The 114,806-nt window shown below is 70.1% G+C and carries 94 protein-coding genes and 9 pseudogenes (1 of these 103 running past the window's edge); 54 read left to right on the top strand and 49 right to left on the bottom strand.

Going from position 1 to position 114,806, the window contains the following annotated elements; genetic code table 11:
* Positions 1–215: pseudogene (locus ACFV2X_RS00515) on the bottom strand (hypothetical protein); it reaches 501 nt to the left of the window's first position.
* 361 nt (positions 216–576) lie between these two features.
* Here ACFV2X_RS00515 and ACFV2X_RS00510 point away from each other — a divergent pair.
* From ACFV2X_RS00510 to ACFV2X_RS00500, 3 genes are all read left to right on the top strand, one after another.
* Complete coding sequence (locus tag ACFV2X_RS00510; protein WP_385609615.1) at positions 577–1,617, top strand: methyltransferase; 1,041 nt, start codon at positions 577–579, stop codon at positions 1,615–1,617.
* A 40-nt stretch (positions 1,618–1,657) separates the two neighbouring features.
* Complete coding sequence (dpgA, locus tag ACFV2X_RS00505) at positions 1,658–2,785, top strand: 3,5-dihydroxyphenylacetyl-CoA synthase DpgA (protein WP_385609614.1); 1,128 nt, start codon at positions 1,658–1,660, stop codon at positions 2,783–2,785.
* A 233-nt stretch (positions 2,786–3,018) separates the two neighbouring features.
* Complete coding sequence (locus ACFV2X_RS00500) at positions 3,019–3,147, top strand: hypothetical protein (protein WP_256981507.1); 129 nt, start codon at positions 3,019–3,021, stop codon at positions 3,145–3,147.
* A 95-nt stretch (positions 3,148–3,242) separates the two neighbouring features.
* Here ACFV2X_RS00500 and ACFV2X_RS00495 read toward each other — a convergent pair whose 3' ends face one another.
* Positions 3,243–3,416, bottom strand: a complete 174-nt coding sequence (locus ACFV2X_RS00495) for a hypothetical protein (protein ID WP_385609613.1) — start codon at positions 3,414–3,416, stop codon at positions 3,243–3,245.
* A 73-nt stretch (positions 3,417–3,489) separates the two neighbouring features.
* Here ACFV2X_RS00495 and ACFV2X_RS00490 point away from each other — a divergent pair, with 73 nt between their 5' ends.
* From ACFV2X_RS00490 to ACFV2X_RS00475, 4 genes are all read left to right on the top strand, one after another.
* Positions 3,490–4,428, top strand: a complete 939-nt coding sequence (locus ACFV2X_RS00490; RefSeq protein WP_385609611.1) for a LysR family transcriptional regulator — start codon at positions 3,490–3,492, stop codon at positions 4,426–4,428.
* Between the two features lie 195 nt (positions 4,429–4,623).
* Positions 4,624–4,791: a hypothetical protein gene (locus ACFV2X_RS00485; protein WP_385609610.1), complete on the top strand. Its 168-nt coding sequence runs from the start codon at positions 4,624–4,626 to the stop codon at positions 4,789–4,791.
* Between the two features lie 93 nt (positions 4,792–4,884).
* Positions 4,885–6,000: an LLM class flavin-dependent oxidoreductase gene (locus ACFV2X_RS00480; protein WP_385609609.1), complete on the top strand. Its 1,116-nt coding sequence runs from the start codon at positions 4,885–4,887 to the stop codon at positions 5,998–6,000.
* Positions 5,997–6,611 carry an FMN reductase gene (locus tag ACFV2X_RS00475; RefSeq protein WP_385609608.1) on the top strand — a complete coding sequence of 205 codons (615 nt, stop codon included), beginning with the start codon at positions 5,997–5,999 and terminating at the stop codon, positions 6,609–6,611. Before ACFV2X_RS00480 ends, ACFV2X_RS00475 begins: the two co-directional genes overlap by 4 nt.
* Here ACFV2X_RS00475 and ACFV2X_RS00470 read toward each other — a convergent pair.
* From ACFV2X_RS00470 to ACFV2X_RS00450, 5 genes are read right to left on the bottom strand one after another with little or no spacing between them, the layout of a single operon-like run.
* Positions 6,568–8,250 (bottom strand): ATP-binding cassette domain-containing protein, encoded by a 1,683-nt coding sequence (locus ACFV2X_RS00470; protein ID WP_385609607.1) that lies wholly within the window; start codon positions 8,248–8,250, stop codon positions 6,568–6,570. The genes ACFV2X_RS00475 and ACFV2X_RS00470 overlap by 44 nt on opposite strands.
* On the bottom strand, positions 8,247–9,995 hold the full coding sequence (locus tag ACFV2X_RS00465; RefSeq protein ID WP_385609605.1) for an ABC transporter ATP-binding protein/permease: 1,749 nt from the start codon (positions 9,993–9,995) through the stop codon (positions 8,247–8,249). Before ACFV2X_RS00465 ends, ACFV2X_RS00470 begins: the two co-directional genes overlap by 4 nt.
* Positions 9,992–11,284 carry a cytochrome d ubiquinol oxidase subunit II gene (locus tag ACFV2X_RS00460; protein ID WP_385609604.1) on the bottom strand — a complete coding sequence of 431 codons (1,293 nt, stop codon included), beginning with the start codon at positions 11,282–11,284 and terminating at the stop codon, positions 9,992–9,994. Before ACFV2X_RS00460 ends, ACFV2X_RS00465 begins: the two co-directional genes overlap by 4 nt.
* Positions 11,277–12,644, bottom strand: a complete 1,368-nt coding sequence (locus ACFV2X_RS00455) for a cytochrome ubiquinol oxidase subunit I (RefSeq protein ID WP_385609603.1) — start codon at positions 12,642–12,644, stop codon at positions 11,277–11,279. The genes ACFV2X_RS00460 and ACFV2X_RS00455 overlap by 8 nt, the downstream gene beginning before the upstream one ends.
* Before the next feature lie 48 nt (positions 12,645–12,692).
* Positions 12,693–13,268, bottom strand: a complete 576-nt coding sequence (locus ACFV2X_RS00450) for a Dps family protein (protein WP_385609602.1) — start codon at positions 13,266–13,268, stop codon at positions 12,693–12,695.
* A gap of 292 nt (positions 13,269–13,560) precedes the next feature.
* Between ACFV2X_RS00450 and ACFV2X_RS00445 the strand changes: the two genes are divergently transcribed.
* Complete coding sequence (locus tag ACFV2X_RS00445; RefSeq protein ID WP_385609601.1) at positions 13,561–15,303, top strand: pyruvate dehydrogenase; 1,743 nt, start codon at positions 13,561–13,563, stop codon at positions 15,301–15,303.
* A gap of 18 nt (positions 15,304–15,321) precedes the next feature.
* Here the strand turns inward: ACFV2X_RS00445 and ACFV2X_RS00440 are convergent, their stop codons facing one another.
* The 5 genes and pseudogenes from ACFV2X_RS00440 to ACFV2X_RS00420 all read right to left on the bottom strand — a co-directional run bounded on the left by ACFV2X_RS00440 (position 15,322) and on the right by ACFV2X_RS00420 (position 18,787).
* Positions 15,322–16,965 (bottom strand): MFS transporter, encoded by a 1,644-nt coding sequence (locus ACFV2X_RS00440; protein ID WP_385609600.1) that lies wholly within the window; start codon positions 16,963–16,965, stop codon positions 15,322–15,324.
* A 19-nt stretch (positions 16,966–16,984) separates the two neighbouring features.
* Entirely contained in the window at positions 16,985–17,383 is a 399-nt protein-coding gene (locus tag ACFV2X_RS00435; RefSeq protein WP_385609598.1) for an alpha-L-rhamnosidase C-terminal domain-containing protein, read from the bottom strand.
* Positions 17,384–17,407: 24 nt separating this feature from the next.
* Positions 17,408–17,539: pseudogene (locus tag ACFV2X_RS00430) on the bottom strand (hypothetical protein); the annotation flags it as partial.
* 23 nt (positions 17,540–17,562) lie between these two features.
* Positions 17,563–17,721, bottom strand: a pseudogene (locus ACFV2X_RS00425) (family 78 glycoside hydrolase catalytic domain); the annotation flags it as partial.
* A 115-nt stretch (positions 17,722–17,836) separates the two neighbouring features.
* The gene (locus tag ACFV2X_RS00420; RefSeq protein ID WP_385609597.1) at positions 17,837–18,787 is read right to left on the bottom strand and encodes an ornithine cyclodeaminase family protein; all 951 of its coding nucleotides are present in this window, start codon (positions 18,785–18,787) and stop codon (positions 17,837–17,839) included.
* Positions 18,788–19,086: 299 nt separating this feature from the next.
* Here ACFV2X_RS00420 and ACFV2X_RS00415 point away from each other — a divergent pair, with 299 nt between their 5' ends.
* On the top strand, positions 19,087–19,866 hold the full coding sequence (locus tag ACFV2X_RS00415; protein ID WP_385609595.1) for a helix-turn-helix domain-containing protein: 780 nt from the start codon (positions 19,087–19,089) through the stop codon (positions 19,864–19,866).
* Here ACFV2X_RS00415 and ACFV2X_RS00410 read toward each other — a convergent pair.
* Positions 19,845–20,267, bottom strand: coding sequence for a hypothetical protein (locus ACFV2X_RS00410; RefSeq protein WP_385609593.1), 423 nt, complete (start codon positions 20,265–20,267; stop codon positions 19,845–19,847). The genes ACFV2X_RS00415 and ACFV2X_RS00410 overlap by 22 nt on opposite strands.
* 260 nt (positions 20,268–20,527) lie before the next feature.
* On the opposite strand from ACFV2X_RS00410, the gene ACFV2X_RS00405 reads away from it, so the two are divergent.
* The 4 genes from ACFV2X_RS00405 (at position 20,528) to ACFV2X_RS00390 (ending at position 26,107) form a co-directional block, all read left to right on the top strand.
* Complete coding sequence (locus tag ACFV2X_RS00405; protein WP_385609592.1) at positions 20,528–22,480, top strand: beta-N-acetylglucosaminidase domain-containing protein; 1,953 nt, start codon at positions 20,528–20,530, stop codon at positions 22,478–22,480.
* Positions 22,481–22,824: 344 nt separating this feature from the next.
* On the top strand, positions 22,825–23,145 hold the full coding sequence (locus ACFV2X_RS00400) for a hypothetical protein (protein WP_385609591.1): 321 nt from the start codon (positions 22,825–22,827) through the stop codon (positions 23,143–23,145).
* Positions 23,145–25,571, top strand: coding sequence for a heavy metal translocating P-type ATPase (locus ACFV2X_RS00395; protein ID WP_385609590.1), 2,427 nt, complete (start codon positions 23,145–23,147; stop codon positions 25,569–25,571). Before ACFV2X_RS00400 ends, ACFV2X_RS00395 begins: the two co-directional genes overlap by 1 nt.
* Complete coding sequence (locus ACFV2X_RS00390; RefSeq protein WP_385609589.1) at positions 25,571–26,107, top strand: copper chaperone PCu(A)C; 537 nt, start codon at positions 25,571–25,573, stop codon at positions 26,105–26,107. The genes ACFV2X_RS00395 and ACFV2X_RS00390 overlap by 1 nt, the downstream gene beginning before the upstream one ends.
* Before the next feature lie 60 nt (positions 26,108–26,167).
* On the opposite strand, the gene ACFV2X_RS00385 is transcribed toward ACFV2X_RS00390, so the two are convergent.
* Together ACFV2X_RS00385 and ACFV2X_RS00380 are read right to left on the bottom strand one after the other, a co-directional pair.
* Entirely contained in the window at positions 26,168–26,320 is a 153-nt protein-coding gene (locus tag ACFV2X_RS00385) for a hypothetical protein (RefSeq protein ID WP_385609587.1), read from the bottom strand.
* A 274-nt stretch (positions 26,321–26,594) separates the two neighbouring features.
* Positions 26,595–26,834, bottom strand: coding sequence for a hypothetical protein (locus ACFV2X_RS00380; RefSeq protein WP_385609585.1), 240 nt, complete (start codon positions 26,832–26,834; stop codon positions 26,595–26,597).
* A 60-nt stretch (positions 26,835–26,894) separates the two neighbouring features.
* Here ACFV2X_RS00380 and ACFV2X_RS00375 point away from each other — a divergent pair, with 60 nt between their 5' ends.
* The 5 genes from ACFV2X_RS00375 to ACFV2X_RS00355 all read left to right on the top strand — a co-directional run bounded on the left by ACFV2X_RS00375 (position 26,895) and on the right by ACFV2X_RS00355 (position 31,455).
* Positions 26,895–27,152, top strand: a complete 258-nt coding sequence (locus ACFV2X_RS00375) for a MarR family transcriptional regulator (protein WP_385610344.1) — start codon at positions 26,895–26,897, stop codon at positions 27,150–27,152.
* Positions 27,040–28,266 carry an AAA family ATPase gene (locus ACFV2X_RS00370; RefSeq protein ID WP_385609583.1) on the top strand — a complete coding sequence of 409 codons (1,227 nt, stop codon included), beginning with the start codon at positions 27,040–27,042 and terminating at the stop codon, positions 28,264–28,266. Before ACFV2X_RS00375 ends, ACFV2X_RS00370 begins: the two co-directional genes overlap by 113 nt.
* A 19-nt stretch (positions 28,267–28,285) precedes the next feature.
* Positions 28,286–29,938: a VWA domain-containing protein gene (locus ACFV2X_RS00365; protein ID WP_385609581.1), complete on the top strand. Its 1,653-nt coding sequence runs from the start codon at positions 28,286–28,288 to the stop codon at positions 29,936–29,938.
* A gap of 132 nt (positions 29,939–30,070) precedes the next feature.
* Entirely contained in the window at positions 30,071–30,970 is a 900-nt protein-coding gene (locus ACFV2X_RS00360) for an aminoglycoside phosphotransferase family protein (RefSeq protein WP_385609579.1), read from the top strand.
* A gap of 215 nt (positions 30,971–31,185) precedes the next feature.
* Positions 31,186–31,455, top strand: coding sequence for a hypothetical protein (locus ACFV2X_RS00355; protein WP_385609577.1), 270 nt, complete (start codon positions 31,186–31,188; stop codon positions 31,453–31,455).
* Positions 31,456–31,509: 54 nt separating this feature from the next.
* On the opposite strand, the gene ACFV2X_RS00350 is transcribed toward ACFV2X_RS00355, so the two are convergent.
* On the bottom strand, positions 31,510–31,959 hold the full coding sequence (locus ACFV2X_RS00350; protein ID WP_385609576.1) for a hypothetical protein: 450 nt from the start codon (positions 31,957–31,959) through the stop codon (positions 31,510–31,512).
* Positions 31,959–32,942: an alpha/beta hydrolase gene (locus ACFV2X_RS00345; RefSeq protein ID WP_385609574.1), complete on the bottom strand. Its 984-nt coding sequence runs from the start codon at positions 32,940–32,942 to the stop codon at positions 31,959–31,961. The genes ACFV2X_RS00350 and ACFV2X_RS00345 overlap by 1 nt, the downstream gene beginning before the upstream one ends.
* 217 nt (positions 32,943–33,159) lie before the next feature.
* On the opposite strand from ACFV2X_RS00345, the gene ACFV2X_RS00340 reads away from it, so the two are divergent.
* Positions 33,160–33,813 carry a TetR/AcrR family transcriptional regulator gene (locus ACFV2X_RS00340; protein WP_385609573.1) on the top strand — a complete coding sequence of 218 codons (654 nt, stop codon included), beginning with the start codon at positions 33,160–33,162 and terminating at the stop codon, positions 33,811–33,813.
* Positions 33,814–33,891: 78 nt separating this feature from the next.
* On the opposite strand, the gene ACFV2X_RS00335 is transcribed toward ACFV2X_RS00340, so the two are convergent.
* On the bottom strand, positions 33,892–34,893 hold the full coding sequence (locus ACFV2X_RS00335; protein ID WP_385609572.1) for a cupin domain-containing protein: 1,002 nt from the start codon (positions 34,891–34,893) through the stop codon (positions 33,892–33,894).
* A gap of 82 nt (positions 34,894–34,975) precedes the next feature.
* On the opposite strand from ACFV2X_RS00335, the gene ACFV2X_RS00330 reads away from it, so the two are divergent.
* Positions 34,976–35,404 (top strand): pyridoxamine 5'-phosphate oxidase family protein, encoded by a 429-nt coding sequence (locus ACFV2X_RS00330; RefSeq protein WP_385609571.1) that lies wholly within the window; start codon positions 34,976–34,978, stop codon positions 35,402–35,404.
* A 165-nt stretch (positions 35,405–35,569) separates the two neighbouring features.
* Here the strand turns inward: ACFV2X_RS00330 and ACFV2X_RS00325 are convergent, their stop codons facing one another.
* Together ACFV2X_RS00325 and ACFV2X_RS00320 are read right to left on the bottom strand one after the other, a co-directional pair.
* Positions 35,570–37,489 carry a pentapeptide repeat-containing protein gene (locus ACFV2X_RS00325; RefSeq protein ID WP_385609570.1) on the bottom strand — a complete coding sequence of 640 codons (1,920 nt, stop codon included), beginning with the start codon at positions 37,487–37,489 and terminating at the stop codon, positions 35,570–35,572.
* Positions 37,490–37,683: 194 nt separating this feature from the next.
* Positions 37,684–40,347, bottom strand: a complete 2,664-nt coding sequence (locus ACFV2X_RS00320) for a Helicase associated domain protein (RefSeq protein ID WP_385609568.1) — start codon at positions 40,345–40,347, stop codon at positions 37,684–37,686.
* A gap of 183 nt (positions 40,348–40,530) precedes the next feature.
* Between ACFV2X_RS00320 and tap the strand changes: the two genes are divergently transcribed.
* The 3 genes from tap to ACFV2X_RS00305 are packed head-to-tail and all read left to right on the top strand — an operon-like array spanning position 40,531 to position 43,807.
* Positions 40,531–42,795, top strand: a complete 2,265-nt coding sequence (gene tap, locus ACFV2X_RS00315; protein WP_385609567.1) for a telomere-associated protein Tap — start codon at positions 40,531–40,533, stop codon at positions 42,793–42,795.
* Between the two features lie 13 nt (positions 42,796–42,808).
* Positions 42,809–43,366, top strand: a complete 558-nt coding sequence (gene tpg / locus ACFV2X_RS00310) for a telomere-protecting terminal protein Tpg (RefSeq protein WP_385609566.1) — start codon at positions 42,809–42,811, stop codon at positions 43,364–43,366.
* A 45-nt stretch (positions 43,367–43,411) separates the two neighbouring features.
* Positions 43,412–43,807 (top strand): GNAT family N-acetyltransferase, encoded by a 396-nt coding sequence (locus ACFV2X_RS00305; RefSeq protein WP_385609565.1) that lies wholly within the window; start codon positions 43,412–43,414, stop codon positions 43,805–43,807.
* Between the two features lie 43 nt (positions 43,808–43,850).
* On the opposite strand, the gene ACFV2X_RS00300 is transcribed toward ACFV2X_RS00305, so the two are convergent.
* Positions 43,851–44,480 (bottom strand): SDR family NAD(P)-dependent oxidoreductase, encoded by a 630-nt coding sequence (locus ACFV2X_RS00300; RefSeq protein ID WP_385609564.1) that lies wholly within the window; start codon positions 44,478–44,480, stop codon positions 43,851–43,853.
* Complete coding sequence (locus ACFV2X_RS00295) at positions 44,449–44,637, bottom strand: hypothetical protein (protein ID WP_385609562.1); 189 nt, start codon at positions 44,635–44,637, stop codon at positions 44,449–44,451. The genes ACFV2X_RS00300 and ACFV2X_RS00295 overlap by 32 nt, the downstream gene beginning before the upstream one ends.
* Positions 44,638–44,670: 33 nt before the next feature.
* Here ACFV2X_RS00295 and ACFV2X_RS00290 point away from each other — a divergent pair.
* Both ACFV2X_RS00290 and ACFV2X_RS00285 read left to right on the top strand, forming a co-directional pair.
* Positions 44,671–45,051: pseudogene (locus ACFV2X_RS00290) on the top strand (cupin domain-containing protein); the annotation flags it as partial.
* Between the two features lie 118 nt (positions 45,052–45,169).
* On the top strand, positions 45,170–45,679 hold the full coding sequence (locus ACFV2X_RS00285; protein WP_385609560.1) for a helix-turn-helix transcriptional regulator: 510 nt from the start codon (positions 45,170–45,172) through the stop codon (positions 45,677–45,679).
* 55 nt (positions 45,680–45,734) lie between these two features.
* Here the strand turns inward: ACFV2X_RS00285 and ACFV2X_RS00280 are convergent, their stop codons facing one another.
* Both ACFV2X_RS00280 and ACFV2X_RS00275 read right to left on the bottom strand, forming a co-directional pair.
* Positions 45,735–45,968 (bottom strand): acyl carrier protein, encoded by a 234-nt coding sequence (locus ACFV2X_RS00280; RefSeq protein ID WP_385609558.1) that lies wholly within the window; start codon positions 45,966–45,968, stop codon positions 45,735–45,737.
* 81 nt (positions 45,969–46,049) lie between these two features.
* Positions 46,050–46,808 carry a thioesterase II family protein gene (locus tag ACFV2X_RS00275; RefSeq protein ID WP_385609556.1) on the bottom strand — a complete coding sequence of 253 codons (759 nt, stop codon included), beginning with the start codon at positions 46,806–46,808 and terminating at the stop codon, positions 46,050–46,052.
* An 81-nt stretch (positions 46,809–46,889) separates the two neighbouring features.
* On the opposite strand from ACFV2X_RS00275, the gene ACFV2X_RS00270 reads away from it, so the two are divergent.
* The gene (locus tag ACFV2X_RS00270) at positions 46,890–53,516 is read left to right on the top strand and encodes an amino acid adenylation domain-containing protein (protein ID WP_385609554.1); all 6,627 of its coding nucleotides are present in this window, start codon (positions 46,890–46,892) and stop codon (positions 53,514–53,516) included.
* A gap of 84 nt (positions 53,517–53,600) precedes the next feature.
* On the opposite strand, the gene ACFV2X_RS00265 is transcribed toward ACFV2X_RS00270, so the two are convergent.
* Positions 53,601–57,641 (bottom strand): SDR family NAD(P)-dependent oxidoreductase, encoded by a 4,041-nt coding sequence (locus ACFV2X_RS00265; protein WP_385609552.1) that lies wholly within the window; start codon positions 57,639–57,641, stop codon positions 53,601–53,603.
* Between the two features lie 51 nt (positions 57,642–57,692).
* A complete protein-coding gene (locus ACFV2X_RS00260; RefSeq protein ID WP_385609550.1) occupies positions 57,693–58,898 on the bottom strand; it encodes an MFS transporter in 1,206 nt (401 codons plus the stop codon).
* A 61-nt stretch (positions 58,899–58,959) separates the two neighbouring features.
* On the opposite strand from ACFV2X_RS00260, the gene ACFV2X_RS00255 reads away from it, so the two are divergent.
* A complete protein-coding gene (locus tag ACFV2X_RS00255; protein WP_385609549.1) occupies positions 58,960–60,444 on the top strand; it encodes a class I adenylate-forming enzyme family protein in 1,485 nt (494 codons plus the stop codon).
* A 36-nt stretch (positions 60,445–60,480) separates the two neighbouring features.
* Here ACFV2X_RS00255 and ACFV2X_RS00250 read toward each other — a convergent pair whose 3' ends face one another.
* From ACFV2X_RS00250 to ACFV2X_RS00230, 5 genes and pseudogenes are all read right to left on the bottom strand, one after another.
* Positions 60,481–62,868: an L-tyrosine/L-tryptophan isonitrile synthase family protein gene (locus ACFV2X_RS00250; protein WP_385609547.1), complete on the bottom strand. Its 2,388-nt coding sequence runs from the start codon at positions 62,866–62,868 to the stop codon at positions 60,481–60,483.
* Between the two features lie 518 nt (positions 62,869–63,386).
* Positions 63,387–63,836, bottom strand: a pseudogene (locus tag ACFV2X_RS00245) (isocitrate lyase/phosphoenolpyruvate mutase family protein); the annotation flags it as partial.
* 24 nt (positions 63,837–63,860) lie between these two features.
* On the bottom strand, positions 63,861–65,135 hold the full coding sequence (locus ACFV2X_RS00240) for an APC family permease (RefSeq protein ID WP_385609545.1): 1,275 nt from the start codon (positions 65,133–65,135) through the stop codon (positions 63,861–63,863).
* A gap of 156 nt (positions 65,136–65,291) precedes the next feature.
* On the bottom strand, positions 65,292–65,966 hold the full coding sequence (locus tag ACFV2X_RS00235; RefSeq protein WP_385609543.1) for a response regulator: 675 nt from the start codon (positions 65,964–65,966) through the stop codon (positions 65,292–65,294).
* Positions 65,963–67,090, bottom strand: coding sequence for a sensor histidine kinase (locus tag ACFV2X_RS00230; protein WP_385609541.1), 1,128 nt, complete (start codon positions 67,088–67,090; stop codon positions 65,963–65,965). Before ACFV2X_RS00230 ends, ACFV2X_RS00235 begins: the two co-directional genes overlap by 4 nt.
* A gap of 218 nt (positions 67,091–67,308) precedes the next feature.
* On the opposite strand from ACFV2X_RS00230, the gene ACFV2X_RS00225 reads away from it, so the two are divergent.
* From ACFV2X_RS00225 to ACFV2X_RS00205, 5 genes and pseudogenes are all read left to right on the top strand, one after another.
* Positions 67,309–67,728, top strand: a complete 420-nt coding sequence (locus ACFV2X_RS00225; RefSeq protein WP_385609539.1) for a DUF6223 family protein — start codon at positions 67,309–67,311, stop codon at positions 67,726–67,728.
* 611 nt (positions 67,729–68,339) lie between these two features.
* Complete coding sequence (locus ACFV2X_RS00220) at positions 68,340–69,479, top strand: PLP-dependent cysteine synthase family protein (protein ID WP_385609538.1); 1,140 nt, start codon at positions 68,340–68,342, stop codon at positions 69,477–69,479.
* Positions 69,476–70,732 (top strand): MFS transporter, encoded by a 1,257-nt coding sequence (locus ACFV2X_RS00215; RefSeq protein WP_385609537.1) that lies wholly within the window; start codon positions 69,476–69,478, stop codon positions 70,730–70,732. The genes ACFV2X_RS00220 and ACFV2X_RS00215 overlap by 4 nt, the downstream gene beginning before the upstream one ends.
* 203 nt (positions 70,733–70,935) lie before the next feature.
* Positions 70,936–72,286 (top strand): annotated as a pseudogene (locus ACFV2X_RS00210) (alkaline phosphatase).
* Positions 72,287–72,469: 183 nt separating this feature from the next.
* Positions 72,470–72,880 (top strand): cupin domain-containing protein, encoded by a 411-nt coding sequence (locus ACFV2X_RS00205; protein WP_385609535.1) that lies wholly within the window; start codon positions 72,470–72,472, stop codon positions 72,878–72,880.
* A gap of 56 nt (positions 72,881–72,936) precedes the next feature.
* Here the strand turns inward: ACFV2X_RS00205 and ACFV2X_RS00200 are convergent, their stop codons facing one another.
* From ACFV2X_RS00200 to ACFV2X_RS00190, 3 genes are all read right to left on the bottom strand, one after another.
* Positions 72,937–74,586, bottom strand: a complete 1,650-nt coding sequence (locus ACFV2X_RS00200; protein ID WP_385609534.1) for an allantoin permease — start codon at positions 74,584–74,586, stop codon at positions 72,937–72,939.
* Between the two features lie 180 nt (positions 74,587–74,766).
* The gene (locus tag ACFV2X_RS00195; protein WP_385609533.1) at positions 74,767–75,900 is read right to left on the bottom strand and encodes a DNA alkylation repair protein; all 1,134 of its coding nucleotides are present in this window, start codon (positions 75,898–75,900) and stop codon (positions 74,767–74,769) included.
* Between the two features lie 192 nt (positions 75,901–76,092).
* Positions 76,093–76,941 carry an oxidoreductase gene (locus ACFV2X_RS00190; protein ID WP_385609531.1) on the bottom strand — a complete coding sequence of 283 codons (849 nt, stop codon included), beginning with the start codon at positions 76,939–76,941 and terminating at the stop codon, positions 76,093–76,095.
* Between the two features lie 169 nt (positions 76,942–77,110).
* Here ACFV2X_RS00190 and ACFV2X_RS00185 point away from each other — a divergent pair, with 169 nt between their 5' ends.
* The 5 genes from ACFV2X_RS00185 (at position 77,111) to ACFV2X_RS00165 (ending at position 82,931) form a co-directional block, all read left to right on the top strand.
* Positions 77,111–77,662 (top strand): winged helix-turn-helix transcriptional regulator, encoded by a 552-nt coding sequence (locus ACFV2X_RS00185; RefSeq protein ID WP_385609529.1) that lies wholly within the window; start codon positions 77,111–77,113, stop codon positions 77,660–77,662.
* 933 nt (positions 77,663–78,595) lie between these two features.
* Entirely contained in the window at positions 78,596–79,153 is a 558-nt protein-coding gene (locus ACFV2X_RS00180) for a YciI family protein (protein WP_385609528.1), read from the top strand.
* A gap of 67 nt (positions 79,154–79,220) precedes the next feature.
* Positions 79,221–79,796: a YceI family protein gene (locus tag ACFV2X_RS00175; RefSeq protein ID WP_385609527.1), complete on the top strand. Its 576-nt coding sequence runs from the start codon at positions 79,221–79,223 to the stop codon at positions 79,794–79,796.
* A 286-nt stretch (positions 79,797–80,082) separates the two neighbouring features.
* Positions 80,083–81,816, top strand: coding sequence for a SulP family inorganic anion transporter (locus tag ACFV2X_RS00170; RefSeq protein ID WP_385609525.1), 1,734 nt, complete (start codon positions 80,083–80,085; stop codon positions 81,814–81,816).
* A gap of 764 nt (positions 81,817–82,580) precedes the next feature.
* Positions 82,581–82,931, top strand: coding sequence for a metalloregulator ArsR/SmtB family transcription factor (locus ACFV2X_RS00165; protein ID WP_043488450.1), 351 nt, complete (start codon positions 82,581–82,583; stop codon positions 82,929–82,931).
* Positions 82,932–83,036: 105 nt separating this feature from the next.
* Here the strand turns inward: ACFV2X_RS00165 and ACFV2X_RS00160 are convergent, their stop codons facing one another.
* The 6 genes from ACFV2X_RS00160 to ACFV2X_RS00135 all read right to left on the bottom strand — a co-directional run bounded on the left by ACFV2X_RS00160 (position 83,037) and on the right by ACFV2X_RS00135 (position 86,534).
* Positions 83,037–83,324 carry a pyridoxamine 5'-phosphate oxidase family protein gene (locus ACFV2X_RS00160; protein ID WP_385609523.1) on the bottom strand — a complete coding sequence of 96 codons (288 nt, stop codon included), beginning with the start codon at positions 83,322–83,324 and terminating at the stop codon, positions 83,037–83,039.
* 24 nt (positions 83,325–83,348) lie between these two features.
* Positions 83,349–83,480: a DUF6126 family protein gene (locus ACFV2X_RS00155; protein WP_256981974.1), complete on the bottom strand. Its 132-nt coding sequence runs from the start codon at positions 83,478–83,480 to the stop codon at positions 83,349–83,351.
* Between the two features lie 118 nt (positions 83,481–83,598).
* Complete coding sequence (locus ACFV2X_RS00150; protein ID WP_089509367.1) at positions 83,599–83,937, bottom strand: helix-turn-helix transcriptional regulator; 339 nt, start codon at positions 83,935–83,937, stop codon at positions 83,599–83,601.
* 5 nt (positions 83,938–83,942) lie between these two features.
* Positions 83,943–84,137: a hypothetical protein gene (locus ACFV2X_RS00145; RefSeq protein WP_385609522.1), complete on the bottom strand. Its 195-nt coding sequence runs from the start codon at positions 84,135–84,137 to the stop codon at positions 83,943–83,945.
* A gap of 94 nt (positions 84,138–84,231) precedes the next feature.
* Positions 84,232–84,915 (bottom strand): GDSL-type esterase/lipase family protein, encoded by a 684-nt coding sequence (locus ACFV2X_RS00140; protein ID WP_385610341.1) that lies wholly within the window; start codon positions 84,913–84,915, stop codon positions 84,232–84,234.
* A 101-nt stretch (positions 84,916–85,016) separates the two neighbouring features.
* Entirely contained in the window at positions 85,017–86,534 is a 1,518-nt protein-coding gene (locus tag ACFV2X_RS00135; RefSeq protein WP_385609521.1) for an FAD-dependent monooxygenase, read from the bottom strand.
* Positions 86,535–86,592: 58 nt separating this feature from the next.
* Here ACFV2X_RS00135 and ACFV2X_RS00130 point away from each other — a divergent pair, with 58 nt between their 5' ends.
* Together ACFV2X_RS00130 and ACFV2X_RS00125 are read left to right on the top strand one after the other, a co-directional pair.
* Positions 86,593–86,736: a hypothetical protein gene (locus tag ACFV2X_RS00130; RefSeq protein ID WP_385609520.1), complete on the top strand. Its 144-nt coding sequence runs from the start codon at positions 86,593–86,595 to the stop codon at positions 86,734–86,736.
* A 301-nt stretch (positions 86,737–87,037) separates the two neighbouring features.
* Entirely contained in the window at positions 87,038–87,640 is a 603-nt protein-coding gene (locus tag ACFV2X_RS00125) for a hypothetical protein (RefSeq protein ID WP_385609518.1), read from the top strand.
* A gap of 42 nt (positions 87,641–87,682) precedes the next feature.
* On the opposite strand, the gene dnaE is transcribed toward ACFV2X_RS00125, so the two are convergent.
* The gene (dnaE, locus tag ACFV2X_RS00120) at positions 87,683–91,279 is read right to left on the bottom strand and encodes a DNA polymerase III subunit alpha (RefSeq protein WP_385610339.1); all 3,597 of its coding nucleotides are present in this window, start codon (positions 91,277–91,279) and stop codon (positions 87,683–87,685) included.
* Positions 91,280–91,533: 254 nt separating this feature from the next.
* Between dnaE and ACFV2X_RS00115 the strand changes: the two genes are divergently transcribed.
* Positions 91,534–92,502, top strand: a complete 969-nt coding sequence (locus tag ACFV2X_RS00115; RefSeq protein ID WP_385609517.1) for a LysR family transcriptional regulator — start codon at positions 91,534–91,536, stop codon at positions 92,500–92,502.
* Positions 92,503–92,609: 107 nt separating this feature from the next.
* On the opposite strand, the gene ACFV2X_RS00110 is transcribed toward ACFV2X_RS00115, so the two are convergent.
* Positions 92,610–94,928 carry an FdhF/YdeP family oxidoreductase gene (locus ACFV2X_RS00110; protein WP_385609515.1) on the bottom strand — a complete coding sequence of 773 codons (2,319 nt, stop codon included), beginning with the start codon at positions 94,926–94,928 and terminating at the stop codon, positions 92,610–92,612.
* A 249-nt stretch (positions 94,929–95,177) separates the two neighbouring features.
* Between ACFV2X_RS00110 and ACFV2X_RS00105 the strand changes: the two genes are divergently transcribed.
* The 3 genes and pseudogenes from ACFV2X_RS00105 to ACFV2X_RS00095 form a co-directional block, all read left to right on the top strand.
* Positions 95,178–96,131, top strand: coding sequence for a LysR family transcriptional regulator (locus ACFV2X_RS00105; RefSeq protein WP_385609514.1), 954 nt, complete (start codon positions 95,178–95,180; stop codon positions 96,129–96,131).
* A 161-nt stretch (positions 96,132–96,292) separates the two neighbouring features.
* Positions 96,293–96,565, top strand: a pseudogene (locus tag ACFV2X_RS00100) (LLM class flavin-dependent oxidoreductase); the annotation flags it as partial.
* A 217-nt stretch (positions 96,566–96,782) separates the two neighbouring features.
* Positions 96,783–97,268 (top strand): annotated as a pseudogene (locus tag ACFV2X_RS00095) (zinc-binding dehydrogenase); the annotation flags it as partial.
* 275 nt (positions 97,269–97,543) lie between these two features.
* On the opposite strand, the gene ACFV2X_RS00090 reads toward ACFV2X_RS00095, so the two are convergent.
* Together ACFV2X_RS00090 and gyrB are read right to left on the bottom strand one after the other, a co-directional pair.
* Positions 97,544–99,655 (bottom strand): type IIA DNA topoisomerase subunit B, encoded by a 2,112-nt coding sequence (locus ACFV2X_RS00090; RefSeq protein WP_385609512.1) that lies wholly within the window; start codon positions 99,653–99,655, stop codon positions 97,544–97,546.
* Positions 99,656–99,735: 80 nt separating this feature from the next.
* Positions 99,736–101,769, bottom strand: coding sequence for a DNA topoisomerase (ATP-hydrolyzing) subunit B (gene gyrB / locus ACFV2X_RS00085; RefSeq protein WP_385609511.1), 2,034 nt, complete (start codon positions 101,767–101,769; stop codon positions 99,736–99,738).
* Between the two features lie 688 nt (positions 101,770–102,457).
* Between gyrB and ACFV2X_RS00080 the strand changes: the two genes are divergently transcribed.
* Both ACFV2X_RS00080 and ACFV2X_RS00075 read left to right on the top strand, forming a co-directional pair.
* Positions 102,458–103,411 carry a right-handed parallel beta-helix repeat-containing protein gene (locus ACFV2X_RS00080; RefSeq protein ID WP_385609509.1) on the top strand — a complete coding sequence of 318 codons (954 nt, stop codon included), beginning with the start codon at positions 102,458–102,460 and terminating at the stop codon, positions 103,409–103,411.
* 300 nt (positions 103,412–103,711) lie between these two features.
* Entirely contained in the window at positions 103,712–104,341 is a 630-nt protein-coding gene (locus ACFV2X_RS00075; RefSeq protein WP_385609508.1) for an ABC transporter substrate-binding protein, read from the top strand.
* Between the two features lie 344 nt (positions 104,342–104,685).
* Here the strand turns inward: ACFV2X_RS00075 and ACFV2X_RS00070 are convergent, their stop codons facing one another.
* Entirely contained in the window at positions 104,686–105,246 is a 561-nt protein-coding gene (locus tag ACFV2X_RS00070; protein ID WP_385609506.1) for a TetR/AcrR family transcriptional regulator, read from the bottom strand.
* Positions 105,247–105,341: 95 nt separating this feature from the next.
* On the opposite strand from ACFV2X_RS00070, the gene ACFV2X_RS00065 reads away from it, so the two are divergent.
* From ACFV2X_RS00065 to ACFV2X_RS00040, 6 genes and pseudogenes are all read left to right on the top strand, one after another.
* Positions 105,342–106,082, top strand: a complete 741-nt coding sequence (locus tag ACFV2X_RS00065; protein ID WP_385609504.1) for an SDR family oxidoreductase — start codon at positions 105,342–105,344, stop codon at positions 106,080–106,082.
* Positions 106,079–106,369, top strand: a complete 291-nt coding sequence (locus tag ACFV2X_RS00060) for an alpha/beta hydrolase (RefSeq protein WP_385609503.1) — start codon at positions 106,079–106,081, stop codon at positions 106,367–106,369. The genes ACFV2X_RS00065 and ACFV2X_RS00060 overlap by 4 nt, the downstream gene beginning before the upstream one ends.
* Positions 106,370–106,384: 15 nt before the next feature.
* Positions 106,385–106,582, top strand: coding sequence for a VOC family protein (locus tag ACFV2X_RS00055; RefSeq protein ID WP_385609501.1), 198 nt, complete (start codon positions 106,385–106,387; stop codon positions 106,580–106,582).
* A 63-nt stretch (positions 106,583–106,645) separates the two neighbouring features.
* Positions 106,646–106,842, top strand: a pseudogene (locus tag ACFV2X_RS00050) (IS630 family transposase); the annotation flags it as partial.
* A gap of 152 nt (positions 106,843–106,994) precedes the next feature.
* Positions 106,995–107,633: an ATP-dependent Clp protease proteolytic subunit gene (locus ACFV2X_RS00045; protein WP_385609500.1), complete on the top strand. Its 639-nt coding sequence runs from the start codon at positions 106,995–106,997 to the stop codon at positions 107,631–107,633.
* Position 107,634: 1 nt separating this feature from the next.
* Positions 107,635–108,237 carry a ClpP family protease gene (locus ACFV2X_RS00040; protein ID WP_385609499.1) on the top strand — a complete coding sequence of 201 codons (603 nt, stop codon included), beginning with the start codon at positions 107,635–107,637 and terminating at the stop codon, positions 108,235–108,237.
* An 84-nt stretch (positions 108,238–108,321) separates the two neighbouring features.
* On the opposite strand, the gene ACFV2X_RS00035 is transcribed toward ACFV2X_RS00040, so the two are convergent.
* The gene (locus tag ACFV2X_RS00035) at positions 108,322–108,753 is read right to left on the bottom strand and encodes a helix-turn-helix domain-containing protein (RefSeq protein ID WP_385609497.1); all 432 of its coding nucleotides are present in this window, start codon (positions 108,751–108,753) and stop codon (positions 108,322–108,324) included.
* A 353-nt stretch (positions 108,754–109,106) separates the two neighbouring features.
* Between ACFV2X_RS00035 and ACFV2X_RS00030 the strand changes: the two genes are divergently transcribed.
* Together ACFV2X_RS00030 and ACFV2X_RS00025 are read left to right on the top strand one after the other, a co-directional pair.
* Positions 109,107–110,306 (top strand): NAD(P)/FAD-dependent oxidoreductase, encoded by a 1,200-nt coding sequence (locus ACFV2X_RS00030; protein ID WP_385609496.1) that lies wholly within the window; start codon positions 109,107–109,109, stop codon positions 110,304–110,306.
* Positions 110,307–110,327: 21 nt separating this feature from the next.
* The gene (locus tag ACFV2X_RS00025; RefSeq protein WP_385609495.1) at positions 110,328–111,281 is read left to right on the top strand and encodes a sigma-70 family RNA polymerase sigma factor; all 954 of its coding nucleotides are present in this window, start codon (positions 110,328–110,330) and stop codon (positions 111,279–111,281) included.
* A 148-nt stretch (positions 111,282–111,429) separates the two neighbouring features.
* Here the strand turns inward: ACFV2X_RS00025 and ACFV2X_RS00020 are convergent, their stop codons facing one another.
* Together ACFV2X_RS00020 and ACFV2X_RS00015 are read right to left on the bottom strand one after the other, a co-directional pair.
* A complete protein-coding gene (locus ACFV2X_RS00020; protein ID WP_385609494.1) occupies positions 111,430–111,666 on the bottom strand; it encodes a hypothetical protein in 237 nt (78 codons plus the stop codon).
* Positions 111,667–112,106: 440 nt separating this feature from the next.
* Positions 112,107–112,832 carry an SDR family oxidoreductase gene (locus ACFV2X_RS00015; protein WP_385609493.1) on the bottom strand — a complete coding sequence of 242 codons (726 nt, stop codon included), beginning with the start codon at positions 112,830–112,832 and terminating at the stop codon, positions 112,107–112,109.
* An 83-nt stretch (positions 112,833–112,915) separates the two neighbouring features.
* Between ACFV2X_RS00015 and ACFV2X_RS00010 the strand changes: the two genes are divergently transcribed.
* Positions 112,916–113,794 (top strand): LysR family transcriptional regulator, encoded by an 879-nt coding sequence (locus ACFV2X_RS00010; RefSeq protein WP_385609491.1) that lies wholly within the window; start codon positions 112,916–112,918, stop codon positions 113,792–113,794.
* Here the strand turns inward: ACFV2X_RS00010 and ACFV2X_RS00005 are convergent.
* Positions 113,685–114,806 (bottom strand): protein kinase (locus ACFV2X_RS00005; protein WP_385609489.1); only part of this gene is annotated, 1,122 nt, incomplete at its 5' end. The genes ACFV2X_RS00010 and ACFV2X_RS00005 overlap by 110 nt on opposite strands.

Genomic DNA, 114,806 nt, shown 5'->3' with positions numbered 1-114,806 from the left:
CACCAACCGCGCACCGCCGGGTCAAGGGGGTCGGCGGTGTCCAGCCCGCCCAGGTCGATGGGGGCGGCGAAGTTCGCGGTGACGTACAGCGCCACGCCGTAGCGGCGCAGCACGCCGGCCAGCGCGGCCGGCTTGGTCAGGAACGGCTCGGCGAGGTAGTCCGCGGGCGTGTTGACATTATTGATCACGGCGCCGTTGATGCCGAGCGAGGCCATGACCTCACGCGTGTGCCGAGCAGTCCGGTGAGCCCGCGGGTCAACTCGTCCACCGCCGACTGTTGGAGCGGGCCGCCTCCTTGCCGGACCAGGAACTGCAAGGCGGCACGGTATCGCTGGAGTTGAACCGGGATCCGCCACCTGTCTACGTTCCGCGCAATCCCCGGCTGTTCATCGCCAGTCGGTTCCCTTCGTATTCAGCGCCCCGACGTCGTCTCGTGGCGCATATGTTCCGTACGGATGACGCTGTGGTTCAAGCGACTGCCGGGCCGGCTTCCTAGTCTTTGGGCGTAGGGACGAATCGAGGCACTTCGAAGTTGACGAATGCGGTGTTCTTGTATCGCCATGGAAAGGACGCGAGTTGAGCAACACCGACAGCAGCGACGCCATTACGGCTACGCCGCCCGTTCCCTCCCCGGCGACGCTGATGGGCCAGATGCTGGGTGGGTTCCAGATTTCCCAGGCGTTGTACGTCGTGGCCAAGTTGAACGTGGCCACCCAGCTCGCGTCAGGGCCTCGACCCGTCGAGGGGTTGGCGGAGGAGATCGGTGCCGACAAGAGCGCTCTGCGACGCCTTCTGCGCACGCTCGCACCGCTCGGGCTCTTTCGCCATGTCGAGGACACGGTCGAGGCGACGCCCTTCGGGGAGCTGCTGTCCGCGACGCACCCCGCGTCGCTCCGGGATGTGGCCCTGTGCTGGATGGAGACCCACTACCAACCGTTCAGCCAGCTGCTGGGCACCGTCATGACGGGTGAACCCGCGGCCGAGATCCACTTCGGGAAGCCCTTCTTCGAGTGGCTGGGCGAAGACCCGGCGCGCTTCTCGCTGCTGAGCGGCGCCATGGCCAATGTGACGGGCAGTCTGCGGGCCGGCATATTCGACGGTTACGCGCTGCCTGAAGGAAAGGTCGTGGCCGACATCGGCGGCTCCGACGGCACGGTCATGGCCGAGCTGCTCGGCCGCCACGCGGACCGTCATGGGATTGTCTTCGACCTTCCGCATGTCGTGTCCGACGCATACGACGTGCTGAGAAAACAGGGCATTGCGGGCCGGGTCGAGGTTGTCGGGGGAGACTTCTTCGACGAGGTGCCGACCGCGGACGTCTATGTGCTGTCGTACATCCTGCACGACTGGGACGACGCATCATGCGGCCGGATACTTGGTTCGCTCGTGCAGGCCGCGAACCCGGGGGCACGACTCGTGGTGATCGAAGCGGTTCTGCCGGAGGGTGACGAGCCTCATCTCGCCAAGACGGTCGACTTGACGATGCTGGCCATGCACACAGGTCGTGAGCGGACCGCGAACGAGTACGACGAACTGCTCGACAAATCGGGCTTCACGCTCGACCGGATCCTGCCAACGCCTTCGCCCTTCGCCATGATCGAGGCGACGCTCCGTTAGCCCGCGCCTTTCGCGCGCCGCCGACGAGGGGGACGATCAGATGACTGCGCCGTTCGTAGCGGGGCCGAATGAACTGGTGGGGAACGCCCCGCTGACTCCGGCGCCATCCGGCGCGCGTCCCGCGATAGTCGGTGTGGGAACCGCCGTATCGCCGCGTTCCTATACGCAGGACGAAGTTCTCGACTACTTCGGCATCACCGACGAGCGGGTGCGTTCGGTATTCCACAACAGTGCGATCGAGCGCCGTTACCTCACCCTGCCGCCCACCGACTCCCATGGGCGTCCGGTCACCGAGACCCAGGGCGACCTCCTGCGTAAACACGGCCGCTTGGGAGTGGAGTTGGGCGCCGCCGCTGTGCGCGCCTGCGTGGAGGCGTCGGGACGCACCCTCGACGACCTCGGCTACCTGTGCTGCGTGTCGAGTTCGGGACTCCTCATCCCGGGACTGAGCGCCCTGCTGATCAAGGACATGGGGCTGAGTCCTCGCCTGAGCAGGCTCGATGTGGTTGGCATGGGGTGCAACGCGGGCCTCAACGCGCTGAACGCGGTGGCCGGCTGGAGTACGGCCAATCCGGGGCGCGTCGCCCTGATGGTGTGTGTGGAGGTGTGCTCGGCAGCGTACGTACTCGACGCCACCATGCGCACGTCCGTCGTCAACAGCCTGTTCGGCGACGGTGCGGCAGCGGTGGCGGTCAGCACGGGGGCGGTGGCCGTGGAGCCCGGCCCGGCACCGCGCCTGTTACGTTTCGCCAGCCACATCATTCCCGAGGCCTCCGGCGCCATGGGCAGCGACTGGGACGACACAGCCGGAAAGTTCCGGTTCTTTCTGGACCGGGACGTCCCCTCCGTACTCGGCGCGGATGTCGAAACCGTTGTCGACCGGCTCCTGGACGGCACGGGACTGGGGCGCGGCGATGTGGCGCACTGGGTGATCCACTCCGGCGGAAAGAAAATCGTCGAATCCGTCCGATCGAATCTGGGTCTCACCCGCCATGACGTGCGTCATACCATAGGCGTTCTCCGTGACTACGGAAATCTGTCCAGCTGTTCGTTTCTGTTCTCCTATGAACGACTTCTGGATGAGGGCATAGTGAACTCAGGAGAGTACGGAGTTCTGATGACGATGGGGCCAGGGTTGACCATCGAAAGCGCACTTGTCCGATTCTGAGTGAACGCGGAGGACCGGCGGTCAGCCAGCCGGATACTGTGCCGGACATGACTCACCGCGCACCCCACGGCACCGCTCCGGAGAGTGAACTCAACCTGCATGGCGCAGAGTTGACCGATCCGGATTTTGATGGCGGTGGCCACGGCGCTGATCGACGGCCGGCCTCACGCGGTCACCGGCGGACAGCGGGGAAGGCGCCACCCGGAGCTGCGGGGACGGTGCGCGTTCGGGACGTGGCCACCTTTCGACAGGCCGGACGAGAGCTGCTGTTCCCGATGCCCGTCCACACGGTGACGGTGGCTGCCAACGGCTGGCTCATCGTCGGATTCGGCAACGAAGCCGCCGCGTTCAGCCGCCGCTGACCGAGGGCCCAGGCCGGATCCGGCCGACCGGATCGACGGGAAGCCACGGACGGGACGCCGGCGCCGGCGTCCCGTCCTTCTGGCGCCGAGCGGCGCTAACGGTCGCGGTGGGGGCACTGGATGTCGTGCCCGCCCGCGGCGAGTGGCTTGCCGTCGGTGCCGTAGGGAATCAGGGCCATCTGAAGCCGTCCGCAGGCGCACCGGCGCCAGACCACGACACCGTTGCTGGTGGTGTGCCGGGAAACGATGGTGTTCGTGTCGGTGTTCATAACAGCAGGATGACCCCGGACAACCGTTGCGGTCTATTGCAAGTTTTACTGGTCGTATGTGCAAAATAATTTCATGATTGACCTGCGTCGGCTTCATATGCTCCGCGTGGTGCACCAGCAGGGCACGGTCACCGCGGCCGCAGAGGCCCTGCACCTCACCCCGTCGGCGGTCTCCCACCACATGCGCGAACTCGCGCGGCAGCTCAAGGTCCCGCTCCTGGAGCCACAGGGCCGCCGCGTCCGGCTGACCCCGGCCGGACACCTGCTCATCGACCACGCCGACGCGCTGCTGGCCCGGTGGGAGGCGGCGCAGGCGGAGTTGGAGTCCTATCGGGTGGGCATGGCCGGACCACTGCGCATGGCGGGTTTCACCACCGCGGTCAGCGGTCTGATCGCCCCCGCGGCCGGGCGGCTGCGCCACAGCCATCCCGACCTGGTGGTGCAGGTGCGCGAGTGCGACACCATGGCGAGCATGGACCTGCTGATGGCGGGCAAGGTGGATCTCGCGGTCGTGGAGCCCACCGAGGGCGGGCCGCCGCTGGATGACGCACGGTTCGAGCAGAGCCACCTGCTGGAGGAGCCGCACATCATGCTGGTGCCCGCCGACCACCCGCTTGCGCGAGCGGAATCAGTGCGGTTGGAGGACGCGGCAGCCGAGGACTGGGTCGTCGCCGACCCGGGCACCTGTGACCACGCCCAGCGGGTGCGGATGCTGTGCGCGGCGGCCGGGTTCTCGCCGCGGATCGTGCATGCCGCCACCCAGTGGGCGGCGGTCTGGTCGCTGGTCGGGAACGGGCTGGGCGTCTCGCTGGTCCCGCGGCTGGCCGAGGGGACGACGGGCCAGGCGGTGGTGCGGGTGCCGGTGTCGAACGAGAACATGCCGACGCGGCGGATTCTCACCTGCGTGCGCCGGGGCAGCCGGCGGCACCCGCTTGTCGACCTCGGCATACATGTGCTGGAAGAGGTGGTGCGCGACCACCGGACCATCGGCCACTGGCCCCGATCCGCCTGACGGGCGTACAGCCGTCCCGTACACCGACGGACAAGAGTCCGTGCACCGTCGGCAAACCCGCGACGGGGACACCCGCATAGCTTGGCGCCGCATCGCTGATGCCTGCTGTTGCCCGATACGGAGGACCGCCGAGTGAACGCGAGTGAGTCGAATTCAGACAACAGCCACCCCCATATCCGGCACATCATGGAGCGAATGACCGATCACCACCGCCGTGCTCAAGCCGAACGCGCGGAGTCCGCCCTGGAGGACGCGGTCGGAGAGGCAGCATTCGACCTGGCGGCCGACATCGCGCATCCCACCGCCGGCCGGGCGGAATCCGGATATGACGTCGATGCGGATCTCGGAGTGGAGCCACGGTAGACCGTCGGCGGCGTCGGGATGTTCGTCCTGGCAGAGGTGTCCGCACCGGGGGATGTTCGCACCTCACACCATTAACGAAAGAATGAGTGACCCATGCAGTTCGGCATTTTCTCGGTCGGAGACGTGACGACCGACCCGACCAACAACCGCACTCCGTCGGAGCACGAACGGATCAAGGCGATGGTCGCCATCGCCCTCAAGGCGGAGGAGGTGGGCCTGGACGTCTTCGCGACCGGCGAGCACCACAACCCCCCGTTCGTACCGTCGTCCCCGACGACGATGCTCGGCTACATAGCCGCCCGTACCGAGAAGTTGGTCCTGTCCACCGCCACCACGCTGATCACCACCAACGACCCGGTGAAGATCGCCGAGGACTACGCGATGCTCCAGCACGTCGCGGACGGCCGGGTCGACCTGATGCTGGGCCGTGGAAACACCGGCCCCGTCTATCCCTGGTTCGGGCAGGACATCCGGCAGGGCATCAACCTCGCCAAGGAGAACTACGCGCTGCTGCGCCGGCTGTGGCGTGAGGACGTCGTGGACTGGGAGGGGAAGTTCCGTACGCCTCTGCAGGGCTTCACTTCCACGCCCCGTCCGCTGGACGGCGTACCGCCGTTCGTCTGGCACGGCTCGATCCGCTCGCCGGAGATCGCCGAGCAGGCCGCGTTCTACGGGGACGGCTTCTTCCACAACAACATCTTCTGGCCGGCCGAGCACACGAGGCGGATGGTCCAGCTGTACCGGCGGCGGTACGCCCACCACGGCCACGGCCGGCCCGAGGAGGCCATCGTCGGCCTCGGCGGGCAGGTGTTCATGCGGAAGAACTCGCAGGACGCCGTCCGGGAGTTCCGCCCCTACTTCGACAACGCGCCCGTCTACGGCCACGGGCCGTCGTTGGAGGAGTTCACCGAGCAGACCCCGCTGACGGTGGGCTCCCCGCAGCAGGTCATCGAGCGGACGCTGTCCTTCCGTGAGACCGTCGGCGACTACCAGCGGCAGCTGTTCCTGATGGACCACGCGGGTCTGCCGCTGAAGACCGTGCTGGAACAGCTCGACATACTCGGCGAGGAGGTCGTGCCCGTCCTGCGCAAGGAGTTCGCGGACGGCCGTCCCGCCGACGTGCCGGACGCGCCGACGCACCCGGCTCGGGTCGCCGCCGCCGGGTCCGCCCAGGGCGCTGAGTCCGCCAAGGGGGAGACCGCCGCATGAAGCTCGTCGCCGTGTCCGCGGGGTTGAGCACCCCGTCCTCCACCCGTCTGCTCGCGGACCGTCTCACCGAGTCGGCCCGCGACGAACTCGTCGCTCAGGGCCACGACGTGGAGACCGAAGCCATCGAGCTGCGCGAACTGGCCGTCGCCGTCGCCAACCACCTGGTGACCGGGTTTCCGCCGCCCCCTCTGGCCGCCGCGATCGACTCGGTGACGGGCGCCGGCGGCCTGATCGTGGTGACGCCCGTGTTCACCGCTTCCTACAGCGGACTGTTCAAGTCCTTCTTCGACCTGATCGATCCGGACGCCCTCACCGGCAAGCCGGTCCTGATCGCGGCGACGGGCGGGACGGCCCGCCACTCCCTGGTCCTGGAGCACGCTCTGCGCCCGCTGTTCTCCTATCTGCGCGCCGCAGTCGTCCCCACCGCGGTGTACGCGGCGTCCGAGGACTGGGGTTCCGGCGGCGACGAGTACACGGAGGGATTGCCCGTGCGCATCCGGCGGGCGGGGGGTGAGCTGGCCGCCTTGATGGCCGCTCGTCCGGCCGAGGCGGCTCCTGAGGACGACGTCACCGCACTCGAACGGCAACTGTCCGACCTGCGTTTCGACTGAGCCCATGCGTCGACCGGGCCCACGGCGAGCCGTCAGCGGTATGACCGAGGCGGACGACCGCCGTCGGGGCCCGGTCCAGCAGATCGACGTCCTGCTCCTGCAACGCGATCACCAGCGATGTCTCGGGCAGCGCTCGGTCCAGCGCGGCCAGCAGCGCCTTCGCGGTGGGGCGGTCCAGACCGGCGGTGGGTTCGTCGAGCAGCAGGACCGGAGGGCGCCTGAGCAGGGCGCGCGCGGTGGCGAGGCGCCTGCGCTGCCCCTGGGACAGCAGTCGCCCGCCGGGGCCCACCGAGGCGTCGAGCGGCAGGGCCGAGAGGCCGACCACGCCCAGTACGGCCCGTAGCGCGGCGGGGTCGGCCGAGGGAGCCGCCTGACGCAGATTGGCCGCCACCGTGTCGTCGGCGAGCCAGTCGTCGGCCTCCACGAGGGTGACCGTCTCGGCGACGGCCCGGGCGGGCAGCTCCTGCACCGGTGTCCCGTCGAGGAGCACCGTGCCGGCGGGAGCCGGCAGACGCCCGGCGAGCTGACCCAGCAGTGTCGACTTCCCACTGCCGTTGGGGCCGGTGACCAGCACCAGGCCAGGGCCTTGCAGGGTCGTGGTGAGCGTCGCCGACGAGCCGAGCAGCGGGAGGCGGGTCGCCTGCACGGAGCGGGCGGCCGGCCCGTACGGACCCAGGGGCTGCTCCTCGGCAGCGAGGGGCGCGAGGCGGTCCGCCGCGTCGTCGGCCTGCGCCAGGTGCTGCAGCAGCCGGGGCAGCCGCTCCAGCAGCTCCCATCCGGCGGCCAGCAGCAGCACCTCGCCCACCACGACGGCGACAGGCTGGGCCGGGACCGCGCGCAGGGCGAGCACCAGCACCGACGCCTGGCCCAGGGCGGCCAGAAGGCGCAGCACAAGGCGGCCCAGGCGTTCGGTTCGTGCGGCGGCCCACTCGGCGGACTCGGCAGCCGCCATGGCGGTCGTCACCGTCCGACGCGCCTGTGGCACCGCGTCCAGGCACCGCAGTTCGTTGAAGGCGGCCCGGCCGCCGAGCAGCACGGTACGGAGTGCGGCCCGGGCCTCGGCGGCGTCGGCCAGATGGGATCGCGCCCGGCGATGGGCTCGCCGGGCCCAGCCGAGGCCCGCCGCCCAGACGATCAGTTCGGCCGCCCCCAGCAGCGGCATCGCCCACCACAGCAGGATCTCCACCAGGGACGCGGTGGTGATCGCCGCGATCAACGGTGCGATGGCGTTCGCGGGCAGCCCCGCGACGGTCTCCACATCGACGGTGAGCCGGGTGAGCAGCGTTCCGTCGCGCTGTCCGCGCAAGGCGCGCGGAGTGAGCCGGGCGGCACCTCGGGCCAGCCGGCTGCGCAGGGACACCTGGGCGGACAACATCGTCCGGTGGGTGACCAGGCGCTCCAGGTACCGCAGACCGGTGCGGCTCAGGGCCAGCCCCCGAACCGCACCGGAGGGATACATCCAGGACCAGGTGGTGTTGGCCTGGAGCGTCACCACGGCGCAGGTCGTCAGGAACCACCCGGACACGCCCAGGAGCGCGGCGCCGGAGAGTTCGGCCGCGATGGCCAGCAGCAGGCCGGCCGACAGGGCACGGCGCGGCGCCGCCGTACGCAGCAGCCGCCAGGCGCTGTTCGATTTCATCGGGCTCTCCCGTGGTCCAGCGTGACGACCTGGTCCGCAAGGGCCGGCAGCGCGGGGCTGTGCGTGGCGAGCAGGACCGTTCGGTCGCGGGTCAGGGTGCGCAGCGCGGACATGACGCGCTGCTCCGCCTCCGGGTCGAGATGAGCGGTGGGCTCGTCCAGGCACAGCACAGGCGCGTCCCGCAGCAGCGCACGGACGAGGGCGAGTTGCTGCGACTGCCCGGAGGACAGGCCGGTGCCGCGCTCGCCCAGTGGTGTGTCCAGCCCCTGGGGCAGCGTGGCAAGGAGGTCGGTGAAGCCGAGCGAGGCGATGGCGCCCCGCAGGTCGTGGTCGCTCGCGGTGGGCCGGGCCAGGAGCAGGTTCTCGCGCAGGGTGCCGGGCAGCAGATGCGCCGGCTGGCCCACCCAGGCGACCCGGCCGGGATCGGCGGGCACGGGTCGGCCGTCGAGTACGTGTCGCACCTGACCGCCGTGCGGCGCGCACAGCCCGGCCGCCACGGCGAGCAGGGTGGACTTGCCGGCCCCGCTGGGGCCGGTGACGGCCAGGCATCGTCCCGGAGCGAGGTTCACGTCGACACCGTCCAACGCGGGGGCGCTGCGGCCTGGGTAGTGGACCGTGACGGCTTCCAGGCGCACCCCAGGTGGCGTCGCGGACGTCCGCGACGGTGGGGCGGCCGGCGCCGCGGCCTGGCGGTGGGCGTCCAGGACCGGGGCCCCGTCCAGGACCGGGGCCAGCAGGCCGGCGGCGGCGGTCGCCCGGGCGCGGGCGTGGTAGCCGGCGGCCAGGTCCCGGGCCGGCGCGAAGTAGGCGGGCACCAGGACCAGGACGAACAGCGCGTCGGACAGGCCCATATGGTCCGGCACGAGGGGCAGCCGCAGGTAGTCGAGGAGGGCCAGTCCGCAGTAGGTCGCGACGACGGCGAGTGTGCCGGTGATGAGCAGTTCGACCCACGCGGTGGACAGGAAGGCGATCCGCAGCACCTTCTCGGTGCGACCGGCGACCTCCCGGTCGTAGCGGGCCAGTGCGCCGGCCGCCTCGTCGTGCGCGCCGAGCCCGACCAGCGTGGGCAGGCCGCGCAGATGGTCCAGCAGCCGCGCCCGGTGGGTGCGGATGGCCGACAGCTGGGCGCGTACGGCGGTCTGCGTGCCCAGGCCGATGACCTTCAGGTTGGCCGGCAGCAGCGGAGTCGCGGCCAGGACGAGCAGGGCGACGAACCAGCTGCGCCAGGCGATCGCGGCGAGGGTGAGGCCGCTGCCGAGCAGCATGGTGGTCCGTGCCGGCAGATACTCGGTGAGCCAGTCGCTCAGCTCGTCGACCTCGCCGTCGACCGCCTGGGCCAGCGCCGCGTCGTCCACGTCGGACGGGGCCGGGCCGTGGGTCGGCAGCGCCGACTCGACGAGCCGGGCGCGCAGCGCCTCGCGCACGGCGCGGGCACCGCGGGCGGCGGCCGCCTCACCCGCGTACAGCAGTACGGCCCGCAGGCCGACGCCGGCCGCCGTCACCAGGGCGGGCACCAGTACGGCGGACACGGGGGCGCGGTGGAGCGCGCCCAAGCCGCGTTGGGCCGTCCACGCCAGCCCGCCGGCCCAGAGGACCGTGCCCAGCTGGGCAGCGCCGCGCAGAAGTCCCGCGCGGCGCAGTTCGGGTCGGCCCACGGCAGCCCACTCCCGTAGCCGCTCGGGCACCGGGTCTCCGGTGCGGCTCGCGGCCAGCTCGTCCAGCAGCACGGTCGGAGCGGTGCTCACGGGGTGCGCTCCGCCCCCGCGCCCGCCCCCGCCACCGCGTCCGCGCCCGTGTCCACGTCGAAGTATCCGGCCCGCCGGTCACGGCGGTCCCCGGCGACCCACGCGGCCAGCGCCGTGCCGGCGAGCACGGTGACGCCGATCGGGCCGATCCACTCGGCCACCCCGCCGAACACGTCCTGCGACAGGGCCGTCGCCACGATGCCGAGCACCACCAGCAGGGTGCGGCGGAGCACGGTCCGCACGGTGCCGGAGGGCGGGGGAGGGGCCGCGGGGGTGAGCGGCACGGCACGCGGCCGCGGGAGGGCGGGCTCCACCGGATCCGTGTACTTGCCGCGGAAGCTCCGCCAGGCGTACACGTTGTAGGCCAGGACGAACGGCATGCACAGCCCCACCCCCAGCACCAGGAAGAGCTGGGAGGAGTGCGGGCTCGCCGCCTGGTGGACCGTGAGTCCGGGCGGTACGACGACCGGGGCGGTGACCACCGCCAGGCCCAGCAGCCCCGCGGCCGTCATCGTGGCCACGGCGGCGAACGGCCGCCAGTCGGGACCGCGGCCGAAGCCGAACCACGCGACCGCGCCGGCGCCGACAGCGGCGACGACCGCGAGCCAGAACAGTACGGCCCGCACGGGTTCGCCCAGCGGTAGCTCCTGTGGGTCGGCGCCGGGCAGCAGCAGGCCGAGGACGACTGCCATCACCGCGGTGGCCGCCAGCAGCGACCGCCCGGTGCGGCGCGTCCGCGACCGCGACCAGCCCTCGGTCTTGTCCTGCAGCCAGGCGGCCCCGGCCAGCAGGTACAGGACGACCAGACCGAGCGCGCACAGCACGCTGTACGGGCTGAGCCAGTCGAAGGCCCCGCCCGTGAAGACTCCGCCCCGCTGCTGTGGCCCGGTGATCAGAGCGCCGAGCACAAGACCCTGGCAGACGGCCGCCGCGAGCGATGCCCCGCCGAACAGCAGGGCCCAGCCGCGCCGGTAGCCGCCGGCCGCGCTGTGCATCTCCAGGCCGAGCCCGCGCAGGATGATGGCGATCAGCATGCCGATCAGCGGCAGGTAGACGGCGGGCAGCAGCACGGAGTAGACGCCCGGCAGACCGGCCCACAGGACGACCCCGGCCAGGATGATCCAGCTCTCGTTGGCGTCCCAGGCGGTGGCGACGATCTCGCCGTACTCGCGTCGGCGCTCGGGTTCGGCAGCCAGACTGAGCATGCCCACCCCGAGGTCGTAACCGTCGAGGACGACGTACATGCCGAGCGAGAAGAGGACCAGGGAGTAAGCGGCGTACTCAAGCAACGAGGGCCTCCGATACATCGGGCGAGGCCGGTCCGGCGGGCAGCGCCTCGGGGCCGGCCTTGACCGTACGGACGATGTAGCGGGCCCAGATGGCCAGCAGAGCGACGTAGAGCAGGACGAAGCCCGTGAGCGTGGCGGCGACCTCGGGGACGCTGAGGTGGGAGACCGCGTCGGCGGTGCGCAACTGGCCGTACACCACCCAGGGCTGGCGGCCGGTCTCGGCGACGATCCAGCCGCCGGTGATGGCGATGATCCCGGCGGGGGTCATCCACACCATCCATCTGAGGAATCGCGGCGAGTCGAACAGGCGCCTTCGCATGCGCAGGACCACGCCCGCGAAGGCCGTCGCGAACATGAGCAGAGCGGTGAAGTACATGGCGCGGAAGCCGTAGAACGTGGTCCACATGTTGGGGCGTTCGTCGGGCGGGGTCTGGAGCAGCCCGGGCGTCGTCGTCTCGCCGCTGAGGTCCTGGGCGATGACCGAGCCGAGGTAGGGGATCTCGACGTGGAACCGGTTCTCGCCGTTGTCCGCGTCGGGGACGACGAGCAGGTTGTAGCCGTTGTTGTCGCTCTTCCAGTTGCCTTCGAACGCCTCCAGCTTGGGCAGCTGGTGCTGTCCCATGAAGACCGCCGTGCCGTCCCCCACGTACAGCTGGATCGGCATCAGCACACCGAGCACCCCGAGAGCGATGGACAGGCAGCGGCGGGCCATGGGCTGGGCGTGGACCCGGTTCTTCACCAGGTACCAGGCGGAGATCCCGCCGACGAACCAGGCGGCGCTGATCAGCACGGCCAGCAGCATGTGCGGGAAGCGGTGGGCGAAGGCCGGGTTGAGCAGGATGTCGGTCCAGTCCTCGGCGTGGAACTGGCCGTCGACCTTCCGGTAGCCGACCGGGTCCTGCATCCAGCTGTTGGCGGACAGGATCCAGGTGGTGGACAGCAGGGTTCCGAAGGCGACCATCCAGCTGGCGAGGACCATGGTGCGCGGGCGGATCCGCCCGTCCCCGTAGAGCATCAGGCCGATGAAGCCGGCTTCCAGGAAGAAGGCGGTGATCACTTCCATGCCGATGGTGACCCCGATGACCGGCCCGACCGCGTGGGCGTACGTGCCCCAGTTGAGGCCGAACTCGAAGGTCATCACCGTCCCCGCGACGACGCCCAGGCCGAAACCGACGGCGAAGATCTTCTTCCAGAACCGGAAGATCTGCAGGTACAGCGGATTCCCCGTGCGTACGTAGGCCGTGTACACGACGGCGAGGAGCACGGAGAGCCCGACGGTCAGCGCGGGGAAGGTCATATGGAAGATCGCGGTGATCGCGAACTGCCATCGGGACAGTTCTACGACGTCTGGCGAGGCCATGAGTACTCCCGGGGATTGGCGGTCCCGAACGGACGGATCAGCCGCGGATCAGACGCGGACCAGCGGGGTGTCGACCAGGTGTTCCGCCAGGAACCAGGACTGCAGTTCGCCGGTGCGGATGATCTGCGAGACCAGCAGGTCGTTGGTGCCGTCGTCGCCCAGCTCGGCGGCGCGGGCGGCCGCGTCATGGGCTTCCGTCAGGATGAGCTCATGCGCCTCGAGCAGCCGCGAGAGCATGGCCGGGACCTCCTCCACACCGTCCGGCGGCCGCGGAATCGACGTGATCTCGGCGACGTGCCGGGAATCGCCCACGGCGACGCCGCCCAGGGTCTGGACGCGCTCGGCGAGGGTGTCGACGAGTTCCAGCTGTTCTCCCGCGTGCTTGTCCAGGAGCAGGTGCAGCTGGTAGAAGGTCGCGCCTCGCATGATCCAGTGGTGCTTCTTGTAGAGGCCGTAAAGGATCTGGGTGTCAGCCAGCACCTTGTTCAGGCGCTGGGACGAGTACATGCGCGCCTCGTAGGACAGAGCGATGGGGAACTGCTTGACGGTCCCGAACTCCTGGATGACCGAGCCCTTTTGGTGCAGCCACGGCTGACTGCTCGTGGGTTTGGAGCCGGTGGTCATGAGGTGCCTCCTGCGATGCTGTGCTGAATCTGCGCGGTCGACCCTAGGAGCCGAATCCGGAGTCGCTTTGCCCGGGAGCGCACGCGCAGGTGTCCGTCAGCGCACCGAGCGTCCTGCCCGTCGAAGAAGTCGCCCCAGCGTGGCCAGGGCCGGTGCGCTGCGGGAACCGACCTCGTGCACGGACGGTCAAGCGCGGCACTTCCCCGCTCACTAACGTGATCGAGGCGCGAGGCGGACCCGCTGTGCTCTCACGCGGCGGTGTCCGCCACAATGCCGGAATCCGAGGAGTGGCATGGCCAAGCAGACCATCGCGGAACAGTACGTCGACCTGATGGCGCGCGCGGGTGTGCGCCGCCTCTACGGCGTGGTCGGGGACAGCCTGAATCCGGTCGTCGACGCGGTCAGACGGCACGACGCGGTGGAATGGGTCCAGGTCCGCCACGAGGAGGTCGCGGCGTTCGCCGCCGGCGCCGAGGCCCAGCTCACCGGCCGACTGGCGGCCTGCGCGGGCTCCTGCGGACCGGGTAACCTCCACCTGATCAACGGCCTGTACGACGCCCACCGCTCGATGGCGCCCGTCCTCGCCCTGGCCGCCCACATACCCAGCGGCGAGATCGGCACCGGTTACTTCCAGGAGACCCACCCCGACCGGCTGTTCGCGGAGTGCAGCCACTACTCGGAGCTGATCTCCTCACCCCGCCAGATGCCGCGCGTGGTGCAGACGGCGATCCAGCACGCCGTGGGCCGGCGCGGTGTCTCGGTCGTGGCCCTGTCCGGCGACACCGCCGCCGAGGACTCCCCGGACGCCGCGCCCGAACTCGCCATGCCCCTGGACCTGCCCGCCATCCGCCCGAGCGACCAGGAGCTCGCCCGGCTCACGGATCTGGTGGACGCCGCCGAACGCGTCATGGTGTTCTGCGGCCGGGGCGTCGCGGGCGCCCACGCCGAGGTGATGGCCTTCGCCGAGAAGGTGAAGGCACCGGTCGGGCACGCCCTGCGCGGCAAGGAGCACATCCAGTACGACAACCCGTACGACGTCGGCATGTCCGGCCTGCTCGGCTACGGAGCCGCGTACGACGCCATGCACGAGTGCGACCTGCTGCTGCTCCTGGGCACGGACTTCCCGTACACCGACTTCCTGCCCCGCCGTGTGCGGACCGTGCAGGTCGACGTGCAGCCCGAGCGGCTGGGGCGGCGCACCCAACTCGACTTCGCCGTCTGGGGAGACGTACGCGAGACCCTGCGCTGCCTCACCCCCGCCGTGCGGGAGAAGCCGTCGCGCCACTTCCTCGACCGCATGCTGGAACGGCACGAGCACGCACTCAAGAGCGCCGTGAACGCCTACACCCGCAACGTCGAGAAGCACACCCCGATCCACCCCGAGTACGTGGCCTCGGTGCTCGACGAAGAGGCCGCCGATGACGCCGTGTTCACCGTGGACACCGGCATGTGCTGTGTGTGGGCGGCGCGCTACCTGACGCCCAACGGCCGCCGCCGCATCCTCGGCTCGTTCGTCCACGGCTCGATGGCCAACGCGCTGCCCCAGGCCATCGGCGCCCAGTTCCTCGACCGCGGTCGGCAGGTCGTCTCCCTCTCCGGCGACGGCGGCTTCTCCATGCTCATGGGCGACTTCCTCACGCTCGTCCAGTACGGCCTGCCGGTCAAGGTGGTCGTCTTCAACAACTCCTCCCTCGGCATGGTCGACCTGGAGATGATGGTCGACGGCCTGCCCCCGTACGGCACGTCCTACCCGCACACCGACTTCGCGGCCATCGCCACGGCGGCCGGGGCGCTCGGCATCCGGGTGGAGAAGCCCGCAGGCGTACGCGACGCGCTGCGCGAGGCCTTCGCCCATGACGGACCCGTACTGGTAGACGTCGTCACCGACCCCGCCGCGCTGGCCGTCCCACCGAAGATCACCACCGAGCAGATCAGCGGCTTCGCCCTGTCCGCGAGCCGGACGGTGCTGAGCGGAGGTGTCGGCCGCATGGTCCACCTGGCCCGGGCCAACCTCCGTAACATTCCCCGCCCCTGACCCGGCTGACCCGGCGCGTTACCCGGACGTCACTCGATCCGACACCAAAGACCCCGACGCCGTGTCGAAGGCATGGGTCACCTCGGGCAGGGTCCCGGGGGCGAGCAGTTCACGAGCCCGCTCCTCGCGGCGGCGGTCGGTGGCCGTCAGACGGACGTGGTGCTGGGCGAGGTGTTCCGCCCAGGAGGAGACCAGGTACGTCTCGACAAAGCGTTCCGGGTCGTTGCCGTCCTGATAGAGGCCCCAGGTGAGGGCCCCCGTGCGGCGCCTGGACCGGGCGACATGGCGCATACGGTCGGTGAACTCGGCGTGGTTGTCCGCCGGGATCCGGTAGACGACGGTGACCAGGACCGGGCCGTCGGCCTCTCCCGGCTCGAATACCAGGGGAGGAGTGGGCCAGTGGTCGGACGTCGAGGGGTTGATCCACTCGGCGTCGTGCAGCGGCCACCGGCGCACGCTCGCGGCGCTGAGCAGCATCACGGCCCCGGCGATCAGCAGAGAGGCGCTGAGCCCGAGCCACTCGGCGACCGCACCCCATACAGGTGCCGCCAGCGCCTGACCGCCCTGGAAGACCAAGAGGTAGACGGCGAGTCCACGAGCCCGGACCCAGCCGGGGAGCCGCGCCTGCACGGCCGCGTTGAGCGTGGACAGCGCCGCGATCCAGGCGAGTCCCGCGGGCAGCAGAGCGAGTGCCACAAGCCACGGGGCGCGCACCGTGGCCAGCACCGCCAGCACCGCGGCGAACACCACGGCGCCGGCGGTGAGCGTGCCGTTGGCACCCAGCACGCGACGCACCCACGGCAGTGCGAAGGCCCCCGCCACCGCCCCCACGCCCACCGCCGCGAGCAGCAGCCCGTATCCGCCCGAGCCCAGGCCGAGGGAGCGGTTCGCGGTCAGGGGCAGCAGTGCCCACAGGGCGGCGCCCCCAGGGATGAACAGGAGCGTACGCAAGAGGACCCGGCGCACACCGGGCGCGTTCCACACATAGCGCCGACCGGCGTGCAGCGCGGCCAGCAGCCCTTCGTTCCCCGCCGCGGGGGCGGCCGTGCTCGGGCGCCGCCACACCATGAGGACGGCCGCGATGCCCAGATAGGAGGCCGTGTTGAAGGCGAAGACCCATCCCGCACCCGCCGCCGCGACGACCGCCCCGCCCAGTGCCGGACCGACCGCGCGGGCCAGGTTCATGTTCACTGCGCCCAGCGCCGCCGCCTGACCGAGCTGCCGGCGTTCCACGAGCTCCGGCTGGATCGCCTGCCAGGCCGGGCCCATCAGCGCGGTGCCGCACCCCAGGAGGAAGGTCAGGACGAGCAGCGTTGTCGGCGTCAGGGCGTCCGTGAACGCCAGCACGGTCAGCACACCCGACACCGCGAGCATCGCGAACTGCGCGGCCAGCAGCACCAAGCGCCGGTCGAGCCGGTCGGCGACCACACCGGAGGGCAGGGCCAGCAGCACGACGGGAAGGCTGGAGGCGGTCTGCATGAGCGTCACCAGCGCGGCACCGTCCCCGACCAGCAGCCACTGGCCGCCCACCGTCTGCATCCAGCTGCCGATGTTCGAGACCAACTGGGCGATCCACAGCGCCCGGAAGACGCGCGCCGCGAGCGGCGCCCACGGCGAGTCGGATTCGGCGGGTGCTGGTGATGATGACGGTGCTGTGCTCATACTCGTCCAGACCGGGCGCTCAGGCGTGGCGACGGGCCGGATGGGCCGGGGCCGCCCGCCCCATGGGTGTAGTCCCTCGTGACAGTAGGGGCCCCGCCGCCAGGTTCTTGACCGAGAGCGCACGGGACGTGGCCCGGTAGCGCAGCGGCCCGGCTCGGTCTGCTGATGGGCTGTGGTCAGACCACGTATTCCAGACCACGTATTCATGGGTTCCCGGGCCCACGGCGTGCGCCGTGCCGTCCGGAAGACGGATGTCCGCCGTGGAGTTCGGCGGCACGGTGACCGTCAGGTGGACGGCCTCCGCCGAGCGCGTCCAGCCGCTGGCCACGGTGCCGTAGAGGCCCGTGTAGGCCGCCAGCGCGTGCGTGAGGGTGCCACCGGGAACGGGCGCGATGGAGAAGTGGTTCTCGCCGGCCACGCGGATGCCGGCGACGGAGTCGAACAGCCACTGGCAGACAGCACCAGGGGAGTAGTGGTTGTGGCTCTCCTTGCCTTCCCAGCCCTCCCAGACGGCCGTGGCGCCGGCTTTGACCTCGGCGAACCAGCTCGGGAACTCGCCGGTCTCGTCGAGGATCTCGCCCAGTCGTGCCGCAGGGTGAGCCGCTGGCCCGGACGGCCGGAGACGGTGAGGCCGACGAACCCGGCGAGATTCTGCCCGAAGTCGAGCACGCGTTTGCCGCTCGGGGTGGTCAGCAACCGCGCGGGGAACCGCTGGTGCTGGGTCGGCACCACGTTGTCCGGCGCGGTAGGGGCCATCGTCTCGGTGATCACCCGCCCCCCGAAGTAGCTCGGCGACAGCCGGGCGTCATACACCTCACCCGACGGAGCCTGCGGCACCGATCGGGGTCATTCGGGCATGTCGTGCGCGCGATCAGTTGAGGAACTTGTCGGCCAGAAGGCTTGCGATGGCCCAGTCCTGCATGGCGACGCCAACGCTTTTGAACACCGTGCGCTCGCCTCGATTGACAGAGGCAGACGCAGGGGCAGGGGCAGGGGCGGAGGCGGAGGTCAGGGCGGCGCCCAGTTCGGTGAGGTCGTTGCGGGCGATGGCACGGGTCCGTAGGGCGTGGATGATCTCACCGGACTCCTCGAGGATGGCGTCGAGTTCGTCGATGATCACGGTGCTGTCGGCCAGCAGTCCGTCCGGCAGTTCGCGCATGGTGGGGCGGAAGGAGCCGATGGCGTTGATGTGCACCCGGGCGGGCAGGGCGGAGGCAGGGAAGAGCGGGGTGGCCGCGGTGGTGGCGCAGCACACGATATGGGCGTCGCTGACGGCGGAGGCCGGATCGGTGGCGGTGCGGATCTCGGTGCAGTCCAGTTCGGCCCGCAGGGCGCCGGCCAGTGCCTCGGCGCGCTCGGCCGTCGTGCCGACGATGGTGAGGTGGCGCAACGGGCGGACGGTGTGCACGGCGCGGACCTGATCGGTGGCCTGGCCACCGGCGCCGATCAGGGTGAGCCGGTCGGCGTCGGGGGCGGCGAGGAGGTCGGTGGCGACCCCGACCGCCGCGCCCGTGCGCAGAGTGGTGACGGCGCCGGCGTCGGCGATCAGGTGGTCGAGCCGGTCCAAGGCGCTCCACACGACGGTGCCGGTGATGGCGGGCACGCGGTTGAAGTTCAGGCTCAGGGTCTTGACCATGGCGGACTCGGTCGGCCGGTGGTGGGCCGACATCACGAGGAACTGGCCGTCCCGCAGCGCGGTGCGCGTGGGCATCTCGAACTCCCCGCCCGCCAGGCCGACGAAGCCGCGGCGCACGGCGTCGATCGCCTCGCGCATCGACACGGCTTCCCGGACCTCGCGCTCGCTGAGGCTGATGGTCTTCATGGAACTCCGTCCCTCAAGGATCTCCACATACACGTCGAGCAGGCCGAAACCTCAGTAAGAGTCGGCGGGTTATGGCCTGCCCGAGCCGTACGAAGCGGTGGATCCGGCCGACGGCTCGGGCGAACAGTGCCACGCCGACCAGGGTCAGGACAACGACGGCCGGAGTGAGCCGCGGTGTCCGGGACCGCTCCCGGACACCGTTCGGTGAGGGAGGGCAGATGCCTCTGAGGTCCCGCCTGCGGGTGACAATTCCCTCCGGGGAATGGCCTGGGGCCCTGCGTCGCCGTTACAACAGGCCCGTGGACTTCCCTCGTGCGCTTCGCGAACGTCGTACCCGCCGCCACCTCAGCCAGCTCGACCTGGCGCTGCGGGCAGGCACCACCCAGCGGTATCTCAGCTTCGTCGAATCCGGCAGGTCCGTCCCCGGCCGGAACATGGTCGTGCGCCTGGCCGAGTCGCTGGAACTGCCGTTGCGGGAGCGCAACGAACTGCTGCTGGCCGCCGGGTACGCGCCCGCCTACCCCGAGAGCTCACTCGACGATCCGGTGCTGGCTCCCGTGCGCACGGCAATCGACCACATCCTCAGCGGGCATCTGCCGTATCCGGCGCTGGTTGTGGACCGGTGCGGCGGGCTGATCGCCGCGAACACCGCATTCGACCTGATCACCGAGGGTGCGGCCGCTGAGCTCGTGGGCCCGGGCACGAACATCTACCGCCTTGCGCTGCACCCCGACGGCCTGGCTCCCCGCATCCTCAACCTCGCCGAATGGGCGCGACACATCCTGGCACGCCTCGGTCACCTGGAGGAGTTGCGCGCCGAGCTCACCGGGTACGTCCCCGAGTTGGAGCCGTCCGCCGGAACGCTGGGTTTCGCGGTTCCGCTCCGCCTGCGGTCCTCGTACGGTGAGCTGCGTCTGATGACGACGGTGACGACCTTCGCCACCGCCGTCGACGTGACACTTGCCGAGCTCAAACTGGAGGCGTTCCTGCCGGCCGACCCGGCGACAGCCGAGGCTCTCTCGGCCGCCGCCGGGCCCATGGCCTCTGCTGCCGCGGGTCAGGCCCCCGGGAACATGTAGTCGGCCTTGATCCGGCCGTCGTCGTCGAGCACCAGAATTTCCAGGCCCCCACCCACAACGTCGTCGGTTTCGGCGGACACCGCCTCCCAGCCGAACTTGACGAGGCCGTGGAGGCGTACCGCATCGGCCCGTGCCCGGAAGGTGAATCCCTTCTTCTCGACGAACCGCTCGTAGCTTCGCGCCACTCGGGTCTCGATGGCGTCGTACCCCTGAGCCTCCAGGGCCGTGTGGTCGAAGCCAAGGTCCGCGGCGATCTCCCGAATCTCCGTGGGCGGCTGAAGGATGTGAGCGCCGTCCTCGGCCCACAACTGCTCGATGGCCGCGCGGCGTCCGGCGGCGTCCGGCACTGTCCACTGAGCCATGTAGCGGTCGGCCAGGTGCTGCGGGTCGATCTCGATCATGTACATCTCCTTGCCGGTCAGATCGCTTCGGACCAGATCCTGCGGCGCGCGGCGGAGACCGACAATTCCCCGTGGGGAATGGGCTCTCGCGCTCCAGCCGCGCCGGGAGTCGTCGGGATTCGCCGGTCCCGGGCCGTGGGTATGTGTTTCAGGAAGACCGCGCACCAGGCACCGCCGCCTGCCTCGTCGCTCACTCCGCTCCACGTGTCACCGTCGTGCACCGCCGCCGTACGCCATGCCACGCCACGGAGGAGATGTCCATGCGCCGTAGCTCCCGCCCTCTGGCCGCCGTGATCGCGTTCCTCACCTTCCTCGGCTTGCTGCTCCCCGCCACCGCCGCCGGGGCCGCGCCGGCGGGCGGGGCCGACCCGTTGCCGTCCGTCGTGCCACGTCCGCAGACGATGGCCCGGCTGGGCCCGGACGTCACGGTGCCCGCCGTGGTGCGCGTGGTCTACGGCGACGAAGTGGACCGGCCCACGCGCGAGCTCGTCGCCTCCGTACTGCGCCGGGCGGGGGCAAAGCGCCTGCGGGGCGGCTCCGGGCCGGGGCTGACGGTGACCGTGGGGCGGCTTGCCGACGCCCGGGTCGCGGAGGCGCTGAGGGCCGCCGGGGGCCGGGTGCCCGAGGAACTGCCCGCGGAGGGGTACGCGCTGGCCGCGAGCGGTACCGCGGTGGCACTCGCGGGCGCAGACGCCGACGGGACGTACTACGCGGCGCAGACGTTGCGTCAGCTGGTCACCGGCGTCCGGAAGATCGCCTCGGTGTCGATCGTGGATCATCCGCTGATGCCGCTGCGCGGGGTGATCGAGGGGTTCTACGGAAGCCCGTGGACCCACGCCGAGCGCATGGACCAGCTGGCGTTCTACGGGGACGTCAAGATGAACACGTATGTCTACGCGCCCAAGGACGACCCGTACCACCGGGAGAAGTGGCGTGAGCCGTACCCGGCCGACAAGCTCGCCCAGCTCGGCGAGCTCGTCCGGCAGGCCGCCGACCACCATGTGCGGTTCACCTTCGCGCTCTCCCCTGGTACCTCCCTGTGCTACAGCGATCCCGCCGACTTCAGGGCGCTTCAGGCGAAGCTGGGCGCGATGTACGACCTCGGGGTGCGCAGCTTCTCGGTGCCGCTGGACGACATCAGCTACACCCGGTGGAACTGCGCTGCCGACCGCGCCGCCTACGGCGAGCCCTCGCAGCGGACCGCGGCCCAGGCGCAGGCCGATCTGCTGAACCGGGTGCAGAAGGAGTTCCTGGACGCCCGTGAGGGCACCTCGCCGCTCCAGACGGTGCCGACCGAGTACGGCGACGTCACCGACACCGCGTACAAGCGGACCCTGCGCGAGCGGCTGGACGCGCGGGTCGAGGTCATGTGGACCGGCACCGAGGTGGTGCCGCCGCGGATCACCGTGGCCGACGCCGCGCGGGCCGCCGCCGTCTGGGGGCGCAAGGTGTTCGTCTGGGACAACTACCCGGTCAACGACTACGGCCAGGCCGAGGGCCGGCTGCTGCTCGCCCCGTACGATGCCCGTGAGCCCGGTCTGCACCAGCAGCTCTCCGGTCTGGTCCTCAACCCGATGAATCAGGCCGCCGCCAGCAAGGTCGCCCTGTTCGGCGGGGCGGACTTCGCCTGGAACGACACCGGGTACGACCCGGACCGCACCTGGCGGGCCGCCGCCGCATACCTGGCCGGGGACAATCCGGACGCGGCCACCGTGCCCGCGCTGCTGTCCTTCTTCGACACCCAGCACCTCGCGCCCACCTTCGGCGCCGAACCCTGGCAGCCCCAGGCGCCCGAACTGGCCGCCGGGCTGGCACGGTTCCGTACCGACTGGGACGCCGGACGGCAGCGGGCGGCGCTGGAGGCCCTGCGCCCCACCGCGGCGCTGCTGGCCACCGCGTCGGCCACCATCAGGGCGGGCGTGGCCGACCGCGGCTTCGTGGCGGACTGCGCGCCGTGGCTGGACGCGCTGGCGCTGTGGGGCCGCGCGTTCGAACGCACCCTGGACGCGCTGGGCGCCCGGCTCGACGGCGACACCCAGCAGGCCGAGCAGTGGTTCGCCGAGGCGTCGTCGCTGGCCGGGCAGGCCGGGCGGATCCGCACGATCCCGGGCGAGACCCGCCCCGAGGGCCCGGTCCGCGTCGCCGACGGAGTGCTCGACACCTTCCTGGCGGCGGCGCCCGGACTCGGCGGAGCGGGAGCGCACGCCGCGTAGCGGTGGCGGGTTCAAGCGGGAAGCGGGCAATGCGTCAGGGCTGTTCAGGAGATAAAGCCGTTTGTCATCGGCGGAAATACAGACCGGATATCGGGAACCATCGCCTTGTCGCGAACGACCTATGAGGTGTGGAGCCCTCGTTTCCCGCTCCATCACCTCGATCCTGACCTGGGGTCTTCTGAGGAAGTCGGTTCGAATCGCAGGTTAGTTCCGCTGTGAGGGGCGGGAAATCCGCGCGCCGTTGTGGCTATATCGTGGTTCGCCCCGGGCACTTCGTACGCCGAGGTGATCAGGCGTACCCGAATTCCCGGCGAATTCCCTACTCTGCCCACAGTGGAGCGGCGATGATTTCCCATTCGGCCGGCCAGGCCCGGCCCTCACCCCACCCCGTCGGCGAACGCCTGCGGCTCGCCTGGCCGGTCGCGGGGTTCGTCGCGCTGCTGGCCCTGCTGTTCACGCTGGCGTACGCGGTGGGTGGGCTCGTTGGTCCGGTGGCCCCCGGGATGCGGCCCGCGGGCGGTGGCGGGCAGGGGACCAGCGGGCCCGCCGATCCCGGTGATCCCGCCGATCCCGCCAATTCCGGTGACATGGGTGGCATGCACGGCATGGGCGTTCCCGGCATGGGCGCTTCCGGCGCGGGCGCCGGGCAGAGCGGGAGCCGGTGATGGCGAGTCATCCGTTGCCCACCGCCTCCCCCTCCCTTCCGGGGGAGCCGGTGTCCACCGTCCTGGTGGTGTCAGGCATGACGTGTGCCGCGTGTGTGGGCCGGGTCGAGAGGAAGCTCGGCCGCCTCGAAGGGGTGAGCGCCACGGTGAACCTCGCCACCGGCCGGGCCACGGTCTCCCACCCTGCCTCGGCGTCCGTCGCCGACCTCGTGGGGGTGGTCGAGGCCGCCGGATACCGGGCGCGACCCGCCGAACCCCCGGCCGGCCCCGGCGGGATGCCGGACACCGTGCGGTCGGGCCCGAGCCGGGAGCCGGGCGACGGGCGGCAGGGGAGTGGCGAGGCGGATGAGCGTCAGGAGCGCGACCGGCTTCTGATCACCACGCTGCTGGCCGTCCCGGTGCTGGCGCTGTCGATGGTGCCCGGGTGGCAGTTCCGCAACTGGCAGTGGCTGTGCTTCGTGCTGGCCGCGCCGGTCGCCGTCTGGGGAGCGTGGCCCTTCCATCAGCGGGCGCTGCGCGGGCTGCGTCACGGCACGGCGACGATGGACACCCTCGTCTCCCTCGGTGTCGCGGTTTCCTTCGTCTGGTCCTCGTACGCGCTGTTCCTCGGGGGCGCGGGTGTGCCGGGGATGACCATGCCGCTGTCGTTGCTGCCTTCCGCGAGTGGCGAAGTGGCCCACGTGTACCTGGAAGTGGTCGTCGGCGTCCCGTTGTTCGTCCTGGCGGGGCGGCGGCTGGAGACCAGGGCCCGCCGGGGTACGGGGTCGGCGCTGCGTTCCCTGGCGGAGCTCGCCGCGAAGGATGTGACCGTGCGGCGCGGGGGCGTGGAGCGCCGGGTGCCGGTGGCTGAGCTGGCGGTCGGCGATGTGTTCCTGGTCCGGCCGGGGGAACGGGTGGCCACCGACGGTACGGTCGTCGAGGGCGGCTCGGCCCTGGACCTCTCCCTGGTCACCGGGGAGAGCCACCCGGTCGAGGTCGGGCCCGGTTCGCCGGTGATCGGCGGCGCGGTGAACTCCGGCGGCCTGCTGGAGGTACGGGCGGACGCCGTGGGGACCGACACCCAACTCGCCCGGATCACCCGGCTGGTGGAGGACGCGCAGACCGGCAAGGCGGCCGTCCAGCGGCTCGCCGACTCCGTCGCCGCCGTCTTCGTTCCCGCCGTGATGTCCGTCTCCGTGACGGTGCTCGGCTTCTGGCTCGGGGCCGGAGCCGACCCGCAGGCCGCGATCACCGCGGCGGTCGCCGTCCTGGTCGTCGCCTGCCCCTGCGCCCTGGGCCTGGCCACCCCCACCGCGCTGCTGGCCGCCACGGGACGGGGCGCGCGGCTCGGCATCCTGGTCAGCGGGGTTCAGGCGCTGGAACGGCTGAGAAACATCGACACCGTGGTCCTGGACAAGACCGGAACGCTCACCACCGGCCGGATGAGCGTCATCGCTGTCACCGTGCCCGCCGATGCCGATGCCGATGCCGATGCCGATGCCGATGCCGATGCGCATGCCGATAAAGATGCCGCGGGCGAGGTGCTGCGCCTGGCGGCCGTGGTCGAGCAAGGGTCCGATCATCCGCTGGCCCGCGCCATCGTCACCCATGCCCGCGGCCAGGGGGACGGACGCCCGCTGCCCCGGCCGGTCCGTTTCGCCGCCGTCCCCGGCCTGGGGGTGAGCGGCCTGGTGGACGGCGAGGAGGTGGCCGTGACCCGGCCCGGAGAGCTGAGCGGGATCCCGGGTGATCTGCGGGAGGCGGTCCGCGCGGCCGAGACCGCAGGCCACACCGCGGTACTGGTCCGCGTGGGGGATGTCCCACGAGCGGTCATCTCCGTGGGTGACACCCTGCGCTCCGACGCCTACCGCGCGGTCGAGCACCTTCGCCGACTGGGGCTGCGCACCGTACTCGCCTCCGGGGACCGGGAGGCGACCGTACGGGCCGTCGCCGGACAGTTGGGGATCACCGAGGTCCACGCGGAAGCGCTGCCCGAGGACAAGGCCGCGCTCGTGGCCACGCTCCAGGGCCGCGGCAGCCGGGTGGCGGTCGTCGGTGACGGCGTCAACGACGCCGCCGCGCTGGCCGCCGCCGACCTGGGCATCGCCATGGCCGGCGGGACCGACGCCGCCATCGGCGCCGCCGACGTCACGCTCGTCCGCGAGGACATCCAGGCCATCCCCGACGCCGTGCGCCTGGCCCGGCACACCCTGGCCACCATCCGCGCCAACCTCGTATGGGCCTTCGGCTACAACCTCGTCACCCTGCCGCTGGCCGCGGTCGGCCGGCTCAATCCGATGGTCGCGGCCGCGGCCATGTCGGCCAGCTCGCTGTTGGTCGTGGGCAACAGCCTGCGCCTGCGGACCTGGCACCCAGCCCGGCCGTACCGCCCCGGCCACCGCTCCGGGCGGGCCCGTACCGCGACCTCATGGGAGGGGACACCGTGATGGGCCGACCCGCTGACGGCATACGGGTCCCCGCGCCCGGCACGGACCGTACCCCCTGGTGGCGTACCCCTTGGTGGCCGCTGCGCGCGGCGGCGGTCCCGCTGCTGGCCTGCCTGCTGACCCTCGGCACGCTCGTCGCGTGGACCACCACAGGCAGGGCGGGTACCCCCGCTGTGCTGAGCGTCCGCGACGGACGCGTCTTCGTACCGCAGAACCCCGAGGCCACGGCGGCCTTCTTCACCATCGTCAACAGCGGAGGCAGCGAGGACCGGCTGATCGGTGTCACGGCACCGGCCGGAGGGCGCGCCATGCTGAGCCGGCGGGTCGTGACCGGCAAGGGCATGCACGGTATGGACATGGTCTCCGCCGTCACCGTGCCGGCGGGCGGGACCCTTCGCATGACCGCGAACACCGTGGATGTGATGATCAAACCGCCGCCCCGGATCGCTCCGGGCGACCGGCTCACCTTCACGCTCCACTTCCGCGACAGCCCCCCGGTCACCACCCGGGCCCTGGCGGTACGCCCCGGCCGGTGATCGGGGCGTACCGCCACAGCGCCGGGGTCGTCCGGTATGGCGTTGTCCGGTGTGGCGGGGTCAGCGGGCGGTGAACGCCTCACGGCCGGCTCTGGGCGTGCTGAGGAAGACGGGGTCGGTGCTGGACATGCCGTCCGCCAGGATGCGCGCCGAGGCCGCGTCGATGCCGGTGAGGGTAGCGGGGGCGACGGCGGGGAAGTAGGTGTGGCACATGCGGCCGTGGGTGTAGTGGGCGTCGGCGCTGTGGGCGATGCCCCGGCCGGGGTGGAGTTCACGGGCGACGAAGAGGGCTTCGAGGTTGGCGATCGTGCCGCTGGTGGTGAGGTGGCCGAGCCGAGCGTGGTCGGAGCGAAGGGGGCACCGACCGGGCCCGAAGGGCTGCGGGGGAGGGTGTCGTAGCCGAACATGGCGGCGAGTCGGGCGACGATTTCGCGCTCCATCGCCGCGGTGGCGGGGCCGCAGTCCAGGGCGTGGTTGTTGGGGTTGATCAGCATGGCGGTGAGGTAGCCGACCACCGCGGCGGGGCGTGGGGCTTGAGCATCTGGCCCGCGTAGCGCGGATGGAAGAAGGGGTAGTTGTCCTTCAGCCTCCCGGTGAACTCTTCGAAGGCCGACGCGAAGCGGTCGTCGTCCACCTGGAGGGACGGGTGGGGCTGGTAGGGGCCCAAGGTGTCGGCGCAGTCCTGTATCGCGTGGGTGGCTCGGCCGAGCCAGTGCTGCAGATCCACTGATCTCCCTCTCGCTCTCGCTCGCCGGTCTGCACTCCACTCTAGAATTCGGCTTTCGGTCTGCTGATCAGGAGCACCACCCGCCTGATCGACCGCATGGAGCAGTCCGGCCTGGTCCGCCGCATGCCGTCCCGCGGGGACCGGCGGGTGGCCCTTCAGAGCCGTCTCGCCAGCCCAACGGGCTTTAGAAGGCAAGGAGTTGAGTGTGGGCACACAGGGCGCGCGGGGCACACAGGGCGCGCAGGACACGCAGGACACGGCCAAGAGGCTGCGGGCGATCAGCGACGAGCTGTCGGACCGTTTCTACGAGCGGGCTGACGTGGTGCGGACGCTGGTGGTGACGCTGCTGGCCGGGCAGCACTCGCTGGTGCTCGGCCCGCCCGGAACGGCGAAGTCCGAGATGGCCCGGGAACTCACGGGCAGGGTCGAGGGCGCGGCCTACTGGGAGATCCTTCTGTCGAAGTTCACCGCGCCGACGCGGATGTTCGGTCCCATCGACGTCGCCGCGCTGGCCCGGGGTGAGTACCGCCAGGTCTACGACGGCCGCGCCACGACCGCGCATGTCGCGTTCATCGACGAGATCTTCAAATGCTCCACGGCGGCGCTGAACGAGACGTTGGGCTACCTCAACGAGCGGATCTACCACCCCGAGAGCGGCGGCGAGCCGATCCGCTGCCCCCTGATCGGGGCCATCACGGCGAGCAACGAACTGCCCGGCGAAGAGGACGCGGCCGCGATCTACGACCGGCTGCTGGTGCGGATCGAGGTCGGGTATCTGGAAGACCCCTCGAACTTCGCCGCGCTGGTCCGCTCCGCGGTCAGCCGCCCGGCGGCACCGACACGGACCACGGTCGAGCTGGCCGCGTTGCAGCACGCCGTGACCGAAGCCGTCCCGGCCGTGGACGTCCCCGATGCGATCGTGGACGCGGTGTGTACGCTGCGGGCGGCCCTGCGCCGCAAGGAGCTCGTCGCTTCCGACCGCCGCTGGCGGCAGGCGGTGGGCCTGCTCCAGGCGTCCGCGTACCTCGACGGCCGCCCGGCGGTCGCCGAGACCGACCTGTCGGTGCTGACTCATGTGCTGTGGGACTCGCCCGCGGAACGCCCGACCGTCGAGCGCGAGGTGCTGCAACTCGTCAACCCCGACGCCGGGGAGGCGCTCGACCTGGCCGATGCCATCGAGGAACTGGAGGCCCAACTCGACGCCATGGCCGGACAGTCCCGCGAGGCGTTGAGCGAATGGGTCATCAAGAAGGCCCACAACAAGCTTGCCATGGCGGGGAAGCGGCTGGAGAAGCTGCGCGAGGAGGCGGCGAGCGCCGGACGCTCCACCGCCGCCATCGACCGAGTCACCGGCCGCCAGCGCGCCGTCCGCGCCCGCGTCCTCACCGAGGCCCTCGGCGTGGACGCGAGCATGGTGCAGGCCCAGCTCTGAACACCGGCGGGACAGGACCATGGACAGGACACCGAGCACGCGGGGCGAGTCGGCGAGCCGGGCCGAGAAGTGGCCGGACCTGCCAGCCGCCGTTTCCGAGCGGCACACCGCGGCCGTGGTCGCGGACCGGTTCGACCAGATCACATGGCGCGACACCTACGAGCAGTCGGCCGGCCTGCGCGAACTGGCCGAGGAGTTGAACGAGCGATACGGCTGCGCCACCGACCTCCTGACCGACGTGTTCCTGGCCGCCTACAAGGTCGGCCCGCGGGTGCGCGAGCGCGCGGCGATGGACCCCTCCCGGCTGGTCAACCACCAGGTCATCACCGCGCTCATGGAGTCACCGGAGTTCGCCGAGCTGCGCCGGGAGACGGCCGGCGACCCCTACGCCGCCGCCATGGCCGTACTCGCCCAGGCCGCCGCGCTGCGCGGAATGCTGGACCGCTCCCGGCAGGCCCAGGAACAGGCCGAGCAGGCGAAGGCGTCCCAGCAGGACGCCGAAGACGCGGCGACCGCCGTGAGCGAGGCGCTTCAGCAGGCCGCCGACGAGGCGGGCTCGTCCGACGGGGACGGGGCGGACCGGCCCGACGGGGTCGGCACCGTGCCTGCCCCGGCCGTCGACGCCGTACAACAGGCGATGGAGGCCGCCCAGGCTGCGGCGTCCGCTGCGCGGCGGGCCGCCCAGGACGCCGCGCAGGCTCTCGCGGCGGCGGCCCCCGGTATGCGTGCCGCCGCGCGGAAGGCGGTGGCGAAGGCCGCCGAGGCCGTACGGGAGGAGGCCGGGCTGATGCGGACCTGGGGTGTTGGCCCCGGCGAGCTGGAACGGATGTCGTTCGACCAGCGCGCCCGGCTCGCCGAGCGGCTGCGCACCGGCCGTCTCGCACAGTGGGCCGAGCTGATCGGTCGCTTCCGGCAGATGGCCGGCGGTGAGCGCGCCCGCAAGGTGGAGAACGCACCCGGGGAGCTCGTCGGCGTCACGCTCGGCAATGACCTCTCCCGCGTCATCCCCTCCGAGCTGGCCAACCTCGGCCTGCCTGAACTGCGCGCGGTGTTCGCCGTGCGCTATGCCGCCGGGGAGCTGATGCTCTACGACAGCCAGGGGGAGCAGACCACCGGCCAGGGTGCCGTCATCGCGTGCGTGGACACCTCGCACTCCATGTACGAGGCGGGGCCCGGCGGAGTCACCCGGGAGGCGTGGGCCAAGGCGTGCGCCCTGGCGCTGCTGGATCAGGCCCGCCACGCGGGGCGTGACTTCGTCGGCATCCTGTTCTCCGCCGCCGACAAGATCCAGGTCTTCCGCTTTCCGGCGGGCCGGCCCGCCGGCATCGACCGGATCCTCGACTTCGCGGAGACCTTCCTCGGCGGCGGCACCAGCTACCAGGCGCCGCTGACAGCGGCCGGCGCACTGCTGGAGGAGGAGTTCAACGACGCCGCCCGCACGCGCGGCGACATCGTGATGATCACCGACGACGAATGCGGTGTCACTGAGGAATGGATGCGCGGCTGGAACGACGCCAAGCACCGGTTGGGCTTCCGGGTCTTCGGCGTGGCCATCGGCGCCCCGCGCACCGCCGAAGCCGGCTCGGTCCTGGAGGCCCTGTGCGACAACGTCCGCTCCATCGAGGACCTCACCGACGTCCACGCCGCCGCCGACCTCTTCCGGGTGATCTGAGGACACCGCGTGGAGTCCGAGTCGCGGCGGACGGCCAGTCGAGAAAACCGGTCGACAGACGAGTCCACCAGGCGCTGTGATGGCTTCGACTGCCCGCCGCCGTATGGAGCGGGCCCACCGCAGGAGTTGCACTTGGCAATCGGGAGAACCGCGGACCCGCGCCCCGCGATCGATGCCGAACTGGCCAGACGCCTGGTCGATTCCCAGTTCCCGCAGTGGGCCGAGCTGCCTCTCGAACTACTCGATCCGGCCGGGTCGGACCATGTGATCTACCGGCTGGGGGAGGACCTGTCCGTCCGGCTGCCCCGCCATGCGGGAGCCATCGGGCAGGCCATGAAGGAGTTCGAGTGGCTTCCCAGGCTGGCCCCGCACCTGCCCTTGGCCATCCCGGTACCGGTGGGCGTGGGTGAGCCCGACTTCGACTATCCATGGCCATGGGCGGTGTCCCGCTGGCTGGACGGCGAGGTGGCGACTGCCGAGGCCCTGGCCGACTCGTCCCGGGCCGCCGTCCAACTGGCGCAATTCCTCACCGCCCTTCAGGAATTCGTGCCCGAGGACTTCCCGCTCGAGAACGCCCGCGAGGACCTCACCGGTCGGCCGCTGGCCGACCGGGATCGCGCGACGCGGGCCGCTGTCGCGGAGGTCGACGGTACGTTCGACACCGCGGCCATGACCGCGCTGTGGGACGCGGCGCTGAACGCCCCCGGCTGGGATCGCCCTCCGGTCTGGTTCCACGGCGACTTCCACACCGGCAACCTGCTGACCGTCGACGGCTGCCTCAGTGCGGTCATCGATTTCGGCGGGCTCGGCATCGGCGACCCGGCCTGTGACCTGACCATCGCCTTCACCCTGATGTCTACCGGGAGCCGGGCAGCCTTCCGTGCCGCGCTCGGCGTCGACGACGCCACCTGGACCCGGGGCCGCGGCTGGGCCCTGGCCACCGGCCTGAACGCCTACACCTCCTACGCCGCCGTCAACCCCCGGGTCGCCGCGCAGACCACCCGCCAGATCACCGAGGCTCTGATCGGCTGATCAATCGCTTTCGGGAGGGCCGGTGCTGCGGGTGAGGGGCGTGAGTGCGGACATTCAGGGCTTATGGGTGTGCGCGGGCGCCACCCGACCAGGTCGTCCGACACCGGTGTGGGGGCCAGTCATCTTGCCCTCGTCGACCGGTAACCGCCAGGCAGGAAGCGGTGGCGCATGCGGCCGAGACAACGGAAGCGCAGTCGATCAGTCGAACATCGGGTGTGTCCGACATCGACGAGTTGGTCAAGGCAACCGAGGCCTACACCATGGCGTGTACCGACCGCATCGCCTGCCCGACACTCGTACTCGAAGCCGAGAACGACCAGTTCTTCAAGGGGCAGCCGAGGCGCCTGTTCGACGAGCTGACCTGCCAGAAGGAACTGATCTCCTTCCGTGAGGACGAAGGCGCAGGCGAGCACTGCCACGAGGGCGCGCTCTCCCTGTTCCACCAGCGCACCTTCGACTGGCTCGACACCGAGCTCGCCGGCTGAAGTCTCCCTGGAACGACCACCGCCCATCGCCTGCGGAGCCCGCCGGAGCCGGCGTCATGCCGGTCGCGGTCGTCTCCACAACAACGCGACCGCCAGGAGTCCGGCCAGGCAGGGAGCGATGCCGGCCCAGCCCAGGGCCGGCGGCAGGCCGGTCTCGCCGGAGGTGTCCTTGGTGAGCAGCCCGGTCAGCCCGACGCTTGTGCCGAGCACGAACATCACGGCCGCGGCGGGGCGGGCCCAGCGTTTGCCCGCCTTGACCGCCCAGGCCGTCCCGAGCCACGAGACGACGCCGAACGCTCCGATGGCGGACAAGACGACCAGGTACGTGGTGACGGCCGAGTCGACACGCGTCTGGCTGTACGTGGGATAGCCGGCCCGGATGTGGTCGGCCAGCAGATGGGTGGTGGCGCGGTCGAGGTAGGGGACGATCGTCGCGATGACGGTGAGTCCAAGGCCTGTGTACATCGCTGCGATGGCCAGTCGTTCATGACGTGTCTTCGTCATCAGATTGCCTTCCTTTCGGGGCCCGCGCCGAGGGCGACTCGGAGGAACTCGAGGATCTCCGCCCGGGCGGCCTCGGCCTGCGGCGCCACTCCCGGTGTGCTGAGGAACGCGTGCCTCGCGCCCGGGTATTCGGTGAGCCGTACGGATGTCCCGGCGGCCCGCAGTCGCTCGGCGTAGCGGCGGCCGTGATCGGCCACCGCATCCTGGGTCGGCACCACGAGGAGCGCCGAGGCCAGCCCGTTCAGGTTGTCCGCGTACAGCGGCGAGAGCGCGCGGGCGTCGGTTCCCGGTGGTACGGAGAGCCGCTGGAACAAGCGCAGTTGCGGCATGGCGCGGGTCGGGCTGTACCCGTACTCGGCGATCGAGGCGTAGCCGAACATCGTCTCGGTCACCTCGACCGCGGGGTTGACCAGCACCTGCGCCGTGAGTCGCAGGCCGGCCTCCCGGGCCCGGATCGCAGCCAGGGCACTGATCAACCCGCCGCAGCTCTCGCCGAAGACTGCCGTGCGCGCCGGGTCGATGCCCCACCGCGCGGCGTGCCGCACCACGTGCCGGAGCACGTCCCAGCCGTCGTCGGCGGCCGCTGACAGCGGAGTTTCCTGGTCGAGGAGGCGGTGTTCGACCGAGACGACGAGCGCGGGCAGCTGGGCGGCGAGGTGGCTGTTGACCCAGTCGCTCTGCACCGCCGTGCCCACGAAACTGCCTCCGTGCACATGGAGTACGAGCGGCAACTCGGCCCGGTCGGGGCCCTTGCCGCCGTTCTCGGCCGCCGGCCGGTACACCCGAACCGGCAGCTCGCGGTCGGGCAGCGACACCTTCTGCCATTCAATCGCGGCGCCGGGATCCGGATCCCCGGTGAGCGCCCGCGCCGCGCTGGACGCCCGAAAGTGGTTCTCCGCGTCGCGGTAGGCGGCCAGTTCCTCGGCCGTTATCGCCGAGAAGTCAGGCTCCGGTGGCCGCTTCGCAGCAGTGGCGTCGCTCATGTCTCCTTCTCCCCTTCCCCGGCCGGATGCCGGGTGTGTCGTGGTGGTCATGCCTGCCGGGCGGCGCGCCGGTCGTGCTGCTGCGGTGGGGCGCCGCTGAGGTTCGGCGCTCTCGACCAAGCACATGTCCTCACCGCCAAGCGCTTGTCCTCATTATGCACGCGGTGCGTGCAACGCCAAGTGCACAGGTATGCTGAGTCCGGACGAGAGGAGCGAAATGGCAGGCCGAAGGCGCTGGTCGACCGAGGAGATCCTGGATGCGGCCGCGGAGTTGCTGCGTACGAGCGACGCCGAGTCGTTCAGCGTGCGCAAGCTCGCCGCGGCGCTCGGGACCGATTCCTCCAGTCTCTACCGGCACTTTCGCAACAAGACCGAACTGCTGCGGGCGGTCGCCGACCGGATCCTCATGGCCGCCATGGACGGCTACCACCCCGAGGGCGACTGGAAGCAGCGCATCACCGCCCTCGCCCTGCGCCTGAGGGAAGCATTCGGCCGGCAACCCCAGCTCGCCGCGATCTGGGGCCGCTACGCGTCAGGCGGCAGCGGTTCCCGGCTGGTCATGGAAGAGGTGCTGCAGGCCCTGCGCGCGTCGGGCCTGCCCGACGAGGAGATCCCGGCGCGCTACCACCGGATCGTGATCCTCCTCGCCGCGTTGATCGCCTCCGAGGCCGGGGTCAGCACCATCACCCCCAAAGAGTACGAACAGGGCATGGAGCTGTTCCGTGTCGCGGTACTGGGCGCCGACCCGGAACGCTTCCCCGCCCTGGCCCACTTCGCCCGCGAAGTCCGCCCCCTCGGGGCGGACCGCCGCGCCGCATTCGAGGACATCCTCGCCGCCCAACTCGCCCATATCGAGGCCGATATCCCCTGACGGGTGTCCTCTCGGCGTCCTGACGTTGTGTTCAGCTGGCGGCGGCAGCCTGGGCCCCAGGGTTGACTCGCCCCTGGTTCAGGCGTTCGAGCCGGCCGGGGTGGTACGGGTTGGAAGGGGCCGCTCGGCCGTCGGGGAGGCGGTAGCCGAGGTGCGCCGGAACTCGCTCGGGTTGACGCCCCGGACCCGTTTGAACGCTGCGCTGAACCCGAACGGGTCGGAGTAACCCACGGCGCGGGCAATGTCCGCGACGGTTGCGGCCTCCTGCTCGACCAGTAGGTCTGCCGCGAGCGTCATGCGCCAGTGGGTGAGGTAGGTCAGCGGCGGTTCGCCGACCTGGTCGGCGAACCGCTTGGCCAGCGTCGAACGCGACACCCCGGTCTGCTCGGCCAGCGCGGCGACCGTCCATGGTGCCGCCGGCTCGGCGTGCAGCAGGCGCAGCGCGTGGCCGACCACCGGGTCCCGCTGGGCGGCCCACCAGGCCGGGGGCTCGCCGCCGGGCCGGTCGAACCACTCGCGCAGCGTGCAGACCAGCATCCAGTCCAGCAGCCGGTCGAGTACCACCTGCTGGCCCGGCGCGTCGACGGCGACCTCGGCGGCGAGGTGGTCCAGTACGGGGTCGGCAGTGCCCCCGGTGCCCACGCGCAGCACGACGGGCAGCGCGTCCAGCAGCCGGCGGCTGATCTCGCCGTGCACCGGATACGCGCCGACGATCAGGGTCGTCGCACCGTGGCCGTCGTGGGCGTCCCCGCCGCGGTCGTTCCAGCCGCGCCGGTGCCGGGTCCCGCCCTGCTCGGGCGTCGCGCAGTGCTCGCCGCACGCGATGGGTTCGGCCCGGGTGTCGACCTCGTCGACAAAGGTGAACGTCGCAGGGCCGCGCACGACGACCGTCTCGCGGGCGCGAAGCGGCTCGGGCGAACGGTGCTCCGGCACGATCCAGCCCGCCCCGGTGAGGACGGTGCACAGGGTCAGCGGCGCGCCGTCCACGAAGTGCAGTGCCCAGGGCGGGGACAGGGTCGAGCTGCCGAACAACGAGCCGTGGGCTCGCACCCCGCGGATCAGGTCACTGAACGCGTCCACCTCAGTGAGGTTAGACGAATACGCAGGCGATCCGGCTTCTCGCCCATGGGCTCGTCCGAGTCGGCCGTGTTCAATCGGCGTCATGAGCACCGACGCCAGTTCGCTGACCACCCAGGACCTCAAGTTCCTCCGACGCCCCCTGCACGGGTTTCTGTCCGTGGCCGGGGGGCCACTCCCGCCACAGCCCCGGCCGGTGTGGTTCGAGGCCACGGCCGAGGGCACGATCCAACTGTTCACGGCCCCGGACTCGCTCAAAGTACGTCGCCTGCGCCGCGACCCCCGCGCCTCGATCGTCGTCGCCGCCCCAGTGGGTGAACGCGAGCGCTGGCTGTCGGTCGCCGGCCGCACCACGGTGGAACCCGACGGAGCACACGACCTGTGCGCCCGCCTGGCCGCCCGCTACTGGGACCTCGGCGACCCGGCCCGAGCGGACGACCTCACCGGGATCCTCGCCGCAGACCAGGTTCGTCTCGTCATCCACCCCGAGACCGTACGTCGCTACGTGTATTGACCTCCGCGAGGACTTGTTCAGGTGCGCTGCCCGTACTCTTCTCACCACGGAGCAGCCCCAACAGGAGGCGACAGGACCGGTGCTGTCCACGCCGCTCCTGGACCAACTCGTGACGGCCCGAGCGGGCTTGGGCGGGCTGAGCGGGTGAAGCTTGGGCGGGTCGGGTCAGCGTTTGATGCGGCCGCGGACGGCGAGGGCGCCGAGGGCGATGAGCGTGGGTTCGAGGAGACGGGAGACCATCTCGATGTAGGTGCCGGCGGAGGTGAGGTTCTGTCCGGAGGAGCGGAAGATCACCGAGTTCACGGCAGCACGGGTGGCTTTCTCCGCGCGGGCCCAGGTCATGCGCTGTGACCATGTGCCGTGCAGCGCCGCGGGGTCGGGGGTGCTGGTGCTGAGGCTGATCCGGTTGCCGTGGAGGGTTCCGGTGGTGGCGGGGTCGGGGTCATGGGTGGGCAGGCCGACGCCCATGAGGAGCAGTACGGTCAGCGACATCGCGGCGAACAGCCAGGTGAACGCGCGGGAGGCGCGCAGTCCGTAGCCGGACAGCAGCCAGTAACCCCACAGAATGCGGCGTTCGCCCTTCGGGGTGGCGGTGTCGTCGTGGCGGCGCATCTCGCATTCGCCGTAGTAGAAGTCGGCGGCGCCGGGTTCGTTCTTGCCGTCTTCGAGGGCTTTGCGGAGTTGCCGGTAGAGGGCGGCGACGTCCTGGGGCTTGGGGGTGGAGCCGCGGGCGTCGTGCGGGCGCGGACGCCACTGGCGGGGGTCGTCTCGGGCGGTGATCGCTGGGCGGCAGTGGTGTTCCTCGGCCAGGGTGCGTCGGCGTGTCCACCGCGTCGGGCGGATTCCGCGGCGGTGCCAGCCGGTGGGCGTGGGCGCGAAGACAGTGTGGCCTTCCAGATGGATCTGGTCGAGGTGGAAGGCCCCGAAGAACAGGCAGTCGGTCAGGTCGGTGTCGATCAGTACCAGATGGGCGGCGTCCACCCCCTGTACCGAGGCCACCCGCACCCCGTCGCAGTCGCAGCCGTGTGGCAGCGAACTCTCTTCCACGGCGTCATCCCCGGCAGTGAAACAGGTGGGGTGTGCGGTGACCGCCACCGGCGCCGACAGCACCGCATCCTCGAAGTCTGCCGTGGCGTAGCGCAGGCGCACCGTCGCCGTCGACTCCCACCGCGTCCGCTTGCAGAGCACCTTACGCGCCGCGATCTCCAGCGTCACCGGGTCCTCGAACACGGCCCTGGACAGGTCCACCACTCCCGCGCACACGAATGGCCCTAACTCCGAAGCCACCACGAACCGCGCCCTCCCGAACCCGGCACCGCTGGAGAACTGCGCCCCGCCGAATTCGGTGTCGCCGTAGAACTGTGCCTCGTCGAACCCGGCGTGGCCGGAGAACCGCGCCCTGCGGAACCGGGCACGGCCGGAGAACTGCGCCTCGCCGAATACGGCGCCGCCGGAGAACTGTGCCCCGTCGAATCCGGCGTGGCCGGAGAACCGCGCTGAGCCGAATCGGATGTGGCCGGAGAACTGTGCCCCGTCGAATCCGGCGTTGCCGGGGAACCGGGCCTCATCGAATTCGGCGTTGTTGTGGAACTCTGCCCTGCCGAAATCGGCGTAGCCGGTGAACTGAACCATGCGGAAGCCGGCGTAGTTGGAGAACTTCGCCCTGTGGAACCGGGCGTCGCCGGAGAACTGCGCACCATGGAATACGGCGTAGCCGGTGAACTGAGCCTCGTCGAATTCCGCGTTGCCGGAGAACTGTGCCTTATCGAATTCGGCGTTGCCGGTGAACCGCGCCTCACTGAACTTGGCAGTGCCCATCTGGGGTTTTCTTGTGATGGGGTCGCTGAGCGCCCTCAGAAGCTGTCGAAGCAGGTCTTCGGTGAAAGGGGTGCCGCGGTGGTCGACGTCGGCGCCGGGGGCGAGCCCCACCAGGTAGGCGTCGCGGTCCGTATAGGACAGGTGGGCAAGGCATGCGGTGTGGCCGGGCACGTGGCTGCCGCGGCAGCCGACGGGATCGGCCGCGGCGTCTGTGCCGTGTGCGCAGTACGGCCAAGACGGCGCTATGTGGTCCGGGGGTGTGCTCATGGCGTGGCGGCTCCGCGGTCATGTGCCGGTTCCGGGTCTCGTGCAGGCAGGACGGGCGGTGGGGTCGATGAGTTCTTCCCGCGGTGGAAGGGTTGTACCCCGGGTAAGGGAGCCGTCGTCAACTGGCGCGCCGAACCGCCGTGCGAGCCGCCACCGTTACCTTCACGGGCGGGCCGACGACATCAAGCCGTCCCTTATGCCCACTCAACTCCCAGTTCCACGAGCGCGGCACGCTGCACGTCCGTGAGCTTGTCGCGGCGGCTCTTGGCATTGCTCATGAACACCCCCAGCCTGACGGACACCGGCGCGGCCTCGCCTTCCACCGTGATCTCCTCGGCGTGGGCCCTGGGTACGCGGTGGTGGCCCTCGCGGGCGATGTACTGCGCGAGGGCTTCGACGCCCCGCTGGAAGGCCGCTGACACCTTCCCGCCGCCCTTCGCCGCCGGAGCCGGGGTGGGCCGCTCAGCGGGCGTCACGCCCAGTCCGGACAGCCGCCGCTGCTGTTCCTCGGCCAGCTCCGCCCAGCCACGGCGCTGCTTGGCCAGCCATTTACCGAGGTCATCGCCCTCAAAGAAGACACCTGGTTCGATCTTGGGCAGGATGCCGTCGGCGTCGACCAGGTCGCCGAGCACGCGGTAGTGCCGCTGCCAGTCCAGCGGCCACGTACAGTCCCAGTCGGGGTCGATCGCCGTGAGTTGCTTCGCCCGCTGCTCGGCCCGCTCGGAGTCCTTGCCCAGACCGCCTTTCCGCCTCAGGTTGGCCATGTGCTGCCCGATCGGTACCGGCTCTCCGCTCTCCCCTTCGCCCCAGACGGCATCCTGGCGGGGCGCCAGGTGGCCGTGCGCCCGCCGGTAGGAGCGAAGTGCGGCCAGCTTGGTCTCCCACGCCTCCTCCCCGGGCTCCCACACCATCCCCTCCTCGTCCAGCTGCTCCTTGCGGTGTGCCTCGAGTTCGCCGCCGCGGTGGGCGCGCCGCTGCTGGTGCACCCACCGGCCCAGCGGAAAGCTGGTCACGCCCAGCTGGACCTCGGTGTCGTACGGCACCGCGTGGAGCCCGGTGATGCTGTTCTCTGCCCGCCATCTGCGGAGGGCCTGATAGCCCTGGAGCCATACGGTGCTGTCGGGCCGGATGATGCGGGTGCGTACGAAGGCGGCGATCGTGGCAGGGTCGCGCGGCGCGGCGAAGTTCAGCAGCGCCGACTCGAGCGCGGACTCGCCGTGGCCCTCCTCGCCCTCTTCTTCCACGTTCTTGCCGCCGGCATCGATGATCCGGCCCTTGGCATCGCGTTTCACGTGCGTGCGTCGGCCGGATTCACCCTGCCGGGTCAGGGCGCGGGAGGCGAGCTGCTCGACGAGGCTTTCGTCGTGCGAGCGCAAGCCTTGGAGGATGTCGACGAGGGGCTGGTAGCTGGCAGAGGCGAGCATGTCAGCCGGGTCTTCGCCAGGTTGAAGGAAGATCGGCACGATGATGCGGGCCACCTTGGTGGTGCCGTCCGGGTCGGGACGCAGAGCCCGGCCGATGTTCTGGACGATCTCGACCTGGGAGGTGCGGGTGTCGGCGAAGCAGATCGCTTCCACGCCGCGCTCGCCGGTGATGTCGACACCCTCGCCGAGGACCCGTACCGAGGCGAGGAAGGCCCGGTGCACCCGGCGCCCATTGCCGTCGATGCCGTTGGCGAACTGCCGGATCACCTCTCGCCGCTCACTGACGAGGTGGTCGCCGCACAGCCACGCCGCCCACACCCGATCCACGGGGACATGCCGGAAAGGCTCCAGCTCACCGGCGCTCGCCCCGATCGGGGAAGCCGGACGCCCGGCCGCCTCCGTCACCGCGGATGCCGACACCTCGGATGCGTGCAGATCGGCCGCGGTCTCGGGAAGCTTGGCCGCGAAGGCTTCGGCTTCCTCCACGCGCTGGTGAAAGGTCATCATCGTCTTGATGTTGTGCGCGGCGGCGTGCTCCAGGAGCGCGGCCTGGAGCAGAGCCAGGCGCCGGCCCCGCCGCGCCTCGTCGGACAGACCCACGAAGAAGTCCGGGTCCTCGATCTCCAGCACATCGATCTCAAAACCGGCAAGGATCCCCTTCTCGATCGCTTCTGACAGCCCGAGTTCGAAAATCCACTCGCCGTAGCTGCCCGCGGAGTCACTGTGCATCGACGCGACCTCCAGCTCCCGACCGTCCTTGCCCTTCAGCGGGCGTGGCGAGGCGAGGATGCGCGGGGTCGCAGTCAGGTACAGCCGAAAGTCGATGGGGAGGCGGGTGTTGTCGTGGATGGCGGCCCAGGGTCGGCCGATGTCCCCGGCGGTGCCATGAGCTTCGTCCACGACCGCGAAGTCGAACGGCTCCATGGTCTGGCCGTACAGCCGCTCCCCGCCTGCCAGCGCGGCCTCCAGCGGCCCACGTACCTTCGCTGTCGGGTTGTCCGGGTCGTCCGGGTCGTCCGGGTCGTCCCGGTCGACGAGGGAGGCGTAGGTGGCGAGGACGACGACCGGCCCCTTCCCGGCCCACAGCGCGAGCCGGATCGGGTTCGTGGTCGCCCGTACCCCCAGCCGCCCCAGGACCTCGTCCTTCTCCAGCGAACACACTGCCACCATCGGCCCGTCGTGGCCGACCCGGCGCCACTCCTGCGCGGTCTGCACCAGCAGATCCAGCGTGGGCACCATGACCAGGATCCGGCCGCCCCGGAAACAGTCCAGCGCGGCGGCAGCAGCCGTGATCGTCTTCCCGGAGCCGGTCGCGGACACCACCGTGGCCCGCGCTCCTTGAGCCGGTACGGATGACCGCGCCGGGAAACCCACCCACCTGCGGATACGCGATTTCGCGTCCACCTGATGTTCGCGAAGTCGAACCACAGGCATTGTGTGAACTCTCCCATCGACTTCTTCCCAGGCGGACGTATTCCGGCCGGTGCGGCTGGCAGCCGTCGGCCCCGTAACCTACCACATATGTGAAATCAGCGAGCAAATAACATGCGATCGACGTGCGTATTGATGCGTGTTGATGTGCGTTTCATGTATCATCGAAGGGTGGAGGTGAGCCCTGTGCCCAACGATCAAGACGCCCTGTTCAGTGCGGTCGATGCCCTGCTCGAACAGGTCGCCGACCCGCTGCCGCCGCCCGCCGAGCGCAAGCGCCTGCGGGAGGCGGCAGGGCTGAGTCAGACGCAGATCGCGGAGGCGCTGGACACCCGGCGTGAGTCGGTGGGGAATTGGGAGACCGGCCGGGCCGAGCCGCGGCCGCCGAAGCGCGCCGCGTATGCCCGACTCCTGGAAAAACTCGCCGCCCGCTTTCCCGCCCCGGCTGCCGAACCCTCGCAGGAGGCGGCGGTGGCGCCCGAGACGTTCACCGGTCCCACCCCCTTGGCGGAGGAGTCGCCGGACGGGCGGGCCGCGGCCACAGGTCCGGCCCCGCAGGCTGCGGCCGTGGGCATGGAGAATGCCCCGCAGCGTCGGGCCTCCGTTGCCCCGCCGCGTCCGGTGACCGCTGCCAGGCCGGTGTCGTCGTCGCGCCGCCCGGGTACGAAGAAGGCCGCCCCGAAGAAGGCCGTCCCGGCGAAGGCCGCCGCGGCGGCCGCGGCCGATCCGCGGTTCGCTCATGGGCCGCTTGCCGTCGTGGACGCCGACGAGGACCGTCAGGTTGTGGCGTATTGCGTCGACGGCCTGCTCCTGGACGTACCGGCCAAATCCCTCCCGGCGCTGGTGGAGTGGACGCTGGCGGAGGCGCGGCTCGGCGCGCCGAAGCTGAACGGGTCGGGCAGGGACGCCGACCCGGTGCTCGTGCTCACCGAGGCCGCGCTGGAGCGGTACGGGCTGCCGGTGACGCTGTCGGAGTCCGAGCGGCTGGAGGGACGGTTGCCGGAGGGACACAAGATCCTGGGGCAGCTCGACCGCGCCCACTGGCAGCTGACGAAGCGCGGGTTCGGTCCCTGGGCGTGGATCTACCGTCCCGCCCAGGGGCGGCAGCGGCAGTGCGTACAGCTGTGCATCCCGTCGTGGAACGCGCTCGATGCCCGTTCCTGGGGCGACGCCGCCCAGCTGCCGCCGGCGGAGCTCGCCCTCCTGCTGGGCACCTATGCGCGGCGGGTGATGACGCCGCGCGGCTCCACCGCCGTCACCGGCCTTGAGCTCATGACCGCCCTCAACCCGCCCACGAGGGCGAGCGCGCCGGACGAGAATGGTCAGCGGCACAAGGAACACCGGCCCGGGTCGTTGGGTGAGCACCCGATGGACTGCGCGCCGTGCGAGGCACCCGACGGGCACCCGCTGCTCGCCGACCTGCCCCGCTTCCACCAGCGGGGGCCGGCCGAGATGCTGTTCGAGGAGGCGTACGACTGGGCGCGGGAGCTGACCGACACCGAGTGCATGAAGCGGTTCCTGGTCGGTATCGACATCAACCTCGCCTTCGGCGCCGCCGCCCACGGCGCGGTCGTCGGCCTCGCCACACCGCCCGAGCATGTCACCGACCCCGAGTTCGACCCGGCGCTGCCCGGGGCGTGGCTGGTCGACCTTTCCCATGTCGACCTCTCTCGTGTCCTGGTGGGCAAGCAGTGGCGGCAGCTGGACGGCGAGTCGCTGCCCAGCCCGTTCACGCCCACCGGCGAGCGCCCGACGGGTCCGGCCTGGTACGCGACGCCGACCGTGGCGTACGCGGTGGAGCTCGGCTATGACGTCGCGCCGATCGAGGCCTGGGTGCGCCGGGAGAAGGGCAAGTTCCTGGACGGCTGGTACAAGCGGCTCCGGGATGCGTACGTCCACACCATGGGCGACCTGGGTGTGGCCGAGAAGCTTCCGCCCCAGGAGTTCCTGGCGGCGATGGACGGCTACAAGCAGCGCGACCCGGACATGGCGATCGTCCTGGACGCCATCAAGTCCACCGTGAAGGGCGGCATCGGCAAGCTCCGCGAGCGGGCCCGGGGCGGCAAGCCCGGGGAGGCGTGGCCGGCCCTGTCCCGGCCGACATGGCGTCCCGACATCCGCGCCGTCGTGATCTCCCGGGCCCGGGTCAACATGCACCGCAAGATGATCAGCCTGGCCGCCGCCACCGGCCAGTACCCGGTGGCGATCCTGTCGGACTGCGCCGTATACGCCGCCGACGGACCCTCCCCGCTGGACGTCCTGCCGTACGACGCCGACGGCAAGACGGTGCCGGGCTCGTTCCGGATCGGGGTGTCGCCGGGAATGGTCAAGCACGAGGGCACCCAGACCACCCTGTGGGGCGAGGAAGTTCGCGAGCAGTACAGCCCGAACCTGAACCTGGCCCGGTACATCAAGACAGGCGAAGTCACCGCCAAGGACGACGGAGAATAGGGAGAGCGAGTCGATGGTCACGGTCGGGGAAGGGCTCGACAAGGCGGTCCAGGGCGCGTTCACCCGCCCCATCCCCAAGTCCGCCGGCGCCCAGATGCGCTACCTGGTCAAGCAGCTCAAGGGCACCAGAGCGGTCGCCCAGCTGCTCGGGATCACCCAGCGCACCGTCGAACGCTATGTAAAGGACCAGATCAAAAAGCCCCGCAAGGACCTCGCCAAGCGGATAGAGCACGAGGTCAAAAAGCGCTGGCAGCCCCAGATCCGCGCCAAGGCCAAACAGACCGCGGCCACCACCACCGGCATTCTCATCGACGTCCGCGCCCGCTTCGGCTTCACCGCAGCCCCCGGCACCACCGACGACGCCCGCCTGCGCCACCTCCCCTCTCTCGCCCTGCCACCGCAGCATGCCGCCCGCCTCTTCGAAGCCCAGGAAACCGGCGCCACCGAACAGCAACTGCGCGACATCACCGCCGAGGCCCTGGGCGAGGTCTACTTCCGCGACAACGGCCGCCGCGCCCACGGCCTGGAAGTGGAATTCACCGACCTGGAACACCTGGAGTTCGACCTGTAGATGAGGCGCTGACGGCACAAGCCCCGGGCGGCCTACCCTCACGGAATGACGATCACATACGAATGGCGGGGCGAGTTCGAGAACGCAGCCGTCAACGCGCTGCATGCGGAGGGCTTCAACCATCGGGTCCTGGACATCGACTGGCTGGAGCAGGTCCATCGCCACAGCCTCGGCTGGGTCTGCGCCCGGCGCGACGGTGAACTTGTCGGCTTCGTCAACGTCGCTTGGGACGGTGGGGTCCACGCCTTCATCCTGGACACCGTGGTAAGGGGCGAGCTTCGCCGCTCCGGGATCGGGGCCGAACTGATCGCCGCAGCTGTCCAGGGCGCCCGGGCGGCGCAATGCGAGTGGCTGCACGTCGACTTCGACGAGCACCTGCGGGCGTTCTACTTCGACGCCTGCGGATTCAAGCCGACCGAGGCGGGCCTTATCGCGCTCTGATGCGGATGCGCTGGGGCATGAGCGTTACGCCTTGATCAGTGCTTCACTCGGTGCCGGCGCCCTGCTGCGGGTTCTTGATCCCGCGGTCGGGGTCGACGACGGGCTGTCCGTTCCGGTCGATCAGGCCCGTTGCCCTCAGCTGTTCTTCGCCCACCGAGCTGTTGAGGCTGGTGCCGGGGATGATGCCCAGGTGCACGGCGTAGCCGTGGATGCCGTCCTTGGGCCAGCGGCGGTCCAGTTCGACGGCGAAGAGCACGTTGGCGGTCTTGGACTGGCCGTAGGCGAGGAAGCTTTGGTAGCCGGTGGCGAAGTGTAAATCGTCCCAGCGGATGTCGGTGAGCCGATGGCCGCCGGAGGACAGGTTGACGACGCGGGCCCTGCCGGCGGCGCGCAGTGCGGGCTGCAGGGCCAGGGTGAGCTGGAAATGGCCGAGGTGGTTGGCCGCGAACTGCGTTTCGTAGCCGCGTGCGTCGAGTTCCAGGTTCTCGTGGAGCGGGACGCCGGCGTTGTTGATCAGGATGTGGAGCGGGCGACCGGAGGCGGCATACCGGGTGGCGAAGGCTTCGATGGAGGCCGGGTCAAGCAGGTCCAGCCGCTCGACCTCGACGCGTTCGATGCCCTCGAGCGCCTGTGCGGCGCGGTCAGGGTCGCGCGCCGACGGTGACGGACGCACCGGCCTTGCTGAGGGCCCGGGTGGTCTCCAGGCCGATTCCGGCGTGGCCGCCGGTGACGATGACGTTGGTGCCGGTCAGATCGATGCCTACGAGGACTTCGTCGGCCGTCGACGCCGCGGTGAAGCCGGATACGAGGGGCTGCTGTTTCTGGCGCATACCTCCACGCTAGGGGCCCCGGGTGAGCCCTGAATGGTTGTCAGTGCGCGATTCTTTCACGATCGTTCAGGTGTGATGAGTGATCCGCTGTCCGAAGTGCTGGATCTCGTCGAGATCCGGGGAGTGATGTCGAGTGGCTTTGCCACTGAGGGGGCCTGGCTGGCCCGTGGCCCCCTCGTCGATCACCCTCTGAAGTTTGTCGCGGTGGCCCGCGGCCGCGTCCGACTGACCACGGATGGCGACGGTGGGCAACTCACTCTGGAACCGGGTGATGTCGCGATCCTCAACAACCGATTATGGATGGAGGTCCGGAGAGGCGGCGACGACGAGCCCGCTCATGAGATCGACGTATCGCGACCAGGTTATGCCTCCCTGCACGACGGTGGCACCGACGTGGTCTTGGGTGGCCACATAGTTCTGAACGCCATCGGTCGGACCCTGCTCCTGCGGGCGCTTCCGCCGGTCGGGGCATGTCCGGGCCGCGACCACCACCGTTCCCCTGCGAGCCAGGCTGGATCAGCTGCTCGACGAGGTGGCCGGCCACCGCATCGGCTCTGCCTTCGCCATCCGGCAGCACGGACAGCTGCTCGTGCTCGACATGCTGCGCGTCTACCTCGACCAGACCGCGCTTCCTCCCGGCTGGCTGCGCGTGCTGACGGACGAGCGATTGCACGCAACGGTGACCCTCATGCACGCCCAACCGGGCGAAAACTGGCGGCTGGAGACGCTGGCACAGGCAGTGGCGATGTCGCGCACGGCATTCGCCACACGTTTCCGGGCTGTGGCGGGCATGCCTCCGCTCACCTACCTCAACCGCTGGCGGATATTGCTGGCCCAGCGTGCCCTGCGCGATGGGGACGGCCACGTCGGCGAGTTGGCATCGGTTCTGGGATATGCATCGGAAGGCGCCTTCAGTACCGCGTTCAAGCGTGTGGTGGGAGAGTCGCCGCTGCGGTACCGGAAACGTGTTCGTGAGGGAGGTCCCTTCGGCGCCGAGCAGAAGCGGTGCTGTGACCATGCTGTCGGCGAGGACGGCTCCTGAGACGGCCGTGGCCGTCGCGATAAACGTGCGCCCGGCTGCGGACGCCGGCGTCGGATCAGCCCCCGCACCGTTCTGCCGCCATTCTCGCGAACGAGTCGATGTCACACGCGTCAAAGGCCTCCATGATGGACACCGGCGCACCGCACTCCTGCTTGACCAGACTCACGATCTGCATGATGGACAGAGAGGTCGCTGCCAGATCGAAGAAGTCCTTGCGCACGTCGAGGGTGTCGACGCGCAGGACTCGACGCACGATGTCGAGCACGCACTCGTAGGGGCTGTCCTGCATCGAGGCCCTTCCTCCCGCTGTGGACGCCGTCGCGGTGACGGTTCGCTCACCCGGCTCAGGGGAGCTCAGAGAGACAGACTGCTAAGAAGGCGGCCGCAGTGCCCGTACCACATGGGAAACGATCTCCTCCATGGCGTCCTGTACGAAGAAGTGGCCTCCCGTCACACCCCTGGCCTCGAAAGTGCCGGTCGTGTGGGAACGCCACCCTGACACCGCCTCGGCGCCGACGATTGGGTCGTCGTGGCCGACGAACGCCGTGACCGGGCTCTCGAGTTGTGGGCCGGGCTGGTGCTCGTACGTCTCGTACCAGGTGAAGTCCGCCCGCAGCACCGGGAGCAGCAATTCCATCAGCTCCTCGTTCTCGGCGATCTCCGGCGGAGTACCGCCCCGGGCCCGGAGCTGCTGTACGAGCTCCGCGTCGTCGAGTGTGTGGAGCTTGGTGGCAGAGCGCGGCACGTCCGGGGGAGGCTCCGCGCTGAGGAACAAGCGGGTCGGCGCGGGCTGTCCTCGCTCTCGCAGCGCGCGGGCGAGCTCGAAGGCGAGCAGAGCCCCGCCGCTGTGGCCGAACAGTGCGAACGGCGTGTCGGCCGTGTGCGGTGCGATCGCGTCGGCGAGTTCGTCGACCAGCGCTTCGAAGCAGGTCTGCGGAGGCTCTACGAAGCGGTCCTCGCGCCCCGGCAGTTGCACCGCCCACAGCTCGACGTCCAGCGGCAGCACATCCGCCCAGGGCAGGAACGCCGATGCGGCGGCGCCCGGAAAGGGAAGACAGAACAGGCGATGGTGCGCGTTGGGCCGACGAACTCTGCCCAGGCAGGGTGTGTCGAATGCGAACGTAGCCACCGGCCCAGCTAATCACACGGTCCCGGCCTCTCGTAATGCCACGCATCCCGCATCCTGTAGTCGGCGTCCTACGATGTGGGAATGGACCAGCGGCCACTGTCGTTCAGCCAGGAAGCACTGTGGTTCCTCTGCCGACTCCAACCGGACAGCCCCTTCTACAACATGTCGCGCGGCTACCGGCTGTGCGGGGCGCTGGAGCGACAGGCGCTGGAGAACGCGTTCGCCGATGTGGTGCGCCGTCACGCCATCCTGCGAACCAGGATCGGCGAGCGCGACGACCGCCCCGAGTTGATCGTCGATCCGCCGCAGTCCCGCTGGACCTTCGAAACGGCCGACGTGAGCGGGCTGCCGACGTCACAGCGGCAGGCGGAAGTGTCACGACTCAACCTCGAGCTCGCTCGGCGCCCGTTCGACCTCGCTCATGACCTCCCCGTCCGCGCACGGCTTACGCGTCTGGACGAGACCGAGCACTTGTTGCATGTGGTGTTCCATCACATCGTGGCCGACCGGTGGTCCCTGGACCGCGTCTTCGCCCCCGAACTCGCCGGACGGTACGCCGACCACCTCGCGGGTGACGCCGCGCCGATGCCGGAACTCGCCACCCAGTACTGGGACTTCGCCCGTCGGCAACGTGAGGAACTGACCGAGGAGAAGTGCCGGAGTCGGCTCCGCTACTGGTGGGATTCGCTGATCGGCGCCCCGGCGGTGCTGGAGGTGCCCGGCGACCGGCCTCGCCCTCCGACGCGGGGGTTCCGAGGCGAGACGTACGCCTTCTCACTCCCCGATTCCCTGGTGAAGGGAGCCCACGAACTGTCGCGGCAGGGCCGCACGACGATGTTCATGACCATGCTGACGGCGTTCGCCGGGGCCGTGGCGCAGTCCACCGGCACCGACGACCTGATCATCGGCGTACCGGTGATGAGCCGGGGACGGTTCGACCACCCTGAGCTGATCGGCATGTTCGTCAACACGCTGCCGCTGCGCATCGACCTCCGTGAGGGCCCGTCCGCCCTGGCCGCGCTCAAGCGGGTGCGCTCTGCGGTGCTCGGGGCGCTCGGAAACGGTGAGCTTCCGTTTGAGCGGATCGTCGCGGGGCTGGACATCGACCGTGACCTCTCCCGCAATCCGCTCATCCAGGTCGTGTTCCAGTTCGAGGACGTACCGCCGGGGGCGCGGTTCACCGAGCCGCAGGTCTTCGCGGAACCGGTCGGCGTCTCGTCGCGGTCGATCCGTTTCGACCTCGAACTGCATATGTGGCTGCGGGCTGATGGCGGTGTCTCGGGCAAGGTCGCCTACGCCACGGATCTCTACGACCGGGACACGATCGCGGCGCTGGTGAGCCGGATCGAGAGGGTTCTCGGCGCGATGGTCGCGTCCCCCGACCAGCCCCTGCCGGGTGTTGCGGCGACGCGCGGCCGACGGCCGTCGGACGGGTCGGCCACATCCGTGCCGCGGGTGCGCCGCCTCGATGATCGGCCGGATGCGGCCGTGTCCGCGCCGGACTCCGTCGCACGGCCGCTGACCCCCGCGGAGCGTCTGGTGCTGGACGTCTGGCAGGAGGTGCTCGACGTCACCGGCATCCGCCCCGGCGACAACTTCTTCCACGTCGGCGGCAGCTCGCTGCGTGCCACCCGGGTCGCCGCCCGGCTGCGCCAGCGGCTCGACCTCGAGGTGCCGCTGCGCCTGCTGTTCCAGTACCGCACCGCCGAGAAGCTGGCGGCGGCGCTGCCGACCGCGCCGAAAGCGGCGGGCGGCGAACTCACCGGCATCTCCCGGCCCGCCATCCCACCGCTCTCTTTCGGTCAGGAACGGCTGTGGTTCCTGGACCAGTTGGTGCCGGGCAGCACCGCCTATGTCATGGGCACCGGGTTCCGGCTCGTCGGCGACCTCGATCCGGTGGTGCTCCGGCGCGCGCTCGACGAAGTCGTCCGTCGCCACGAGGTCCTGCGGACGTCCTTCCCGCTGGACGTGTCCGGGCGCCCCTGGCAGTCGGTCGCGTCGGCCACGTCGGCCACACCAATCGCTCTTCCGGTGGTAGAGGCGGCCCAGGCCACCGACGAGGACATCACCGATACGGTGGTCCGCCTGGCCCGGGGGCGTGTCGAAGAAGGCTTCCCGCTGGCGTCCGGCCCGCTGCTGCGGGCCACCCTCTTCCGCTTCACCCCGCGGCTGCACGCGCTCGTCCTGCACATACATCACTCAGTGTGCGACGCCGTCTCCCTCAACCTGATCGCTCGCGAGATCGCCGCCCTGTACACCGCCTTTGTCCAAGGGGTACCGCCGGCTCTGCCCGAGCCGCCACTCCAGTACGCCGACTACGCCACCTGGCAGCGGCAGCGGGCTCAGGGTGCCGGGGCCGAGCGGGAGATCGCCCACTGGCGCCGCCGGCTGGCCGGGCTGACACCGCTCGACCTGCCCACGGACCGGCCGCGCCCGGCAGTGCAGAGCCTGACCGGCGGAAGGTACTCCTTCAACCTGCCCCAGGACCTGACCCGGGCGATGGCGCGGTCCGGTGAGGGCGAGGACGGCACACCGTACCTCGTCATGCTCGCGGCCTGGGCCACGCTGCTCGCCCGATACTGCGACCAGGACGATGTGTGCGTCGCCACGCCAGTCGACAACCGGACCCGGCCGGAGCTGGAACAGCTGGTCGGGTTCTTCGCCGACACCGTCGTCATGCGGATCGACCTCGGCGGCGACCCGTCGTTCCGTGAGCTGCTGCACCGCGTGCGCGACACGTTCCTGGAGGCGCACGAGCACCGGAACGTGCCCTTTGAACGGCTGGTGGCCGAACTCCCCGTGGAGCAGGACGCCAGTCGTAACCCACTGGCCCAGGTGGCCCTGGTCCTCCATGACGACCGTGTGCCCGCCATCGGCCTGGGTCCGGTGCGCGCTGCGCCGTTCGGCCTGTCCAACCCGGCCACGCGGTTCGACCTCGAACTGCATATGCGCATCGAGGCGGACCGGACCCGCTGCCTGCTCACCTACGCGGCCGACCTGTTCGACGAGAAGACCGTCGCCCGTATGGCCCGGCACCTGGTGAATCTGCTCGGTGCGGCCGTCGCCGCCCCGGAGCGGCCGGTGTCCCGGCTGGAAATTCTCGAACCCGAGGAGCGGCACGAACTGCTCGTGACGTTCAACGACACCGACATCGACCTCGGCGGGTTCGCCGCGCTCCACGAACTGGTGGAGGAGCAGGTACGCCGCTCCCCGGACGCTCCGGCCGTCGTCTTCGGCGACCGTACGCTCAGCTACTCCGCACTCGACGCCGGTGCCGATCACCTCGCCGCGCACCTGCGGGACCTGGGCGCCGGTGCCGAGCGCATCGTGGCCGTCTGCCTGGAGCGGTCCTTCGACCTCGTCACGGCGCTCCTGGCGGCGCTGAAGTCCGGGGCCGCTTTCATGCCGCTGAGCCCGGACGACCCGCCGGGACGCCTCGCCGCACTCCTCGACGACGCGTCCCCCGCCGTCCTGGTCACCTCCGAGTCGCTGCGTCGGCGACTGCCCGTGGACCTGCCCATGGACCTGCCGGTGGTGGTCGTCGACGCGGTCCGGGCCGAGGAGCCGCGGCCACCGGCGCCTCGGACGGCCGCGCCGGTCGAGCCGCGCCGGATGGCGTACGTGCTGTACACCTCCGGGTCCACCGGAAAGCCGAACGGGGCCGTCAACACCCACGAGGGCATCGTCAACCGGCTGCGCTGGATGCAGGCCCAATTCCCGCTCGACGCGGGGGACGCCGTCCTGCAGAAGACGCCGGTCACCTTCGACGTCTGCGTGTGGGAGTTCTTCTGGCCGCTGATCTCCGGGGCCCGGCTGGTGCTGGCCGAGCCCGGCGGACATCGCGATCCGGACTATCTCGCCCGGGTCATCCGGGAGCAGCGGATCACCACGGTGCACTTCGTACCGTCGATGCTCCACCTGTTCCTGGCCCGGCCCGGGGTCGAGGAGGCCACCGCGTCCCTGCGCCGGGTGCTGTGCAGCGGGGAGGCGCTGGACCCCGGGTTGCAGGAGCGGTGCCGGCGCAGGATCGCCGCCGACCTGTACAACCTGTACGGCCCGGCTGAGGCCGCGGTCGACGTGTCCTTCTGGCGGTGCCGGCGCGGTCCCCGTCCGGACACCGTGCCCATCGGCCGCCCTATCGCCAACACCCAGCTCTATGTGGTCGACAGGCATCTGCAGCCGGTGCCGGCGGGGGTACCGGGCGAGCTGTGCATCGGCGGTGTCGGCGTAGGCCGTGGCTATCTCGGGCGTGACGCCCTGACCGAACTCCGCTTTCCGCCCGACCCGTTCCGCCCCGGCCCCGGCCGACGGCTGTTCCGGACGGGTGACCGGGCGCGCCACCGCCCCGACGGGGCACTGGAGTTCCTGGGCCGCCGCGACGACCAGGTCAAGCTGCGCGGAGTCCGGATGGAACTCGGCGAGATCGAGGCGGCGCTCACCGCCCACCCGGCGGTGGAGGCCGCGGCCGTGGCACTGCGTGCGGACACCCCCGGCGGCCCCCGGCTGGTGGCCTACGCCGTCCCCGAGCCGCGGCGGGCGGGCGTGCCGCGGCGCCTGGCGGGTTTGGACCGCACCGGCCGCGCCATGGGGCAGCACAGGACCGTGCTGCCGGACGGTACGCCGGTGTTCCACCGGCATGGCGGAGAGACCGCCTTCATGTACGGCGAGATCTTCACGGCCCGTACGTATGCCCCGCCCGGTGTCCGGCTGCCGGACCGTGCGGTGGTCTTCGACGTCGGCGCCAACATCGGTCTGTTCAGCCTGTTCGCGCACCGCGACTGCCGCGATCCGCTGGTGTACGCCTTTGAACCCGTGCCCCAGGTGTGCGACACCCTGCGCCTCAACGCCGAGCTCCACGGCATCGACGCGCGGGTGTTCGACACGGCGCTGGGTGACCGGCCGGGGACCGCGGAGTTCACCTTCTACCCCGGTGTCTCCATGCTCTCCGGCCGATACGCCGACTCCCTGCTCGACCGGCAGCGGGTGCGTACGATCGCGTCGAAGGATCTCGGGCCGGCCGTCTCCGGACGGGATGTGGAGGACATTCTCGACGCGCGGCTCGGCGTGACCCGGATGACCCGACCCGTCATCACCTTGTCGAGCGTCATCGAGGAGCAGGGGATCGCCCGGATCGATCTGCTGAAGATCGACGTCGAGCGCGGCGAACTGGATGTGCTGGCCGGGATCGCCGACGGGCACTGGCCACTGATCCGGCGGATCGTGATCGAGGTGGACGATGCCGACGGCCGGCTGGCCGCCGTGCTCGAACTGCTGCGGTCGCACGGCTACACGGTGGCCGTGGACGACAACGCCGGCCAGGCGGCTGCCGACGGGCTGCGCGTGGTCCACGCCTCGCACGCCTCGCGTGAGGCCGCTGGGGCGCGTGAGCCCGCCGGGCCGCGCGGGAGCGGCGGGTGTGACGGGCCGGGCACCGACTCGGGCCGGGAGGACGAGGTCGGTCGGCTGCTCGGAGAAGACCACGGCGGCCCCGAGGAGAGGTACCTCAGCCCCGACCGGCTCGGCGGTGACCTCCTCGCGTTTCTGCGTCACCGACTGCCGCTGCCCATGGTGCCCTCGACCGTGGTGTTCCTCGACGAGTTGCCACTGTCGCCCAACGGCAAGACCGACCGTCGGCGCCTGCCCGCGCCGGGCGACCGCCCGGAACAGCGCGGTGCGGTGTCCCCGCGCGACGACACCGAGCGCGCCCTGACGGAGTTGGCGGAGGGGCTGCTCGGCGTGTCGTCGTTGGGCGTGACGGACGACTTCTTCGCGCTGGGCGGCCACTCGATCCTCGCCGCACAGTTGATGGCCCGTGTCGAGACCGCCTTCGGCCGCCGTCCCTCCCTGGCCGCTTTCCTGCGGGAGCCGACGGTCGAGCAGCTTGCCGGATCACTGCGCGCGGACCGGTCCCCGGATCCGGCCCCCGACGGTGTCGTACGGCTCCGCGCGGGCACCGGCGACCGGCCTCCGCTGTTCCTCTTCGCACCGCTGGGCGGCGGAGTCCTTTGCTACCGGGACCTGGTCCGGCACCTTCCGCCGGGGCCCGCCGTGTACGGGCTGCGGGCCCCCGGCTTGGACGAGGGCACCAGCCCCGAGAACGACCTGGCGCGCCTGGCCGCCCGTCAGGCGGCGGTCGTCCGACGTGTGTGGCCGACCGGACCGTATCGGCTGGCGGGCTGGTCGTTCGGTGGTGTTGTCGCGTTCGGGGTCGCGTGCGAGCTCGTCCGGGAAGGACTGCGCGTCGAGCCGCCGGTGCTGATCGACAGCTATCCGGTGGTCGAACCGGCCACGGCCGGGCGCAGGGCGGCCGAGTTCGTCGCCACGTTCGCCCGAGAACGAGGACTGTCGGCTCCGCTGACACCGCAGCGGTCCGCCGGCACCCAGGACGACGACCCGCTCGGATGGATCATCAGCCGGCTGCGGGAGATCGGCGTGCCGCCGCGGGAGATCGACGACGAGGAGATCGCCCGGTACTGGCGCGTCTTCGACGCGGCGGCACGGGCCGCCGAGCGGCACCGGCCCACCCGTTTCCCCGGACCGCTCCTGCTGCTTCGGCCGCGGCGCCCGGGACGGCCGCAGGCCGGTCCGGCGGGCGGTTGGGGCGCTCTGGCCGACGGCGGGGTGGAGGTGCGCCGGGTACCGGGCGACCACTTCACTGTCCTGGGCGCCGACGCGGCCGCGGAACTCAGCAGGATGCTGGCCTGCTGACCGGACCGGCCCGACCGGCTGACCGACTCACGGGCTGACCGGGGCGTTGGCGGTGGCCGGGGCTGTGTCGCCGACGCCCCGGCATCAGCCCTCCTGCTCCCGCAGGGCGGTGGCGAGAGCCCGTACCGTCGGATGTCGGTACAGCGCGCGCAGCGGCAGCCTGCGTTCCAGCCGCTGGGCGACCTCGTGCTGCAGCCGTGCGGCGAACAACGAGTTTCCGCCGACTTCGAAGAAGCTCTCCTCCCGGCCGATGAACGCACGGCCCAGGACGTCGCAGACGACACGGGCGATATCGGTCTCAAGACCCGCCTTCGGCGGCTGGGTCCGTGAAGGATCACGACTGCCGATCGCCAGGCGCGCCAGGGCAGTGCCATCGATCTCCCCGGCCGGGGTGTGCGGGAGGGTCGGTACGGAGGCGACATGGACGGGCACACCGCCGCCGGCGACACGTGCCGCGGTCCTCAACACGTCCTCGGCCCGCGCCCCGCCTGTGTATCCGAGGAGAACGGCCCGCCGGGTCGCCGTGTCGGCCAGCAGCGGGCTGATGTCCGGGTTGTGCGCGTCCAGACCGATCAGCAGGTGGCGTTCGGCGTCGGCGCAGGCCAGGAGCAGCGAGCCGAGGCCCTGTGCCGGTGTGATCGGGCGGAATCCGCGGGCCGCCGCGGCGGCCGTCATCGGCCCGTCGGCGTTCATGCCGACACCGCTCCACTGGCTCCAGGCGAGCGACCGCACCTCACGGTCCCTGGTGGCGGCCCAGTAGGTGGCGAAGGCGTCCTGGAAGCTGCTGGCCGCGGCGTAGGCGCCGAAGCCCGTGCCGCCGAAGTAGCCGTTCACCGAGGAGAAGAGCAGGAGAAACGTGTCCGGCCGGTCGTCCAACAGATGTGCCGCCGCGAGTGTGCCCGCCGTCTTGGGCGCGAGGGTCTGCTCGTACTCCTCGGACGGTGCGCGTGCCACCACATGTGCGGTGATGTCGTCCCATTGGTGGCGCAGGGACCGCCCGGCCAGGTGGAGTACTCCTGCCAGCGGCTGCCGCCATGCCTGCTCGGCCCGGGCCACCGCATAGCCGAGCGCGTCGGCGTCGGTCACATCGGCGCGTTCGTAGCGGATCTCGCCCTTGCTCTCCGGCGGTAGCGGGGAGGGAACGGGCGTCTCGGCGGCGTCCTGGCGGCCGAGCAGCAGGACCTTGGCGCCGTACGCGGTCGCCAGGTGGTGTGCGATCTGCTGGGCGATGCCGCCGAGGCCGCCGGTGATGGCGTACAGGGCGCCTTCGCGGAACGCGTCGCCGGGGCGGGAGAGGGCCGGCACGGCGATCGGCTGGAGCCGGGCGGCCAGGCGCCGCCCGGCGGTGTAGCGCGTCAGCGTCTCCCCGGGGGCGGCGAGTTCGGCGCGGATGGCGGTGATCAGGGCCGCGCGTCCGGCGTCGTCGGCCACGTCGATCAGACGGGTCACCCCCTCTCCACGCTCGGTCGCCACGCTCCTCACCAGCCCGGTGAGCGCCCCGTTGGCGAGCGCCCCCGGGGTCGTGGGCGCGGGCGAAGCCCCCTCCGGAGCGACGGGGAGCCGGGTCGCCACCAGGAGCGCGGCGGTCGGGAACGGGCTGTCGGCCAGCGCTCGGACCAGCCTCGCGACGGAAAGCGCCCCACGGCGCAGGCCCCCGGGGACGTCCTCGGGGACGTCACCGGCGAGCGACCAGGCATGGACGATCCCGTCGACTTCCGGGTGCCCGCGCGCGACGGCCGCCAGCAGTGCTCGGTAGCCGGCTTCGTCCTCGGGGTCCAGCCGATAGCCGTCCGCCTCCTCGCGCAGGCCGTAGGGCCCGTCCGCCGGGCGGACGACGATCACCGGGCCGGGCGTCCGCGCCGCCGTGGCCCCGGCCAGGAGGCCGTCCTCGTGGTCGTCGGCGAAGACGACGAGGGGGTTGGGGGACTTCGCCGGGAGTGCGGCGGCGCGCAGCGGGGCCTCTTCCCACACCGGGGCGAAGAACCAGGGCGGCACGGTGTGCGGGCCCTCCTCGACGACTTCCAGCCGGCGAAGCCGCTCGTCGAAGGAGCCGGCGGTGTAGGACGCCAGGAGCTGTCCGCGCTGGATCTTGCCCGACACGGTGCGCGGGAACTCCTCGGCGGCCAGCGGCACGACACGGTACGGAGCGAGGCCGGTCCGCGCGGCGACGCCGGTCGTGATGGCGCGGACGAGGTCCGCCTGACGTGAGAGGCCGTCGTCAGACCGTTCTGACTGGTCAGACCGTTCGGGCCGACCGGGTCGCCCGGTGGTGTCGGGCCAGGCGTCGGGTGCGTCGGGTACGAAGAAGACCAGCAGGCGGTCGGTGCCGATGTCGGGGGAGAAGAGTCCGCAGGCCGCCGCCGAGGACGGTGCGACGCCCGGGATCGAGGTCACGACGTCCTCGATCTCGTGGCAGAAGTAGTTCGCCCCGTTGACGATGATGAGGTCGCGTTCCCGCCCGGCGATGACGAGGCCGTCGTCCCATACGAAGGCCAGGTCTCCGGTCCGGAACCAGCCGTCGGCGGTGTACGCCTCGGTGTTTGCCTCCTCGTTGCCGAAGTAGCCGGTCATCATGGTCTCGCCGGTCACCTCCAGGCGGCCCACACGGCCGCGTGGCACCACCGCCCCGTGCGCGTCGACGATGCGCAGCAGGGCTCCGGGCACCGGCTCGCCGACCGAGGTGAAGGTGACGGTCCGGGGGGAGCCCGGCCGCGCGGGCCGCAGATCCCCGCCCAGGGAATCCTGGTCGACCACGACCACGCCGAGGGTCCGGTCGTCGCGCGACAGCGGGGCGTGGGTGACCGCGGAGGCCGTTTCGGACATGCCCCAGACGACCATCATGGCGTCGGATCGCAGGCCGTGGCGGGCGAGGAGGGCGAGAAAGGTGTGCGCGGTGCCGCTGACCACCGGCTCGCCGCCGTTGTAGATGACCCGCAGCGAGCTGAGGTCCCACCGGCCTTCGGCGATTTCGTCGGCGTACCCGTTGACCAGCGCGAAGGCGAAGTTGGGGGCCGAGATGTTGGTGACGCGGTAGCGGTCGATCCAGTCGAGCCAGTTCAGGGGGCGGGCGGCGAACATGTCGGGGGTGACGTTCACCTGGGCGCAGCACAGAAACACATCCCGGGTGTGTGCCATCACCGAGCCCATCACATGGTCCATCGCGATCCAGTTGAGGGTGACGTCGTCCTCGGTGAGCCGGTTCACCACGGCGTCTCCCCAGGTGCGGGCCACGATGCTGTGGTGGTTGTGCCGTACGCACTTGGGCAGTCCGGTGCTGCCCGACGTGAGCAGGTTGAGCGCGGGACTGTCGGGCCTCGCCGCGAACCAGTCCCGGTCCCTGCGGTCGGCCATGATGTCGGCGATGGCGGCCACTCGGACACCTGTGCCCCACTGCCCTGACAGGGAGTCCGCCAGCTCGGCGGCGTCGAGGTCGGTGAGGATCAGCGGATGGCCAAGCAGCGACCAGGTGTTGCGGAGCTTGCCCGAGCCCCGTTCCCCGTCCGGAACCACGGCCATCGGGGCGGGCAGGAAACCACCGAGGACGCAGGCCCAGAAGGCGGTCACGAAGGAGTGATTGGCGTCGAACTGGAAGAGGACCGAGTCGCCCGGGCGCAGACCGATCGCGCGTAACCCGGCCAGGGCGCGCTCGGCGTCGGCGAGGAGCCTGGGGTAGGTCATATGGACACTGGTGCCTTGCCGGGTCAGGAAGGTGATCCCTCGCTCCGGTGCCTCCTCCGCGGCCCTGGCCAGGGCCGCCTGCAGGGTACGAGGGTGGTCGACGGGCAGACCGAGTGAGCCTGAGCCGAGGACGGAGGGTTCCCGGGCACCATCCTCGGCCGGTGCTCCGTCCTCTGCCGGTGTTCCGTCGTCGGCCAGTGCTTCGTCGTCGGGTGCCGCGGTGGCGTCTTCGGCGGTGTCCGCGCCCGGCCCCTCCGCCGTGTCCGTCGGCTCTCGCCCGGATACTGTAGGCAGTACGTCGGCGAGGTGCCGGCCGCGCATGGGCAGTGGGACCCGCCAGCCCAGCGCGACCGCGTCGGACACCTGCGGGAGCGCCTGAACGGCCGACCTGATCTTGCCGAGCACCTCGGCCGGAACATCGGACATCTGCGCATGGGGCTCGTTCAACGATTCTCCTCCTGTCTTCGAGGCGCGGCGGGGCATCATCGGGTCACTCGGTCACTCCCGCATGTCGGCCTTTCCGAGCGGGCCCAGCCAGAAGCAGCCGGTGATGGCGGCCATGAGCACGGCCGTTCCGGCGTACACCACCGCGATACGTCCGGTGGCGCTGATGAGCCAGGCGCCGATGAACGCGCCGATGGGCTGTGCCGACCAGGCGAGCACCTGTCCGGTCGTCTGCACACGTCCCAGAAGGTGGTCGGGCACGACGGTCTGACGTAGCGTCAGCGTCCTGACGGCGTAGACGGACGGCAGCCCGGCCGCGCACGCCCAGAACACCGCGCCGAGGCGGATATCGGTACTGGCCGAAAGCCCCAGTACCAGGACGCTCCAGCACATCATCACCCCCAGGGTGGCCGTCGTGAACGACACGTGGCGTGCGAGGCGGCTGAAGGTGAACAGTGCGACGGCTGTGCCCAGAGCCCCGCAGGCGAACAACAGGCCGACCTGCGCGTCGTCGGCTCCCAGCCGCTGATGGGCGAACAGGACGAGCTGGGAAGTGACGGTGGAGCCGATCAGGTTGTACAGCGCCGCGTGCAGGGCGATACCGCGCAGCACCGGGTCGGCCAGCACATACCGCAGTCCGGTGCCGATGTCGGAGGCGACGGAGCGCCGCTCCTTCCGTGGCGGGTCGCCGCTGAAGCGGGTGCGGATGGCCAGCAGCAGGGCCGCAGCGAGCCAGAACGAAACGGCGTCGATGGCGAAGACACCGGTGACCGGTAACCCGCCGCCGATCAGTGCTCCCGCCAGAAGCGGCCCGGTGACCTGCGCCGCCGCGTAACCGGCGCGCAGTTTCCCGTTGGCGTCCGCCAGTTCGTCCCGGGACACCAGACTGGGGATCGCCGTGCTCTCCACCGCGGAGGAGACGATCCCCAGAGACGTGTTGACGAACGCGACCGCGTACACGGCCCACACCGTCAGCACGTCCAGGCCGCCGAGGACCGGCAGGACCGCGATCGTCAGCCCCCGGGCCACCACCGCGCCGACCAGCGCGCGGCGGCGGTCCACCCGGTCGACCCAGGCGCCGATCACCAGGCCGAACAGTATGTAGGGCAGGAATCCGGCGACGGTGGTGAGCGCGAGGTTCACCGCGGAGCTGGTGAGTCTGAACACCAGGAGTGGCAGACCGAAGGCCGTGAAAGACGATCCGACATTCGATATCGTCTGGCTGATCAGAAACAGCCGGTAGTCGCGCCGCCGCGGCATGGTGCCAACCTACATGAGGCGATCGGGGCGTTCGAGACCCAGCGAAAAGGCAGGACCGTAGATGCCTTCTCCCCAGCAGGAGTCCACGGAGTCCACAGAGTCCACCATCACCATCGGCGAACGCATAGGGCAACTGGCCGCCGAACACCCGGCCGCCACCGCCGTCCTGTCGGTGGCGCCGAACGGCGGTGTGTCGGAGCTGACGTGGGCCGAGCTCGAGCGGCTGACCAACTCCGCGGCGCGCGGCCTCGCCGAGCGCGGTGTCACCTCGCGGAGAACGGTGGCGGTGGCCCTGCCGGCCGGTCCGGACCATGTGGTGGCGACCGTAGCCGCCTGGAAACTCGGCTGCCTCGTGGTGCCGCTCGATCCGCAGGCAACGGCGGCCGAGCGTGCCGCCCTCGGCGCCGCGATCGGCGAACACGTGCTGATCGGCGACGTCGACGGGGCGGACATACGGCCGGGGTGGTGGCGTGAGCGCCGGCACAGCGACACTCCGCTCCCACGGCAGGGCACGCCGCGGTCCGCCACGCTGACCGGCGGTACGACGGGGCTGCCACGGGTGATCGTGCGGCCGCGGCCGTGGACGTACCGGCCGGGCGCCTGGGAGGCTCGGCACGACAAGGCGCAGGGCATGCGGCTCGGTCAGACGCAACTGCTGGTCCTGCCGCCTTACCACACCGGGTTCCAGGCGCTGTACCAGGGCCTGGCGCTCGACCACCGGGTCATCATCATGGAGCGGTTCGTCCCGTCGCTGTTCCTGAAGCTCGTGCAGGAACACCGGGTCAGCTATGTACGGATGGTGGCGGCGATGATGCGGATGCTGCTCGATGTGCCGGGGCTGAGGGACTACGACCTGTCCAGCATCGAGACGCTGCACCACGGCGCGGGTCCCTGCCCGGAGAAGGTCAAGCGGGCCTGGCTGGAGCTGATCGATCCCGGGCGGGTGTATGAGATCTACGCCAGCCAGGAGCGGGTCGGCAGGACGGTGATCCGGGGCGACGAGTGGCTGAAACGCCCGGGCAGTGTCGGCCGTCCGACCGACTGCGAGATACGGATCTACGACGACGGCGGGCGGCAGCTGCCGGCCGGTGAGGTCGGCGAGGTCTTCATGCGGACACCGGGTGTCGGGCAGCCGAGCTATCTCGGCGACGGACCGTGCCTGCCCGAGCGGGACGGCTTCCTCACCGTCGGCGACCTCGGCCACCTGGACGCCGACGGCTACCTCTACCTCGTGGACCGCAAGAGCAACGTGATCAACGTGGGCGGGAAGAACGTCTATCCCGCCGAGGTCGAGGCGGTGTTGCTGGAGATGCCCGGCGTCGCCGACGCCGTCGTCACCGGACGACGGCACGAGTACCTGGGACAGGCGGTGCACGCGCTCGTCGTACCGTCCGACCCGGCCGATCCGGTCACCACCGCGGCCGTCGACGCGTACTGCCGTGAACGGCTGTCCGACGCCAAGGTGCCCATGACCTGCCAGATCGTGGCGAGCGTCCCCCGCCAGAGCAGCGGCAAGGTGCGCAGGGCCGAACTCGGGGAGCGCTGACCCGGGGGCGCCGGGTGGGTCCTGCCGGAACACGGTTCATCTCCGCCGCAGGCGCGTGGTGCGCAGAAACGCCGGATCGATACGGGCGCCGGCCCCGTCCCCGCGCGCCTGGGTGGCGGTCACCGGGACCATGGCGAACGGCTGCTGCGGACCGAGCAGCGGTGAGTAAAGGGGGACGAAGCACTGGTCCCGCAGAGCCACCGCGAACTCGCGGGAGACGACGCCCCGGGTGTCGATGGCACCAGTGGCGTGCGCGGACGACAGGGCGGTGCCGCCCAGCAGGTTGAGACCGATTCTGCCGGGCGTGGGCCGCAGCGACACCTGTACTCCACCGGGAACGAGTTTGGAGCGGTAGCCGGTGTGCGCGTCGGCGTGCCAGGTGGCCACGTACCGGAGGGTGTCGTCCCACGCGGTGGTCAGGACCTCCTTGCGCGCCGCGATGACTTCGGGCGCCGCGCAGTCCTCGGCCAGGTTGTACAGGTCGGCGTAGACCTCGCTCCACCACGATCCGGTGGCGGGCATGGCGCCGGGCGTACCGGGCGTACCGGGCGTCCGTACGGAGAAGACCAGCGACCGGAACAGATCGGCGAAGTTGCCCCGCGGGTCGCGCATATCCGCCTCGCGGAGCGTACGCAGCGGCCCCAAGGTGATGTCGAGGTCGCGCAGGGCAGCGCGGTACTCGGCCAGAATGCTGGCCCGCAGGGCCCGGTGGGCCGCCACGAACGCGGTGCCCTGATGCCGTTCCGCGAGTTCGTCGTAGGCGACGATCTCGACGACTTTGCCGGACAGGCCCGTGGCCCCGGCGTATCTGCTCATGATGAGCATGCCCTCCTCGAGTTTCGCGGGCGAGTGGGCGCGATAGTGCTGGTTGTCCGCCGCCAGGAAGAAGAACAGGCCGGGGGAGTACACCTGATGAACCGCCTCCATGAGCTCCAGGAGGCGGACCAGCATGGCCAGTTCGGCGAGATCGGGAAGGTCGCCGACTGCCTTCAGCTTGCTGTGGGCGAACTTGTTGGGGAAGAACACCATGGCCATCGGGACCGGTTCGCCGCGCCGGACGAAGGGGAGCATTTCCCGCAACGCCAGCTCGGGCGGGTAGTTGGAGCTGGGCCCGTGCTTGAACTGTTTGCGTTGCAGGATGTGATGCATCAGGCGCACGGTCCGCTCGGCGTCGGACGGCGCCCCGACCAGCCGGCGCCCCAGCGTGTCCCGGGCGGCGCGGGCGGTGCGGTCGGCATTGCGCCGGGCGGCCGCGACCAGGTGGTCGACGAACAGCCGGGTCTCCTCGCCACTCCACCGTACGGCGTGCTGTTCGATCGCCGGATTGTGCCGCAGCATATCCAGCCGCAGGGACGACAGCGACCTCGCGGCCGGCAGTGTCGGAGCGGGAGGCGTGTTGACCTGTGCGGTGGCCGGCGACTGCATTTCCAGGGAGGGCATGGGCACGTCACCGGACCCGGTGCGGTCGTCGTCCCCGATCACGAGCAGCGTGGCTTCCGGGAACTGGCGCGCGAACGCCTCCCAGCCGACCGGAGCCCGCGCGGTGGGGTCCAGGACCGCGAGACAGGCGACGACTTCCGCTCGCCGATCCCACCGGGCGAGCGCCGCCGCGGCCGCGGCGGGCCCGGCGCCGTCTGCCGAGCGCGGGGTCAGCACCGTCGGATCGGGCACTCCGTACCGGGCGAGGCCCGACGCGTAACGAGCCGCCGGGCAGCCCGGCCCCTCGGCCAGGAAGACGGTCTCCCCGCCCGCGTGCCACACGTCCCGGCATAACTGCGGCAGGCCGGGCAGGGCCCGCTCGACAACATCCGTCAGAGGACCGATCAGGACCACAGGCAGCGGCTTGTCCGGGAGGACCCGGCACTCCCGTGCCCGATCCTGGAGCCTGGCCAGCAGGCGCGCGAGGGCGCGCTCCTGCTGTTCCGGCACGCTGTGTGCCCATGCGGCCCAGCTCGCGTCCGCGGAGAGCAGACGTGCGGTGTCCGACCGCAGATAACGCATCTCCGCCGCGAGAACCTCCCTGAACGCCGCACCCGGGTCCGCACGCGAGTCCGGACGCGCCCGTGAGAAGGCCTCCGCCAGGGCATGCAGCGTGCTGGGGACGGCGGTTGCCGCACTCCTCGACGACCAGGCGGTGAGGGCGCCCAGGTCGGTATCCGACTCCCGCGCCGCTCGCAAGGTCGCCGCGCGACGCGTCATCAGACCGGCGGCCCCGGAGACGGACAGGCTGTCCATGACCAGGACCCGGCCGGTGGCCGCCAGGTCCGTGCGCAGTTCGAAGGCCGTGTCCGGCCCAAGAGGGTCGGCGAACACCAGTCCGTAGCTGTCCAGTGCGGTACGGAAGACCCGTACCAGGGGCCGCACGAAATACTCCACGACGAAGGCGAGCTCGTCCGTGTCGGCGCCGCCCGGACGACTGTCCATGATCTTTCGGAGCAGTCCGGGACAGTTCTTGAGGGCCCTCGCCGTGACGGCCAACGACCCACCATGGCACGCCGGGTGAGCCGGAACGACCTCGATCGGCCCTACGGTCGTGCAGCCGTCATCGCCGCTGATCGCGGCGGTCGGGCTACCCGGTGGACGGAGAGCTACGTGCAGTCGCAGCACAGGATCGTCCCAGACCAGACGACGCGCCAGGGCATACGGCGGCCGAGGCGGAGACGGCCCGACCGAATCCACCGAATCTCCATCGGCCCGCGTCGGGACGAGAGTGTCACCCATGGGTCCAAGACCTCCCCACGCTCGGTCAACAGGCGCGGCCACGGGATGAACGGGACTGCGTACTATGCCGCAGTCACGCTCATACCATGCCCCATCATCACCACTAGCCAAGAGTGGGTGCTTCTACACCACGCAGGCATCCAGCAGCCTCATCGGGAAGGCCCCGTCACGACGGCGTCGCGCAGAGCCGGGCACGGGGCCGGCCCGCGCCCCTTGCGGGACTAACGCCCGTTTCCCAGGAGCGCGTTGAGCTCGCCGTAGTCGAGCCCTCCGGCCGGCGACTCGTAGGTCCCCGCGCCCAGCAGTTCCCGCGCGCGGCGGACCACGGCATGCGCGGCCTGGGTGATGCCCGATCCGATGCTCACGCGCGCGACGCCGAGCGCGGCCGGTTCGGCGACCGGAGGTGCCCCCCCCCGGGCCCGCCATCACATTGAGCGGGGCGTCGATGCCCTCGGCGAGCGCCTTCACGGCCACCGGGTCGACGACCCCGAGGACGAAGCTCCCGTCGGCGCCCCCGCCTCGTCTGCGGCCTGGCGGGCGGCGGCGCGGCGTTCGGCCTGCTCGGCGACCGGCCGGAGCGGGCCCTCGCCGCTCCCGTACAGCGCGTCCTCCTCGTTCAGCGCGTCCTCGATGTTCACGCCGACCGCGCCCGCCGCGATCACCGCGCGGATTACGCCGGGGGCGACTGGAAGGGCCTATTCCTGGCGAGCGATCGTGCGACGGACGGCGTAGGCGGCGGCGCCGACAGCGAGCACGACGGCTCCGGAGATCACGGAGGACGCCGGGAGTGCGAAGGCCAGTACGAGGCAGCCGATCAGGCCGACCGCGGGGATGATCCGGGCCGGGCGGCCCTCGGCGGGGCTCAGGGTCCATGCGGAGGCGTTGGCGACGGCGTAGTAGGCGAGGACGCCGAAGGAGGAGAAACCGATCGCTCCGCGCACGTCCGCGGTCGCGGCCACCGCGGCGACGACGGTACCGACGAGGAGTTCGGCCCGGTGGGGGACCTTGAACCTTGGGTGCACGGACGCCAGGGCGTGGGGCAGGTGGTGGTCGCGGGCCATGGCCAGGGTTGTGCGGGAGACGCCGAGGATCAAGGCGAGCAGGGAGCCGAGGGCGGCGACTGCGGCGCCGATGCGTACGACCGGGACGAGCCAGGCGGCGCCGGCCGCCCGGGCGGCCTCTGTCAGCGGTGCCCCGGTGGCGGCCAGGCCGTCGGGGCCGAGGACGAGCAGGACGGAGACGGCGACAGCGGTATAGACGACGAGGGCGAGGCCGAGTGCGATCGGGATGGCACGCGGAATGGTGCGGGCCGGGTCGCGGACCTCTTCACCGAGGGTGGCGATGCGGGCGTAGCCGGCGAACGCGAAGAACAGCAGCCCGGCCGCTTGCAGCACGCCACCGAAGGCAGCGTCCGAGCCGATGTCCAGGCGGGCGGCGTCCACGGTGCCGGAGGTGAGGCAGGCGACCACGACGGCGGCGAGCACCGCCAGGACGACGGCCACGATGACGCGGGTCAACAGCGCGGACTTCTGCACCCCGGCGTAGTTGACCGCGGTCAGCGCCACCACGGCGGCCACGGCGACCGCGTGCGCCTGGCCGGGCCAGACGTAGGTGCCGACGGTCAGGGCCATGGCCGCGCACGAGGCGGTCTTGCCCACCACGAACGACCAGCCGGCCAGATAGCCCCAGAACTCACCCAGCCTCTCCCGCCCGTAGACATAGGTGCCGCCGGAGGCCGGGTAGCGGGCGGCGAGCCGCGCGGAGGAAGTCGCGTTGCAGTAGGCGACGACCGCGGCGAGGGCCAGGCCGAGCAGCAGACCCGAGCCGGCCGCGCGGGCGGCCGGGGACAGGGAGGCGAAGATCCCGGCACCGATCATCGAGCCCAGCCCGATCAGCACCGCGTCCGACACTCCCAGGCGACGCTGAAGTTCGTCCGGTACCCCGGACGAGGGCGAGGGCGTGCTGCTCAACTTCGTCACTCCATTTCGGCCGTGCTTGCGTACATGGTCCGCGATCCGCGCGCACGATAAGGGATCGACCTGAACAACGCGTGGCCCGCTTCGGCACATGGGGGCGGCCACAGGCCGGGCTAGCCGTGTTCGCCGTGTTCGATCAGAGAGCGAACGTCAGGAGCTGCGCGGGACTGCCAGGCCGGATTCGTAAGCGAGGACGACGAGTTGGGCCCGGTCCCGGGCACGGAGCTTGGCCATGGCCCGGTTGATGTGGGTCTTCGCCGTCATCGGGCTGATCACCATGCGGCCCGCGATCTCGTCGTTGGACAGGCCCTGCGCGACCAGTACGACGGCCTCGCGCTCGCGGCTGGTCAGCTCCTCCAGCCCGGTGCCGACGCCGGTGCCGACGCCGGTGGTGAGCGGCAGGGTGATGTAGCGGTTGATCAGCTTGCGGGTGATCGACGGTGCCAGCAGGGCGTCGCCGCGCGCCGCGACGCGGACGGCGTGCAGGAAGTCGTCCGGCACGATGTCCTTGACGAGGAATCCGGCGGCACCGGCGCGCAGCGCGTCGAGGATGTATTCGTCCAGGCCGTAGTTGGTCAGGATGACGATGTGCACCCCGGCCAGGGCCGGGTCCGCGGCGATGCGCCGGGTCGCCTCGATGCCGTCGACCCCGGGCATCTGGATATCGATGAGAGCGACGTCGGGCAGGTGCTCCCTGGCCAGGTCCAGGGCCTGTTTCCCGTCGGCGGCCTCGGCCACCACCTCGATGTCCTCTTCGAGGTCGAGGAGCGCGCGGAATCCGCTGCGAATGAGCGGCTGGTCGTCGACCAGCAGGACACGGATCACGAGGTCCGGTCCACGGGGAGGTGGGCCTGGACGGTGAAGCCGCCCTCGCCACGCGGTTCGGCGCGCAGCCGGCCGCCGAGGGCGGTGACTCGTTCGCGCATGCCGAGCAGCCCGACGCCGGGCGTCGGGGGGGTGTCCGGCGTTGCCTCGCCGTCGTCGTCGATGTGGACCATGAGGGTGTCGGGACGGCAGTCGATCCGGACGGACGCGGTGGCGGCGTTCGCGTGACGAGCGATGTTGGTGAGCGACTCCTGAACGATCCGGTAGACCGTCCGGCCCACCGCGGCCGGCATGTCGTGTCGTTGTCCCTCGATGGTGAGCGTCGCGTCCAGGCCGAACGTACGTGCCCGCTCCACCAGTTCCGGGACGTCGTCGAGCCCGCGCGGCGGGGCCGTGTCGTCGTCGCGCAGCGCCTCCAGCGTCGCGCGCAGCTCCCGGGCCGCCTCACGTCCGGCTTCCTGGATCGCCAACAGGGCCTCCGGCACCTGTTCGCCACGCTTGCGGGCCACGTGGACGGCGACTTCGGCCTGCACCTTGATGACCGAGATCTGATGGGTGAGCGAGTCGTGCAGCTCCCGCGCGATCCGCAGTCGCTCCTCGTCGGCGCGGCGCCGCGCGGTCTCCTCCCGGGTGCGCTCGGCCTCCTCCGCTCGCCGCTCGGCTTGCCGCAGCGCCTCCCCGGCCGCGCCGGCAGCGATCAGCCAGGCCAGTTCGAGTGCGCCCCGGGCCCGCGCGAACGCCTCGCCGGTGTCGTGCAGGCCCGAGGCCAGAGCCGCGAGGGGGAGTACGGCCAGCATGGTCACGCTCGCCGCCACCGTGATGGCGCGGTGTCCGGCCCGTACGGCCGCGTACACCGCGAACAGGTACGCGACGACAGGCACATCGAACCCGGCCGCCTGGTAACCCACCGCGCACAGCCCGGTGACGGCCAGGACGGGAACCGGAGCCCGGCGGCGCGCCACCAGCGCGAGACCGCCGGCCGCCAGCAGCGCGTACCCGAGCAGGTCGAAGCTCGTGGGGGAGTGCTCTCCCGACTGCCCGGTGATCAGCAGCGTCGCCGCCACCCCGGCGGCGAGCACCCAGTCCATGACACCGACCCGGGCATCGGACCGTCCTGTACTCATGCGCGAACCCTAGCCGGATGGCCGCGCGGGCGGCTCGTGCGCACGGACGATCAGCCGACTACCGCGTATGCGGTACCGCCGCGGCTCCTGCGCCGCCCGCAGTAGCCGCTACGGCATCGACGGCAGCGCGGATTGTCTTCGTCTGCTGGACGACCGGGGGCGGGTCCGACGGACATGATCAGGAAACGTCCACTTGAAGCATGAAGAGGGAGTACCTCATGTCCGTCCGACGTACGTTTGCCGTGGCTGCCGCGGTCTTCTGCGGAGTTGTCGTGTTTGCCGCACCGGCGGCCGCCGACGCCTCGGCCCAGCCGGTCGCCGCCAGTGTGTACACCCTGAGCGCCGGGCGACTCGGGGCCATCGTGGCGGCGTTGCTGGCGTTGACCGGCGCGGTCACCGGTGGGCTGGCACTGGCCCGCTCCACCGGCCGTATCAGCAGCGGGCCCGGGCGACGCGGCGCCACCATGGCCCTGGGAGGGGCACTGATCGGCATGGCCCTCGGCGCCCTGGTGGCGGCGACCGCCTCCGGTGGGCTCGGCACCGGTAACGGACTGGGCGGGGCCATCGTCGCCCTGATCGTGGGGGTGATCGGAACTGCCCTCAGTGGGCTGGCTCTGACCCGTCGGCACAGCTCCTGACAAGAACTTTACGTACTCGATCAACTACCCTTTGTGTTCATGCGAGCTGGGTCGGTCTCTTCGAGCAGCCGCTCCGTATCGGGTACCGGAGCGGTGCTCTTGGTGTTGCTGGCCACGCTCCTGCACGTGCTCGGCTGTGCGCACGGTCCGGCGGCGACCGCCGCGGTCCGGGCGGACACTCTCGTACTGGCTTCCTCCGCCGCTTGCGGACAGGCCTCAGCGGAGTCACAGGGGCCCACGGTCCGCGCCACAGTCCGCGGGACGGCCCCGGAGCACGACCGCGGGGTGCACTGCTGGGGCCCGGACGAGCCGAGCGGCCAACCGCCGCGCGGGATCGACGTGGCCGGGCCGTACGTCCCGGAAGCCACGCCCGCTGAACCCGGCGATGCCCACCCCGTCGGCCCACCCATCACTTCTCACCCGTCCCGTACGACGCACGGTGCGTCATCGGCGGGGCGTACCCGAGCTCGTATCGGCGTGTGGCGGACCTGATCGGGCCGTCGCCGCGTCTCCCGTCCCGGGACGACGCGCGGCCACCGATCATCCGCATCCTCCCTCGCTACGCAACGACCGGCTGCCGCGCACGGCACCGGCCGTAGGAGAAGCACGCCATGAACCACCTCACTCGTACGACCGTCCCCCTCTCCCCGGCGGGGTTGCTGGCCCATCCCAAAATCCCGGCGCACACCCCCGCCGGTCTCGTCGGCGACACGCCGGTGCTGTGGATCGGCGAACCCTTCACCGACTCCGGGCGCGGCTTCTGGGCCAAGCTGGAGGGCCACAACCCCGGTGGCATCAAGGACCGCACCGCCCTGTACATGGTCCGAGCCGCCCGTGAGCGCGGGCAGTTGCCGTGCGGCGCCCGCATCGTCGAGTCAACCTCCGGCACGCTCGGCCTCGGCCTGGCCCTCGCCGGCGCCATCCACGGCCATCCGGTCACCGTCGTCACCGACCCGGGCATGGAACCGCTGATGTCCGGCCTGCTCGCCGCCCACGGCGCTGAAGTCGATGTCGTCACCGCCCCGCACCCCACCGGTGGCTGGCAGCAGGCCCGCCGTCAGCGTGTGGCGGAACTCCTCGCCGCTCACGCCGATGCCTGGTGCCCGGACCAGTACCACAACCCCGACAACGTGGCCGCCTACGCGCCGCTCGCCCATGAACTCGTCGCACAGCTCGGCCGGATCGACACCTTGGTCGTCTCCGTCGGCACCGGCGGCCACTCCACCGGCATCGCCTCCGTCCTGCGCGGCTACTTCCCCCACCTGCGCGTCGTCGGCGTCGACACCACCGGTTCGACGATCTTCGGCCAGCCTGCCGCACCCCGTCTGATGCGCGGCCTGGGCTCCAGCATCTACCCCCGTAACGTCGCCTACCACCTGTTCGACGAGGTCCACTGGGTCGCCGCCCCGGAAGCCGTGTGGGCCGCCCGGTGCCTGGCCCGCGACCACTACGCCACCGGCGGCTGGAGCGTCGGCGCCGTCGGGCTGGTCGCCCGCTGGCTGGCGCGCACACTGCCCGCCGAGGAACGCATCGTGGCCGTCTTCCCCGACGGGCCGCAACGCTACGTCGGCACCGTCTTCGACGACACGTACTGCCGCAGGCACCACCTCCTGGGCCAGCTGCCACCCGACGACCCCGACCGCATCGACCACCCCGGCGAGCACACCGTCACCCGCTGGACCCGCTGCACCCGCGTGATCGACCCCCTCGCCACCGGCAGTGGCCCCCGCATCGCCGGAGCCGCCCGATGAAGCACCTGTGGCGGCAGACCCGCTCCTTCCCGCCGGCCGGACGTCTGTTGATGGTCAACCAGTTCGCCATCAACCTCGCCTTCTACATGCTCATGCCGTACCTCGCCGCCCATCTGTCCGGCGAGCTCGGCCTCGCGGCCTGGGCCGTCGGGCTCGTGCTCGGGGTGCGCAACTTCTCCCAGCAGGGCATGTTCCTCATCGGCGGCACGATCGCCGACCGCCTCGGCTACAAGGCCCCGATCATGGCGGGCTGCCTGCTGCGCACCATCGGGTTCGGCCTGCTCGGCTGGGTCGACAACCTCCCCGCACTGATCGCCGCGTCGGCCGCGACGGGCTTCGCCGGAGCCCTGTTCAACCCCGCCGTACGCGCGTACCTCGCGGCGGAAGCGGGTGAGCGCCGCATCGACGCCTTCGCCACCTTCAACGTCTACTACCAGACCGGCATGCTCCTCGGGCCCCTCGTCGGGCTCGCCCTCCTGGCCGCCGACTTCCGCCTCGTGTGTACGACCGCCGCCGCCATCTTCGCCGTACTCACCACCCTGCAGTGGCGGGCTCTCCCCGCGCGTCACGGCGATTCCGCCAGTGCCGCGACCGGCAAGGAGAGCGTGCTGGCACAGTGGCGCACGGTGGTTGCCAACCGGCCCTTCCTGCTCTTCTCCACCGCGATGATCGGTTCCTACGTCCTGACCTTCCAGGTCTACCTGGCGCTTCCGCTGGCCGCGTCCGACGCCCTGGGGTCGAGCGGAACCGCCATCACCAGCGGGTTGTTCGTCGTCTCCGCCGCGACCGCCGTCGCCGGGCAACTACGGCTGACCGGCTGGGCCAAAGACCGCTGGCACCCCAGCCAGGCCCTGGCCCGCGGGCTGGCCGCGATGGGGCTGGCCTTTCTTCCGCTGGCTCTCACCCCGCGAGGCTCCTCGGCGGTCGTCCTCGTCTCCCTCGTCATCGCCGTCGTGCTGCTGGCGGCGGGCAGCGCGGTCGTCTACCCCTTCGAGATGGACACCGTGGTCACCCTCTCCGGCGACTCCCTCGTGGCCACCCACTACGGCTTCTACAACACCGTCTCCGGGCTGGGCATCACCTTGGGCAACCTCGCCACCGGAGCCCTGTGGGACTTTGCCCTGCGCCACGACGCACTCTGGCTGACCTGGTGCGTTCTGACCGTCACGGGGCTCGGAGCCGCGGCCTCCGTCTCCGCCCTCGCCCGCACCGGCCGCCTCGCCGTGCGGCCGCCGCGACCCATCTCCGTATGAGCGCGTGCGCCCCGGACCGCGGCCCCGGGGCGCACGCCGTACGCGTCATGCCACGGCAATGCCTTACGCGTCATGCCACGGCAATACAGACGGGATCAAACCTTTCCTGTCGGTTCACCAATGGCTGATGGTTTGGACTCTGTTGTCATCCGCATTCGTTGTCATCCGCATTCGTCCTCCGGACGTTTCAAGGAGTCACTTCCATGCACAGACCCTCCCGTCGTCACCTCGTGATCGGCACCGCCGTGGTCGCCGCCACCGCCGCCGCAGCGGCCGTCACCACCACCCTCCGACAGCAAGGACCGCGCCGAGGGCGCGATCAAGGGTGGCAAGGCGAAGAACGTCATCCTGCTGATCGGCGACGGAATGGGCGACTCGGAGATCACCCTCGCCCGTGACTACACGGTGGGCGCGAACGGCCGCCTGAACATGGACAAGTTCCCGCTCACCGGCGCCTACACCACCTACGCGGTGCACGCCGACGGCACCCCGGACTACGTCACCGACTCCGCCGCCAGCGGCACCGGCTGGGCGACCGGCCGCAAGACGGTCAACGGCCGCATCTCCAAGACCCCGGACACCGACAAGGCGATCCCCACCGTCCTGGAGCTGGCGCAGAAGAACGGCTACGCCACCGGTAGCGTCACCACCTCCGAGCTCACCGACGCCACCCCGGCCGTGCTCGCCTCGCACGCCACCGACCGCTCCTGCCAGGGCCCGGCCGACATGGCCAAGTGCCCCACCGACACCATCGCCGCCGGCGGCCCCGGCTCGATCGCCGAGCAGTCCGTCAACCGCAAGGTCGACGTCCTCTTCGGCGGCGGCAAGGCGCGGTTCGACCAGAAGGTCACCGACGGTACGTACAAGGGCCTGACCGTCACCGAGCAGGCGCGGAAGCTGGGCTACCAGGTTGTCACCGACTCCGCCGGCATGAAGAGCGCGAAGGCCGACAAGCCGGTGCTGGGGCTGTTCGCCTCGGGCAATGTGCCCACCGAGTGGACCGGTAAGACGGCCGCGGTCGGCGGCACGGACCCGCAGCGGTGCGTGACCTCGAACCCCAACCGCCCGTCGGCCACGCCGAGTCTGGCCGACTCCGCCACCAAGGCGATCCAGCTGCTGGAGGCCAAGCAGAAGCACTCGTCGAAGGGCTTCTTCCTGCAGATCGAGGGCGCCTCCATCGACAAGCAGGACCACGCGGCCGACCCGTGCGGCCAGATCGGCGAGACCGCCGCGTTCGACCGTGCCGTGAAGGTGGCGCGCGACTACGCCGCCAAGCACCCCGACACGCTCGTCGTCACCACCGCCGACCACGGCCACACCAGCCAGATCGTCCCGCTGGAGGCCAACCCGCCCGGTATGTCCTCCACCCTGGTCACCAACGAGGGCCAGCAGCTCAAGGTCAACTACTCCACCAACACCCCGGGCCAGTCCCAGGAGCACACCGGCACCCAGGTACGCATCGCCGGCCAGGGGCCGCAGGCGTACCGCGTCCTCGGTGTCACCAACCAGACCGACCTGTTCGCCACCATCCGCGAGGCGCTGAACCTGCGCTGACCGTACGGATCCAGGAGGGGAGGCCGGTGGCCTCCCCTCCGTCGCTCCCCGCGCCACTTCCGGACGCCCCCCGCTCTCGAGCAGGCCGAACAGGCGGGCTCGGGCCGGTGTGCCGCGCAGGGCTGTCACAAACGGGGAGGCCGTCTGGTCCTTCCTGTGGACAGTTCCTGTTGGGAGAAATACATGAGCACTGAGCACGCACACCTGCCCCCAGGCGTTGAGGTCATCGCGACCCTGCCGGAGGCGATGGCCCGGATCCCGGCCGGCGCCGAGGCCAGGACCATCCGGGTCACCCTGGCGCCCGGTGACCCCGGCGCGCCGCCGCACCGGCACCCCGGGCCGCTCTTCGGCTATGTGACCCAGGGTGAGATCCTCTTCGAGCTGGAAGGACAGCCGCCCCGGGTGGTCAAGGCCGGTGAAGCCCTGTTCGAGCCCGGGGGCGACGTGATCCACTACCTGGGCGCCAACAACCTTCCGGACGCGCAGTCGCAGCTGGTGGTCACCATGTTCGCCCCGCCTGGTACTCCGGTTCTGACCGTGGTCAGCGCGGAGGAGCTGGCCGAACGACGACACCTGCGGGCCGGCCGGCCGTGAGGTAGAAGCACCGCCTGCGGCAGACGGTGATGGCGCCGGGCACAGGGCGGGGATCGCTACGCGGTGGCCGGCAGCACGTGATCCCCGACCTTGTCCGTGCTCAGGCACAGCGAGCAGACGACCGCGCCGTGGGTGGCGCAGGCGGCCAGGTCGGGGCGCTCGTAGGGCTGGTGGCAGACATGGCAGTCGAGGGTGAGTGCGCTCGGGTTGCCGTCGGCATCCAGGAGCGGCTCGGCGATGCCGTCGTCGGTGCGGCGCAGGTAGTACCTGCCCTTGGTGATGATCGCCATCAGCGGGGTGAGGACGAAGGCGATCACCGCGGCGGCGACCGGGGAGTACGGCTGGAGGGTGTCGCCGAGGAGGTGGAAGTACATGGCGATCGACAATCCCGAGGCGGCGACGAACGCCACGACGCCGACCGGGTTGACGGCGTACAGCATGCCGCGGCGGAACTCCGGCTGGAGCGGGGAGATCTTCAGCAGGTACTTGTTGACCCCGATGTCGGTGGCGACGGTGACGACCCAGGCGATGGCGCAGTTGGAGTAGAAGCCCAGGATGTCGTTGAGGAAGCTGAACATGTCGGCTTCCATCAGGGCGAGCGCGAAGCCCAGATTGACCAGGACGAAGACCATACGGCCCGGATAGTGCTTGGTGACCCGGGTGAAGGAGTTCGTCCACGCCAGCGAACCGGAGTACGCGTTCGTCACGTTGATCTTGATCTGGCTGATGACCACCAGGGCCACGGCCAGCGGGACGACCATCCAGGACGGCATCATCGCGTCGAACGCGCCACGGAACTGCTGGATCGGCTCGGTCGCGGCGGCCGGGCCGACCTGGGCGAGGATGTATACGGCGAGGAAGACTCCGATGGCCTGCTTCAGCGCGCCGAGCACCACCCAGCCGGGGCCCGCCATGATCACGGCGGTCCACCAACCCCGCTTGTTCGCCTCGGTCTTGGGCGGCATGAAACGCAGGTAGTCGATCTGCTCACCGATCTGTGCGATGAGCGAGAGACACACGCCCGCACCGAGGAGTACGGAGGCGGTGTTGACGCCACCGTCGCCGTCCGTGCCGGTGTAGGCCAGGAAGCGGTCGACCGTGCCGGGGTCGGTGGTGACCAGGTAGACCAGCGGTCCGACCATGAGCAGCAGCCAGATCGGGGTGGTCCACACCTGGAGCTTGCTCAGGGCCTTCATGCCGTAGATCACCAGGGGGATGACCATGAGCGTGGAGACGAGATAGCCCAGCCACAGCGGGAGCCCGAGGCCGAGCTTGAGGCCCTGAGCCATGATCGAGCCTTCGAGGGCGAAGAAGATGAAGGTGAAGCTGGCGAAGATGACACTGGTCAGCACCGAGCCGTAGTAGCCGAAGCCGGAACCGCGCGTGATCAGGTCCAGGTCGATGTTGTAGCGGGCGCCGTAGTAGGCGAGCGGGAAGCCGGTGATGAAGATGACCGCGGCGGCTACGGCGATTGCCACCAGCGCGTTGCCCGTGCCGTGCGCCAGACCGATGCCGGCGCCGATGGAGAAGTCGGCCATGTAGGCGATGCCGCCGAGTGCGGTGGTGGCCACGACCATCGGGGTCCAGCGGCGGTAACTGCGGGGAGCGAAACGGAGGGTGTAGTCCTCCAGTGTCTCCTTGACCGCTTGGTCAGTGGTGGTCGTCGTCGTGCCTGTTGTCTTCAGCGGTGACTCGGTGGTGCTCATGTCGCGCCTCCCGGTGGTGCTGGGTGCCGGTGCTGCGATGCGGTGGAGAGCCCCGCGTGGCGTCATCGGCAGCACGGGGAGTCCGACGGGCTGTCATGAGTCGTTCCGGCGGCCCTGTATACGACTCCGATCCCACGGCCGATCACGCTAGAAAGCAGTTGTTACCGTCGATTCCCCTTGTCATGAACGCAATGTTTCCGGGAGCTCACGGCCGAGGTCGAACTCCACCAGGCCGTGCTGCTGGCCATTGACCTGGAGCTGCACGGCGTGGGTTCCGGGGTAGTAGACCCGGGTGCTGATGGGGCGGAAGGAGTGGCGGCGTGCCAGGTCGGCGGACTCCCCAGGGGCCAGGTTGCGCTTGGTGAGTTTGAACACCTTGGGCGCCAGCTTTCCGTTCGCCTTCTTGTGGTGGATGACGTAGTCGATGGCCAGGGAGACTGGCTGGTCGGAGACGTTCTTGATGTGTGCGGTGAAGGTGAGGGTGCCGCCGACGGGGATGGCGGTGTCGGTCAGCAGCGGGCCGGTCACCTGGAGGTTTTCGCGGCTGCCGTGGAAGCCGACCAGTTCCAGGGCTTTCGGGTCGCCTTTCTTGACGAGGGTACGCATGGCGTGGCGTACCAGGGCGGGCGTGGTGGACGCCGCCGGGTGCTCCATCCATTGCGCGGCCGTTTCGGCGGCGAGGTGGGGGTCGAGGCGCGAGATGTCGTTGAGGTGGTTGGCCACCGAGCGGCGTACGTCTGTGGAGGTGTCGGTGTGCAGTTCCCCCAGCAGAGGGACGGTGGCTCGGGGGTTGCGGTTGAGTTCGGGGACCTGTCGGGCCCAGGGCAGTTTGGGGCGGGTTCCCTCGCTGGCCAGTCGGCGCACCGCGGGGTCGGGGGAGCCGGTCCACGTCGATGCTGTGGCGAGGGTGCGTTCCAGGTCGTTGTCCAAGAAGGTGCGCAGTGCGAACTCGCCGGTCAGGCGCGGGGTGAGCTGTGCCAGCAGAGCGAGGCCGTCGTCGAAGTGCTCGGTGGCGCCGGATGTGGTGGCCGCCGTGGCGACGGCTTCGGTGACGGGCCAGATCATCCAGCCTGTCAGGTCCTCGCGTCGCAGGGCCTTGCGTACGGCGCCCGCCAGGTGCGGGTAGTCGAGGCCGGAGTCGGCCAGCAGCGCGTCGCCCACGGTGCGCGCCCGTTCGCTGAGTCCGAGCGAGCCGAGCGTGGTGGAGCTGTCCGCGACGGTCTGCCAGCGCGAGGTGGAGGGCGAGGTGTCCTGGAGGATGGCGGCGAGCCGGCGGATGCTGTCAGGGCTGATCAGCTCATCGGCGGTGGGCACGGATCCTCCAGGGATCGAGGGTTGTTCGGGCGGAACGAGATGGCGCCCGGGGCGTGTTTCGGCGGTGTACGTCAGTGTCGAGTGGCGGATGGTGTGTGGGCACCGTATCGGTCGCCCGCACACCACGGCGTGTCGGTGGCCGGGCCTGTTGCCGAGGGTGATCAGGCGGGCGGGCCGCCCTGGATGCAGCGGTTACGGTGCAGGGGCGGGAGGGAAGTCGGCGCCGCGTGACGTGGCTTCGTACGCGCGTACCTCGGCGAGCATGTCTTCGAGCCGGCCGTGGACGGCGTCGTAGCCGGCGGCGCCGAGGACGATCCGGTGGGGAGGGGTCTGCTGCCGCATGGCGTCCATGACGGCCTGGACGCCGCGATCGGGATCTCCCGGCTGCCTGCCGTCCTGGCTGATCATGGTGGCGCGGACGGTCTCGAGGAACGGCCGGTAGGCGTCGACGGTCTCGGCCACCGGCTCGTCGGCGAAGCTCGCGTAGGCGTGGGTGCGGAAGGCGCCGGGTTCGACGGCCAGCACATGGAGGCCGAACGGCTCCACTTCCTCGCGCAGCGCGTCGGTGAGGCCCTCGAGGGCGTACTTGGCGGCGCTGTAGTAGCCGAAGCCGGGCACGCTTTTGAGGCCGGCGACCGAGGACATGTTGATGATCCATCCGCTGCGGCGGGCGCGCATACCCGGCAGGACGGCGCGCAGGATCGCGGTGACGGAGAAGAAGTTCAGCTCGAAGGAGCGCCGCACGTCGGCGTCGGGCATGCCCTCCACCGAGCCGTACCAGCCGCGGCCGGCGTTGTTGACCAGGACGTCGATGCGGCCGAAGCGTTCCTCCGCGGTGGCCACGGCGTCGCGGATCTGCTGGGTGTCGGTGACGTCCAGCGGCAGGACGAGCGCGTTGTCGCCGTGGCGGCTCGCCCAGTCGTCGAGCAGGTGCGGGCGGCGGGCGGTGAGCACGACGTTGTCGCCGGCCGCCAGGGCGGCCTCGGCGTAGGCCATGCCGAATCCGCCGGGGGTGCCGCCGGTGATGAACCAGGTTTTCATGAGTGCCTCGTGAACAGGGTGGCGGTGGGGTGGCGGGTGACGACCTCGGGTACGACGGTGAGGTCGATGGGGCGGGGGTGTCCCGCGCGGGCAGGCCGGGCCGCGGCACCGGCAACTGCTAAAATAGAAGCCAGTAACTTCTACTTTAGCAGTAACTCGGGAGGATGCCATGCCGAGCCGGATCCGGCTGGAGGATCGTGAGTGTCCGCTGTCGACGACGGTGGAGCACGTGGGGGAGTGGTGGACGCTGCTGATCCTCCACGACGCCTTCGACGGCTACACGCGCTTCGACCAGTTCCAGCAGAGCCTGGGCATCTCCACCAGCATGCTCACCACCCGGCTCAAGACCCTGGTGGCCGACGGCCTGCTGGAACGGCGGCCCTACCAGACCAACCCGGCCCGCCACGAGTACGTGCTCACCGAGCGCGGCCGCTCCCTGCGCCCCGTGATCGTCGCCCTGGCCGCCTGGGGCAACCAGCACCTGGCCCCTGAGGACCGCTCGATGATCCTCGTGGACGCCGCGACCGGTGACGAGGCCGAACCGGTGGTGGTGGACGCGCGCACCGGCAAACGCCTCGACGACAGCGACGCATATGTGTTCACCGCCGGCCCGGCGGCCAGCGCGCTGATGCGGGCACGCTATGACGAACTGGACCGGCAGCGGCACCCCCCGCAGTGCCCTCGGGACAGCGGCGGCACCGTGCAAGCGTCAGCTGACTGATGCGCTCCAGCCATCGGGAGCGGCGACGCGCAGTCAGGATCGGTGCAGCTGACGGTACGTAGCCGCCAGGGCGATGAGGGCGGCTCGTCGGGGCGGGGCGGCAGGGTGAGTTGGAGTTCCGCGGCGGCGGGACGCTCTGTGCGGTAGTTGGTGTGCGCCGCCGTCCAGGCGGCCATGACGAGAGTTGCCTGCGCGGGCGTGCCGAACACGGGTGAGCCGTCGGTGAGGGAGGGGGCGTTCGTTCGGGAGACGGGGGCATCTCGATGATGTCCGGACGGCCGGCGCGCTCCTTGAGAACGGCGGCGATCCAGCAGGTGAGAGCCGGGCCGCTCCGGTCGGCCCAGGTGCGGATCACGTCACGGAAGGCTGCCTCGCGGCGGGCGGCGCCCCGCCGCGATCCCGCGGCAAGGACCGCTTCACCCGCGCCTGCGAAAGCCTGGCACAGGTCGAGCGCCGGGACACGATCGGCACGGGCGGCGTAACGCACCGCGCAAAGCTCCCACATGGCGTGGACCGCGTCGGCGCGTCGGCCGGCGGCCGACAGATGCCATGGCGCCACGTTCAGCAGGGCAGGTTGCGGGGGCGTGCTCTCGTCGACCGCATACCTGCGGGGAGCGACCAACTGGAGGAAGGCGGTCAAGCGAGTCCCGGCGCGCTCCACTCGAAGGTGGCGGCCGGCCGCCGTCGCCAGGTCGTAGTCGGGGGCCAGGTCATCCACCTCCGCCGCCGCTCGCCAAGACCGGCCACCCACTCCAACGCTGTCAGAGCCCGACGCTCGCGCTTGTCGACGCCGGCCTTGGGTGCCCACCAGGAGCACCGCAAGACCGTTGAACACCCCGCAGCCGGGCCGGTCACCGTGGACTGCGATGTGATGACCGACGGCGAGGTGAAACTCGCTCGCCCTGGTCACGTCCTTGACGAGACCCTATGGGCATGGAATTCCTCTGCTACCACCGCGACCGCCCTGGCTCCCTGCCGCTCCGCGACGAGCTACTGGAAGAGCATTGGTCCTATATGGACCAGTACGCAAAGGAGATGATCGCCCGGGGTCCGACCCTCACCGACGACAGCGACACACCCACCGCCACCGGAAGCGTGCACATCGTCGACCTGCCTGATCCCGCCGTTGCCCGCGCGTTCGCCTTCGACGAGCCGAACTACCAGGCCGGCGTCTACCGGGACGTGCTGCTGCGCAGGTGGCGCAACACTCTGGGGCGCACCATGTGGGACTTCCCCGGCGGCCGGATCGGCGGCAATCGGTATCTGGTGCTCGGCCTCGGCGCGGGGCAGGCCGCCGACCTCGCTGTGCCGCCCGACCGGGACGAACTGATCGCCTACGGGCCGCTGCTGTCCGACGACGGCGCCAGCTGGCTCGGCACGGCGGCGCTGGTCCGGGCGCCGGACCCGGACACGGCCCGCGCCATCCTGACCCCGGACCGGTACGCCGACATTGAGGTGCACAACTGGCAGTTCGGCGGGCGACCGTCATAACCCGACGTTTGTCCGGCCGGCGCCGAAGTCCCGCTGGAAGGTCCATTTGTCACGTACAGTCAAGTCCGTGACGTTGAGTGATGGAGTGTATGGCTTCGGGCCGTCGGCCGGCCGCCTGCTGATCAAGACCAGCCGCGCCGGCCTCGGCCGGAAGGCGGGTCACGACCTCACCATCGAGGCCACCCGATGGTCCGGGAAGGCGGTGGTCGTCGCCGACGATCCTGGGAAGTCGTCGGTGACCGTGGAGGTCGAGACGGGTTCGCTGGCCGTTCGGGAGGGGGTCGGCGGGCTCAAGCCGCTCGTCGACACCGACCGGGCCCAGATCAAAAGGACGCTGGAAGGCGAGGCTCTGCTGCACACCTCGCAGCACCCCACCATCGTCTTCCGCTCCACCGGTATCACGGGAACGCTTCAGTCCTTCGAGATCACCGGCGATCTCACCATCAAGGGCCGGACACACCCAGCGACCGTGCACGGCGGCAGCGATGGGGACGGAATGGTGTGCGGGTGGGGAACCATCACCCAATCCACCTGGGGGATCAAGCCGTACACGGCGTTCCTGGGCGCGCTGAAACTGGCCGACGAAGTCCGGATCGAGTATGCGGTGACCGAACTCGAACGGCTGCCCGACCCAGCTGGCTGACCCGGCTGGCTGAGCCGGACGCGCCGGGAGACAGCAGACACTGACGAGGCGCCCCGCGGGCGCCACGTAGTACAGGTGACATGCGGAATTGCAAAATTTAGCAATTGGTTAGATGCTGTCTTGGCTGAGCCCGTCATCCCGTCCCTGCGGGCACAGCGTTTCGTGTCCGCCCCCGAGATGGGGCTCGTAGGGGAAGCCGAGGGGTTGTGTCCGTTCCGCTGTACCAGGCCAAGGCCGAGTTCTTCCGCTTGCCGGCCGGGCTGAGGGAAGCAGGGGTCGCCGAGTGATGACCTCGGGACTCGGCCGGGTGTGGGCCCGGATCGCATCGCTGCTGCCTGCCCGTGTCGACCTGGTGGAGATGGGGCGTAGCCCCCGGCGGGACCTGCTGGCCGGGCTGACCGTGGCGATCGTGGCGCTGCCGCTCGCCCTCGGCTTCGGGGTCTCGTCCGGGCTGGGCGCGGAGGCGGGACTGGCGACCGCCGTTGTCGCGGGGGCGCTGGCGGCGTTGTTCGGCGGATCGAATCTTCAGGTGTCGGGGCCGACCGGTGCGATGACGGTGGTTCTCGTGCCGATCGTCGGCCAGTACGGGCCGGCCGGCGTTCTCACGGTCGGTCTGATGGCCGGTGCCATGCTTGTCGCCCTTGCCCTGCTGAAGGCCGGGCGCTACATGCAGTATGTGCCCGCGCCGGTCGTCGAGGGCTTCACCCTGGGCATCGCCTGCGTGATCGGCTTGCAGCAGGTCCCGAACGCGCTCGGCGTGCCCAAGCCGGAGGGGGACCGGGTGCTCGTCGTCACCTGGCGGGCGTTCCGGGAGTTCGGCGAGGCCCCGAACTGGACGGCCGTCGGCTTCGCCGGCGCGGTGGCCGCGGTCATGCTCATCGGCGCCCGGTGGCGTCCGACCGTGCCGTTCTCCATCGTCGCGGTGGTAGCCGCCACCGTTGTGGCGCAGGCCGCTCATCTGGACGCGGCGAAGCCGATCGGCGAACTGCCGTCCGGGCTGCCTGTGCCGTCTCTCTCCTTCCTCGACCTCGGCTCGTTGGGCACGCTGCTCGCTCCCGCGGTGGCGGTCGCCGCGCTGGCCGCCCTGGAGTCCCTGCTGTCGGCCTCGGTTGCCGACGGCATGACGGTCGGTCAGCGGCACGACCCGGACCGTGAGCTGTTCGGCCAGGGACTGGCCAACATAGCCGCCCCGCTGTTCGGCGGGGTTCCCGCGACCGGCGCGATCGCCCGCACCGCGGTCAACGTCCGCACCGGGGCGACCTCCCGGCTCGCAGCGCTCACCCACGCCGCAGTCCTCGCTGTGATCGTCTTCGCCGCCGCGCCCCTCGTCTCCAAGATTCCGCTCGCGGCGCTGGCGGGCGTGCTGCTGGCCACGGCGATCCGCATGGTCGAGGTCGGTTCGCTGCGGGCGATGGCGAAGGCGACCCGTTCGGACGCGCTGATCCTCGTCCTGACGGCCGTCGCGACCCTTGCCCTGGACCTCGTGTACGCCGTCGTCATCGGCTTGGCGGTCGCGGGTGCCCTCGCGCTGCGTGCCGTCGCCCATCAGGCACGCTTCGACCAGGTGCCGCTCGACCGGGGCGACCACAGTGCGGAAGAGCACGCCCTGCTGGCGGAGCACATCGTCGCCTACCGCATCGACGGCCCGCTGTTCTTCGCCGCCGCCCACCGCTTCCTGCTGGAGCTGACCGAGGTGGCCGACGTGCGCGTGGTGATCCTGCGCATGTCGCGGGTGTCGACGATGGATGCGACCGGGGCCCTCGTCCTCAAGGACGCGGTGCAGAAGCTGGAGCGGCGCGGCATCCTCGTCCTCGCCTCCGGGATACGCCCCGGGCAGCTCCAGGTTCTCGACTCCGTCGGCGCTCTCGACCTGCTGCGGTACGAAGGACGGGAGTACGCCACCACCCCCGAGGCGATCCGCGGCGCCCGCGACCACCTGGAGCGCGTCGGCGTCCTGCCTGCCCTTCCTGCCCTTCCCGCCCTCGAACCCCGGACCTCCAGCGAGGGAGCCGCGCGATGAGCACTCCTCCTGTTCCTCTCCGTATGGTCGAGATCTCCTGTGCGGAGGCCCTGTGGCTGCTGGAGGGCAGCACACCGGGGCGGCTGGAGTATGTGCAGCGAGACCTGACCGTGGTGCGGCCCGCCCGGCACGCTTGGGAGTACGGTCGTCCGTACGCCCGTCCCCGCCGCCGCGGTGCCCGCGACGGTGACGTACCACGCGGAAGAGATCGGCGCCGTGCCCGGCACCGGCTGGACGGTCACCGTCTCCGGCCCCGCCGAAGTGATCGCCGACTGCCCAGCGAGCCCGCCGTCCGCAGCGCCCGCCTTTCGTCGTTCATGACCGACACCCCTACCAGCCGCCGCTGTCCGAGCTGGCCAACAGCGCCGGGACCAGCGGCTTGGCCACCGTCATGGAACTCACCTTCGCTCAGGCAGGCAGCGCGATCATCCGCGGCGACGCCGACGGCCAGGGCAAGAGCGTCTGGATCACCCTCCCCCTCTGACCGGACCGCAGCCCGTGATCGGCAACCCCCGCAGGGAAGCTCACCACCATGATCATCAACCGGCGCCGCGGACACCGGAGCCCGGACGCCATACGCCGCTTCAGGGGACGCGGGAAACAGAGGTCACCGCAGTGCTTCGCAGCCGGTTCCTTGGCGCGGATTCGGTTTGGCCGGTGCCGCACGCGAGGATAGGCCGCATGTTCTTGATGAGTGGGTGGATGCGATGCGCCGAAGTTGGGCCGGTGGGGCCGTGCTGCTGGGCCGGGAAGGGGGCGACGCGATGAGTACGCCGCTGTACCAATTGAAGGCCGAGTTCTTCAAGACCCTCGGTCACCCAGCGCGTATCCGCGTCCTGGAGCTGCTGAGCGAACGCGAGCACGCGGTCGCGGAGATGCTGCCCGAGGTGGGCATCGAGCCCGCGCACCTGTCCCAACAGCTGGCCGTGTTGCGGCGGGCCAACCTGGTCGTGACGCGCAAGGAGGGCTCCACGGTGTACTACTCGCTGACCAGTCCGCACGTCGCGGAACTCCTCCGGGTGGCGCGCACCATTCTGTCCGGGGTGCTGGCCGGCCAGGCCGAGCTGCTCGCCGATCTTCAGGCCGGCCAGGGAGCGGGGAACCCGCCGTCCTAGCCGGCGGTCGTTGACCGGTGTACTCGGCAGTCCCCTCGCCCTGTCCGCCACTCGTCGGAGAACAACTGTCGCTGGTGCCGTTGGGCGCCCCGCCGGTGCCGGCGTTCACTGCGGCGGCCCGGAGCTCCCGGCTCGCACCAGGCGATAGCCGCTGACGATCTCCGGCCGGATGCGCACCACCTGCTCCATTCGGGCGTCGATCCACGGCGTGAGCTGCTTCTGGTACCGGGCGAGTTCCTGGGCGTCCGTCACCCGCGCCGCCGTGCCGGTGACCGCGACACTCCACCCGTTCCCACTCGCCCCAAGCGCACGGCGCCCAGCAGTTGGAGGCTTTCGTCGCGGCTCAGGTCGACCAAGCACACGGGGGAAGGCGGCTCGGAAGGCGCGGCGCATGCCTCGTGTCCGGAAGGGCCGCCGCTACTTATCGGCGTGCTGCCCCAGATAGAACAAGAGCATCACGAACCCCGCGATGATGTGGGTGCCGAAGATGTAGACGAAAACGCGCAGCTTGAGATTGCGCTCCTTCCAGCTCTCGTCGTTCGATCCCAAGCTGTCCTTCTCTGTCTTGCTCACTGCGTCAACTCCCTGCTGTGTCCGGATGCGGTGCGTGTGCCACGAAGAAATCCGGAACCGTACGAGGACGACCTTGCCGCCCGCCAGTGCCGGTTCACCGTGCCGTCTCCGCCGCCCGCAGTTCGTCCAGCAGGTCCTGCCGACCCGCCAGCAACACGGCCAGAATCCGCCGCGCGGCGGCAAGCAACTCCGCGACATCACCGCCCGCCAGCGCGTAGACCACCGTCGAACCGGACCGCGTCGCAGTCACGATCCCCGAGCGGCGCAACACGGCCAGCTGCTGCGACAGATTCGACGGCTCGACCTCGATCGCCGCCAGCAGATCCCGCACCGGCTTCGGTCCGTCCTGCAGCAGCTCCAGCACCCGGATACGCACCGGGTGACCGAGCATCCGGAAGAACTCGGCCTTCGCCTCATAGAGCGGAACAGGCACCCCGATCACCCCTCTCCCGCTTCCGCCGTGTCGGTTTCGACACCAACCCCAAGCTCCCGCGCCATCCGCACCGCGTCGTCCAGCTCGTCCTCGGCCACCGCCACGGCATAGGCGTCCTCAGCCTCCAGCGCCGCTTTCAACGCCGCTCGCGCCTGACGCACCCGCTCCAGCAGGGCCTCGGCGAACACGGGTCTGCCCATCCGGGTCTCCTCCCCGATGACCGCACTCCACGGAAACTAGTGAATTGAAGAACTCTTCAAGAGTAGTCCACGACGGTACGGGCCCCGCAATCCGCTACGGTGACATCCGGCTCTTCAGCGGCTCGCCCTGCGCCCAACAGGCCGGCACCGCTGATCGCGAGGCCCGGCCACGCGACCAGGCGCAGCCAGGCCGCCGCGAGTGCGGCGTGGCCGGGCCCGGCGTCGGGTGTACGCCGTCCGCGGACCAGTACTCCGGCGCGGTCGTCGCGGCGAGCTCGGCGAACATGTCGTCGGCCTCAAGCAGATGCGCGCCGTAGGTGCGGGCGAGCTTGCGCACGATCTGGATTTTCGGGTCCAGGTGGGTGCGCCATTCCTTTCGCTCTTTCTCTCCGATGAGCGCGGCACCGGCACCGGCTTCGATGATGTCGTGGATCGGCAGGAGGAATGGCTCGATGAGGATCAGCTCCGTGCCCGCCTCGGCGACGGGCGCGAGCAGGCGGTCATAACCCGCTTCGAACTCCTCGGCGGGGATCACGTACCCCTGGGGGTCCAGCGTGTGCCAGCCCACGTCGTTGACCCCGACGAGGATCGACACCACGTCCGGGCGCGCGTCGAGTACGTCTGTCTGCCAGGGGCCTCGAGGTCCATCACCTTGTCGCCGGCGTGCGCGGTGTTCAGCCAGGTCACGGGCCGGTCCGGGTGCTGGAGTCCCCACTCGCCCGCGACGCGCAGCGGGTAGCCGAACCCGAGACCGTCTTCGCTCTCCAGCCGCTGGCAGTCGGTGATCGAATCGCCGGTGAACATCACGGTGCTTCCCCGCCGGACAGTGATCGTCATATGTGCTCTTTGAACTGGGGTGAGGAGAACGGGGTAGCTGCTTTAGATTTCTGGGTCACCGAACCAATGGCCGGCGGCCCGTTCAAACGTTTCACGATCAGGGATGCGATCACCTGCCCAGGCGACTATGCCGTCGGGTCGGACAAGCACGGCACCCAATCCGAGGTCGTTTCTCGCCGGACCGGCCGCATACCGCATCCGACTCTCCCAGCCCATCGCTGAACCGCGCAGGCATCGGTCGGCGCTGAAATCGAGCGCGACGCCCCGCCCGTCCCGCATCAGGTCGGCGAGGCGAGTGCCGTCTTCGAGGCGAAGGTCCGGGGCGTTGCGGCCGACCAGCGGATGCTCGCTGCCAAGGTCGTAACGGATCGACGATCCCGACATCCTCTCGAACATGTAGGTCGTTCCGTCACGGGTCCCGATCAGGTCGCGAAGCACTCCTTGGACCGCCTGGCCATGCGGGTCCGGCCGCATGGCCGCCACCTGGGCGCGCGACCAGTCGAGCACCCCTGCGCCGATCGGATGGCGCTCGCGGGTGTAGGTGTCGAGCAGCCCGTCCGGCGCGTACCCGTGGACGGTCGCCGCGAGCTTCCAGCCCAGGTTCATGGCGTCGCCGATGCCGGTATTGAGCCCCTGCCCGCCAAGGGGCGAGTGGATATGAGCGGCGTCGCCCGCGAGCAGGACGCGCCCCCGCCGGTAGGTCGTCGTCTGCATCGCCCGATCGGTGAAGCTCGAGGCGAGATGTACGTCGCTCAGCGTCACATCGGTGCCGGATACACGGCGCAGAACCGCCTGGAGATGGTCGCGAGTCGGCTGCTGCGAGCGATCGAACGCGCCGCCGTCGAAGTCCATCATGCCGAAATGCCCTTCCGAGAGGCGGAGGTACATGCCCGTCGGCGTCAGGTTGATCCCAGAGCGCAGCTTCTCGGAATCGGTGACGGTGGCGTGCATGGTGTAGCCGGTGAACTGCGGGTCGGTACCGACGAATTCGAAGTCCGCGAGCCCACGCACCGCACTGCGTCCGCCATCGCAGCCGACGACCCAGCGCCCTGCGTACTCGTGCTCGCCGGCCTGCGCGACCGCGCTCTCATCGTTCTGCGCGATGGCTGAGACCGTGACGCCGTGCCTGATTTCCACGCCGAGCTGGGACGCCTGCTCGGACAGCAGCGTCTCGACCGCTTCGAGGTAGGTCAGCATGCCCTCCATCGCCGGGCTGGGAAGCCGGTATGGCAGGGCGGCGACGTCGACCCGGGCCGGATCGAGCATCATGCCGGCGAAATGGCCCACGCCGCGAGGGGGAGACGGCTCGTGCGCGTCCGGGTCCGCGTCGGGATCGTCGTGGACGCCCGATGCCGTCAGCAGCCGGTGCAGCATCCCGCGGCGGTAGAACGCCTCGACCGACGCGGCGGACAGGCCCCGCGTCCCGAGCGGCTTCGCCTTGAACGGGGAGTCGGGCTCCGGCTCCCGTTCAAGCACCAGGACGGAACAGCCCGCGAGGCCAAGCTCGCAAGCAAGGAACAGACCAACTGGGCCAGCGCCCACGATCACTACGTCGTGCACGAGTGATCCCCTTTCCTAACCCACAGCCGGATGGGCACCCGGCAGGATTTCTCGAAAGGTGCCAGACCTCACCGACATCGGACCCACAACCCCCGATATGCCGCCGACACCACGGCTCCGAAGCTGCCAGTACGCGATCTCGCCCGCTCCGATGGTGGACCCGCTGGAGAGCGCCGAGCAGGTGCGGCCCGCCGCGCCGTAGGCGGGTGAAGGCGTCGTTCGCCACGGGCGAGGATGCGGCCCCGGACCCGAACCCGGCCTCCTTCGTCAACTCCATCGGCTGACCGCGCCCGCCCCTGAGTGGCTGTTCCGAGGCCGGGTGTCCGAAGACGTATCCGCCCGGAACGACCAATCGGCTGGCGAGTCGTCATCCTTGAGGCGCCGAAGGCTTCCCCCGCATGGCGGACCAGCCCCCACCGCGCGGGGGACGCCGGCGGATGGGACGGGCTGCGATCTTCGAGGTGCGTCACGCGAACGATGCCTGACGAATCGAAGGAGTAGTGATGTCCAACCTCCGCCCCAAGGCTCCCCCGGCGAACGGGCACCTGCGCACCCCTTGGGACGTCGGCCGCGTCCCTGTTTCCCCGGTGCCCCGCTGGGCGCGGATTGCCGCGCATGCGGTGCCCTTCATGATCTTGCCCTCGGGACTGTGGCGCATGGGGGTGATGCTGGCCATACCCGGCTTCGGCACAGCTGAGGCCCGCAACCACGGCGCCGGGCTCGATCTGTATCTGATTCTGCTCTTCGTCATCTCCGAGGCACTCGGGTTACTCACCCTGGGACTGATCCAGCCATGGGGCGAGGCGGTGCCGCGCTGGATACCCCTGCTCGGCGGACGCCGCATCCCCCCGTTCGCCGCGGTGGTCCCGGCCGCGCTGGGCGCACTCGCCTCCACAGGGGTCGTGTACTACTTCTTTCTCTCCATCCTCTTCGCAGGATTTCCCCCCGGACACACGACCACTGAAGAGATCATCTTGACGGTCTGTTATCTGCCACTGCTCGCCTGGGGGCCACTTCTGGGATCGGTGACGTACGCCTACTACCGCCGACGCACGAGCAGACAGGGACCGCACACGCACACACCCACGCCCACCCCCTCGCCCTGAGTCCATCCATGCAGGCCGCAGACCTGGGGACGCTGCCAGGGGTCACGCGATGCCTTGCCAGGCGTCGGCTCCGAAGGTGCCTTTGACATCGGAGGCGATGGTCGTGGGGTCCACCGTGGCTTGGAGGGCGTAGACGGTGGTCTTGCGTGCGCCGCGGACACTGAGGTGTACGGGGTGGTCGCCCGGGTGGGCCGCGAGGATGCGCTTGAGCTCTCTGACGGACTGTTCGGTGATGCGATGCGAGGGGAGCGAGAGCTGCACGGGTGGCTTGCCGCCGACTGCGGCGGAGGAGATGTCGAGGACGGAAAGCTCGCGACCGAAGATGTTCACTGTTCCGTCCCTGTCTTCGATCTTTCCCTTGACGGCGATGACGTGGTCTTCGGCCAGTGCATGCTGCACGAGCTGGTATGCGGCGGGGAAGAAGAGCACCTCGATGCCGGCGTCGCGGTCCGCGAGGTTCACGATGGCCCAGGCGTTGCCCTGTTTGGTCATCTTGAGCTGGATGCCGGTGATCAGTCCGGAGAGCTGTACCTCCCCGGTGGTGCGGCCGGAGGCGAGCAGTTCGGCGATGGAACAGTCCCGTGCCCTGGAAAGGATGTGCTCGGCGCCGTCCAGTGGGTGGGCTGAGACGTAGAGGCCCAGCATTTCGCGTTCGGTTGCCAGGAGTTGTCCGCGGGGCCACTCCGCGTCGTCGATGGGGAAGTCGAGGCCGAAGGCCGGTTCGTTGCCTCCTTCGCCGCCCAGGTCGGCGAAGAGATCGTCTTGTCCGAAGCTTGCCGCCTTCTTCACGGGGATGATCGCGTCGATGGCGTCCTCGTGGATGGCGGCGAGGCCCTTGCGGGAATGGCCCAGGGAGTCGAAGGTGCCGGCCTTGATCAGGGATTCCACAGCGCGTTTGTTCAGTGCGGGCAGGTCCACCTTGGCGAGGAAGTCGGCGAAGGAAGTGAATTTCCCGTCCCGGCGGCGCGCGTCGATGACGGCCTCGATGACGTTGTCACCGACGTTGCGTACGGACCGCAGCCCGAACCGTACGTCGTCTCCGACGGCGGTGAACTCGGCAACGGACTCGTTCACATCGGGCTGGAGGACGCGGACGCCGTTCTTGCGGGCGTCGGCGAGGTAGATCGCGGCCTTGTCCTTGTCGTCGCCGACCGAGGTGAGCAGGGCGGCCATGTACTCGGCCGGGTAGTTGGCCTTGAGGTAGGCGGTCCAGTACGAGACGAGGCCGTAGCCGGCGGTGTGGGACTTGTTGAATGCGTAGCCGGAGAACGGGAGCATGACATCCCACAGGGCCTTGATGGCTTCCTCGCCGTATCCATTGCCTCGCATGCCGGAGTGGAACTTGCCCCACTCCGCGGCCAGCACCTCCGGTTTCTTCTTGCCCATCGCACGGCGCAGCAGATCGGCGCCGCCGAGGGTGTACCCGGCCAGTTCCCGGGCGATGGCCATGATCTGCTCCTGGTAGACGAGCAGATGGAAGGTGTTGCCGAGGATCGGCTCCAGAGCGTCGCGCAGCTCGGGGTGGATCGGGGTGATCTCCTGGCGGCCGGTTTTGCGGTGCGCGTAGTTGGTGTGCGCGTTGGCCGCCATGGGGCCGGGCCGATAGAGGGCGTTGACCGCGGCGATGTCCTCGAACCGGGTGGGTTCCATCTGCTTCAGCAGGACGCGCATGCCGCCGCCGTCGAGCTGGAAGACACCGAAGGTGTTGCCCTCGGCCAGCAGCCGGTATGTCCTGGCGTCGTCCAGAGGGATCACGACGGTGGACGGGTCGCCGTCCAGGGGATCCACGGTGGCCAGGCTGATGCCCCGGTTCTCGCGGATGTTCTCGATGGCCTGGTCGATGACCCCCAGGTTCCGCAGCCCCAGGAAGTCCATTTTGATCAGGCCCATGGCTTCGCAGGACGGGTAGTCGAAGCCGGTGATCTTCACGCCGTCCGAGGCACGCATATGCAGCGGAATGCGGTCGGTGAGCTTCGTTTTGGAAAGGATCACCGCCGCGGCGTGTACTCCGGTGCCGCGGGTGAGTCCCTCCACTCCGCGGGCGGTGTCGATGACCCGCTTCACATCCTGTTCGTTGTCGTACATCTGCCGGATCTCGCCGGCCTCGCCGTACCGCTCGTGGGCGGAGTCGAAGATGGCGGCCAGCGGGGCGGACTTGCCGTTCTGGTCCGGCGGGAGTGCCTTGGTGATCCGCTCGCCGTGGGCGTAGGGGTAGCCGAGGATGCGTGAGGAGTCCTTGATCGCGTTCTTGGCCTTGATCTTGCCGAACGTGTTCACCATGGCGGTGTACTCCTCGCCGTACTTCTCGGTGACGTAGCGGACCATCCGGTCGCGCTGACGGTCGTCGAAGTCGAGGTCGACATCCGGCGGGTTGATGCGCTCGGGGTTCAGAAAGCGTTCGAACAGCAGGCCGTGTTCCAGGGGGCACAGTTCGGTGATGCGGGTGGCGTAGGCAACGATCGAGCCGGTGCACGACCCCCGGCCCGGACCGAGCGGGATCCTGTTCTCCCGGGCGTGGCGGCAGATGTCCGCCACGACGAGGAAGTAGGAGCTGAAGCCCATGGGGCCAATAACCGACATCTCGGTCTCGAAGCGATCCAGGATGTGCTGGGGGACCGGGTCTCCGTAGCGCATCGCCAGACCCTTGAGGACTTCCTTGCGCAGCCACGACTCCTGGGTCTCGCCTTCCGGCACGCCCGGGAACCGCGGCATTTCGTCGACGTAGTCGAAGACCTCGTCGTAGGACTCGATGCGCTCGGCGATCAGCAGGGTGTTGTCGCAGGCTTCCGGGAGCTCCGAGAACAGGCTGCGCATCTCAGCGGCCGTCTTGAGGTAGTAGCCGGAGCCGTTGAAACGGAAGCGGCCCGGGTCGTCCTTGTTCTTGCCGACACCGATGCACAGCAGACTGTCGTGAGCGTCGGCCTGGTCCTCGGTGACGTAGTGCGCGTCATTGGTGGCCAGCAGCGGAATGTTCAGTTCCCTGGCCAGACGCAGCAGGCCCTCACGGACCTCACGCTCGATGTCCAGGCCGTGGTCCATCAGCTCCAGGAAGTAGTTCTCGCGGCCGAAGATCTCCTGGTAGGCCGCGGCAGCAGCCCTCGCCTCGGCGTACTGGTTCAGCCGCAGGCGGGTCTGGATCTCGCCGGACGGGCAGCCGGTGGTGGCGATGAGGCCGTCCGGCCGTGCAGCGATCAACTCCCGGTCCATGCGCGGCTTTCCGGCAGGGAACTGACCCTCATAGCTGGCCTGCGTGCTGAGCCAGAACAGGTTCCGCAGGCCCTGGCTGTTCCGCGCCCACATGGTCATATGAGTGAAGCGGCCGCCACCGGAGACATCTTTCGATCCCTCACCGTCCGCGCTGGTGGCGCGACGGCCTCCCGGCCCCCAGAACTCCTGCTTCCGGACGAACCGAGAGGAAGGCGCCACATACGCCTCGATGCCGATGATCGGCCTGATCCCCTCGTAGCCCTTCGCGACCTGCGCGAACTCATAGGCACCGAACATGTTGCCGTGGTCGCTCATCGCGATCGCGGGCATCCCCTGCCGGGCCACCTCGCCGAACATCGGCTTCAGCTTCTGCGCGCCGTCCAGCATCGAGTATTCGGTGTGATTGTGCAGGTGCACGAAGGAGTCCGGCACGTGTGGATCGCCCCCGGGATGAGTAGGAAGCCCCATCCCGGCCGTGGACGCGATGGTGGCCTTGTCGGTGGCCGACCGCACCGGCATCGGCAGGCCCGGCAGCAATCCGGCCACCGGGCCCGTATGCCTCCTGCCGTGCTGATTGCTAAACCGCAGGTTGGCCAGAGACATCAAAGCGACCCTGGTGTACTGGAATCAAACAACTATTTCGATGATCGGGATCAACGATTGGTTGTCCATCTAGGATGGGCGGCATGGACCTCACTGCCGTGCGCACCTTCGTCACCGCCGTGGACGCGGGACAGTTCCAAGAAGCCGCCACCAACCTGTCGATCACGCCACAGGCTGTGTCCAAGCGCATTGCCGTGCTGGAGAAGGACCTCGGTGTGCAGCTGTTCAGCCGTACGGCCCGTGGAGCCCGGCTCACCATCGACGGGCAGGCGTTCCTGCCCTACGCCCGGGCTCTCCTCCAGGCCGAGGAACGGGCAGCCGCTTCCGTACGGCCAGGGCGCCGGGCGTTGCGTGTCGACGTGATACGCTACCGGGTCTCAGTGGCGGGTCTGCTGCGCGACTTCCACCGCGCGAATCCCGAGACCGAGCTTGATGTCCTGACCCTCTTCGACTTCGACACGGCCATCGCCGCCGTCCGGTCCGGGACGATCGACGCGACCTTCCGCGCCGTGAGCATGCCGGGCCGGCAGCTCCCCGACGGTATCGAGGCCACTCCGGTCTTCGACGAACCGCTGTACTTGTTCACCGGGCCGGCGCACGAGTTCGCCGGCGCCCGCGCGATCGCTCCCGCCCAGCTCGCCGGACGCCGGATCTGGATGCCCGGCAACATGCCCGGCACCGAGTGGGCCGCCTACTACGACGAACTCGCCGCCACGTTCGGTCTCACCATCGACGCGGTCGGCCCGAACTTCGGTGTCGAGCATCTGCTCGACACCATCGCGAACTCCACCACGCTGGCCACCTTCGTCAGCGAGCAGACCCCGCTTGTCTGGCCCGCGGGCCACGACCTGCGACGCATCCCCCTCCAAGAACCGACCCCGGTCTACCCCCACTCACTGATCTGGCGCACCGACAACCCGCACCCCGCGCTGGCCGCCCTGCGCCACCATCTCACCTCCGCCTATCCCGGCCGCGCCAACAACGGCATCTGGACACCGAAATGGGCCCAGCCCGCCCAGCCTGCTCGGCCCGCCCAGCCTGAACACGCATGACCGATCTGGTGGCTTTCAGGGAAGGAGGTGATCGGGCGGGCAAGGTCAGGCGCTGCGGGTGACCGTGATGATGTTGCCGTTTCGGACGCCCAGGGCGGCCTTGACTGCTACACAGGTGCCCGGTCGGCGGCCCGTTCCAGGCGGACGATCACGCTCTTCGACGTGGGCGTGTTGCTGATGTCCGCGACGCTGTCGAGCGGCACGAGGACGTTGGTCTCCGGGTAGTAGGCGGCCGCCGAACCCCGGGGGGTCGGGTAGGCGACGACGCGGAAGCCGTCGGCACGGCGCTCCGAGCCGTCGGTCCAGACGCTGACGAGATCGACGAGGCTGCCGTCGTCGAGGCCGAGGTCCGCGAGGTCGGCGCGGCTGACCAGGACGACGCGCCGGCCGCCCTTGATGCCCCGGTAGCGGTCGTCCATCGCGTACGGAATCGTGTTCCACTGGTCGTGCGAGCGCAGTGTCTGCAGGACCAGGTGACCCTCGGGCGCCTGGAGCATGGTGAAGTCGTTGACGGTGAAGACGGCCTTCCCGGCGGGTGTGCGGAACACCTTCTCGTTGACCGGGTTGGGCAGGCGGAAACCGCCTGGGCGCCGTACCCGCTCGTTGAAGTTCTCGAAGCCGTCGACGACCCGGGCGATGCGGTCGCGGACGAGGTCGTAGTCGGCCTCGAAGTCCGCCCAGGGGATGTCCGGTTCAGACGGTTCGGACGGTTCGGACCCCAGGACCTTGCGGGCGAGGCGGCTGATGATGGACACCTCGCTGACCAGGTGCGCGGACGCGGGGGCGAGACGGCCACGCGTCGCGTGCACCTCGCTCATCGAGTCCTCGACCGTCATGAACTGCTCGCCGCCCGCCTGGATGTCGCGATCACTGCGCCCGAGCGTGGGCAGGATCAGGGCGGTGCGTCCGCACACCGCGTGGGAGCGGTTGAGTTTCGTCGAAATGTGGGCGGTCAGACGGCAGTTGCGCAGGGCGCGCTCGGTGACTTCGCTGTCGGGCGTCGCCCTGACGAAGTTGCCCGCGACTCCGACGAAGAGCTTGGCCCGCCCGTCGAGCATGGCCCGGATGGAGTCGACGGAGTCCAGGCCGTGCTTCGCCGGCGCGGTGAAACGGAACTCCTGTCCCAGCCGGTCGAGGAACGGCTGGGGCATGCGCTCCCAGATGCCCATGGTGCGGTCGCCCTGCACATTGCTGTGTCCGCGCACCGGGCACACTCCCGCGCCCGGCCGGCCGATGTTGCCACGCAGCAGAAGGAAGTTGACGATCTCGCGGATGGTGGGCACACCGTGCTTGTGCTGGGTCAGGCCCATCGCCCAGCAGACGATGACACTGCGGCTGTTCAGCACCCGCTCGTGTACCTGCTCGATCTCGTCCCTGCTCAGGCCGGTGGCCTCCAGGACGGCGTCCCAGGACGTCTCGCGTATGTGCTCGGCGAAGGCGTCGTAGCCCGTGGTGTGCGACTCGATGAACTCACGGTCCAGGACGGTGCCCGGCTCCTTGTCCTCGGCCTCCAGCAACAGCAGGTTCAGCGCCTGGAAGAGGGCCAGGTCGCCCCCGGGCCGTATCTGCAGGAACTGGTCGGCGATGTCCGTGCCGCGGCCGATGATCCCGCGTGCCTTCTGCGGGTGCTTGAAGCGGAGCAGCCCCGCCTCGGGCAGCGGATTGACGGCGACGACGTGGCCGCCGCGGCGCTTGGTCTCCTCCAGCGCGGACAGCATGCGCGGGTGGTTGGTGCCCGGATTCTGTCCTACGACGAAGATCAGGTCCGCGTTGTAGAGGTCGTCGAGGCTGACGCTGCCCTTGCCGATGCCCAGGGTCTCGTTCAGCGCCGAGCCGCTGGACTCATGGCACATGTTGGAGCAGTCCGGCAGGTTGTTGGTGCCGAAGGCCCGCGCGAAGAGCTGGAGCAGGAAGGCCGGTTCGTTCGCCAGTCGTCCGGAGGTGTAGAACAGCGCCTCGTCCGGGTGGTCCAGGGCACGCAGCTCATCGGCGAGCAGGTCCAGTGCCTCGTCCCACCCGATCGGCTCGTAGTGGGTCGCGCCCTCGCGCAGCACCATCGGTTCGGTCAGCCGGCCCTGCTGATTGAGCCAGTAGTCCGACTTCCGGCTCAGCTCGTCCACCGAGTGCCGCTGGAAGAACTCGGCGGTCACCCGCCGGGAGGTGGCCTCGTCACTGATGTGCTTGGCGCCGTTCTCGCAGTACTCGTTGCGGTGCCGCTTGCCCGGCGCGGGCTCCGGCCAGGCACACCCCGGGCAGTCGAAGCCCTTCGCCTGGTTGATGTTGAGCAGGGTGAGCGCGGTGCGCTTGGGCGACGTCTGTCCGAGCGCGTACTGCAGCGCGTGTACGACCGCGGGAGCACCTGTCGCCCATGTCTTGGGAGCCGTCACCGACAGCTCGTCCTCGTCCGGTTCGTCGAAATCCCGCATCGCACACCACGCCCTCTCCGTCCTGGGCGGCGAGCTCGCTCGGCGACGTCCGGTGCCTCCAGGAGCGGGGCAGCCCGTGCGCCCTCGGACCCGCGTGGGTGCGATACGCCCCGCCCACTTTTCGCACCCCACTCTTCGCCAGTGCTTCGGGGCAGGTCAAAGCGGTAGTTCCGATCGGCTGACAGGCAGCACCGATCACTGCCGGGTGGCCGGTGCCGAGCGCGGCCGGGCGCGCGGGATCATTGACGCGTGCTGCTGCGCCAACTCGAATACCTCGCCGCCCTCGCCCGCGCCCGCCACTTCGCGAAGGCGGCCCGGGCATGCTTTGTCTCCCAGCCGGCCCTGTCCGAGGGCATCCGGAAACTGGAGGAGGAACTCGGCATCCCCCTGGTCCAGCGGGGGCGTCGTTTCGAGGGCTTCACACCGGAGGGTGAGCGGGTCGTCCTGTGGGCACAGCGCATCCTCGCCGACCGTGACGCGATGCGGGGCGAGATCCAGGCACTGCGGGCGGGGCTCAGCGGCCGGCTGCGCATCGGCACCGTCCCGACCGCGTCCACGGCGGTCGCGCTGCTGACCCAGCCGTTCTGCGCCGCCAACCCACTGGCGACCGTCCAGGTCTTCGCCGACCTGCAGGCCGAGGACATCGTGAACCGGCTGCGGACGTACGAACTCGATGCCGCCGTCACCTACCAGAGCTCCGTCGCCGCGCACGACTTCAAGTTCGTACCGCTGTACCGGGAACGCTATGTGCTGCTGACCCAGCGGTCCGCGCCCGACTCCGGGGCCGCCGAGATCTCCTGGGAGGAGGCGGCCCAGTACCCCCTGTGTCTGCTGCATCCCATGATGCAGGGCCGTCAGGTGCTCGACGCCGTGTTCGAGACCGTGGGCGTGTCCGTGACACCGCGGGTCGAGACCGACTCGATCGCCTCCCTGTTCGCACAGGTCAGAGCCGGTCAATGGGCGAGCATCGTGCCGCACGCCTGGCTGCATGTCTTCGGTGTGCCCGCGGGTATGCGCGCCGTTCCGCTGGTCGGCCCGGTCCGTACGGAGCGCATCGGCCTGGTGCTCCCGGCTCGTGAGCCGGTCTCCGTGATCGGGCAGGCGCTGATCGATGTCGTGGAGCGGGCCGGCATCGCCGCGACGCTGGAACGGCTGCCCCACCAGGCGCCGGGCGACGACACCACGTTCGGCGCGCAACGTTAGCTTTCGGCCCTGGGCGTCCGTCAGCCTCGACGCCCGAGCTCGCCATATCGATGACCTGGTTGCGGGGCCGACCGGTACGGCCTGCTGGAAGTGAGGCAGATGTTCCAACTTAGTGGTGGCGTGAGGCCGCGGTGAGCGGAAGCGCGTGCTCGAGCGCGCTCATGCGGCCCGGAATGATCTCTGCTGTGCCATCACGGGTACCCGCCTCTCTCGGTGTCACCCCTCGAGATCCATCGGTAAGTGGAATACCTGCGTCACTCCCGGAGCTGTTGGAAGAGATCGCGCTCGCCGACGAGGTCGGGCTGGATGTGTTCGGCCTCGGCGAGCACCACCGAGCCGGGTTCGGCGCGCCCGCACCGGTGGTGCTGTTTGCCGCCGCCGCGGCCCGGACGTCACGGATCCGGCTCACCAGTGCGGTGATGGTGCTGGGCTCCGACGATCCTGTGGGTCGTTCGAGCAGTTCACCGCCCTGGATCTGGTTTCCCGGGGGCGGGCCGAGATCATGGGCGACTACGACGCACTGTTCGACGAGAAGCTGCGGCTGCTGCTGGCGCTGCGTGAGCCCGCTCCGGTCACCTGGTCGGGGCGGTTCAGGCCCCCGCTGGACAACGAGCTCATCCTGCCACGGCCGGTGCAGGACCGGCTTCCGGTGTGGATCGGAGTCGGCGGCAGCCCCAACTCCGTGGTGCTTCGTCGCCGACACCTCCCAGAAGGCGGCCGACTCCGACGTCGAGATCCGCCGACCACTCCATCGGACTCAACGAATTGCCGGCGAAGGAGCGCGGCCTCGATCCCCCTGGCCGGTGCGGCCGCCGTGGCCGCGGTCGACGCCGTCGCCCCCGGCCCGGGCAGGTGGCGCTGGTCAACGGCGCCACCGGCGGCGTCGGCTCCTACGCGATCCAGCTACTGGCCGCCCGCGGCGCGACCGTCGTGGCCACCGGTACCCCCGCCGACACCGACCGGCTCACCAAGCTGGGCGCCACCACCGTCGTCGGCTTCACGACCGGCTCCGTCACCGAACGGGTCCGGGCGGCCCACCCTCAGGGCGTCGACGCCCCGGTCAACCTCGCCGGATACACCACGGACGACGTGCCCCTGGCCGCGGTCCGCAAGGACGGCAAGGTCGCCACCACCACGACGGCACCCGACGCCGACGCCCTTGCCGCCGCCGGCCTCACCGGCACCGGTGTCTTCGCCCAGCCCGTCACCGAGACCATCGCGCCGCTCGCCGAACAGGCGGCCGCCGGCACTCTGTCCGTCGAGGTCACCACCGTCCTGCCGCTCGACCAGGCAGCCGACGACGATGCGGGGCTTGTCGTGACACTGCCGGCGCCGCAGCCTGGCGGCGGCGCCGGCTGGACCACCCTTGCTCCTGATCGCCGCGGAGGCGGTTGGGGCGGGTGGCGCGATTCTCAGATATCGATCCTGGACCGGTCGAGCGTGGCAGCGGAGCTGGTGATGAACTCCCTGCGGGGAGCCACGTCGTTGCCCATCAGCAGGTCGAACACGCCTTCCGCGGCTTCCAGGTCGGAGAGGTTGATCCGGCGCAGGGTGCGGTGGCGCGGCTCCATGGTGGTCTCGGCCAGCTGGTCGGCGTCCATCTCACCGAGGCCCTTGTAGCGCTGGATCGAGTCCTTGTACCGGATGTTCTTGCTCTGGAACTCGAGCAGCTTGTCGCGCAGCTCGCGGTCGGAGTACGTGTAGACGTACTTGTCCCGCCCCTTCTTCGGCTGGATGAGCTCGACGCGGTGCAGCGGCGGCACCGCGGCGAACACCCGGCCGGCCTCGACCATGGGCCGCATGTAACGGTGGAAGAGGGTCAGCAGCAGCGTGCGGATGTGGGAGCCGTCGACGTCGGCGTCGGTCATCATGATGATCTTGCCGTAGCGGGCCGTGTTGAGGTCGAAGGTCCGCCCGGAGCCGGCTCCTATGACCTGGATGATCGCGCCGCACTCGGCGTTCTTCAGCATGTCCGTGACGGACGACTTCTGGACGTTGAGGATCTTGCCGCGGATCGGCAGCAGGGCCTGGAACTCGGAGTTCCGGGCGAGCTTGGCCGTGCCGAGCGCGGAGTCGCCTTCGACGATGAACAGCTCGCTGCGGTCGATGTCGTCGCTGCGGCAGTCGGCGAGCTTGGCGGGCAGTGAGGAGGACTCCAGGGCCGTCTTGCGGCGCTGCGCGTCCTTGTGCTGGCGTGCCGCGATACGCGTGCGGGCGGCGGCGACGGCCTTCTCCAGGACCACCCGGGCCTGCTGGGCGGCGTCCCGCTTGGTGGAGGTCAGGAACGCCTTGAGTTCCTTGCTGATCACGGTGTTGACGATGCGGCGGGCCGCCGAGGTACCGAGGACCTCCTTGGTCTGGCCCTCGAACTGGGGCTCGGCGAGACGGACCGTGACGACCGCGGTGAGGCCCTCCAGGGCGTCGTCCTTGACGATGTCGTCCTCGGCGACGCGGAGCAGCTTCTTGGCGCGCAGCACCTCGTTCATCGTCTTGGCGACGGCCTGTTCGAAGCCGGCAACGTGGGTGCCGCCCTTGGGGGTGGCGATGATGTTGACGAAGGAGCGCAGGGTGGTGTCGTAGCCGGTGCCCCAGCGCAGTGCGACGTCCACGGCGAGTTCCCGGGTGACCTCGGTGGGCGTCATCCGGCCGTGGTCGTCCAGGACCGGGACCGTCTCCTTGAAGGTGCCCTGTCCGGTGAAGCGGAGGATGTCGCAGACCGGCTTGTCGCTCGCCAGGAACTCGCAGAACTCGCTGATGCCGCCGTCGAAGCGGAAGGACTCCTCGCCCTTGCTGCCGCCCTCGCCGAGTCCGTACTCGTCCCGGACGACGATGGTCAGTCCCGGCACGAGGAACGCCGTCTGCCGAGCCCGCTGGTGCAGGTTCTCCAAGGAGAGCTTGGCGTCCTTGAGGAAGATCTGGTGGTCGGCCCAGTAGCGCACGCGCGTGCCGGTCCGTGACTTGGGGATTTTGATGGTCTTGCGCAGGCCCTGGGCGGGGGTGAAGGGGGCGTCGGGTCCGGGGCCGGTGTAGGTGCCGGGTGTGCCGCGGCGGAAGCTGATGGCGTGGGTGCGGCCGTGGCGGTCGACCTCGATGTCCAGCCGGGCCGAGAGGGCGTTGACGACGGAGGCGCCGACGCCGTGCAGACCGCCGGAGGCGGCGTAGGAGCCGCCGCCGAATTTTCCGCCGGCGTGGAGTTTGGTGTAGGCGATCTCGACACCGGACAGGCCGGTGCGGGGGTCGGTGTCCACGGGGATGCCGCGGCCGTTGTCGGTGACTTCCACGGAGCCGTCGTCGTGGAGGATGACCTCGATGTGGTCGCAGGCGTCGGCCAAGGCTTCATCGACGGAATTGTCGATGATCTCCCACAGGCAGTGCATCAGGCCGCGGCTATCGCTGGATCCGATGTACATGCCGGGGCGTTTGCGTACGGCCTCCAGTCCTTCGAGCACCATCAGGTGCCGTGCGGTGTAGTCGGAGCCGTCCTGCGGGCGGCTGTCGGCAGCCGGGGCGGGGAGTGTGCTCACGCAGTGCTCTCCTGGGCAACAGAGGATAGTAGTGGGGTTTCGGGTCGGGCGTCCCGAGCGTGCGGGGGCAGTGCCCAGGGTCAGATGTCGAGGAAGCGGACGTCCTTGGCATTGCGCTGGATGAAGTGGCGGCGGGCTTCGACGTCCTCGCCCATCAGGACGGAGAAGAGGTCGTCCGCGACGGCTGCGTCGTCGAGGGTGACCTGGCCCAGGACCCGGTGGTCGGGGTCCATGGTGGTGACGCGCAGTTCCTCGGCGTTCATCTCGCCCAGGCCCTTGAAGCGCTGGATGGAGTCGTCCTTGATCCGGCGGCTGTCCTGCCGGCCCCGTTCCAGCAGCATGTTGCGTTCGCGGTCGGAGTAGGCGTATTCGACGTGGTCCCGGCTCCACTTGATCTTGTACAGCGGGGGGCGGGAGAGGTAGACGTGGCCCCCCTCGATCAGGGGGCGCATGAAGCGGAACAGAAAGGTCAGCAGCAGGGTGTTGATGTGCTGGCCGTCGACATCGGCGTCCGCCATCAGGATGATCTTGTGGTAACGGAGTTTGGCGATATCGAAGTCCTCGTGCACGCCCGTGCCGAACGCGGAGATGATCGCCTGGATCTCCTGGTTGTGCAGGATTTTGTCGATCCGGGCCTTCTCCACGTTGAGGATCTTGCCGCGGATCGGGAGGATCGCCTGGTACTGCGGGTTGCGGCCGGATTTGGCCGAGCCGCCTGCGGAGTCTCCTTCCACGATGAAGATCTCCGACATCGCCGGGTCGTTCGACTGACAGTCGGACAGCTTGCCCGGCAGCGCCGCCGTTTCCAGCAGGCCCTTGCGGCGGGTCAGGTCGCGCGCCTTGCGGGCCGCGACCCGGGCCGTTGCCGCCTGCATGGCCTTGCGCACGATGTCCGCGACCTCGTTCGGGTTACGGTCGAACCAGTCGGTCAGATGCTCGTGGACGATCTTCTGCACGAAGGTGCGCGCCTCGGTGTTGCCGAGTTTGGTCTTGGTCTGGCCCTCGAACTGCGGTTCGCCGAGCTTGACCGAGATGATCGCGGTCAGGCCCTCGCGGATGTCCTCGCCGGAGAGGTTGGCGTCCTTTTCGCGCAGCAGTTTCTTCTCCCGCGCGTAGCGGTTGACCACAGTGGTCAGTGCCGTGCGGAAGCCCTCCTCGTGGGTGCCGCCCTCATGGGTGTGGATGGCGTTGGCGTAGGAGTAGACGCTGTCGGTGTACTGGCCGTTCCACTGCAGGGCTACCTCGGCCGACAGCAGCCGTTCCGTGTCCTCGGCGGCGATGGTGATGACCGAGGGATGGACCGGTTCGCCCTTGCGGGCATTGAGGTAGGCGACGAAGTCGGTGATGCCGCCGTCGTAGCGGTAGGAGACCGTCTTCGCTGCCGGGTCCGAGTCGGCTTCGTCGGCCGCGGCCGTCGCGCGCGCGGAGGGCCGTTCGTCGGTCAGGGTCAGAGTGAGCCCGCAGTTGAGGAAGGCCATCTCCTGGAAACGCCTGGACAGCGTCTCGAAGGAGTATTCGGTGGTCTCGAAGATGCCGCCGTCTGCCCAGAACGTCAGGGAGGTGCCCGTCCGGGAGGTGACCTCGTGGCGGGCCAGTGGGGCGGTGGGAGCGCCGTCCTTGTAGTCCTGCGTCCACCGGTAGCCGTCGGTCCAGATCTCCGCCGACATCCTGGTCGACAGCGCGTTGACCACCGACAGGCCCACACCGTGCAGACCGCCGGAGACCGCGTACCCGCCGCCCCCGAACTTCCCGCCCGCGTGCAGCACGGTCAGCACCACCTCGACGGCCGGCCGCTTCTCCACCGGGTGCGTCCCCACCGGGATGCCGCGGCCGTTGTCGACCACCCGTACCCCGCCGTCGGCCAGGATCGTCACGTCGATCCGGTCGGCCACTCCCGCGAGCGCCTCGTCCACGGAGTTGTCCACGAGCTCCTGCACCAGGTGGTGCAGACCCCGCTCGCCCGTGGAGCCGATGTACATCCCCGGCCGCTTGCGCACCGCGTCCAGGCCGTCCAGAACAGTGATCGCGTTGGCGTCATACGACGCCGTCCCGGCATGGCCGGGCTGCTGGGATTCGGGGGTACCGCTGGCGGTGCGAGTGTCGTAAGTGGCCACAGATGCTCTCTTTCGGGCATGGCAGACCGCGCTCCCACACCACGGTGCGGGAGCGGCCGTACAACTGGCGGAGACGGGGCGCGGCAGCCCAAACAGGGCCCCGGGGCTCGCAGGCCTCGGGGCTGTCGGCTACCGGGACGCTGTCAAGGATACCGGAGATGCCCCTTGTTGATGGGGCGGGAACGCCTTCATGGGCCACTGTGCGCCCCTTGCGGTGCATGAGTCGATCCCCCCTGCCTTGACTCCCTGAAAATGCGACAGATGGCCACTGGGGGGCTTTCTTGGCACCTTGCCGCGTAGCGCTCCAGGCACTATTTCCGGCGTGACCCTCCGCGGTCGCGAGTCGCGCTGCGTCAGGCCGCCAGCCCCAGGCATCCCGCCGAACCCTGCCCCGGCGGAGGGTGCTGCTAGAGGCTGCCTGCCGGCGCCAACACCAGCATCCCGGGCCACCGGCCACCGGCCGCCGTCAGCCATGACCGTCATGAAATCGGGAGTGTGCTCTGCCTGCCCCTCGGCATGTTCGAAGCTCATTCGGAACGGCCGCGGCAGCGGCCCGGGATCGGCGCGGGTCGGGTGTGACCGGTTTCGGTGAGCGGGCCCTCGGCAGCCCGTACAAGGTTCCTACAAGGTTCACCCAACCCCGGCGACACACGATCGGAGCAATCGACGATCCGAAAGGCAGCCAGCCATGCGTCACGCCCTCACCACCGGAGTCTGCGGCACCCTGGTCGCCGGAGCCCTCGTCGCCGCGGGCGGCATCTTCGCCGTACCGGCCAATGCCGCTGGAAGCGGTGTGGTCTACGTAAGCCCCACAGGCAAGAGCGGTAACCCCGGGACACAGAGCAAGCCCGTGAAGACCCTCGCCGATGTGCGTAAAGTCCTCGCCGCACGGCAGAACCCGCGGACGGTGACGGTGCTCTTCAAGGGAGGCACCTACAAGCTTCCCCAGTACAGGTGGGGGAACTGGTCGGCGCAAAGCGTCACGTTCAAACCGCAGCCCGGCACCGGAGTCCCGGTCTTCGACGGCGCGAAGAGGCAGAAGTACTGGCTCGTCGTCGATCCGACGAGGACGAAGCTCACCTTCACCGGGTTGCGGCTCAGCCGGTACACCACGGGCGGGATCATGCTCCGCGGCACTGGTACGGCCGACAGTCGAAGGGTGATCGGCGCCACCATCAAGGGAATGAAGTTCACGGACATGGGCGGCGCCCGGTCAGGTTACGCGGCGGTCCATCTCAACTACGCCCGGAACACCACGATTACGGGGAACACCTTCCGCAACCTCGTGAACAGGGGCTGCCCCGGCTGTATGCACGCGGTGTACTTCGCGAATCAGAGCAACAACAACACCGTAAGCGGCGGAACCTTCTCCAAGATCTCCGGAGATGCGATCCGGGCGGCCGACTACAGCAACGGCAACAAAGTACGGGGTGGCAGCTATAGCAGGACCGGCACCAAGGCGGTCTTCTCCGCGTGGCGGCTCGCGCGCAACACCAGGTGTTCGCACGGCAATGTCTTCTACACCACGGCCAGGTTCTCCAAGAGCTACAGGGGTGCGACCATCCCCACCGTGCTGGACGGAGCCGACGACTCGAGCAAGCCCCCGTGCACTCCGCGTGCCGTCGTACGCAAGAACCCCTGATCCGACCATCAGCCCACTTGGCCTGGCTCCTGGCCCTGCCCCGGCATCTGGCCGGGGCAGGCCGGGGCCTCCCTGACGAAGGGCACCTGCGCGCTGTCGGACCGGGCTTCCGTGGCGCCGGGTGCCGATGCCCACCCGTAGACGGCGAGACCTCCGGATTCGCGGTGTTGCCGCCGCTGACGGCCACGGGACGGGGCCCGGAACTGGCCGTTCCAGGCTCGGTTACTCTCGGCGCCACTGACGTTCACTCTGCGATCCGGGCAGACTGCAACCGAAGCGGCACTCGGGAGACGCCAACGCATGAATACGCCACCATCGCCACCTGAGGCGGAGCGGGCTGATGGATCATCCGTCCGGATCGGCGCTCTCGTTCCGCTGACTCGGCCTGGCTGGGTCGAGGCAGGCCAGCACTTGCTCGCTGGACTCGAGCTGGCCGTACGCGAAGTCAATGACGACGGCGGGATCGTCGGAAGACCACTCGAGCTGGTGGTCCGAGACACCGCGGCCGATCCACAGAGGGCCGCGGCGGCCGTAGATGAATTGGCTCGCCTGGGCGTGGCCGCGCTGGCGGGGGAGTATCACAGCGTCGTCGCTCGCGCCGCTGCTGCCAGGGCCGACGCCCTCGGCCTGCCGTTCCTCTGCTCGTCAGCGGTTCTCGACGGGCTCACCGAACAGCCAACGGATTGGGTCGCACGCCTCGCCCCGGCGCAGTCCCACGGCTGGCGGATCTACACAGACTTTCTCCTCGGCGCGGACCGGGAGCGCATTGCCGAATGCTGGCCGCGCGTTGCAGTCGAGGGGACCCGCGGGCAGATCCGGTTCTCCCGCACGCCAGGCATCAGCGTTTGGCAATGGGCTTGGACGCCAGTCCAAGTCGTTGATCGAGATCCAGCGGAACCCGATCGCTTTCGGATCCTCCACACCGGCTGAGAGAGCACGGAGGTCCGTGAAGGTTCGTGAAGCTCCTGGCAGGACAGGTCTCACCACGAGATCATGTCCGTAACCACCAGAGGCTTCACGGCGGTCATCTATGCTGCCACGCTCGACGTGCCGTGCCACGTCGTCGACTAGGCACGGTTGTCACGGCTGACGTAGGCCCTGCTGCCGCGGACGCGGTCCGGAGGGGTGTGCGGTCGGCCTGGACCGCGCCGTCGGATCCGCAGGCGCTCAGCACGGGAACGCATATGGGGCTGTCGCCGTGCCGGGCGGGTGAGGTCTGCCAGGTCGGCGGGTGGGCCCGGCCGTCGGGAAGGAGCTGGACCTTTCCTGTGCCCTCACCGGTCCGCGTCCTGCCGGCGAAGGCCGTCGAGGATGACGGCCATCAGAGGCCGTGCCGTTGATTCCCACTCATCCCGGTCGAGTCGGCTGAGGTAGGCGATGAGCAGGAGGACCCCGGGGGCGTCCACGTCCGTGCGGATGGAGCCGGCCGCTTTCCCCGCGTCCAGCAGGTGGCCGAGGGCGCCTTCGATGGGGTTGTGGCTGTGGGCGACGAGGTCCTGCCACGCCGTCGGCTCGAGCGCTGCCAGGACGCCGCGTTTGATCTCGGCGTAGTCGATCACTCGGTCGAGCCAGTGGCGCAAGGCTTCCACGGGCTCGTGTTCCGCCAGCAGAGCGGAGGCGGCGGTCACGAGTTCTTCGACGTCGCGCCGGTAGACCTCGGCGAGGAGCGCTTCGCGGTTGGGGAAGTTCCGGTAGAGCGTGCCCTGTCCTACACCGGCGCGCTTGGCGATCTCGTTGAGGTGGACATGGTTGGACTCGGCGAGGGCTGTGCGGGCGGCCTCCACGATGCGGGTCCGGTTCTGCGCCGCGTCCGTACGGCGTGCTGGCGCGCTCATAGGCCTCTCCTGATGTTCCGCCTCTGACAAGTGGACACGTGTCCGGTACGGTGAACCATGCAGCGGACACGTGTCCACTTTACTTGGAGGCAGTAGTGCTCTCTCTTCACGACAAGATCGTCGCTATTACCGGAGCGAGTGGCGGCATCGGCGAAGCCACGGCCCGTCTGCTCGCCCAGCGTGGGGCCGCGGTCGTCCTCGCGGCGCGCCGCGGCGAGCGCATCGACGCCATAGCGCAGGACATCCGGGAGGAGGGGGGCCGTGCCGCCACGTGCGTCGTCGACGTCACCAAGGCCGAGGACCTGCGGCGCCTGGTCTCCACCACCATCGACCAGTACGGCCGTATCGACGTCCTGGTGAACAACGCCGGCATCGCCCCGATCAGCCCGCTGGCCGACCTCGACACCGAAGGCTGGTCGGCCATGATCGATGTCAACCTTCGCGGCATGCTCAACGGCGTCGCCGCCGCGCTGCCCGTCTTCCGCGAGCAGGGGTCGGGCCACCTGGTCAGCATCGTCTCGGTGGCCGGCCTGTCCGTGTCCCCCTCGATGGCTGTCTACGCCGCGACCAAGAACGCGGTGCGCACCATCCACGAGGGGCTGCGCGCGGAGTCCACCGACGGGGTGGTGCGCACGACAGCAATCTCGCCGGGATACGTCCGCACCGATCTCGCCGGCTCCATGGCAGACCCGCACATCCGCGAGCAGACGCGCAAGCACATGGACGCGATGGGCATCCCTCCGGCGGCGGTTGCCCGCGCGGTGGCCTTCGCCATCGAGCAGCCCGGCGACGTCGAGATCGGCGAGATCAACGTTCGCCCCACCGTCCAGGCATGACACGTGCGGTCACCGGTCGAGTGAGACGGCCGCCGGCCGCTTGTGCAACGCCACTGTCCGGCCCGACAGGCCGACGAGCGGGCTGGCCGGGTAGGAACCCCGGCAGCCCGACAGGCGGCGCATTCCTGGTCGCGCCGCCCGACCCGCTCGGGTCGGCGTTCCCACGCCAGACGGCCGCGACGTTCCTCGAGGTGTCGGCACAACCGTTGTCCTGCCGGGCCCTGGTGGTGAGCAGCGCCGACGACCCGTACCGTGGTGCCGCGAACCCAGGCCGCCGGCGGAGTTGATGTGTCCGGAAGGCCATGTACTTCACCGTCACGGACCTCGATGCCGTCTTCGAGCGCGCCGAGGCACTTGACTGCCTGTCCACGGAACTGGTCCACGATGCTCCGGCGGGCGCGATCGCCGTCCGCCCGTGGGGCGAACGATCGTTCTACATCCAGGACCCCTGGGACAACCCGTTGTGCTTCGTGGAGGACGGCACCGTCTACCCCGGCTAGTGGTGTGACCGCGTAGGTTCGCCCAGGTTGGACCGGCTGGATGGACGGTGACGTCCGTTCCGAGTCGAGGCCTACTTCGGTCTGCTGCGGCAGTTCATCCTCGCAACGCCAACGACCGCAATCACCCCGCGCAGACCCAGGCCCCGCACGCGTACCTGCGCTGGCGCAACGCCAACGCCCGCCGCCCCGATGTCCTCGCCGCGCAGCGCAGGGAACGCGCCTGCGTCCGCGGTGAGAAGGGCATCCGCTGGGGCAGACGCCCCCTGGCGCACGCCTCGGGCCGGGCCGCCGCGTCCACTGAGCCGTCAACTCTGCCCGTGGCGAATCTGCGGCGGGCAGAGAAACCGCATCCGGGGATCTCCCGAGGTCAAGAGTGGAGTCGACGGCATCCCTGCCTCGACAAGGAGACCAGATGACTTCACTCACCACGCTCCCGCCCCGCGCGGAGGAGGGCGACACACCGCCCAGCCGCTTCGACGACCATCTCGCGGCGCAGCTGCTCGCCCAGCGGATCGTCCTCCTCGGCACACAGGTCGACGACGTGTCGGCCAACCGGGTGTGCGCGCAGCTGTTGCTGCTGTCGGCGGAGGACCCGCGCACCGACATCAGCCTGTACGTCAACAGCCCCGGCGGGTCGGTCACCGCGGGTCTCGCCATCTACGACACCATGCGGCTCATCCCGAACGACGTCTCGACGCTGGCGATGGGGTTCGCCGCCAGCATGGGCCAGTTCCTGCTCACGGTGGGGACGCCCGGCAAGCGGTACGCGCTGCCGAACGCGCGGATCATGATGCACCAGCCCTCAGCGGGCATCGGTGGCACCGCCGCGGACATCGAGATCCAGGCGGAGAACCTCCAGTTCACCAAGAAGGCCATCGAGCGGATCACCGCCGAGCACACCGGGCAGAGCGAGGAGACGATCGCGCGGGACGGCGATCGGGACCGCTGGTTCACGGCCGAGCAGGCCAGGGAGTACGGGATCGTGGACCGGGTGGTGGAGTCGGTCGCCGACATCCGCCCGGCCGCGTCGCGCCGACGGATGGGGTTGTGACATGGGGTCGTACACGGTTCCCTACGTCATCGAGCGGACCGCGCAGGGTGAGCGGTCCTACGACGTCTTCAGCCGGCTGCTGAACGAGCGGATCATCTTCCTCGGCACCGAGATCGACGACGGGGTCGCCAATGTGGTCATCGCGCAACTCCTGCATCTGGAGTCGGCGAACCCGGAGCGCGAGATCTCGATCTATCTCAACTCGCCCGGTGGATCGTTCACTTCGCTGATGGCGATCTACGACACGATGACGTTCGTGCAGGCGCCGATCTCCACGTTCTGCGTCGGTCAGGCGGCGTCGACGGCGGCGGTGCTGCTGGCCGGCGGAGATCCCGGGCGACGGTTCGTGCTCCAGCACGCGCGGGTGCTGCTCGGCCAGCCGGCCAGCGGCGGCCAGCAGGGGACGGTCTCCGACCTCAGCCTCGCGGCCAAGGAGATGGTCCGCATCCGCTCGCAGGTGGAGGAGGTCCTGTCCCGGCACACGCATCACGACGTGGCGACGCTGCGCGCGGACATGGACCGGGACAAGGTGCTCACCGCCGAGGAGGCCGTTGCCTACGGGCTCGCCGACGAGGTGCTGAGCCGACGGCTCGCGTTCGTCTGACCCCGCGCGGCCGTGGCCGAAGGCCCACGAGCCGGCCGGTACGGCGGTGGTGCGCCCCGTCGTACCGGCCGTCGGTTTGTTCGGTCAGGCGACGAGGCAGAGGCCGTCGTACTGCGCCGGGGGCGAAGTGCGGCCCCGGCCCGCCCGGCTCCGGGCGTACCGGGCCAACTCGTCCTGGGCGAGCGAGAGCAGGTCGGCGAGGCCGAGCCCGAGGGCCTGGGCGGCGGCCGCGAGCACCTCGGAGGAGGCCTCCTTGCGTCCGCGCTCCAGCTCCGACAGGTACGGCATCGAGATCCGGGCCGACTCCGCGACGTCCTTCAGCGTGCGCTCCTGGGCGAGCCGCTCGCGCCGCAGCACATCGCCGACGAGGTCGCGCCACAGGGGTTCCCTCGGCGTGGGTGTCTGTGGGGCTCCCGCCGGTCGCTGCGGGGCGCGGGTCGCCCCGCCGGAACCGGGCGGCGAGGTCTGTGGGCGCAAGGGGATGACGCGGGCTTCGTTCGGCGCATGAGTGCTCACCCCTTCAGCCTAGGGATCCGGGGCGCCGCGGGAAGGGAGCGGCGTTCTGCCCTGGGTGAAGCCATGTGAGCGGACTGGAGGTGTCGCGAGCCGCCAGCGAGCTGGAGCCGGTGCGGTTCAAGCTCTCTCCAACCCGCCCGACGACACCCCGCTCACCCCGCCCGTGCGGCCGGCCAGCACCGCCAGGTCGGCGGGTGGGATGCCGAGGCGTTCGGCGAGTTCGCCGACGGACATCTTCCGTTGGGCGGCGCTCCTGCCGCTCTGTGACCCATGCCACACGCAGTTCCTGTCAGGAATCGGGGCGCCGTCCCGCTCAACTCACGCAAGAGCAAGCGAACCGACAGGAGCGACACATGAAGCACCGCATCGTCGTCCTCGGCGCCGGCTATGCCGGGGCCTATGTGGCCGGGAACCTGGCCCGCCGGCTGTCCCCGGCGGACACCGACATCACCGTGGTCAACTCCGAGCCGGACTTCGTCCAGCGAATGCGGCTGCACCAGCTCGCGACCGGCCAGCAGATCAAGGCTCCCAAGCTTGCCGACGTCTTCGCGGGCACGGGGATACGGCTGCACCTGGCCCGTGTCACCGCCGTCGACCCCGAGCGCCAGGTCGTCGCCGTGGCCAACGCTGACGGCGGCGGCGAACTCGGCTACGACACCCTTGTCTACGCGCTCGGCAGCCACGGCGACGACCACGGCGTCCCCGGCGCGGCCGAGCACGCCTTCGACATCGCCGCCCGGCCCTCGGCGCTGCGCCTGCGCGAGCGTCTGGACAGCCTGGACAGGCGGGGCGAAGCCGGGAACGTGGTGGTCGTCGGCGACGGGTTGACCGGCATCGAGACCGCAACCGAGATCGCCGAATCCCGGCCCGGCCTGTCGGTGACGCTGGTCGCCCGCGGCGAGCTGGGCTCCCGGCTCTCCACCGGAGCCCGCAGCCACCTGCGCCAGGCCTGCGACCGGCTGGGCATCACCGTCCTGGAACACACCAGCGTCGAAGCCGTCGAAGCGACGCGGGCGCTGTGCGCCGATGGCACCGCCCTGGCGTCCGACGCAACCGTGTGGACGGCCGGGTTCGCGGTCAACACCATCGCCGCCGCCGGCGGTCTGGAGGTCACCGGGAACGGTCGGATCGTCGTTGATCGCACCATGCGGTCGGTCTCGCACCCGAACGTCTACGCCATCGGCGACAGCGCCTACGCCATCGGCGACAACGGCCGGCCGCTGCCGATGTCCTGCGCCTCGGCCGCCTGCACCGCCCAGCAGGCCATCGAGGCGATCATGGGAGGCCTGACCGGCCGCAAGATCGCGAACGCCAAGCTGGTCTACACGTACAACCACATCAGCCTCGGGCGGCGGGACGCGATCCTGTACTTGGTCGACGACGAAGGGCAGGCAAAGCCGAAGCACATGGGCGGTCGGAAGACCGCGCGGATCAAGTCGAGCCTCCTCAACATGTCACTGTGGGCCACCTCGCACCCCACCCTCGGCATGCCCAAGCGCAAGCACCGCCTGGCCGCCGCGACGGACGCGACCGCCGAGAAGGCGGTCGCGTAGCCGCCTCATAGGGTGTTCCGCGTGGACGACACCGCCATTGATCGCTTCGACACCAGCCGGTTCGAGGCCAGCCGGAACCGGCTGGCCTCGCTGGCCTACCGGCTGCTGGGATCCGCCGCCGACGCCGAAGACGCCGTGCAGGATGCGTTCCTGCACTGGCAGGCCGCCGACCGGCAGCGGATCAAGGTTCCCGAAGCGTGGCTGACCAAGGTCGTCACCAACCTGTGCCTGGACCGGCTCCGCTCGGCACAAGCCCGCCGCGAACGCACCGTCGGCGCCTGGCTGCCCGAACCGCTCCTCGACGGCGACCCGATGCTCGGCCCGGCCGGCACTTTCGAGCAGCGCGAATCGGTCTCCCTGGCCGTGCTGACTCTCATGGAGCGCCTGTCACCCCTCGAGCGGGCCGTCTACATCCTGCGCGAAGCGTTCTCCTACGGCCACGCCGAGATCGCCGAGATCCTCGACATCACCGAGTCCGCGAGCCAGCAGCACCTCCACCGGGCCCGGCGCCGTATCACCGCCGCGCGCCGCCGCGGCGGCGAAGTCGACCTGGCATCCGCTCGCAGGATCGTCGAGGAATTCCTCGCCGCTGCCTCCTCGGGCCGCACCGAACGGCTGGTGGCGCTGCTCACCGACGACGCAACCGCGATCTCCGACGGGGCCGGCCTGTCCGAGACGCTGCTGCGGTACGACACTCCGCAGCGCATCGCCGCCATCGCACGGGCCGGCTTCAAACCCACACCCGCGAAACGGCGATTCGCCGGCGGTACGCCCGCCATCCACTACGCCCTCGTCAACGGCGCCCCCGCCATCCTCTTCGTGCTCGGCGATCAGATCGTGGGCGCCGTGACGTTCGACATCACCAACGGCAAGATCGCAACCGTGCGCGGCATCGCCGCCCCCACCCGCCTCGTCCGTCTCACCGAAGCCTGGCGGCAACACGAACCGGACACGCCGCTCATCGCCCAGTGGTGACCCGACGCCGACCGCGGCCAGGCGCAGCTCCCGCGCTGCGCTGAACCGCTCCCGGGCTTCGGGGGCCACCAAACGGCATGCGGACAGCGTGCAGCGGCTCGCTGCCGTCAGTGCGTCAGCCGCAGCCCGGTCCACTGATCGCGGCGTCTCACTGCACCAGCAGAAACGCGCCGAGCACCGCGACGATCACGGAGACGCCGCAGAATGCGAGGTGCGAACGTGGATAGGGGTAAGTTTCCTGCTTCACGCCCTTGTTGATGTCGTGGGCCCACATCACAAACAGCTTGCGAGTCGGGAACAGGCCGATCGTCAGCCCGACGAGGGCGAATGAACACAGGACGAGCATGTCGGTCAAGGCGAAGCCCTGCGACGAACCGATCGCCACTGCTCCGATGCCACATAGCACCCATATGAAGGGGTACGCCGTCCAGAATTTCTGAATTGGCACCCATTTAGCCATGGCGGAGCAGTGGATTACGAGAGCTATGACAGCCATGAGCCACGGCCATTCCGTGGCAGGCGACGTGAGCACGGACTTTCCCCCTGAGTCACTTTAACTCCGCAGAGGTTAGCAGCGAGGTTGGTGGCGGTGACCCGCCCCGTACGGTCGACCGCAGAGCACGCGCTCGGGTTCGTCACGCCATACGTGGGCGGCGAGGCCACCGCCGGCCGGATCGCTCACGAGCTCGCCCACCACTTCGCTGTCCGGTACCGAAACCTCAAGGTTTCGCCCATGAGCTGTACTGCACCCACGAGCTGGTGTCGGCGCAGAGACGGACGGGAGGGACTGCGCGGGCCGGCACCGTCTCTCCCGTCCGTCCGGGGTCACCAGGGGACGACGCCCTCGTCGTCGAAGAAGCCGCCGCGCGGTCCGTCATCCGGCAGGGTGGCGAGCCGGATTGCGATCGCGGCGCCTTGCTCGGGCGTACGCGGCGCGTTGAAGCCGGTGAAGTCGGTCGCCACGTAGCCGGGGCAGCAGGCGTTCACGATGACGTTCGTATCGGCGAGTCGGCGGGCGTACTGTGCCGTGACGCTGTTGAGCATGGACTTCGACGGTGCGTACGCGGCCATGATCGGGCCGGTCTGCAGCGTCAGCGAGCCCATACTGCTCGACATGTTGACGATGCGCGGCGAGTGCGCGCGGCTGAGCAGCGGGAGCATCGCGTTCGTCACCCGGACGACCCCGAAGACGTTTGTGTCAAGGACGGTGCGGACGACGCCGAGGTCGAGCGTCGTCGGATCCTGCGCGTCACCGGCGGTCCCGCCGGAGATGCCCGCGTTGTTGACGAGCACGTCGAGCCGTCCTGCTGTCTGCCCGATCGTCGCCGCCGCGGCGGCGACGCTGTCGTCGGAGGTGACGTCGAGGGCGACCCCGAACGCGTCGACGCCCGCGGCACGCAGGTGCTTGACGGCGTCCTCGCGCCTGGCATCGTCTCGAGCCCCCACCGCGACCGTGAAGCCGATCGCTCCGAGACCCTGTGCGATGGCGAAACCAATTCCCTTGTTCGCGCCGGTGACCAGCGCGGTCTTCGTGTCGTTCACTCGATCCATGCTCGGCGAGCCGCGCACTCGTCGTCCAATACCGGATCAGTCCGCTGTGATACTCACCAGGTATCAGGCAGTAGGCTGCTCGCGTGGACGATCTCGAGACCCGCGAGCTCCGGTACTTCGTCGCCGTCGCCGAGGAATTGCACTTTGGACGCGCCGCCGGTCGGCTCGGGATCGCACAACCGCCGCTCTCGCGCGCGATCCGCCTGCTGGAGCAGCGGCTCGGGGTCCAGCTCTTTGACCGCGACCGTCGTGGCGTGGCGCTCACCGATGCCGGCAGGGTGCTGCTTCGGGAGGCCGGAGTGGCCCTCGATGCGGTCGCGGCCGCCGCGCGTCGTACGCGGCGTGCCAGGGATCCGAAGCGGCCGCTGGTGCTCGCGACGAAGGCCGGGGCGTCCCACGAACTGCTGCGACGGCTCCTCGACACGCTTGCGAGCGAACCTGGGGCGGCACCGATTGAGGTCCTCCTGTGCGAGGTCGGCGAGCAGGCACGGCTGCTCCGCGACGGGCAGGCCGACGTGGCACTCATGCACCGCCCGTTCGACGACCTCGCCGGGTTCGACGCCGAAGACCTGTGCGCCGAAGGCCAGGTCGCGATCCTTCCCGCGGGACATCCGCTCGCGTCACGCGATCAGCTCACGCTGGCGGATGTCAGCGATGTGCCGGACCTGCCGATCGCTCGATGGCCCCGGCTCGACGGGTCCTACCCGGACGGGCCCGGACCGGAGGTGCACACCCAGTCGCAGCTCGCTCAGCTCGTGGCACTCGGCAGAACGCTGCTCGTCATCCCTGCCTCCAGCCGTGCCTGGCAGTGGCCCGAACACGTCGCGGTGCCCGTCGTCGACGCGCCGAAAGTCACCACGGTGATCGCATGGCCGCAGAGCAGTCGCTCCCGGGAGGTTGCATCACTCGTCCGCTCAGCGGCCGGGCTCCGCTCTCTGAACCGGCGGAAGTCACACGCATGATCGGCTCAAGGCGCCGTGGCGGTGGGGGCGTTGTGCAGGTCGACCATCGTGCGTACGGGAGGCGGCAGCCAGTCTTCGGCTGGGGAGTCGTTCTGGGAGAGCCGCTCGAGTACCTCGGCGGGTGTTTTGGACGGCCGTTCGGGTTGTGGCCGAGACGCCGGGTGATGATGCCCACGAAACGAGCCGGCAGCAGGCTGAGGGCCGACTCCAGGGATTCGCCGTCGGTGAGCGGCGTGACTCCGGCGGCGTGGCACAGCACCATGCCAAAGGCGTAGAGGTCCGCGGCGGGCGTGACCGAGGTGCCGGTGAGCTGTTCCGGGGCGAGGAATCCCTGTGTGCCGACGACATGGTTGGTACGGGTGAGTGTGGTGCTGTCGAGGGCTCGGGCGATGCCGAAGTCGATGACGCGAGGGCCCGCACTGGAGACGATGATGTTGCTGGGTTTGAGGTCACGGTGGATGATGCCGCAGGCATGGATGCCCTCAAGTGCCTCGGCGATGCCGACGGCGAGGGTGAGAAGGGTTCTCGTGGGCAGGGCACCCTGCTGTCTGAGGACATCGTGGAGTGAAGGGCCTGGGATGTACGCGGTGGCCAGCCAGGGCAGAGCCGTCAGGTGGTAACGGCCGATACGGCGGGGATCGTCCTGCCGCAGTGACTGGTGTCCGGGTACGGGGCTGGCCCGGACGGGCGACTGCGGTGTGTTGCGCGTCGCTTCGCTTCCGCGGGCGAGGATGGCGGCCACTTCGCGTTCGGTCTCCGCCTTCAGCAGCGCGGCCTGCTTCTCGCCTTCGGCCTGGAGGATCGCGGCGCGCTTGTCACGGTCGGCGCGCATCTGTTTCTCCGCCGACTCCTGGATGGAGGTGGGCGGCTCGATCGCCTTGAGCTCGACGCGGTTGACGCGGATGCCCCATTTGCCAGTGGCCTCGTCGAGCACGCCGCGCAGTGCCGCGTTGATCTCCTCGCGGGAGGTCAGGGTGCGCTCCAGGTCCATGCCGCCGATGATGTTCCGCAG

This window comes from Streptomyces sp. NPDC059679 (genome assembly GCF_042734105.1).
Taxonomy (GTDB): Bacteria; Actinomycetota; Actinomycetes; order Streptomycetales; family Streptomycetaceae; genus Streptomyces.
This window is presented reverse-complemented; position numbering and strand designations above follow the sequence as displayed.

What these genes read in the sequence shown, in the direction of transcription:
- ACFV2X_RS00470 (WP_385609607.1), bottom strand. Translation starts at nt 8,250, where the DNA reads ATGAAATCGAACAGCGCCTGGCGGCTGCTGCGTACGGCGGCGCCGCGC.
- ACFV2X_RS00205 (WP_385609535.1), top strand. Translation starts at nt 72,470, where the DNA reads ATGAGCACTGAGCACGCACACCTGCCCCCAGGCGTTGAGGTCATCGCG.
- ACFV2X_RS00350 (WP_385609576.1), bottom strand. Translation starts at nt 31,959, where the DNA reads ATGACGAAGACACGTCATGAACGACTGGCCATCGCAGCGATGTACACA.
- ACFV2X_RS00390 (WP_385609589.1), top strand. Translation starts at nt 25,571, where the DNA reads ATGGGCCGACCCGCTGACGGCATACGGGTCCCCGCGCCCGGCACGGAC.
- ACFV2X_RS00160 (WP_385609523.1), bottom strand. Translation starts at nt 83,324, where the DNA reads ATGCGCCGCGCCTTCCGAGCCGCCTTCCCCCGTGTGCTTGGTCGACCT.
- ACFV2X_RS00215 (WP_385609537.1), top strand. Translation starts at nt 69,476, where the DNA reads ATGAAGCACCTGTGGCGGCAGACCCGCTCCTTCCCGCCGGCCGGACGT.
- ACFV2X_RS00485 (WP_385609610.1), top strand. Translation starts at nt 4,624, where the DNA reads ATGACCGATCACCACCGCCGTGCTCAAGCCGAACGCGCGGAGTCCGCC.
- ACFV2X_RS00455 (WP_385609603.1), bottom strand. Translation starts at nt 12,644, where the DNA reads ATGGCCTCGCCAGACGTCGTAGAACTGTCCCGATGGCAGTTCGCGATC.
- ACFV2X_RS00340 (WP_385609573.1), top strand. Translation starts at nt 33,160, where the DNA reads ATGGCAGGCCGAAGGCGCTGGTCGACCGAGGAGATCCTGGATGCGGCC.
- ACFV2X_RS00440 (WP_385609600.1), bottom strand. Translation starts at nt 16,965, where the DNA reads ATGAGCACAGCACCGTCATCATCACCAGCACCCGCCGAATCCGACTCG.
- ACFV2X_RS00480 (WP_385609609.1), top strand. Translation starts at nt 4,885, where the DNA reads ATGCAGTTCGGCATTTTCTCGGTCGGAGACGTGACGACCGACCCGACC.
- tpg (WP_385609566.1), top strand. Translation starts at nt 42,809, where the DNA reads ATGGTCACGGTCGGGGAAGGGCTCGACAAGGCGGTCCAGGGCGCGTTC.
- ACFV2X_RS00280 (WP_385609558.1), bottom strand. Translation starts at nt 45,968, where the DNA reads ATGCAGGACAGCCCCTACGAGTGCGTGCTCGACATCGTGCGTCGAGTC.
- ACFV2X_RS00255 (WP_385609549.1), top strand. Translation starts at nt 58,960, where the DNA reads ATGCCTTCTCCCCAGCAGGAGTCCACGGAGTCCACAGAGTCCACCATC.
- ACFV2X_RS00145 (WP_385609522.1), bottom strand. Translation starts at nt 84,137, where the DNA reads ATGGGCAGACCCGTGTTCGCCGAGGCCCTGCTGGAGCGGGTGCGTCAG.
- ACFV2X_RS00400 (WP_385609591.1), top strand. Translation starts at nt 22,825, where the DNA reads ATGATTTCCCATTCGGCCGGCCAGGCCCGGCCCTCACCCCACCCCGTC.
- ACFV2X_RS00060 (WP_385609503.1), top strand. Translation starts at nt 106,079, where the DNA reads ATGACACGTGCGGTCACCGGTCGAGTGAGACGGCCGCCGGCCGCTTGT.
- ACFV2X_RS00320 (WP_385609568.1), bottom strand. Translation starts at nt 40,347, where the DNA reads ATGCCTGTGGTTCGACTTCGCGAACATCAGGTGGACGCGAAATCGCGT.
- ACFV2X_RS00200 (WP_385609534.1), bottom strand. Translation starts at nt 74,586, where the DNA reads ATGAGCACCACCGAGTCACCGCTGAAGACAACAGGCACGACGACGACC.
- ACFV2X_RS00070 (WP_385609506.1), bottom strand. Translation starts at nt 105,246, where the DNA reads ATGAGCGCGCCAGCACGCCGTACGGACGCGGCGCAGAACCGGACCCGC.
- ACFV2X_RS00220 (WP_385609538.1), top strand. Translation starts at nt 68,340, where the DNA reads ATGAACCACCTCACTCGTACGACCGTCCCCCTCTCCCCGGCGGGGTTG.
- ACFV2X_RS00015 (WP_385609493.1), bottom strand. Translation starts at nt 112,832, where the DNA reads ATGGATCGAGTGAACGACACGAAGACCGCGCTGGTCACCGGCGCGAAC.
- ACFV2X_RS00270 (WP_385609554.1), top strand. Translation starts at nt 46,890, where the DNA reads ATGGACCAGCGGCCACTGTCGTTCAGCCAGGAAGCACTGTGGTTCCTC.
- ACFV2X_RS00125 (WP_385609518.1), top strand. Translation starts at nt 87,038, where the DNA reads ATGTCCAACCTCCGCCCCAAGGCTCCCCCGGCGAACGGGCACCTGCGC.
- ACFV2X_RS00450 (WP_385609602.1), bottom strand. Translation starts at nt 13,268, where the DNA reads ATGACCACCGGCTCCAAACCCACGAGCAGTCAGCCGTGGCTGCACCAA.
- ACFV2X_RS00305 (WP_385609565.1), top strand. Translation starts at nt 43,412, where the DNA reads ATGACGATCACATACGAATGGCGGGGCGAGTTCGAGAACGCAGCCGTC.
- ACFV2X_RS00385 (WP_385609587.1), bottom strand. Translation starts at nt 26,320, where the DNA reads ATGTGCCACACCTACTTCCCCGCCGTCGCCCCCGCTACCCTCACCGGC.
- ACFV2X_RS00260 (WP_385609550.1), bottom strand. Translation starts at nt 58,898, where the DNA reads ATGCCGCGGCGGCGCGACTACCGGCTGTTTCTGATCAGCCAGACGATA.
- ACFV2X_RS00405 (WP_385609592.1), top strand. Translation starts at nt 20,528, where the DNA reads ATGCGCCGTAGCTCCCGCCCTCTGGCCGCCGTGATCGCGTTCCTCACC.
- ACFV2X_RS00365 (WP_385609581.1), top strand. Translation starts at nt 28,286, where the DNA reads ATGGACAGGACACCGAGCACGCGGGGCGAGTCGGCGAGCCGGGCCGAG.
- ACFV2X_RS00045 (WP_385609500.1), top strand. Translation starts at nt 106,995, where the DNA reads ATGACTTCACTCACCACGCTCCCGCCCCGCGCGGAGGAGGGCGACACA.
- ACFV2X_RS00185 (WP_385609529.1), top strand. Translation starts at nt 77,111, where the DNA reads ATGCCGAGCCGGATCCGGCTGGAGGATCGTGAGTGTCCGCTGTCGACG.
- ACFV2X_RS00190 (WP_385609531.1), bottom strand. Translation starts at nt 76,941, where the DNA reads ATGAAAACCTGGTTCATCACCGGCGGCACCCCCGGCGGATTCGGCATG.
- ACFV2X_RS00030 (WP_385609496.1), top strand. Translation starts at nt 109,107, where the DNA reads ATGAAGCACCGCATCGTCGTCCTCGGCGCCGGCTATGCCGGGGCCTAT.
- ACFV2X_RS00295 (WP_385609562.1), bottom strand. Translation starts at nt 44,637, where the DNA reads ATGCGCCAGAAACAGCAGCCCCTCGTATCCGGCTTCACCGCGGCGTCG.
- ACFV2X_RS00055 (WP_385609501.1), top strand. Translation starts at nt 106,385, where the DNA reads ATGTACTTCACCGTCACGGACCTCGATGCCGTCTTCGAGCGCGCCGAG.
- ACFV2X_RS00445 (WP_385609601.1), top strand. Translation starts at nt 13,561, where the DNA reads ATGGCCAAGCAGACCATCGCGGAACAGTACGTCGACCTGATGGCGCGC.
- ACFV2X_RS00325 (WP_385609570.1), bottom strand. Translation starts at nt 37,489, where the DNA reads ATGAGCACACCCCCGGACCACATAGCGCCGTCTTGGCCGTACTGCGCA.
- ACFV2X_RS00170 (WP_385609525.1), top strand. Translation starts at nt 80,083, where the DNA reads ATGACCTCGGGACTCGGCCGGGTGTGGGCCCGGATCGCATCGCTGCTG.
- ACFV2X_RS00410 (WP_385609593.1), bottom strand. Translation starts at nt 20,267, where the DNA reads ATGATCGAGATCGACCCGCAGCACCTGGCCGACCGCTACATGGCTCAG.
- ACFV2X_RS00040 (WP_385609499.1), top strand. Translation starts at nt 107,635, where the DNA reads ATGGGGTCGTACACGGTTCCCTACGTCATCGAGCGGACCGCGCAGGGT.
- ACFV2X_RS00230 (WP_385609541.1), bottom strand. Translation starts at nt 67,090, where the DNA reads ATGAGTACAGGACGGTCCGATGCCCGGGTCGGTGTCATGGACTGGGTG.
- ACFV2X_RS00475 (WP_385609608.1), top strand. Translation starts at nt 5,997, where the DNA reads ATGAAGCTCGTCGCCGTGTCCGCGGGGTTGAGCACCCCGTCCTCCACC.
- dpgA (WP_385609614.1), top strand. Translation starts at nt 1,658, where the DNA reads ATGACTGCGCCGTTCGTAGCGGGGCCGAATGAACTGGTGGGGAACGCC.
- ACFV2X_RS00250 (WP_385609547.1), bottom strand. Translation starts at nt 62,868, where the DNA reads ATGGACAGTCGTCCGGGCGGCGCCGACACGGACGAGCTCGCCTTCGTC.
- ACFV2X_RS00345 (WP_385609574.1), bottom strand. Translation starts at nt 32,942, where the DNA reads ATGAGCGACGCCACTGCTGCGAAGCGGCCACCGGAGCCTGACTTCTCG.
- ACFV2X_RS00495 (WP_385609613.1), bottom strand. Translation starts at nt 3,416, where the DNA reads ATGAACACCGACACGAACACCATCGTTTCCCGGCACACCACCAGCAAC.
- ACFV2X_RS00330 (WP_385609571.1), top strand. Translation starts at nt 34,976, where the DNA reads ATGAGCACCGACGCCAGTTCGCTGACCACCCAGGACCTCAAGTTCCTC.
- ACFV2X_RS00490 (WP_385609611.1), top strand. Translation starts at nt 3,490, where the DNA reads ATGATTGACCTGCGTCGGCTTCATATGCTCCGCGTGGTGCACCAGCAG.
- ACFV2X_RS00115 (WP_385609517.1), top strand. Translation starts at nt 91,534, where the DNA reads ATGGACCTCACTGCCGTGCGCACCTTCGTCACCGCCGTGGACGCGGGA.
- ACFV2X_RS00180 (WP_385609528.1), top strand. Translation starts at nt 78,596, where the DNA reads ATGGAATTCCTCTGCTACCACCGCGACCGCCCTGGCTCCCTGCCGCTC.
- ACFV2X_RS00395 (WP_385609590.1), top strand. Translation starts at nt 23,145, where the DNA reads ATGGCGAGTCATCCGTTGCCCACCGCCTCCCCCTCCCTTCCGGGGGAG.
- ACFV2X_RS00075 (WP_385609508.1), top strand. Translation starts at nt 103,712, where the DNA reads ATGAATACGCCACCATCGCCACCTGAGGCGGAGCGGGCTGATGGATCA.
- ACFV2X_RS00420 (WP_385609597.1), bottom strand. Translation starts at nt 18,787, where the DNA reads ATGAAGACCATCAGCCTCAGCGAGCGCGAGGTCCGGGAAGCCGTGTCG.
- ACFV2X_RS00165 (WP_043488450.1), top strand. Translation starts at nt 82,581, where the DNA reads ATGAGTACGCCGCTGTACCAATTGAAGGCCGAGTTCTTCAAGACCCTC.
- ACFV2X_RS00225 (WP_385609539.1), top strand. Translation starts at nt 67,309, where the DNA reads ATGTCCGTCCGACGTACGTTTGCCGTGGCTGCCGCGGTCTTCTGCGGA.
- ACFV2X_RS00110 (WP_385609515.1), bottom strand. Translation starts at nt 94,928, where the DNA reads ATGCGGGATTTCGACGAACCGGACGAGGACGAGCTGTCGGTGACGGCT.
- ACFV2X_RS00080 (WP_385609509.1), top strand. Translation starts at nt 102,458, where the DNA reads ATGCGTCACGCCCTCACCACCGGAGTCTGCGGCACCCTGGTCGCCGGA.